Annotated in this window: 95 protein-coding genes, 3 tRNA genes and 1 riboswitch (2 of these 99 only partly in view); of the genes, 32 read left to right on the top strand and 66 right to left on the bottom strand. The window is 60.0% G+C overall.

Annotation, left to right across the window (positions count from 1 at the left end):
• A protein-coding gene (locus LPB405_RS05945) for an L-lactate permease (protein ID WP_219100653.1) crosses the window boundary here: on the top strand, nt 1–1,277 show its 3' portion. Its footprint begins 397 nt before the window's first position; the window shows 1,277 of its 1,674 coding nt (coding positions 398–1,674); its start codon lies off the left edge, out of view; it ends in the stop codon at nt 1,275–1,277.
• Nucleotides 1,278–1,517: 240 nt separating this feature from the next.
• The gene (locus LPB405_RS05940; RefSeq protein ID WP_219100651.1) at nt 1,518–2,381 is read left to right on the top strand and encodes a FadR/GntR family transcriptional regulator; all 864 of its coding nucleotides are present in this window, start codon (nt 1,518–1,520) and stop codon (nt 2,379–2,381) included.
• A gap of 119 nt (nt 2,382–2,500) precedes the next feature.
• Here the strand turns inward: LPB405_RS05940 and LPB405_RS05935 are convergent, their stop codons facing one another.
• From LPB405_RS05935 to LPB405_RS05925, 3 genes are all read right to left on the bottom strand, one after another.
• Nucleotides 2,501–3,427, bottom strand: coding sequence for a phosphoribosylaminoimidazolesuccinocarboxamide synthase (locus tag LPB405_RS05935; RefSeq protein ID WP_219100649.1), 927 nt, complete (start codon nt 3,425–3,427; stop codon nt 2,501–2,503).
• 175 nt (nt 3,428–3,602) lie between these two features.
• A complete protein-coding gene (purD, locus tag LPB405_RS05930) occupies nt 3,603–4,886 on the bottom strand; it encodes a phosphoribosylamine--glycine ligase (protein ID WP_219100647.1) in 1,284 nt (427 codons plus the stop codon).
• 154 nt (nt 4,887–5,040) lie between these two features.
• The gene (locus tag LPB405_RS05925) at nt 5,041–5,379 is read right to left on the bottom strand and encodes a membrane protein (RefSeq protein ID WP_049351963.1); all 339 of its coding nucleotides are present in this window, start codon (nt 5,377–5,379) and stop codon (nt 5,041–5,043) included.
• Nucleotides 5,380–5,817: 438 nt separating this feature from the next.
• On the opposite strand from LPB405_RS05925, the gene LPB405_RS05920 reads away from it, so the two are divergent.
• The 5 genes from LPB405_RS05920 to LPB405_RS05900 all read left to right on the top strand — a co-directional run bounded on the left by LPB405_RS05920 (nt 5,818) and on the right by LPB405_RS05900 (nt 13,149).
• Entirely contained in the window at nt 5,818–6,960 is a 1,143-nt protein-coding gene (locus tag LPB405_RS05920) for an asparaginase (RefSeq protein ID WP_219100645.1), read from the top strand.
• A gap of 2 nt (nt 6,961–6,962) precedes the next feature.
• Entirely contained in the window at nt 6,963–7,415 is a 453-nt protein-coding gene (locus LPB405_RS05915) for a sterol carrier family protein (RefSeq protein WP_219100643.1), read from the top strand.
• A 240-nt stretch (nt 7,416–7,655) separates the two neighbouring features.
• Nucleotides 7,656–9,407 carry an amidophosphoribosyltransferase gene (gene purF, locus LPB405_RS05910; RefSeq protein WP_219100641.1) on the top strand — a complete coding sequence of 584 codons (1,752 nt, stop codon included), beginning with the start codon at nt 7,656–7,658 and terminating at the stop codon, nt 9,405–9,407.
• Nucleotides 9,407–10,552 (top strand): phosphoribosylformylglycinamidine cyclo-ligase, encoded by a 1,146-nt coding sequence (gene purM, locus LPB405_RS05905; protein WP_070507150.1) that lies wholly within the window; start codon nt 9,407–9,409, stop codon nt 10,550–10,552. Before purF ends, purM begins: the two co-directional genes overlap by 1 nt.
• A gap of 641 nt (nt 10,553–11,193) precedes the next feature.
• Nucleotides 11,194–13,149 (top strand): S8 family peptidase, encoded by a 1,956-nt coding sequence (locus LPB405_RS05900; RefSeq protein ID WP_219100639.1) that lies wholly within the window; start codon nt 11,194–11,196, stop codon nt 13,147–13,149.
• 109 nt (nt 13,150–13,258) lie between these two features.
• Here the strand turns inward: LPB405_RS05900 and LPB405_RS05895 are convergent, their stop codons facing one another.
• Entirely contained in the window at nt 13,259–15,163 is a 1,905-nt protein-coding gene (locus tag LPB405_RS05895; protein ID WP_219100637.1) for a S8 family peptidase, read from the bottom strand.
• Nucleotides 15,164–15,770: 607 nt separating this feature from the next.
• Here LPB405_RS05895 and LPB405_RS05890 point away from each other — a divergent pair.
• A complete protein-coding gene (locus LPB405_RS05890) occupies nt 15,771–17,489 on the top strand; it encodes a S8 family peptidase (protein ID WP_219100635.1) in 1,719 nt (572 codons plus the stop codon).
• A gap of 120 nt (nt 17,490–17,609) precedes the next feature.
• Here LPB405_RS05890 and LPB405_RS05885 read toward each other — a convergent pair whose 3' ends face one another.
• The 12 genes from LPB405_RS05885 to clpB form a co-directional block, all read right to left on the bottom strand.
• A complete protein-coding gene (locus LPB405_RS05885) occupies nt 17,610–18,470 on the bottom strand; it encodes an IS3 family transposase (protein WP_219100633.1) in 861 nt (286 codons plus the stop codon).
• Entirely contained in the window at nt 18,470–18,880 is a 411-nt protein-coding gene (locus LPB405_RS05880) for a helix-turn-helix domain-containing protein (protein WP_257604868.1), read from the bottom strand. The genes LPB405_RS05885 and LPB405_RS05880 overlap by 1 nt, the downstream gene beginning before the upstream one ends.
• A 320-nt stretch (nt 18,881–19,200) precedes the next feature.
• Nucleotides 19,201–20,394: a bifunctional glycosyltransferase family 2/GtrA family protein gene (locus LPB405_RS05875; protein ID WP_219100629.1), complete on the bottom strand. Its 1,194-nt coding sequence runs from the start codon at nt 20,392–20,394 to the stop codon at nt 19,201–19,203.
• Nucleotides 20,391–21,461 carry a phosphodiester glycosidase family protein gene (locus LPB405_RS05870; RefSeq protein ID WP_219100627.1) on the bottom strand — a complete coding sequence of 357 codons (1,071 nt, stop codon included), beginning with the start codon at nt 21,459–21,461 and terminating at the stop codon, nt 20,391–20,393. Before LPB405_RS05870 ends, LPB405_RS05875 begins: the two co-directional genes overlap by 4 nt.
• A gap of 368 nt (nt 21,462–21,829) precedes the next feature.
• Entirely contained in the window at nt 21,830–22,039 is a 210-nt protein-coding gene (locus LPB405_RS05865; RefSeq protein WP_005504588.1) for a DUF3073 domain-containing protein, read from the bottom strand.
• Between the two features lie 365 nt (nt 22,040–22,404).
• Nucleotides 22,405–24,147, bottom strand: coding sequence for a carbohydrate-binding domain-containing protein (locus LPB405_RS05860; protein WP_219100625.1), 1,743 nt, complete (start codon nt 24,145–24,147; stop codon nt 22,405–22,407).
• A 228-nt stretch (nt 24,148–24,375) separates the two neighbouring features.
• A complete protein-coding gene (locus LPB405_RS05855; protein ID WP_219100623.1) occupies nt 24,376–25,296 on the bottom strand; it encodes a polyphosphate polymerase domain-containing protein in 921 nt (306 codons plus the stop codon).
• A 124-nt stretch (nt 25,297–25,420) separates the two neighbouring features.
• Nucleotides 25,421–26,143, bottom strand: a complete 723-nt coding sequence (locus tag LPB405_RS05850; protein WP_219100622.1) for a DUF4956 domain-containing protein — start codon at nt 26,141–26,143, stop codon at nt 25,421–25,423.
• A gap of 314 nt (nt 26,144–26,457) precedes the next feature.
• Nucleotides 26,458–27,513, bottom strand: coding sequence for an excalibur calcium-binding domain-containing protein (locus LPB405_RS05845; RefSeq protein ID WP_219100620.1), 1,056 nt, complete (start codon nt 27,511–27,513; stop codon nt 26,458–26,460).
• Nucleotides 27,514–27,826: 313 nt separating this feature from the next.
• On the bottom strand, nt 27,827–29,038 hold the full coding sequence (locus LPB405_RS05840; protein ID WP_219100618.1) for an excalibur calcium-binding domain-containing protein: 1,212 nt from the start codon (nt 29,036–29,038) through the stop codon (nt 27,827–27,829).
• A 201-nt stretch (nt 29,039–29,239) separates the two neighbouring features.
• Complete coding sequence (locus LPB405_RS05835) at nt 29,240–30,208, bottom strand: Sir2 family NAD-dependent protein deacetylase (protein ID WP_219100616.1); 969 nt, start codon at nt 30,206–30,208, stop codon at nt 29,240–29,242.
• A 209-nt stretch (nt 30,209–30,417) separates the two neighbouring features.
• Nucleotides 30,418–33,027: an ATP-dependent chaperone ClpB gene (gene clpB / locus LPB405_RS05830; protein WP_219100614.1), complete on the bottom strand. Its 2,610-nt coding sequence runs from the start codon at nt 33,025–33,027 to the stop codon at nt 30,418–30,420.
• A 307-nt stretch (nt 33,028–33,334) separates the two neighbouring features.
• On the opposite strand from clpB, the gene LPB405_RS05825 reads away from it, so the two are divergent.
• The 4 genes from LPB405_RS05825 (at nt 33,335) to LPB405_RS05810 (ending at nt 36,994) form a co-directional block, all read left to right on the top strand.
• Nucleotides 33,335–34,018 carry an NAD(P)-dependent oxidoreductase gene (locus LPB405_RS05825; protein WP_219100612.1) on the top strand — a complete coding sequence of 228 codons (684 nt, stop codon included), beginning with the start codon at nt 33,335–33,337 and terminating at the stop codon, nt 34,016–34,018.
• An 18-nt stretch (nt 34,019–34,036) separates the two neighbouring features.
• Nucleotides 34,037–34,693: an HAD family hydrolase gene (locus LPB405_RS05820; protein WP_219100610.1), complete on the top strand. Its 657-nt coding sequence runs from the start codon at nt 34,037–34,039 to the stop codon at nt 34,691–34,693.
• Between the two features lie 308 nt (nt 34,694–35,001).
• The gene (dps, locus tag LPB405_RS05815; protein WP_219100608.1) at nt 35,002–35,499 is read left to right on the top strand and encodes a DNA starvation/stationary phase protection protein Dps; all 498 of its coding nucleotides are present in this window, start codon (nt 35,002–35,004) and stop codon (nt 35,497–35,499) included.
• Nucleotides 35,500–35,800: 301 nt separating this feature from the next.
• Entirely contained in the window at nt 35,801–36,994 is a 1,194-nt protein-coding gene (locus LPB405_RS05810; protein ID WP_219100606.1) for a VIT1/CCC1 transporter family protein, read from the top strand.
• A gap of 166 nt (nt 36,995–37,160) precedes the next feature.
• On the opposite strand, the gene LPB405_RS05805 is transcribed toward LPB405_RS05810, so the two are convergent.
• The 5 genes from LPB405_RS05805 to LPB405_RS05785 form a co-directional block, all read right to left on the bottom strand.
• The gene (locus tag LPB405_RS05805) at nt 37,161–38,087 is read right to left on the bottom strand and encodes a hypothetical protein (RefSeq protein ID WP_049363461.1); all 927 of its coding nucleotides are present in this window, start codon (nt 38,085–38,087) and stop codon (nt 37,161–37,163) included.
• Nucleotides 38,088–38,474: 387 nt separating this feature from the next.
• Nucleotides 38,475–39,392, bottom strand: coding sequence for a succinate--CoA ligase subunit alpha (gene sucD / locus LPB405_RS05800; protein ID WP_005504562.1), 918 nt, complete (start codon nt 39,390–39,392; stop codon nt 38,475–38,477).
• Between the two features lie 29 nt (nt 39,393–39,421).
• Entirely contained in the window at nt 39,422–40,588 is a 1,167-nt protein-coding gene (gene sucC / locus LPB405_RS05795) for an ADP-forming succinate--CoA ligase subunit beta (protein ID WP_219100604.1), read from the bottom strand.
• Nucleotides 40,589–41,047: 459 nt separating this feature from the next.
• Nucleotides 41,048–44,008 (bottom strand): UvrD-helicase domain-containing protein, encoded by a 2,961-nt coding sequence (locus LPB405_RS05790; RefSeq protein ID WP_219100602.1) that lies wholly within the window; start codon nt 44,006–44,008, stop codon nt 41,048–41,050.
• A 176-nt stretch (nt 44,009–44,184) separates the two neighbouring features.
• Nucleotides 44,185–44,257 (bottom strand) — tRNA-Arg (locus LPB405_RS05785).
• Nucleotides 44,258–44,434: 177 nt separating this feature from the next.
• Between LPB405_RS05785 and LPB405_RS05780 the strand changes: the two genes are divergently transcribed.
• Nucleotides 44,435–45,451, top strand: coding sequence for a DUF4031 domain-containing protein (locus LPB405_RS05780; protein WP_219100600.1), 1,017 nt, complete (start codon nt 44,435–44,437; stop codon nt 45,449–45,451).
• Nucleotides 45,452–45,633: 182 nt separating this feature from the next.
• On the opposite strand, the gene LPB405_RS05775 is transcribed toward LPB405_RS05780, so the two are convergent.
• The 3 genes from LPB405_RS05775 to LPB405_RS05765 all read right to left on the bottom strand — a co-directional run bounded on the left by LPB405_RS05775 (nt 45,634) and on the right by LPB405_RS05765 (nt 48,833).
• A complete protein-coding gene (locus tag LPB405_RS05775; RefSeq protein ID WP_219100598.1) occupies nt 45,634–46,314 on the bottom strand; it encodes a C40 family peptidase in 681 nt (226 codons plus the stop codon).
• A riboswitch (cyclic di-AMP (ydaO/yuaA leader) is annotated at nt 46,315–46,474 on the bottom strand. It lies immediately after the preceding gene.
• Nucleotides 46,475–47,173: 699 nt separating this feature from the next.
• Complete coding sequence (locus LPB405_RS05770; RefSeq protein WP_219100596.1) at nt 47,174–47,878, bottom strand: metal-dependent transcriptional regulator; 705 nt, start codon at nt 47,876–47,878, stop codon at nt 47,174–47,176.
• Between the two features lie 211 nt (nt 47,879–48,089).
• Nucleotides 48,090–48,833: a DUF3027 domain-containing protein gene (locus LPB405_RS05765; protein WP_257604867.1), complete on the bottom strand. Its 744-nt coding sequence runs from the start codon at nt 48,831–48,833 to the stop codon at nt 48,090–48,092.
• A gap of 141 nt (nt 48,834–48,974) precedes the next feature.
• Between LPB405_RS05765 and LPB405_RS05760 the strand changes: the two genes are divergently transcribed.
• The 4 genes from LPB405_RS05760 to LPB405_RS05745 all read left to right on the top strand — a co-directional run bounded on the left by LPB405_RS05760 (nt 48,975) and on the right by LPB405_RS05745 (nt 52,235).
• On the top strand, nt 48,975–49,247 hold the full coding sequence (locus LPB405_RS05760) for a hypothetical protein (protein WP_219100594.1): 273 nt from the start codon (nt 48,975–48,977) through the stop codon (nt 49,245–49,247).
• Between the two features lie 74 nt (nt 49,248–49,321).
• Complete coding sequence (locus LPB405_RS05755; RefSeq protein WP_070691201.1) at nt 49,322–50,026, top strand: response regulator transcription factor; 705 nt, start codon at nt 49,322–49,324, stop codon at nt 50,024–50,026.
• Between the two features lies 1 nt (nt 50,027).
• Nucleotides 50,028–51,527: a sensor histidine kinase gene (locus LPB405_RS05750; RefSeq protein ID WP_219100592.1), complete on the top strand. Its 1,500-nt coding sequence runs from the start codon at nt 50,028–50,030 to the stop codon at nt 51,525–51,527.
• 417 nt (nt 51,528–51,944) lie between these two features.
• A complete protein-coding gene (locus LPB405_RS05745; RefSeq protein ID WP_005504526.1) occupies nt 51,945–52,235 on the top strand; it encodes a WXG100 family type VII secretion target in 291 nt (96 codons plus the stop codon).
• A gap of 231 nt (nt 52,236–52,466) precedes the next feature.
• Here LPB405_RS05745 and LPB405_RS05740 read toward each other — a convergent pair whose 3' ends face one another.
• Nucleotides 52,467–53,915, bottom strand: coding sequence for an RNase H family protein (locus LPB405_RS05740; protein ID WP_219100590.1), 1,449 nt, complete (start codon nt 53,913–53,915; stop codon nt 52,467–52,469).
• 174 nt (nt 53,916–54,089) lie between these two features.
• Between LPB405_RS05740 and LPB405_RS05735 the strand changes: the two genes are divergently transcribed.
• On the top strand, nt 54,090–55,088 hold the full coding sequence (locus LPB405_RS05735) for a 4'-phosphopantetheinyl transferase family protein (RefSeq protein WP_219100588.1): 999 nt from the start codon (nt 54,090–54,092) through the stop codon (nt 55,086–55,088).
• Between the two features lie 133 nt (nt 55,089–55,221).
• Here LPB405_RS05735 and LPB405_RS05730 read toward each other — a convergent pair whose 3' ends face one another.
• The 7 genes from LPB405_RS05730 to LPB405_RS05700 form a co-directional block, all read right to left on the bottom strand.
• A complete protein-coding gene (locus tag LPB405_RS05730) occupies nt 55,222–56,325 on the bottom strand; it encodes an isochorismate synthase (RefSeq protein WP_219100586.1) in 1,104 nt (367 codons plus the stop codon).
• Between the two features lie 88 nt (nt 56,326–56,413).
• On the bottom strand, nt 56,414–57,181 hold the full coding sequence (locus LPB405_RS05725; RefSeq protein ID WP_219100584.1) for an SDR family oxidoreductase: 768 nt from the start codon (nt 57,179–57,181) through the stop codon (nt 56,414–56,416).
• Nucleotides 57,178–57,870: an isochorismatase family protein gene (locus LPB405_RS05720; protein WP_219100582.1), complete on the bottom strand. Its 693-nt coding sequence runs from the start codon at nt 57,868–57,870 to the stop codon at nt 57,178–57,180. Before LPB405_RS05720 ends, LPB405_RS05725 begins: the two co-directional genes overlap by 4 nt.
• Before the next feature lie 301 nt (nt 57,871–58,171).
• Nucleotides 58,172–59,581, bottom strand: coding sequence for an FAD-dependent oxidoreductase (locus LPB405_RS05715; RefSeq protein WP_219100580.1), 1,410 nt, complete (start codon nt 59,579–59,581; stop codon nt 58,172–58,174).
• Nucleotides 59,582–59,775: 194 nt separating this feature from the next.
• The gene (locus tag LPB405_RS05710; RefSeq protein WP_219100578.1) at nt 59,776–60,609 is read right to left on the bottom strand and encodes an alpha/beta fold hydrolase; all 834 of its coding nucleotides are present in this window, start codon (nt 60,607–60,609) and stop codon (nt 59,776–59,778) included.
• 27 nt (nt 60,610–60,636) lie between these two features.
• Entirely contained in the window at nt 60,637–61,641 is a 1,005-nt protein-coding gene (locus LPB405_RS05705) for an NADP-dependent oxidoreductase (protein WP_219100576.1), read from the bottom strand.
• A gap of 68 nt (nt 61,642–61,709) precedes the next feature.
• A complete protein-coding gene (locus LPB405_RS05700; RefSeq protein WP_219100574.1) occupies nt 61,710–62,144 on the bottom strand; it encodes an Rrf2 family transcriptional regulator in 435 nt (144 codons plus the stop codon).
• Between the two features lie 235 nt (nt 62,145–62,379).
• Between LPB405_RS05700 and LPB405_RS05695 the strand changes: the two genes are divergently transcribed.
• Nucleotides 62,380–62,892, top strand: coding sequence for a mycothiol transferase (locus LPB405_RS05695; protein WP_219100572.1), 513 nt, complete (start codon nt 62,380–62,382; stop codon nt 62,890–62,892).
• A 140-nt stretch (nt 62,893–63,032) separates the two neighbouring features.
• Here LPB405_RS05695 and LPB405_RS05690 read toward each other — a convergent pair whose 3' ends face one another.
• From LPB405_RS05690 to LPB405_RS05670, 5 genes are all read right to left on the bottom strand, one after another.
• The gene (locus LPB405_RS05690) at nt 63,033–64,328 is read right to left on the bottom strand and encodes a hypothetical protein (RefSeq protein WP_219100570.1); all 1,296 of its coding nucleotides are present in this window, start codon (nt 64,326–64,328) and stop codon (nt 63,033–63,035) included.
• 85 nt (nt 64,329–64,413) lie between these two features.
• Nucleotides 64,414–65,547 carry a 23S rRNA (uracil(747)-C(5))-methyltransferase RlmC gene (gene rlmC / locus LPB405_RS05685; RefSeq protein WP_219102055.1) on the bottom strand — a complete coding sequence of 378 codons (1,134 nt, stop codon included), beginning with the start codon at nt 65,545–65,547 and terminating at the stop codon, nt 64,414–64,416.
• A 207-nt stretch (nt 65,548–65,754) separates the two neighbouring features.
• The gene (gene groL, locus LPB405_RS05680) at nt 65,755–67,377 is read right to left on the bottom strand and encodes a chaperonin GroEL (RefSeq protein WP_005504512.1); all 1,623 of its coding nucleotides are present in this window, start codon (nt 67,375–67,377) and stop codon (nt 65,755–65,757) included.
• A gap of 436 nt (nt 67,378–67,813) precedes the next feature.
• Nucleotides 67,814–68,404, bottom strand: a complete 591-nt coding sequence (locus tag LPB405_RS05675) for a LytR C-terminal domain-containing protein (RefSeq protein WP_219100568.1) — start codon at nt 68,402–68,404, stop codon at nt 67,814–67,816.
• Between the two features lie 261 nt (nt 68,405–68,665).
• Nucleotides 68,666–68,989, bottom strand: a complete 324-nt coding sequence (locus LPB405_RS05670) for a DUF3263 domain-containing protein (RefSeq protein WP_012902847.1) — start codon at nt 68,987–68,989, stop codon at nt 68,666–68,668.
• A 224-nt stretch (nt 68,990–69,213) separates the two neighbouring features.
• On the opposite strand from LPB405_RS05670, the gene LPB405_RS05665 reads away from it, so the two are divergent.
• Nucleotides 69,214–69,885 (top strand): uracil-DNA glycosylase, encoded by a 672-nt coding sequence (locus tag LPB405_RS05665; RefSeq protein WP_219100566.1) that lies wholly within the window; start codon nt 69,214–69,216, stop codon nt 69,883–69,885.
• A 152-nt stretch (nt 69,886–70,037) separates the two neighbouring features.
• Here the strand turns inward: LPB405_RS05665 and LPB405_RS05660 are convergent, their stop codons facing one another.
• The 8 genes from LPB405_RS05660 to LPB405_RS05625 form a co-directional block, all read right to left on the bottom strand.
• Nucleotides 70,038–72,176: a threonine/serine exporter family protein gene (locus LPB405_RS05660; RefSeq protein ID WP_219100564.1), complete on the bottom strand. Its 2,139-nt coding sequence runs from the start codon at nt 72,174–72,176 to the stop codon at nt 70,038–70,040.
• A gap of 416 nt (nt 72,177–72,592) precedes the next feature.
• A complete protein-coding gene (locus LPB405_RS05655) occupies nt 72,593–72,871 on the bottom strand; it encodes an HPr family phosphocarrier protein (protein WP_005504506.1) in 279 nt (92 codons plus the stop codon).
• Between the two features lie 232 nt (nt 72,872–73,103).
• Nucleotides 73,104–74,798 (bottom strand): phosphoenolpyruvate--protein phosphotransferase, encoded by a 1,695-nt coding sequence (gene ptsP, locus LPB405_RS05650; RefSeq protein WP_012902843.1) that lies wholly within the window; start codon nt 74,796–74,798, stop codon nt 73,104–73,106.
• A gap of 99 nt (nt 74,799–74,897) precedes the next feature.
• Entirely contained in the window at nt 74,898–76,916 is a 2,019-nt protein-coding gene (locus tag LPB405_RS05645; protein WP_219100562.1) for a PTS fructose transporter subunit IIABC, read from the bottom strand.
• A gap of 184 nt (nt 76,917–77,100) precedes the next feature.
• The gene (locus LPB405_RS05640; protein ID WP_219100560.1) at nt 77,101–78,051 is read right to left on the bottom strand and encodes a 1-phosphofructokinase family hexose kinase; all 951 of its coding nucleotides are present in this window, start codon (nt 78,049–78,051) and stop codon (nt 77,101–77,103) included.
• On the bottom strand, nt 78,051–78,842 hold the full coding sequence (locus tag LPB405_RS05635) for a DeoR/GlpR family DNA-binding transcription regulator (protein ID WP_049357323.1): 792 nt from the start codon (nt 78,840–78,842) through the stop codon (nt 78,051–78,053). The genes LPB405_RS05640 and LPB405_RS05635 overlap by 1 nt, the downstream gene beginning before the upstream one ends.
• A gap of 418 nt (nt 78,843–79,260) precedes the next feature.
• Nucleotides 79,261–79,755 carry a VanZ family protein gene (locus LPB405_RS05630; RefSeq protein ID WP_257604866.1) on the bottom strand — a complete coding sequence of 165 codons (495 nt, stop codon included), beginning with the start codon at nt 79,753–79,755 and terminating at the stop codon, nt 79,261–79,263.
• Nucleotides 79,745–81,034 carry a histidine phosphatase family protein gene (locus LPB405_RS05625; RefSeq protein ID WP_219100558.1) on the bottom strand — a complete coding sequence of 430 codons (1,290 nt, stop codon included), beginning with the start codon at nt 81,032–81,034 and terminating at the stop codon, nt 79,745–79,747. The genes LPB405_RS05630 and LPB405_RS05625 overlap by 11 nt, the downstream gene beginning before the upstream one ends.
• A gap of 228 nt (nt 81,035–81,262) precedes the next feature.
• Here LPB405_RS05625 and LPB405_RS05620 point away from each other — a divergent pair, with 228 nt between their 5' ends.
• The 3 genes from LPB405_RS05620 (at nt 81,263) to LPB405_RS05610 (ending at nt 84,559) form a co-directional block, all read left to right on the top strand.
• Complete coding sequence (locus LPB405_RS05620) at nt 81,263–82,216, top strand: ABC transporter ATP-binding protein (RefSeq protein WP_219100556.1); 954 nt, start codon at nt 81,263–81,265, stop codon at nt 82,214–82,216.
• Nucleotides 82,216–83,634, top strand: coding sequence for an ABC transporter permease (locus LPB405_RS05615; protein ID WP_219100554.1), 1,419 nt, complete (start codon nt 82,216–82,218; stop codon nt 83,632–83,634). Before LPB405_RS05620 ends, LPB405_RS05615 begins: the two co-directional genes overlap by 1 nt.
• A gap of 160 nt (nt 83,635–83,794) precedes the next feature.
• Nucleotides 83,795–84,559 carry an HAD family hydrolase gene (locus LPB405_RS05610; RefSeq protein WP_219100552.1) on the top strand — a complete coding sequence of 255 codons (765 nt, stop codon included), beginning with the start codon at nt 83,795–83,797 and terminating at the stop codon, nt 84,557–84,559.
• Between the two features lie 1,330 nt (nt 84,560–85,889).
• Here the strand turns inward: LPB405_RS05610 and LPB405_RS05605 are convergent.
• The 4 genes from LPB405_RS05605 to LPB405_RS05590 form a co-directional block, all read right to left on the bottom strand.
• Nucleotides 85,890–86,585 (bottom strand): methionine ABC transporter permease, encoded by a 696-nt coding sequence (locus LPB405_RS05605; RefSeq protein WP_219100550.1) that lies wholly within the window; start codon nt 86,583–86,585, stop codon nt 85,890–85,892.
• Nucleotides 86,586–87,641: a methionine ABC transporter ATP-binding protein gene (locus LPB405_RS05600; protein ID WP_219100548.1), complete on the bottom strand. Its 1,056-nt coding sequence runs from the start codon at nt 87,639–87,641 to the stop codon at nt 86,586–86,588.
• Between the two features lie 146 nt (nt 87,642–87,787).
• On the bottom strand, nt 87,788–88,660 hold the full coding sequence (locus tag LPB405_RS05595; RefSeq protein ID WP_219100546.1) for a MetQ/NlpA family ABC transporter substrate-binding protein: 873 nt from the start codon (nt 88,658–88,660) through the stop codon (nt 87,788–87,790).
• Nucleotides 88,661–88,975: 315 nt separating this feature from the next.
• A complete protein-coding gene (locus LPB405_RS05590; protein WP_219100544.1) occupies nt 88,976–90,742 on the bottom strand; it encodes a long-chain-fatty-acid--CoA ligase in 1,767 nt (588 codons plus the stop codon).
• 147 nt (nt 90,743–90,889) lie between these two features.
• Here LPB405_RS05590 and LPB405_RS05585 point away from each other — a divergent pair, with 147 nt between their 5' ends.
• The 3 genes from LPB405_RS05585 to LPB405_RS05575 are packed head-to-tail and all read left to right on the top strand — an operon-like array spanning nt 90,890 to nt 92,859.
• The gene (locus LPB405_RS05585; protein ID WP_005504480.1) at nt 90,890–91,039 is read left to right on the top strand and encodes a hypothetical protein; all 150 of its coding nucleotides are present in this window, start codon (nt 90,890–90,892) and stop codon (nt 91,037–91,039) included.
• Nucleotides 91,039–91,701, top strand: a complete 663-nt coding sequence (locus LPB405_RS05580; RefSeq protein ID WP_219100542.1) for a sugar O-acetyltransferase — start codon at nt 91,039–91,041, stop codon at nt 91,699–91,701. Before LPB405_RS05585 ends, LPB405_RS05580 begins: the two co-directional genes overlap by 1 nt.
• Before the next feature lie 45 nt (nt 91,702–91,746).
• Complete coding sequence (locus LPB405_RS05575; protein ID WP_219100540.1) at nt 91,747–92,859, top strand: hypothetical protein; 1,113 nt, start codon at nt 91,747–91,749, stop codon at nt 92,857–92,859.
• A 175-nt stretch (nt 92,860–93,034) separates the two neighbouring features.
• Here the strand turns inward: LPB405_RS05575 and LPB405_RS05570 are convergent, their stop codons facing one another.
• The 6 genes from LPB405_RS05570 to LPB405_RS05545 form a co-directional block, all read right to left on the bottom strand.
• The gene (locus LPB405_RS05570) at nt 93,035–94,510 is read right to left on the bottom strand and encodes a dihydrolipoamide acetyltransferase family protein (protein WP_219100538.1); all 1,476 of its coding nucleotides are present in this window, start codon (nt 94,508–94,510) and stop codon (nt 93,035–93,037) included.
• A gap of 99 nt (nt 94,511–94,609) precedes the next feature.
• Entirely contained in the window at nt 94,610–95,596 is a 987-nt protein-coding gene (locus tag LPB405_RS05565) for an alpha-ketoacid dehydrogenase subunit beta (protein ID WP_070677686.1), read from the bottom strand.
• Nucleotides 95,597–95,598: 2 nt separating this feature from the next.
• A complete protein-coding gene (locus LPB405_RS05560; RefSeq protein ID WP_219100536.1) occupies nt 95,599–96,765 on the bottom strand; it encodes a thiamine pyrophosphate-dependent enzyme in 1,167 nt (388 codons plus the stop codon).
• A 412-nt stretch (nt 96,766–97,177) separates the two neighbouring features.
• Nucleotides 97,178–98,305 (bottom strand): histidinol-phosphate transaminase, encoded by a 1,128-nt coding sequence (locus tag LPB405_RS05555; RefSeq protein ID WP_219100534.1) that lies wholly within the window; start codon nt 98,303–98,305, stop codon nt 97,178–97,180.
• A 265-nt stretch (nt 98,306–98,570) separates the two neighbouring features.
• Nucleotides 98,571–100,838 (bottom strand): extensin, encoded by a 2,268-nt coding sequence (locus tag LPB405_RS05550; RefSeq protein WP_257604865.1) that lies wholly within the window; start codon nt 100,836–100,838, stop codon nt 98,571–98,573.
• A gap of 127 nt (nt 100,839–100,965) precedes the next feature.
• A complete protein-coding gene (locus tag LPB405_RS05545; RefSeq protein ID WP_219100530.1) occupies nt 100,966–101,559 on the bottom strand; it encodes an ABC transporter substrate-binding protein in 594 nt (197 codons plus the stop codon).
• Nucleotides 101,560–101,850: 291 nt separating this feature from the next.
• Here LPB405_RS05545 and purB point away from each other — a divergent pair, with 291 nt between their 5' ends.
• Nucleotides 101,851–103,284 carry an adenylosuccinate lyase gene (gene purB / locus LPB405_RS05540; protein WP_219100528.1) on the top strand — a complete coding sequence of 478 codons (1,434 nt, stop codon included), beginning with the start codon at nt 101,851–101,853 and terminating at the stop codon, nt 103,282–103,284.
• Nucleotides 103,285–103,394: 110 nt separating this feature from the next.
• Here purB and LPB405_RS05535 read toward each other — a convergent pair whose 3' ends face one another.
• Nucleotides 103,395–104,276 carry a hypothetical protein gene (locus LPB405_RS05535; protein ID WP_049346152.1) on the bottom strand — a complete coding sequence of 294 codons (882 nt, stop codon included), beginning with the start codon at nt 104,274–104,276 and terminating at the stop codon, nt 103,395–103,397.
• Between the two features lie 271 nt (nt 104,277–104,547).
• On the opposite strand from LPB405_RS05535, the gene LPB405_RS05530 reads away from it, so the two are divergent.
• On the top strand, nt 104,548–105,609 hold the full coding sequence (locus LPB405_RS05530) for an EamA family transporter (RefSeq protein WP_012902817.1): 1,062 nt from the start codon (nt 104,548–104,550) through the stop codon (nt 105,607–105,609).
• 187 nt (nt 105,610–105,796) lie between these two features.
• Nucleotides 105,797–106,771, top strand: a complete 975-nt coding sequence (locus LPB405_RS05525) for an EamA family transporter (protein WP_049340378.1) — start codon at nt 105,797–105,799, stop codon at nt 106,769–106,771.
• A gap of 102 nt (nt 106,772–106,873) precedes the next feature.
• On the opposite strand, the gene LPB405_RS05520 is transcribed toward LPB405_RS05525, so the two are convergent.
• Both LPB405_RS05520 and LPB405_RS05515 read right to left on the bottom strand, forming a co-directional pair.
• Complete coding sequence (locus tag LPB405_RS05520; protein ID WP_049340381.1) at nt 106,874–107,662, bottom strand: spermidine synthase; 789 nt, start codon at nt 107,660–107,662, stop codon at nt 106,874–106,876.
• On the bottom strand, nt 107,662–108,426 hold the full coding sequence (locus LPB405_RS05515; RefSeq protein WP_219100526.1) for a DsbA family protein: 765 nt from the start codon (nt 108,424–108,426) through the stop codon (nt 107,662–107,664). The genes LPB405_RS05520 and LPB405_RS05515 overlap by 1 nt, the downstream gene beginning before the upstream one ends.
• A gap of 320 nt (nt 108,427–108,746) precedes the next feature.
• Between LPB405_RS05515 and LPB405_RS05510 the strand changes: the two genes are divergently transcribed.
• Both LPB405_RS05510 and LPB405_RS05505 read left to right on the top strand, forming a co-directional pair.
• Nucleotides 108,747–108,821: transfer RNA gene (locus tag LPB405_RS05510), tRNA-Thr, on the top strand.
• 105 nt (nt 108,822–108,926) lie between these two features.
• Nucleotides 108,927–109,193, top strand: coding sequence for a hypothetical protein (locus LPB405_RS05505; RefSeq protein WP_005504446.1), 267 nt, complete (start codon nt 108,927–108,929; stop codon nt 109,191–109,193).
• 126 nt (nt 109,194–109,319) lie between these two features.
• On the opposite strand, the gene LPB405_RS05500 is transcribed toward LPB405_RS05505, so the two are convergent.
• From LPB405_RS05500 to LPB405_RS05490, 3 genes are all read right to left on the bottom strand, one after another.
• Nucleotides 109,320–110,195, bottom strand: a complete 876-nt coding sequence (locus tag LPB405_RS05500) for an HpcH/HpaI aldolase/citrate lyase family protein (protein WP_005504437.1) — start codon at nt 110,193–110,195, stop codon at nt 109,320–109,322.
• A gap of 218 nt (nt 110,196–110,413) precedes the next feature.
• Nucleotides 110,414–110,953 carry a dehydrogenase gene (locus LPB405_RS05495; protein ID WP_219100524.1) on the bottom strand — a complete coding sequence of 180 codons (540 nt, stop codon included), beginning with the start codon at nt 110,951–110,953 and terminating at the stop codon, nt 110,414–110,416.
• 248 nt (nt 110,954–111,201) lie between these two features.
• Nucleotides 111,202–112,212, bottom strand: a complete 1,011-nt coding sequence (locus tag LPB405_RS05490) for an NAD(P)H-quinone oxidoreductase (protein ID WP_219100522.1) — start codon at nt 112,210–112,212, stop codon at nt 111,202–111,204.
• A gap of 125 nt (nt 112,213–112,337) precedes the next feature.
• On the opposite strand from LPB405_RS05490, the gene LPB405_RS05485 reads away from it, so the two are divergent.
• A tRNA-Ser gene (locus tag LPB405_RS05485) sits at nt 112,338–112,425 on the top strand.
• A gap of 103 nt (nt 112,426–112,528) precedes the next feature.
• Here LPB405_RS05485 and LPB405_RS05480 read toward each other — a convergent pair.
• From LPB405_RS05480 to LPB405_RS05460, 5 genes are all read right to left on the bottom strand, one after another.
• Complete coding sequence (locus LPB405_RS05480; protein ID WP_049353995.1) at nt 112,529–112,972, bottom strand: hypothetical protein; 444 nt, start codon at nt 112,970–112,972, stop codon at nt 112,529–112,531.
• 189 nt (nt 112,973–113,161) lie between these two features.
• A complete protein-coding gene (locus tag LPB405_RS05475) occupies nt 113,162–113,599 on the bottom strand; it encodes a hypothetical protein (protein ID WP_049340393.1) in 438 nt (145 codons plus the stop codon).
• An 83-nt stretch (nt 113,600–113,682) separates the two neighbouring features.
• Complete coding sequence (locus tag LPB405_RS05470; protein ID WP_005504423.1) at nt 113,683–114,117, bottom strand: DUF4190 domain-containing protein; 435 nt, start codon at nt 114,115–114,117, stop codon at nt 113,683–113,685.
• A 171-nt stretch (nt 114,118–114,288) separates the two neighbouring features.
• A complete protein-coding gene (locus LPB405_RS05465) occupies nt 114,289–114,921 on the bottom strand; it encodes a DUF4190 domain-containing protein (protein WP_219100520.1) in 633 nt (210 codons plus the stop codon).
• A gap of 201 nt (nt 114,922–115,122) precedes the next feature.
• A protein-coding gene (locus tag LPB405_RS05460; protein WP_219100518.1) for a DUF4190 domain-containing protein crosses the window boundary here: on the bottom strand, nt 115,123–115,343 show its 3' portion. 280 nt of this gene lie beyond the right edge of the window; 221 of the gene's 501 nt are visible here — the last part of the coding sequence; its start codon lies off the right edge, out of view; its stop codon occupies nt 115,123–115,125.

Below are 115,343 nucleotides of genomic sequence, written 5' to 3'. Positions count from 1 at the left end.
TGGCTGGCTTCGGCGCTCCCGTTGCAATTACCGCAACCATGATTCTCTCCCTGGGCGTTAAGCCCCTTAAGGCTGCTGTCACCGTTCTGATCGCTAACACCGCACCCGTGGCATTCGGCGCAGTTGCTGTCCCGATCACCACCGCAGCTGACGTTGGCGGCAAGGACCCACACGTTATCGCAACCATCGTTGGTCACCAGGCTCCGTTCCTGGCAATGCTCGTTCCGCTCATCCTGCTCGTCATCCTTGACGGTATGAAGGGTCTGAAGGATGCATGGCTGCCCGCACTGATTATCGGTGTCTCCTTCGCAATTGCACAGTGGGTCACCGCTGCTACCCCCGCATACAACCTGACCGACGTTGTTGCTTGCATCGTCTCCATGGGTGTTGCTGTTGTCTTCCTACAGTTCTGGAAGCCGCGCGGCGTCGCAGGCGTTCGTGAACGCTACGGTCTGCCCGCACAGGCTGAAGAGAAGGAAGCTCTGCCCGCCGTTCGTGTCTGGATGGCACTGCTGCCCTACGTCATCGTCGTTGCAATCTTCGGTGTTGCTAACCTGCACGCTGGCCTGAAGGCATGGCTGAAGAGCTTCGTCATCAAGATTGATATCCAGGCTCTGAGCTCCCGCCTCGTCACCGCTGACGGCAAGCCCGTCAAGGATGCAGTCTACAACTTCGCGTGGATGTCCAACCCCGGCACCCTGCTGATCATCTCCGGTCTGGTTGTTGCTGTCGTCTACTTCTTCTTCAACGAGAAGGGCCGCTACGCCTTCAAGTTCCCGGCAATCTTCACCGAGTTCGGTTCCGTTGTCTACCGCATGCGTTGGTCCATCCTGACCATTGCTTCGGTTCTGGCACTGGCATACGTCATGAACTTCTCCGGTCAGACCATTGCTATGGGTACCTTCCTGGCAGGCCTGGGCACCGTCTACGCGTTCCTCGCACCGGCTCTGGGCTGGATCGGTACCGCTGTGACCGGTTCGGACACCAGTGCGAACGCACTGTTCGCCAAGCTGCAGGTGTCTGCTGCTGAGAACCTGCAGCACGCAGGTATCCACGGAGCAACCCCCGAGCTCATGCTGGCTGCTAACACCACCGGTGGTGTGGTCGGTAAGATGATCTCCCCGCAGTCGCTGGCTATTGCTGCTACCTCCGTGGACATGGAAGGCAAGGAATCCGACATCCTCAAGGCTGTCCTCCCCTGGTCCTTCGCTATGCTCCTGTTCGTCTGCGTCCTGGTCTTCCTGCAGACCAACGTGCTGTCCTTCATGATTCCCTAATCTGAAGCTCAGGTTTTAGAGAGTTCCTGAAGCATCCGCTTCACGAACAGTAGGACATTCGCCCCGGTTTGACCGGAGGCCACAGCGGGGCGGCGTACCTTTCCGGTATCGCCGCCCCGCTTTTTATGCCCTGACCACCCAATATGCCCTGACCACTCAACGAATAGCCCGAAATATCTCTGATTTAGCTCAAACACAGGGTATTTCTTTTCGTTATCAGCCTCGTTATCAGGAGAGACTATGCCTCGTTCTCATGACGACACCCAGCCTGCTGAGGCGCCCCCTGCGGTTGAGCGCCAGCCGATTCTGGCGGACCGCAGCTACAGCATCATCCTGGAGACCTTTGAGCGGCGCCTACGCCTGGGTGAGTTGCGTGTGGGCGATAAGCTCCCTTCCGAACGTGAGCTTGCCGCACGACACGGCATTTCCCGCCCCTCGGTCCGTGAGGGTTTGAGGGTTTTGAACGCGCTGGGTCTGATTCGTTCCAGCACTGGTTCGGGCCCGAAGTCGGGTGCGATTATCATTTCGGAGCCGTCGGATGCGCTCAGCTGGGCGTTGCGCATGCACATTGCGACCCGTAGCCTGCCGGTGAAGGATGTTGTCTCAACCCGCCTGCTGTTGGAGGGCCCCGCCGCCCGTGCGGCAGCGGCAGCGCCGGACACCCCGGAGCGTGAAGCAGCGCTGGAGCGGGCGCGCGTGCATCTGGCGGAGATGGATGAGCAGATCAGCGATGAGCGTTTCCATTTCTGCGATACGCGTTTTCACTATGAGCTGTCGAAGCTTGGCGGCAATATTGTGCTTGATACGGTGATTGACTCTCTGCACATGGCGACGATGAGTTATGTGCAGGAGGCGGTTCCTTTCTTGAAGGATTGGGAGGCGGTCAAGCGCACGTTGCAGCAGCAGCATTACGGCATTATTGAGGCGATTGCTTCTCACGATGAGCAGGCGGCCTATGAGCGGGTGTGCGAGCACATTACGTGGTTTTATTCGCTGTCTGACCGTGCTGCGGAGGAGCGGGCGCGGTTGCATCCGGCGCGGGATATTCTGCACGAGGATTTGTGCCACGAGAACGTACACGACGAAGACGTTCACGCCGGCTAGGCTTCGTCCCTCAACCTCATAAACCCACATAGCTAAAGGGCGGTGCCCCGGAAGAATGACCTTCCGGGGGCACCGCCCTTTAGCTATCTCAAAGACTTATTCAGCCCGAAATATTGAGTTTAGAACTTCGTGCCGGTCAGACGCTCATACGCCTCAACGTAACGGGCACGAGTCTTCTCCACAACCTCCTCAGGCAGGTGCGGCACGTTATCCGAACCGTCCCAACCCGCCTCCGGGGAACGCAGCCAGTCACGCACATACTGCTTATCGAAGCTCGGCTGCGCACGGCCCGGCTCGTACTGGGTCGCATCCCAGAAACGCGAAGAGTCCGGGGTCAGCACCTCATCGCCCAGGGTGATCTCACCGCGGTACGAATCGGTACCGAACTCCATCTTGGTATCCGCCAGAATAATACCCTGCTCGCGAGCAATCTTCTCCGCGGTGGTGTACAGGCTCAGGCTCAGCTCCTCCAGGCGCTCACCCACCGGCTGACCCACCTCAGCGTACAGCTCCTCACGGGTCACCAGCTCATCATGCTCACCCACCTCAGCCTTACCGGTCGGAGTGAAAATCGGGGTCTCCAGGCGGGAACCATCCACCAGACCCGCAGGCAGCTTCACACCAGCAATCTCACCGGTCTCGTTATACGCCGCCAGGCCCGAACCGGTCAGGTAACCGCGCACAATGCACTCCACCGGGAACATATTCAGAGAGCGGCAAATCATCGCGCGACCAGCCACAACATCCGGAACGTCAGTGGACAGCACGTGGTTCGGGACCTGCTTGAGCTGCTCAAACCACCACAGGGACATCTGAGTCAGAATCTTGCCCTTATCCGGGATTTCGGTGGGCAGAATACGGTCAAACGCGCTAATACGGTCCGAGGCAACAACCATGACCGAACCGGCACGCAGCTCAGCGTCATCATTGACAGTCAAGCCGGTAGCGTCAAAACGTTCCTCATTCGGAACGTACAGGTCGCGGACCTTACCGGAATAAATGTGAGTCCAGCCCGGGATTTCCAGCGGGTTAGAACGAGAAGTCATGAGAATTTCTCCTGATGAGGTGGTGTGATGTGGATGCAAAAAGTCTGTGTAATTACAATACCGCGACAAGCACGGCTCCCGATAGTGCCAAGCAGTCACCAATACAGCACAATCTTGAGGCAAAGAAGCGACCGGCTCCCCCACCCTCAAGCGGGGAAGCCGGTCACCTTAGGTTTTAGTCGCGCGGGGCGGGAATGTGGATGCGGTTCTCCACAGCCTTCAGCGCAATGTCGGTGCGGTACTGCGCGCCAGCCCAGGAGATAGCGCGAACACCCTCGTAGGCGGCGTTACGGGCGGCAGCCAGGTCGTCACCGAGAGCAACAACAGCCAGCACACGACCGCCAGCGGTCAGCACGCCCTCCTCGGATGCGACAGTGCCCGCGTGAATCACGTGCACGCCCTCCAGAGCGTTCGCCTCATCCAGACCGGAGATGACGTCACCCTTGCGGGGAGTATCCGGGTAGTTCTCGGCTGCCATGACCACGTCCACTGCGGTGCGGGGATCCCAATCCAGCTCGGCGCCCTCAGAAATTTCACCGCGAGCAGCCGCACGCAGCAGCTGACCCAGCGGGGTGCGCAGACGCGCCAGAACAGCCTGGGTTTCAGGGTCGCCAAAGCGGGCGTTGAACTCGATAACGCGCACGCCGCGGCTGGTCACAGCCAGGCCGCAGAAGAGCACGCCCACGAACGGGGTGCCGCGCTCAGCCATACGAGCCACGGTCGGGCGAGCCACCTTCTCCACAACCTCCTGCACGAAACCCTCGGGCAGCCAGGGAAGCGGGGTGTAGGCGCCCATACCGCCGGTGTTCGGGCCCTCATCGTTGTCGAAAATGCGCTTGAAGTCCTGCGCCGGGGACAGCGGCAGAACGTTCTTACCGTCAGAAATGACGAAGAGGGACACCTCGGGGCCGTCCAGGAACTCTTCGATAACCACGGTGCCGCCAGCGTTGAAGCAAGCCTGAGCGTGCTCCAGTGCCGCGGTGCGGTCCTCGGTCACCACAACGCCCTTACCCGCAGCCAGGCCGTCGTCCTTCACCACGTAGGGTGCACCGAACTCGTCCAGCGCAGCCTGCGCCTCAGCGGCGTTCTTTGCCACGTAGGCGCGGGCGGTCGGCACGGAAGCCTCTTCCATGACCTGCTTAGCGAAAGCCTTGGAACCTTCCAGCTGTGCAGCAGCTGCGGAGGGGCCGAAAACGTCAAAGCCCGCCTCCCGCAACGCGTCGGAGACACCTGCGACCAGGGGCGCCTCCGGGCCAATAACGACCAGGTCGGCGTTCAGTTCGCGTGCCAGGGCGGTTGCCTGGGCGGGATCATTCGCATCAATTGCGTGGACGGGAACATCCTGAGCAATACCGGCGTTGCCGGGGGCGCTGTGCACCTCGGTCACCTCAGGGTCGCGCAGAAGCGCACGGATAATAGCATGTTCACGGCCACCGGGGCCCAGTACCAAAACCTTCATGCTATTCAGGGTACCCGCTATCACGCTAAAAATGTGAGCTGGGAACACTAAAAATGCGGCTCTTCTCATCTAGCGGCACGCTCAAAAGAATGCCTATCAGAGAAGAACCGCATCGGGTGAGTATTCACCACAACATAGGTGGCTTTGATTCGGGTTAAACCAATGCTGTCACAGCCGCAAGACCACCAAAAACAATGCCGGGGGCATTAGCGATGACAATTGGTATGTCCTTCTTGGGGCGCCACAGGCCGTACAGCAACCATAGAGTGCAGTTTATAGCGGCTACCAGGGGCTGAATCCAGTCGCCCTTGTGACCGTTCAGGTTACCGATAATCTGCGGGAAGTAGAAGACATACATGAGCACGGCAGTAATCGAAGCGACTCGCGCAAGAATGGGGAAAAACTTGGCGTGAAATTCAGATTCAGCGCTCATGCCGCTTTTTTCTGCGGTGTTCTTAGGGGTGGTGGAAGAAGAGTTGTTCTGCTCTGCCATAAAATTACCTATTTCTGATGATCTAGTGTGCGTATTATCTGGTGCTGTCGTTCTCGCAAACAGTGGAGACGTAGATGATGGGAGGATCTGTTCTAGGTGGCTCCAGGATAGGTGGCGCTAGGATACATGGCGCTAGGAAGGGGCCGCTCCCATTTTGAGAGGTATGCGCAGACCTCACGGGTATACTCCACGAATATTCTATTCCTCCCCATGCTAAAGACGTAACCCCTACCACCAATTAATATGAGAGGTATCACATATACAGCTCACTGTCGGTCAAAAAATATCACATAAACATCCAAAAATAAGGATGAATCCGCCCCACCCTTACAAGCAACGTTCTGCACGGAAATATTTGCGGGGATACCATTCTGAGCCGCCCTATACGCGTAAAACCGCGTACATAAGGCAGAACAATACACCCCTTAAACTAGAAGAATGACCAACAGCACCACCCCACAGGCAACCACTCACACCACCAACCCCAGCAGCGCCTTCGACGTAGAACTCGCACAGCTCACCCGCAACAACTTTGTCGAGGCACGCCACCGCGGCCGCCTCATCCTCCTCAACCCCGACGGCGATGTGCAGCTTGCCCTCGGCGACATTCACGAGCCCTTCTACCTGCGCTCCGCAGCCAAACCCCTGCAGGCCATCGGATCCATGAAAGCGGGCGCACCCCTGCGCGGCTCCCAGGTCGCCATCGCCTGCGGCTCGCACCGCGGCACCTTCGAGCAGATGCGAGCCGTACAGGACGTACTCACCCAGGGCAGCACCGAAACCAACCCGCTCACCCCGGCGAACCTGGCGCTCAAGCCCTCCTACCCCTCCGACTCACAGGCGTACAAGGCCATGATTCAGGCCAACCTGGCGCGTACTCCCCTGGCGCACCCCTGCTCCGGCAAGCACGCCGCTTTCCTCTGGGCCTGCACCGCCAAGCTGGAACGCGGCGAGCTCGAGGCAGGCTCGCAGAATTGGACCCTCCACAACTACCTCGACCCCGCCCACCCGCTACAGCAGGTCATTACCGAAGAAATTGAGGCGTTCACCGGCGAGCCGGTAGCCGCCATCGGCGTTGACGGTTGCGGCGCACCCGTGCACGCTGTCTCCCTGGCCGGTGCCGCACGCGCCTACTCGACCCTCGGTGCGGCAATCCGCAACCTCGGGGCGGATGCGCGCGCCTCCACGGTCGCGACCGCCATGGTGGATTACCCCGAGCTGATTCAGGCGCCCGGCTCCCCCGACACCGTGCTCAGCGAAGAACTGGACGCAATCGTCAAGGGCGGCGCGGAGGGCGTGCTCTGCATTGGTCTGCGTTCGGGCGCGTCCGTGGTGGTGAAGATGAGCGACGGCTCGCACCGCGCCATGTACGCCGTGGCTCTGCGCGCACTGCAAGCTGGCGGCTACCTGAGCGCCGAGGAATGCGAGCGCCTCCTCGCGCTAGTGATTCGCCCGGTGACCGGCGGGTACGTGGACGGCAAGCCGGTTGTGGTGGGTGAGCTGCGCGTACATGAGGAGCTTTTCACCCGCGAGGATTCGACTCCCGGCGCCCCCGAAGAGAACGCCCAGGAAGAGGACTAGTCGTGGCGATTCGACGTAAGACCAGCGAGGAAGCGGGCATGGCGGCGGTCCGCGAAGTGCGTGCCTTCTTTGAGGCGCAGCGTGCGGCAACCGGCGAGCCTGCAGATGTGCATGCCCAAGGCGAGTACCTGCTGAACAGCGCCGAGGTGGAGCAGGCATTTGCCGCGCTCCCCCGCTCGGTGCGCGCAACCTTCGTGCGTTTTACCCTCGAAGAGCTGGCCACCCTAGCCCCCGGCAATAGTGTGGAGGTGCGTGTGCCCCCGCTGGGCGTGACCCAGTGCGTGGCGGGTCCTCGCCATACGCGCGGTACCCCGCCGTCCGTGGTGGAGGCGCGTCCACTCGTGTGGGCGGCGCTGGTTCTGGGTGCCTGTTCGTGGGCGCAGGCGGTGAGTGCCGGTGCGCTGGATGCGTCGGGTGAGCGTAGTGACCTTTCGGGTTTGTTGCCGCTCTTCTAGAATTCGCTACGAGCTCACAGGTCCACGCAGTTTTCGTGATTTGGCGTGTTTGGTGCCTGTTCTAGTCGTCCATCCTGAGGTATTTAGCGTATCCTTCACCACAGCGTCTCTGAAACCCGGTACACTTTTAAGGGTCTGGTGTATGCTATGGCACACGCAGGCAGGTGTGAGTGCGGCAACACGCCCCAATCTTGCGCCTGCGCAGACGCATCCGCAGTCCCAACGTCGAAAAGAAGTGAATTGATTCGCCCCGACGGAAAACTCACTCACGACCTCGATCCAATTGACCACGGCCCCAAGGACGCCTGCGGCGTCTTCGGTGTCTGGGCTCCCGGCGAGGACGTGGCAAAGCTAACCTACTACGGCCTGTACGCGCTCCAGCACCGCGGCCAGGAATCAGCAGGTATCGCAACCAGTAACGGCAAACGCATCCACGTGTACAAAGATATGGGACTGGTCTCCCAGGTCTTTGACGAAGCCACCCTCAGCTCCATGCCCGGCGACCACGCTATCGGCCACGCCCGATACTCCACCACCGGCGCATCCCACTGGGCTAACGCACAGCCCACCCTCGGTACCACCCCGCACGGCACGCTCTGTCTGGCGCACAACGGTAACCTCACCAACTCGGCTGATCTCTACGAGCGTCTGATTGAAAAGAACGGCGGCAAGCCCCCCAAGCACGGCGAACTCGCCCAGGGCAACACCACCGACACCGCACTCGTCACCGCCCTGCTGGCGGAACACGACTTCGACTCCCTCGAAGAAGCAGCACTCGACCTGCTGCCGACCCTACGCGGTGCTTTCTGCTTCACCTTCATGGATGAGCACACCCTCTACGCCGCACGCGACCCGCAGGGTGTTCGTCCCCTCGTACTCGGTCGTCTGGAGCGTGGCTGGGTTGTCGCATCCGAAACCGCGGCACTTGATATTGTCGGTGCGTCCTTCGTGCGTGAAGTGGAGCCCGGCGAGCTCATCACCATTGATGAGAACGGTCTGCGTTCCCAGCGTTTCGCAAAAGCTAAGCCCGCCGGTTGCGTCTTCGAGTACGTTTACCTCGCTCGCCCGGACACCACCATCTCCGGCCGTAGCGTCTACGAATCCCGCGTAGAAATGGGCCGTCAGCTTGCCCGCGAACACGCTGTTGAAGCTGACCTGGTCATGCCCACTCCCGAATCCGGTGTTCCGGCTGCTATTGGTTACGCCGAAGAGTCCGGCATTCCCTACGGTAACGGTCTGGTCAAGAACGCCTACGTGGGTCGAACCTTCATTCAGCCCTCGCAGACTATCCGCCAGCTCGGTATTCGACTCAAGCTGAACCCGCTCAAGTCTGTGGTTGCAGGTAAGCGCCTCGTCGTTATTGACGATTCCATTGTTCGCGGTAACACTCAGCGTGCCCTCGTGCGTATGCTCCGCGAAGCTGGCGCGAAGGAAGTGCACGTGCGCATCTCCTCCCCGCCCGTGAAGTGGCCTTGCTTCTACGGTATTGACTTCGCCTCCCGTGCGGAGCTGATCGCTAACGGCCTGTCCGTGGACGAAATCGCGTCCTCCCTGGGTGCCGATTCGCTCGGCTTCATCTCTCAGGACGGCATGATGGCAGCCACCGAGCAGCCCGCCGAAAACATGTGCACCGCATGCTTCACCGGCAAATACCCGATTGAGTTGCCGAGCGAGGAACGACGCGGCAAGTCCCTCTTCGACTCCTCGGAGAAGGGCAAGGGCGGACCCCTCGCCGGTAAGGCAGCTGAGGTGACCGTGGAGCGCCCCGTCCCCTCCAAGCCTGAGCATGCTGAGGCCGTCTCCATTGAGACCCGCGAAGGCACCGAAACTCTCGAAACGAAGTTCGATCTCTCCGCAGTACAGGTTGCCGCAGACGACGCCGGTATGGGCATGTGCAACCCCGGCCCCGACGCCGACCTCGAGGCATTGCTCACCGAGCAGGACCGCATCCCCGCAAACTCCTCCGCTACCGCTACCCCGAAGGAATCCTAATGAGCGAGAACACCACCACCGTAACCTACGCGAGCGCAGGTGTTGACGTAGAGGCTGGCGATCGCGCCGTTGAGCTGATGAAGGGCGCTATCAAGGCGACCCACAACTCCTCCGTCGTTGGTGGCGTGGGCGGCTTCGCGGGCCTGTACGACGTCTCCGAGCTCGTCAAGTACCGCAAGCCCTACCTGGCTACCTCCACCGACGGTGTGGGTACCAAGGTCGCTATCGCGCAGGCACTCGATATTCACGACACCATCGGTTACGACCTGGTCGGCATGGTCGTGGACGACATCGTGGTCTGCGGTGCGAAGCCGCTGTTCATGACCGACTACATTGCCACTGGCAAGGTCGTTCCCGAACGTATCGCTGACATTGTGCGCGGTATCGCTGGCGCATGTGCACAGGCTGGTACCGCCCTGGTTGGCGGCGAAACCGCTGAGCACCCCGGCCTGCTCGCAGAAGACGAGTACGACGTTGCGGGCGCAGCAACCGGTCTGGTCGAGGCTGACGAGCTGCTCGGTCCCGAGCGCGTACGTGAGGGCGACGTGCTGATTGCTATGGCATCCTCCGGTATTCACTCCAACGGCTACTCCCTGGTCCGCAAGGTCCTGAACGTTGCCGGCTGGGGTCTGGAGCGCCAGGTGGACGAGCTGGGCCGCACCATCGGTGAAGAGCTGCTCGAACCCACCCGCGTGTACGCGGCAGACTGCCTGGATTTGGCGGCTGCATTCCCCGTCAACGGCGAAGACGGCACCACCGGCAGTGGTGTGCGCGGCTTCTCCCACGTGACCGGCGGCGGCCTGGCCGCTAACCTGGCTCGCGTTCTGCCTCAGGGCTTGGAGGGTCGCGTGGACCGCTCCACCTGGCAGATTCCTGCGATCTTCTCCCTGATCGGTTCGCTGGGCAACGTGCCTCTGGCCGACCTGGAGCGCACCCTGAACCTGGGTGTGGGCATGATCGCTATCGTTGACCCCTCCGTGGCTGAGGCTGCTACCAAGCGTCTGAACGACCGCGGTATCCCCTCCTGGATTATGGGTGATGTTGTTGCCGCCGGTGAGCCCGAGGCAAACAGCGCGGACTACATTCAGGGCGCTAAGGGCGTGGACGGCGGCGCGGTTCGCCTGCTGGGCTCCTACGCTTCCTAAGGACGCTTTCTCCAGTAGGTAGCGAGCGCCAGCTTGCTGGTGCTGATGATTCTATAGACCGGGGCGGTCACCCATGCGGTGGCCGCCCCGGTCTGTGTGTGTCTACCGGCGGTGCGCGTTGTCCCGTGTGTTTGATGCCAGCTTTTTATTTATTTTCACGCGTATTTCAGGCTATTTTTATTTTTTGCTATCAACTGCATTTTTAATGCATTCTAGTGCTTACACCACAGTGTTAAAACATTTATTTCTCTCCCCTGTCAGCAAGAGGTGCCGCATATCCTGCCTCGTATACTCCAACCCTCAAGCTTTACTTACATAAACCCTCAACCATTGGGCACTATTCAGCCTCCAGAGGTTGATTTTCTGCACATTAACCCGTGAAAAGCACCTCAAAAATCCCTCAAGTTCACCTTGAAGTGATACCTTAGAAATGTACGTTGCACACCGTCCAAAAAAGAGTTCTTTCGGTACGAAAAAGGGTCAAAGAAACGCTATTCCCTCACCCCATTCATTACTTCAGCGCGCCCAAAAAGGCCTCTTTTACTGCCCCGTAAAAACCCTATACGCACCTCGCGCACCTACAGACGGAAACACCAGTACACATCACACAGTCCGCATACCACCTACATCAGGAGAACCAGATGAGGCTTCCATACTTCGGCGCGCAGCGCACCGAAACACCTCCTCGCCGCTACCCCGATAACTGCCGCACCGATAACCGCCGCCGCAAGCGCCCCGCACACGCAGCCATGAGCCTGCTCGCCGCCGGCGCACTCCTCTTCGGAGGCGACCTGCCCGCTGTCCTCGCGCAGGCCCCCAGTGACGAGGCCACCCTGGCAGCAGCTCAGGCAGCACCCCAGATCGAAGGCCCCGTCAGCCCCCTCACCCTCGCGCGCAACGGCGCGGCACGCCCCAACACCCCCACCGCGGCGGCGCCCGGTACGCTCCCCCAGCAGGTGTTCGACCGATTCATCGTCACCTACACCAAGGAAGCCAAGCAGCGCAAAATGCAGCGCGACGGCGACTGGGACGCAGTCCGCGGCATCGTTGACGACATCATGGACACCGTCGATGTCGTCAGCGAAGCGCTAAACGTCGACACCAAGTTCCTGCACAACACCTCCACCGATGACGCCGTCATCCAGACCTCCAAAACCCTCAACAAAAACGAGGCGAAGGAGTTCATGGCGAAGGTCGCCTCCGACCCGGACGTAGCCTCCGTCGAGCCCGACTACATCAACTACCCCGCCGCAGAAGGCGACATCACCTTCCAGTTCAACGACCCGCAGTACAGCAAGCAGTGGAACCTCACCAACCCCACCACCGGCGTGCAGAACACCGGTAACGCACGCCTGCGCCGCGGCGCAAACGTGAAGGTCGCCGTGCTCGACACCGGCTACGTGCCACACCCCGACCTGGTCACCGGCATGGCGAACGGCTACGACTTCGTCAGCGACCCGCTCAGCGCCCGCGACGGCAACGGCCGCGACCCCAACCCCCTGGATGAAGGCGACTACGCCCCTTACAACCTCTGTAAGGACCAGGCGAACGCCCACACCTCCACCTGGCACGGTACCCACGTGGCGGGCATTATCGGCGCACGCGGCAATAACGGCATGGGTATCGTCGGTGTCGCCGACCTCGCCCGCGTGCAGCCCGTGCGCGTGCTGGGCCGCTGTGGTGGCCGCACCTCCGACATTGCCGACGCGATCATCTGGGCTGCCGGCGGACACGTTGACGGCGTGCCGGACAACACCTACCCCGCTAAGATCATCAACATGTCCATCGGCACCGTAACCCAGTGCCCCGCCGCGTACCAGCGCGCCATCGACATCGCACGCTCCAAGGGTGCACTCGTGGTCGCCGCGGCAGGTAACGGCAACACGGAAGCCTCCAAGTACGCGCCCGCCAACTGCATGGGCGTCATCACGGTCGGTGCAACCACCAAGGCCGGTACACGAGCATCGTTCTCCAACTACGGCACGAGGGTCAACATCTCCGCGCCGGGTGAAAACATCCTCTCCCTGTCCGTGAACAGCCTCGACCGCCCTGATAACACTAAGTTCACCTACGTCTACGAGAGCGGCACCTCCATGGCGGCGCCGCACGTCTCCGCTCTGCTGGCGCAGCAGCTGGTCAACGGTACCTCCATGACCACTCAGCAGGTCGAGAGAGCGTTCACCCTCGCGGGAGGTAATCGCATCAAGTGCGATAAGTATTTCTGCAGCCGAGGCATTATCAACAGCTTCAACCTGGCTAAAAAGGCGGGAAACCTGGACGCCAACGGCAGGGTGACCTACCTGCGACCGCGCAAGATTATTTCTAAGGGCCTGAGCGCCGGAGCGTCCAACACCAAGATTGCAGACAGGGCCGCCACCGACGAGGCAGCCGAGGCGACAGCAGAAGCTCTCACGGCAGGAGCCAACGGCGAGAGCCTCACCGGCGACTACGACCGAATTCCCGGCGCGCCCGCCATGGAAATCCCCGAAGATGCCCAGGTCTACGACTTGAACGGTGACGCCGAGCCCGTCACCCAGGACGAACCGCTGGTCACCAACCCCGCGCAGAAGCCCCGCGAGGCAGACGAGCAGCACTAAGCTACCCGTAGCGTAGCCAGACCCGGTTCACGGGCAGAGCGAAGCCCCCGATGAAAGAACTCATCGGGGGCTTTTCACGTCTACAACGAGGTTCGGCTAGTGGCGATAACTAGCGGTGGTTACCGGTCGCGAAACCCAGGTATCCGGTGTTCGGGTAGCCGCTGCTCGGGTAGGTGTTCGCAGATGCACCGTACCAGGAGCGGTAACGCGGGGTGTGGCCGTGACGCGGACGCGACGGGTAGGAGGGGCGAGTCACCGGGCGGGACGGGCGGGTCCTGGCCTTCGGAGCCGGGGTCACCTTCGGTGCAGGGGTTACCTTCGGTGCAGGGGTTGCCTTAGGTGCGGGGGCCTGCTGACGCTTAGCGTCCTCCTCAGCCTTCTTGCGTGCCGCCTCAGCCGCGGCAGCATCCGCAGCCTCACGGTCGGAGCGGACCTGCTGAACCGCGCGTGCCGCATTCACAATGCCGGAACCGCACGCGGACTGGTCGCACTCAACGCCCTGAGAGGTGGACTGCAGGGCCTTCTTCGCCTGAGCGTACGTCAGCTTCGGGTCGACCGCCTTCATGAGCGCCACAATACCGGCAACATGCGGTGCCGCCATGGAAGTGCCCTGGTACTCGGCGTAGTCAGCCTTACCGGGAGCAGTCTTACCGGCGTTCAGGGTAGAGAGAATACCGCCACCCCAGTAGCGGCGGTCGCCACCGGGTGCGCTCACATCCACGCGGGAGCCGTAGTTGGAGAAGTAGGAGCGCTTGCCGTTCTTATCGGTTGCGCCAACGTTGATGACGTCCTCACAGTTGCCGGGGCTGGACTTCGAGGCATCAAAGTTATTGTTACCCGCTGCGACAACCACGATGGAGCCGCGCTTATTCGCCTGAGCAATCGCCTGGCGGTACGGGGTGGTGCAGGTGCCCTCGCTACCGATGGACATGTTAATGACCTGGGCGGGGTTCTGGTTCCCCGGTACGCCGCGCACGCTACCGCCGGCAGCCCAAATAATGCCGTCGGTGATGTCCGAGTCGAAGCCGCCGCAGGCGCCCAGCACGCGCACGGGCACAATCTTCGCCTCGGGTGCCACCCCGGCGATGCCCTCGTTGTTGTTTGCGATAGCGGCGATAGTGCCCGCCACGTGGGTGCCGTGCCAGTCGGAGGCGGTCGCCTTCGAACCGGTAAAGCACTGGTTGTCTACGGTCCAGTTGCCGGCGTCAGTCGGGTCGGAGTCGCGGCCGTCGCCGTCGTTGGAGAACGCCGACTCGGCAATGAAGTCATAGCCGGGCAGCACGTTAGCGTCCAGGTCCGGGTGGGCGGTAATGCCGGAGTCCAGCACCGCAACGGTCACACCCTTGCCGCGGGTGGTGCCCCACGCCTCCAGCGCGGAGACGCCCTTTTCACCGGTGAGGGACCACATGCGGTTCATCTTCGGGTCGTTGATCTTGACGGGCTCCGAGGTGTTGTCCACGGTGGCGTAGCGGCGCATATCGGGCGACACGGAGGCGACCTTGGAGTTCGCGCTCAGGGCGTTCATGTACTGCTGCGCCTGGGCGGGGGTGAGCTCCGCGGAGGTGGTGACCACGCTGGCATCCAGCGCGGTGGAGCGGACGTAGCTGGTCTTAATGTTCAGTAGCTCGTCAATGCTCTGCACCTCGGAGGTGATGCCCGCGTAGAGTGCGTCGGCCCAGGTTGCCTGCTGGGTGCCGGCGGCTGCGGACCAGTCGATCTGATCTGCGGTGGCATCGGTGGAGGCGGCGTTCTTCGCCTCATCGGTGTAGGTGATGATGAAGCGGTTGTACGCCACGGGCGCAGCCTGCGCGGTCTGCGCGGTATTGGAGATCTGGGCGGTATGAGAAGCCTGTGCCGCCGCAGAAGTCTGGGTTGCCTTCGGCTGGGTGGTCTGCGCGGTGGGTGCCGCCACGGCGGGGATCACGCTTGCCGAGAGCAGGCAGGTTGCGGTGACGAAGCTCAGCAGGGAACGCTGTGAGGAGCGTGCCTGCGAGGGGCGAGCAATGCGAAGCATGGACGTCCTTGAGGTGAGTGGTACCGGGTGCGCACGGTGCGGCGTAGCGTTGCCGACTCGCGTTGAGGGCGTGCGCTCGGTACGAGTGAATACGGAAGAGTGAGGTGTGGTGCATTGTGTGGGCGGTGAAGTGGCTTCACAATGTGCATGCACGGGTACGCACCGTGAGATACTCTAGCACCCTTTTCGGGTTACTTTATGAATAAAATAATCTTTGTGATGCAGGTCATTTTATATAAAGGTGAGTAAAACTTAAATCTTTACTTTAAGTCCACGAGAATAGTTTGACTAGGCATTTCTTTATCTGCATTTACATGAAAGAAAAATCCCATTATTTACGCCACACTATCGAGTTTTAGCCGCTTCACACATAGGAAAAGGTGCTAGGATAGCGATATCTCACCACATAAACTACTTCCGAAGAACTCCCGCACGGGGGTTTTAGAGAAAAATACACATCAATGCAGTGATGTGCATTTTCTTTTTCTATTCGCTCCTCACAAGCAAATACACAAAAGAATGCAGATATTTTCTCGAAGGTGCATTTATGTGAGTGAATAACCAACCCACTTGCCGCTTCCGGCACTCACATACGCAAAGGACCCCGATGTCTTTTACCACTCACCCCTCAGCACGCGGCATCGCACGCACCGCGCTGAGCCTGGGTACTGCAGCAACACTCGTCGCAACCCTGGGCACCCCCGCATCCTTCGCGGCACCCGCAAAGGCTAACAGCACCGAACGTACCAAGGCGCACACCACCATCTCCTCCCTCAGCTCTGCACAGCAGAAGGCAGGCTTCAACCGCTTCGTCATCACCTACACCGATAGCGCACTGAACGCAGGCGGCGTCAACTGGGCAAGCCCCGCAGGCACCCAGGTCGCCACCTGGAGCGACTCCCTCTACCAGGGCCTCACCTCCGAGGTGCAGAGCGTCGACGACCTCTTCAAAATCAAAACCAACTACGTGCGCACCACCGCCCAGAAGGCAACCGTGGTGACCCTCTCCTCCAAGCTCACCGCAGAGCAGGCGGAGAAGTACATGGCAACTCTGAGCTCCAACCCCTCCGTCGAGTCGGTTGAGCCCGACCTGCTGCGCCGCTCCACCGCGCGCACTCGTACCGCCACCACCTCCAAGGTGGCTCAGGTAGCTCAGGCTGCTCAGGCATCGAACCAGGTTGTAGCGCCCAACGATACCCTCTACCCGCAGCAGTGGAACCTGCACGGCACCAAGGGCCTGGCCGCACCCGAGGCGTGGAAGACCACCCAGGGCGCTGGCGTGACCGTTGCTGTGATTGACTCCGGCATCGTCAAGCACCCCGACCTGGACGCGAACGTTCTGCCCGGCTACGACTTCATCACCGAGCCCTCCATCGCCCGTGACGGTAACGGCCGCGACTCCGACCCGACCGACCAGGGCAACTGGGAAGAAGCGGGCGTCTGCGATAGCGGATCTGAGGCAAGCGAGTCGAACTGGCACGGCACCCACGTTGCCGGCTCCATCGCCGCAATCATGAACAATAAGCGCGGTATCGTCGGCGTGGCGCCCTCCACCAAGATCCTGCCCGTGCGTGCTCTGGGCATGTGCGGCGGCTACGACTCCGACATTGCGGATGCAATGATCTGGGCGGCTGGCGGCACCGTTGAGGGCGTTCCCGCGAACTCCAACCCCGCCAAGATCATCAACCTCTCCCTCGGCGGCGAGGGCACCTGCCCCGCAACCTACTCCAAGGCTATTGCTGAGGTGAACAAGCGCGGCGCGATTCTCGTCGTTGCAGCTGGTAACGATGGTCAGGACACCTCCAAGGTCGCTCCGGCTAACTGCGGCGGCTCGATCGTGGTGGGCGCTACCGACCAGGAGGGTAAGCGTAGCGACTTCTCCAACTACGGCAAGCTCGTTGATGTGAGCGCCCCCGGTAGCGGCATCATGTCCACCGTGGACCTGGGTACCACCGTGTCCACCGGTGCAGGCTACACTGAGTACGACGGCACTTCCATGGCGGCACCTCAGGTTGCTGGCGTGATTGCGCTGATGAAGTCGGTGGATCCCTCACTGACCGCTGAGCGCGCAAAGCAGATTCTGAAGCAGAGCTCCAAGCCGCTCACCTGCGATGTGAACGCGTGCGGCTCCGGCATTGTGAACGCGGCGAGCGCACTGGCTATGGTGCAGGGCAAGAAGGACCCGAACCCTGCTGCGAAGCCCTGGCCGAAGCGTGCCCCCAAGCACCCAACCCGTGCGGCACGTGTTGGTTACGTGACCAACCCGGCGGTCAACCACAACCCGCCGTTCCTGATTACTGCCCACGGTCTGATCCCCGGCCGCTAATCGGCGCGTTATCCTTTGGAAGCCGGTGAGCCAATAGGTTTCTGAAGGATGCCACATACAAAAAGCCCCCGTTGAGTTTTGAACTGCGCCCCGAAACTTGGACGCTTTAAATAGTAACCCTTATGCGGCTTCCAGCAGGGCCTGATCCCGGTACTCTACCGGAGTCAGGCCCTTAAGCTTTACCTGACGCCTTACTGTATTCCAGTGCATGATATAGGCATCAAGGTCGGCCTTGAAACTCTCAAAGGTCTGCCAGTCTTGGCCGCGGAAGAACTCGTCCTTCAGATGTCCAAAAACCTGCTCAGTGGCGCCATTATCAATACAGTTGCCCTTGCGTGACATACTCTGGATAAAACCATTCTCAGCAAGCGTGCTGATATAGAACTCGTGCTGATACTGCCACCCCATATCCGAGTGCAAAATCGGTTCAACCCCTGCGGGTTTGGCCTCCATGAGTACCTGGAGCATCTCTTGTTGCTGGAGGAGGTTAGGGCACATCGAGATCGAGTGGGCAACAATCTCTTTGCTAGCAAAGTCGTAAACCGGAGCGAGATACGCCTTACCAAAGGAGAGCTTAAACTCGGTAACATCGGTACCCAACTTCTGCCAGGGACCGGTCGCCGTGAAGTTGCGACCAATGACGTTCTCAAAACTTTGCCCCACGTCCCCCTTATAGGAGTTGTACCTACGGTAGGGCCTCTGGCGGCGTATACCGCAACGCAACCCCATCTGACGCATCATCTTCAAAACCGTCTTATCGGCAATGCGCACCCCTTCCTCAGCGCGCAGGCACATAGCCACCTGCCTGTGACCACACCCGTTGGGGGTTCGCGAAAAGATCTGTGTGACCTTGGGACGTAGCTGCACTCTGGTTGGCTGCCGGGGATGAGCCAACGCGTAGTAGTAGCTCGACCTGGCAAGACCAGCAGCTTCGAGCAGATCACGCACCGCGTGTCCGCGCCCTGAAAGCTCAGCGACCACTAGGGCTTTGTCCCGGTTTGGGAGCGCCTGTGCGCCTTCAGGGCAATCGATTTTTTTAGGTACGCCACCTGCGCCTCAAGCTTGCGCACACGCTCGGCAAGTTCCTCCTCACGCGTTGGTGGTACCGCCCCCGCACCTAATCCCTTTGGCCTGCCCTTGGGCTTAGGCTTAAGCGCCTGCGCGCCGCCTTCACGGTACAGCCTGCACCATTGCTTCAACGGTGTCGCGCTTGCAATGCCGAAACGCACCATTGCCTCGGGCTTACTCATTCCACCGTCAACCACGGCCTTGGCTGCGGCGACTTTGGTCTCGTAGTCGTATTTGGTGTGTTTTATTCCCATGGTAAGAAGCCCGTCCTTCCCGATGACGTGGTACGTTTTCTGCCACTCTCTCACAGTTGCGGCGGACACACCAAGCTTCCTGGCGGTTAGACCATAGCCGAATCCTCTCTCAAACATCAGTGCTGCTTGCTCCCGGAGCAAACGATCGTGTCTCATTCCTAGATTTATAGGCATGAAAAGCCTCCCGTTTCTTGGACTTTATTTTTGGTGTCCAAGAAACGGGAGGCAGTTCATTTTCTCAGCGGGGGCTTTTCGTGAACAGAATGCTGCCGTTTGTGGTGCGGCAGCTTGCATCTCCCACCCACCCTCACGACTGACGGGTGGGAGAAGTTTTGTAGGTAGCCCCTAGCGAACTAGCCATTAGTGAACTAGCCGCCGGAGTAGGCGAGCTAGGGGCGTACCTGGGAGGCGCGCACGCCGGTACGGATACCGGCAGCCTCCATGCGAGCGGACTCGTAGCTCACCGCACGCAAACCCGAGGGTGCGTGAGTTGCCACTGTCTTCTCTCGCGTATTTTCCTGCCACCGAGTGGGTAGAAAGACCCAGCGGCGCTGAACCGCGAAGCTGATCGGGATCAGAATCAGTTCGGTCAGGATCTTGGCGACCAGCAGGGACGCGCCCAGGCCGGTCAAAGCTTCCATCAGAGCCGCATTGGCTGCGAGGATACCCACCGCCAGCACGGCGTAACGTACCAGCGAGGAGGATGCCGAGGGGCGTGCGCCTCCGTCGTGCATGAGCATTCGGTTGACGGTGAAGTTCGTCAGCGCCGAGATGATGCGGGCACCGACCACGGCCGCCAGTAGCGGAACGCCCATGCCCACCAGGACGAACAGGGCGATAGCATCCACGAGGAAGCCGGTCAGGAAAGACGAAGCCAGGAAGGCAAGCAGGGGCGCGTAGATGAGCGCCGAGTCCTGCAGGGGCCTAAAGTGGCTGGTCGGGTTGCCCGGCTCGTAGACCTTCACGATGGGCACCTGCACCAGCTCCACGTCCGCGCGGGTTGCGCGCAGCAGCATGGAGAACTCGTACTCGTACTTATCGCCGGGAATCTGCAGCAACCAGTCCAGGATTTGCGGGGTGAAGCCGCGCAGACCGGTCTGGGTGTCTGCCACGCGGGCACCGGTCGCCAGGGCGAAGAAGCCTACGGTTGCGCTATTGCCAATCTTGGAACGTAGCGGCACCCTGGTGCCTTCTTCGCCGGCGTTCGGGTCGGGCTTGGTACGCACGCCGAGGATAATGCTCTTCTGCCCTGCCGCCGCTGCGGTTTCGGTGCGCACACCCACACGGAAGATGTCCCGAGGTAGGTGCTGGCCGTCCGCGTCGGCGGTGACGATGACCTCGCCGGGGCGGTTTGCTTGCGCCCAGGCGATGCCGGTGCGCAGTGCCGCACCCTTGCCCCTATTGGCGGGGTGGCTCTGCACGGTCACGCCGTCGATACGCAGTTCGGTGAAGATTGGTGCGTAGGTGCTGCCGGATCCGTCGTCAATGACGAGGATTTCGGCGTTAGGGTCCTGTTCGCGCAGGGCCCGGGCAAGGCGGACCAGCGATTGGTCCGGCTTGTAGGCGGGTATCAGGATAATCACGATGCGCTCCCTGCAATGTAGAGGATGTCGCTGGTGCCGCGTTCCTTGGTGCCACCCTGGGGGCGGTTGACCAGCTGATTGTTGAAGACCATGGCGGAGGAGCCACCACCGTCCAGGTTGTAAGCGGTCACGCAGCCGAGGTCCTTGAACATCTGGGCGAACTCGGGCATGGTCACACCGCGCGAGTAGTTGGTGGAGCGGCCGTCGACCACGATGAAGACCAGGTGGTTGGTGCCGAGCACGCCCACGCCGGTTCGCGGCTGGTTGCCCTGGATGGAGTGGTTACCAAAGTTGGTATCCACCTCGACGCTGTCGATGCCGTCGACGATTGCGGAGTCCTTGACCAGTGCGGGGCCGAAGGAGAGGGTGTTCCACACGCCCTCGCTGACGAGGGTCTGGGCGTTGGTTGCGGTTTCGTCGTAGAGCTTGACGGAGCCGTCGCGGTAGAAGGCCAAACCCTCGCGAGCGCCGGAGTCACGGTAGACAACACCGTTTCGGATCACGATGCCGGTGGTACGGAAGCCGTAGTAGTCGCCGTTGATTGCCCAGATGCCGTTGTGTTCGGAGGCAATGTTCGAGGGGGTGTCGATGATGTTCTGGCCGAACTTGTTGTTGGCGAAGGCACTTCGCAGCAGGGTTGCGTTGTCGAGCTTGATGTCTGCTACGAAGGAGACGACCGCATCCGAGCCGCTACCGGTGGTGTTGGAGGTGATGGTGATCGAGCCTTCGTTAGCGGTGAGGCTCTGGCCGTTGACCTTCACGCCGGTCAGTTCGGTGGGGTCTGCGGTAGCGGAGCCGGAGGCGCTTGCGTTCGCCTGAGCTGCTGCCGCCTCGTAGGCGGTGGTGTCTTCGATTTCGGTGTGCTCTGCCAGGTAGCGGTTGTACGCCCAGCCTGCGCCGCCTCCGACTACTGCGAGGGCGCCGATGCCGCCGCCGATGAAGATTCGACGGGTGAGCTTCTTCTTGGCTAGCTTCTGCTCTGCGGCGGTTTGCGCTGCGTTAGCTTGTTCTGCCGCGGTCTGGGTGGTCTGGTCAATGTTCTGAGTCATGTTCTGTTCGTTGTTCATGTCTCTAGAATGCCGGCCTATTCTCTGTGCCAGGCATGACTAAGCTGTGCAGAAGCTATGTATGCTTATTCATTTCAAGCTTTTTTATTACCAACTACGCTCTATTACCAGATGGCTCTATGCATATCTATGTATAAACATGTGCATTGGCTTTGTGCTCCACATAGTTAAGACCCCCGCCGGCAGCCCACCCTTGCGCTCACATCCGGGTGCATCCGCACAAACTGCAGGCATGAACAAATTGGGGGGGCACGAAACAAACTGCGGGCACGAAAAAACCGGCTGAGCACCCCGTGCGGGGCCTCAAGCCGGTTCATCATCTATGAAATACGCTCGGTCGATATGCACCGAATCATTCCGCGTATTCTTTATGCCTCATCCTCGTAGGACGCGTACTTTTCTGCGTATGCCGAGTAGTCGTCCTCGTCGTCATAGCGACGGCGGGACGAATCGGAGGACTTCGTTTTCTTCGCGCTGCTGAGCTCGCGCTCGAGTGCGCTGTAGTCGGTCTCGGGGCTGAAGTACTTCATCTCCCGAGCCTGCCTTGTTGCTTTAGCCTTCTGACGGCCGCGCCCCATGGCGTGACCCCCTCTTTCATCCTGTCCGAGGCGAACAGCACGCGCGGCGCATCGCTCTCGGATCGTTCAACAGTCTTTACTACACTATAGAGTACCCTGTTTCAGCCCTGAATGTCTCGCTGAACGTCACCTATTTTGCGTATCATGACACTTCTTCGCACCGGAACAACCGTTTTATTTTGCACCCGCGGCTTTTTACCCCAGATGCCATACCCCAGACACCACAGTGCCCCGCACCGGACGTATCGCTACGACCAATGCGGGGCGAGTGTCTCTCCTACCGGCTCACTCACAAGACCGGGGTCAGAGAGGGTACCGTGCCGGTCATGACATCCAGCACGGAGCTTGAGGGGCACTCCTGCCGCTTAGCTTGCGGTAAAGGAGCCCAGCGAGGTGGCGTTAGAAGCCAGGGTGGTGCTGGATGCATCCACGCTATCGGTGGTGGTGTACACGGTGTAGCTCTCACCCTTGGTGATCTTGGAGCTGGAGACCAGGATCAGCGCGGTGCTGGAGTTCGTCACCTTGTAGTTTGCCACCACGTTACCGGAGGAGTCAGTCACCTGTACGGTGGTGCCTGCGCTCAGGTTCGATACGTTGCTGATCTTCACGTAGCCGCTGGTGGAGGAGGTGGAGGGAGCCTCGAACATATCACCGGCGTTACCCGCGGTCACGGTCGCGCCGTTGAGCAGCAGGTCGCCGTTGGTGTCTAGGGAGGCGTTGCCACCGGTGAAGGGGCCGTTCACAATCAGGGTGCCGCCGGAGAGCGTTGCCGTGCCGTTAGAGTCGATGCCGTCGCCGTTCGCATTCACGGTGACGGTACCGCCGGTGATGTTGATGGTTGCGTCGACGACCTCGAAGGTGCCGCCGCCACCGCCCATGCCACCACCGCCCATGCCACCGCCAGCCGGGGGCTGGCCCGTGGTACCGGAACCCATGGCACCGGAGGGAGCCTGACCGCCGCCTGCAGGGGCCTGACCTGCGCTACCGCTGGGTGCCTGACCGCCCTGTGCAGCATTACCCTGTGCAGCTTGCTTGCTCTGGGTGGCCTGTGTGGTGGAGGTCGAAGCCGACTTGGTACTGGTCGAGTCAGTAGTGGTCGTGGTGCTGTACGAGGCGTTGATACCGTCATCGGTGCTGGTCACGTTCACGGTGCCGTCCAGAATGTTGATGTACTGCGCCTCAATACCCTCGTTCGACTGGGTAATGTTCAGGGTACCGCCGGAGATTTCCAGCACGCGCTCAGCCTTGAAACCGTCATCACCTGCGGAGATGTTCACGGTACCGCCGCTCAGGCGTACCCAGCCGCGGTTGCCGTCGGTGTCGTTGGTTGCCTTGATACCGTCCTGGCTTGCGGTCACGGTGATGGTGCCGTCCAGAATATCGACGTAATCCTTACCCTTGATGCCGGTGTTTGCCGCGTTCACTTCCAGGGTGCCGGAGGCAATGACCAAGCCGTCAGTGGTGTGGATACCCTCTTCGTACTTACCTTCAACCTTCAGGGTGCCTTCGCCCGCCAGAGTCAGGTCGCTCTTGGAGTAGATAGCTGCGTCGGGACTACCGCTGGCGGTATCCGAGTAGGAGGAGCCGTCAGAGACGGTGTTGGTGGTACCCGAGGCGGTGTAGATAACGACCTCGTCCGCCTCAACCATGTTGATTGCCGCGCCGGTGGAGTTGGTGATGGTCGCGTTGTTCAGGATCAGGCGGACCATGTCGCCGCTGGTAGCCTCAACCTTGATCTGGCCCTCGTAGGTGCCGGTGAGCTTGTAGTTGCCCGCCTTGGTGATGGTGATGACGCCGTCGCTGACGGTCACGCCGTCGGTCGCGGTCGGGTTAGAAAGATTGATAGTAACTTCGCTGGAGGAGTCCCAGGTCAGATCCTTGGCGGAATAGTGGGTGTCCTCGGCGAGCTTTGCGCCGCTCTTCACGTCGGTGGAGAAGGTGTCTGCCACCTTCGACGTGGTGCCCGAAGTGTTCGAAGCGGAGGTGCTGGTTGCACTAATGGCAGTAGCGCTGGCATTCGAGGTCGAGGCTGCCGAGCAGCCGGTCAACGCCAGGGCTGCCAAGAGGGTAATGGAGGTTGCGCTCTTAATCATATTGCTCTTTTTCACGGGTTTTCCTTTGTGTTTGGGTGACCACTCGCGTAGAGCCAGCGCCACAGGGGTAAGACGTATGTGAAATGTGAATATGTGTGAGAGCGGTTATTGCCTGTGTGGGGCGAATAAAGCCGGTATTGTGTTCGGTTCGGGGGTTTATAGATGAGGGGCTGGGGTACGGGTAAGGTAGGTGCGCTACCCTACCCGCGCATCCCCAATTGCCGTTTTAGGCGGGTTGCCGTTTTAGGCGGCTGCGAAATGCTCGGTCAGCAGCTTCTGGTAGTCCTCTTCGGTCATGTCATCCACGTTGAGGCGGGTGCCGTTGACCGGTTCCAGGTGCATCCAGTTCTTCAGGGTTTCTGCCCACTTGTTGCTTGCCAGCTGCGGGTTCAGCGCCGCCATGCCGGTTGCAAACTTGGAGATCTTCGCGGGGGTGATGCCCGCATCCCAGAGGTGCTGGTCTGCCACGGAGGGCTCCACGCCGGACTTGGTTTCGATGATGACCGCATTCGGCAGGCCGTAGGTGGTGCCGACCAGGTTGCCGTGGTAGTTACGGTAGTTCACGCCCGCCATGAGGATGTTCTCGGACAGAGGGGTCCAGGTCAGGTTGGTGTCTACCGTCATGCGGGATGCGACCGGGTTCTTCTCGCTCTGCGGCAGGAAGACCGTGGTACGGCGGTAGCCGGTGGTCAGAACCGCCTCCAGCTTCTCGACCGGGCCCGCGAGGATGTCGCCGAGTGCTTCGGTGATGTACTCGTGGCCTTCCGCGGTGAGCGTATCGCGCATCTCGAAGGTGTACGGGATACGCTTCTTGACGGTTATATCCTGCTCACCATCGGTCTTGACCTCCAGGAAGGTCAGCTCCGAGTCCAGGTAGCTACGGGTACGAATCTTGAAGGTGTCATCGCGGCTGTAGGCTGCCGAGTGGTAGCTCTGCATCTGCGGGGTGTCGAAGTAGACCGAGTCGTAGGCGAAGTCGCGCTGGCCCTTGATTTCCATGACGGAGGCGTCTGCGTCGAGGGTGGCGAGTACCTTGGCGGCGGTTTCTGCGTCGACAATGTACTTGCGATCCACGCGGGTCTGCATGGCTGCCTTCTCGTTCATGGCTTCGAGGCTGATGCTCTTCCACTCTGCGGGGATGATGTTTGCGGCTGCGTTAGTCATGGGTCTTTGTCCTTCTGGGGTGCCGCCCGGCGCGTATTGGGCTGTGCGCTGGGGGCGGCGTGTCGTGGGTATCGGAGATGTTTGTGCGGTTGGAGTGAATCGGAGGCTTAGATACCGGCTGGTTTTACTTGCCTACCGGCGTGCGCTGGAGGGGTACCATCCGAGTATCCAGCGTGGCGTGCGCCTCGGCGGTGGGAACCTGAGGTGCTGCCGGGTAAGCCGCAGGAGCCTGCGATGCTACCGTCTGAGCTACTACGGGCTGAGCCGCCTCCACTGCCGCGGGGGTGCCACCCTCGGGGGTTTCCTTGGGCTGGTAGGTGACGGTGGCGCGGGTCAGGTTATTCACCATGTCCAGCTCGGTAACGCTGACCGAGGTGACGGTGTAACCCAGGCGAGTGCTCAGGTATGCTTTGAGCTCTTCCTCGTCGCTGATCGCACGATCGGCGGTAACGGTCTGAGTCTGATCGGTAGAGACCGGGGCACTACGCGAGTCGAGGACCGCGATCAGGAGGATGAGAGCCGCCATGAGGCCGAAGGCAATGTACGCCGGGCTGATGTTCACACCTGCGATCATGCCGACCGAGAGGGCTACGAAGTAGTAACCCACCTCGCGCTGGCTCAGGGCGGTGGAACGCAATCGGATAATCGACAGGACACCGAAGAGGCCCATACCCATAGCGGATGCGTTCGATCCGGCGGATACCAGCGCCACCGAGACGGTGAAGATGCCGGCGTTGATGACTGCGTAGGAAATCATCAGTTCGCGGTTGCGGTGCCGCACCATGTAGAGGGTGCAGAGGGCTGCGATGGCTATGGCATCGGCGATCGCCATGGTCAGAATAGTCATTGGGTGCTCCAGGTATCGTGTCGTGATGTTCGCGGTGCTTTTTGCTGTCTGTTCATCAGCTTTGGGCTGTGCGTTCTTGGTAGTATCTAGATTCCCGTGCGAGTCTGTGTTTACCCTGTGCTCACCTTAACTTAGAGATAAGTGTTATGTGTCTCTGATAAATAGCCTTGTCAGTAGCGCTATTTGTCCGTAATTTTGTGCTTTTTCGCGTCTCCCTCAGCATCCCCCACAGCCTCAAAAAGCACAAAAAATGGGCTCCCTCCGATATGGAGGGAGCCCATAAAAGCAGCTAAAAACTTAGCGACTAGGCGCTATTATGCCTTCTTGCGCATACGGGTTGCCACGATGGTCGCGCCACCAGCACCCAGAGCAATCAGACCCAGACCAGCAGCGGTCATCGCGTCGGATGCACCGGTCTTAGCCAGGGAAGAAGAGCTCTTGGAGGATGCGTTCGAAGAACCGGAGCCCAGGTTGTCATTCGAGCCGGAGCTCAGCGAAACGCTGTCAGACTTGTTGGAGTTCTCGTAGTTCGGCTGCTCTTCGCAACCTTCATCGTCACCGTCAGCGTCGAACTTATCGCGGAAGTCCGGGTCACCCCTGTGAATAGAGGTGCCGCGGTCTGCCCACACGTCAGCACAGTTCTGGTACTTGTAGGTCTTCTCGTCCTTTGCGGAGGAGTCGGAAGCCTGGTCAGACTTCTGGTCTTCAGACTTCTGCTCTTCGGCAGGCTTGGTTTCCTTAGCGTCCTCAACTGCGGGTGCGGAGGTCTCATCGGCAGGCTTGGGAGCCTCGGTGGTCGGGTCCTGGGTGGGAGCCGGGGTCGAGTCCTCGGAGGGGGTCGGAGTCGGGTCCTCGGAGGGGGTCGGAGTCGGGTCCTGAGAAGGAGCGGGGGTCGGGTCCTCGCTAGGTGCGGGAGCGGGCTGCTCTGCAACCTTAATGGTCACGGTAGCTGCCTTACCGCCGCGGGGAACGTCACCGTCCTTCAGGGAGCCGGACAGCAGGTAAATGTCAACGGAAACGCTGCCGTGCAGCTCTTCCTGCCAAGGGATGGTAACGGAGAAGTTGCCAGCCGCGTCAGCGTGGATTTCCAGGTAGTCCTGGCCGTCAATCTTGACGGCACCCTTGTTCAGCTTCAGTGCCAGGACGGAACCGGAAGTGCCGTCAGCGGTCTTGAAGCCCTCGCCGCCAATGTTCAGACCCTGACCCTCAACCCATACGTCGGGGGCGATGAACTGTGCAGAGTCTGCGTAGGTGTGGACAACCTGAGGCGCACCTTCAACAGCGAAGGTTGCGGGGACGGAAGTAGCAACGAGGCCACAGCCGATGAGGGCGGTGGCACCAATGCGTGCGATGTTGTTTCGAATATTCATGCCCCCATTCTAACGAGCGAAGCTTGGGATACCGGCTCCCAAGACGCTAATTTGCCATGACCTGACTCACAAAACATATTTTTCTTGAAGGTTTATTGAAGGCATGGTTGAACTATATAAGCCTTTTACACCGCCGTGCACCTCTAAAGCCTCAACCCAACGTTGAAGAAACTAACAAGTACATACCCCACCTCATCGGCACAACCCAACAGCAAAAACCACCCCGTTAAACGCGAAAATCCCCTCCGCCCGAACGCTCAAAAGCATCAGGGGAAGGGACCCTCACACACCGCACGGGGCGGTGGCAATAGTTTTAGGAGTTCTTGCGGTTGCGCACAGCAGACACGCCAGCAACACCCAGGCCCAGAGCTACCAGACCCATACCGGCAATGGTGAAGGCGTTAGAAGCACCGGTGTTAGCCAGGGAAGAGCGCTGAGCACGGCTTGAAGTGTAGCTGCTCGAAGAGGAGGAGCTGCCGCCCAGGTTATCCAGACCGCCAGAGTTGCGGGAAGAAGAACCCGAAGAAATGCTGGAGGAGGAACCGTCAGTCACCTCGCTATTGATGACCTCGCAGCCCAGGCCGTTACCATCGTTGTCGAACTTCTTGCGGAAATCCGGGTGACTCGAGGGCATGGGTGCCAGACCAGCAGCCGCAACCTCTGCACAGTTCGCAAAGCGAGTGCTCTCAGCCGAAGCGCTCGCCTGCTCGGTAGCGGAGGCAGAATCACCCAGCTGATCCTTCGCATCGTTCGCAACGAATGCGTGCTGATCAGCAGCACCCGAGGCAGAAGCAGATGCCGAAGCGGAGGGGGTCGCCACCACAGAAGCGGAAGCCGATGCGGTAGCCGAGGGGCTCACCGACGCGGTGGCGGAAGCTTTCTCATCAGCGCGGTTCTTAATCTCAGCATCCACGGAGGCAACAACCTCATCAGCGGCAGAAGCCGAAGCAGATGCGGAAGGCGCCACAGAAGCAGAGGAGGTAGCAGTAGCGGAGGGGGTAGCCACCACAGAAGCGGTTGCCGAAGCGGAAGCGCTCACAGAAGCAGATGCAGTTGCGGAGGGGGTTGCTTCCTGAACGGAACGAGCCTCGATCTTCACGGTAGCCGCCTTGCCGCCGCGAGCGGTGTCGTTGTCCTTCAGGGAGCCGGAGAGCAGGTAGACGTCCACGGAGATGCGCTCGTCCAGGTCATCCTGCCAGGGAATGGAAACGGAGAAGTTGCCCTTCTCATCAGCCTGAACTTCCAGGTAGTCCTTGCCGTCAATCTTGACGGAGCCCTTGTTCAGCTTGATAGCGATGATGGAACCGGAGGTGCCGTCCTGGGTCAGGAAGCCTTCGCCGGTAACCTTCAGGGTTTCGCCCTTGTACCAGACCTCAGAAATGTGAGAGGTTGCCTTGTCGGAGTAGACGTGGGTAACGGACTCTTCACCGTTCTGAGCGAAAGTTGCGGGGATTGCGGTGACCGCCAGACCGCAACCGATCAGGGCGGTGGCACCGAAGCGAGTGATAGTGTGTCGAATGTCCATCCCATCATTTTATCCCCGCGTGGTGGATGTATCCGCCTGTCCAGGGGGTATTTGCAATGACTTGCAACACAAAATAGCACTTTCGTGCACTTAACCTTGGGTCGGTGCACGCGCGGCAATATTTCGCCAAAGAAACGGCATGCGCTGAAGAAACAGCGCCGCTTAGACCCGTGCAAGACCCGTGTAACGGCCTCGGCACCCTTAAACGTCAACGGCGTCGAGCATAAGTTCCAGCGCCTCACCCACGCCGGTGCGCCACAGGTAGGTTGCTTTCGCATCCGCACGACCCGGACCGCCGTTAATGACAGCGACCGGTTTGCCGGCGCGCAGAGCCTCCAGCACAATCTTGTAGCTGCTCATAACCGCCACCGAGGACCCCACCACCAGCATCGCCGAACATTCAGCGAGCATGGCGTCCTTGCGTGCCTTACGTTCGGTGGGCACGGATTCGCCAAAGTACACCACATCCGGCTTGAGGCGGGTCGAACCGCACCCCAGGCAGGGCACCATCTGAAAATCGCGGATATAGTGCTCGTCCAGCTCCACGTCACCGTCAGGGTTCACGCGCAGCTCTTCATCTTCTAGGCGCGCCAGGTAGCCGGGGTTCGCCGCATCCAGGCGCGTATCCAGGCTTTCGCGGTTCTCGTCCTGCCCGCAGTCCAGGCACACAATACGGGAGAGGTCGCCGTGCAGTGCCAGCAGATTAGAGCTTCCAGCGCGGGCGTGCAGCCCATCCACGTTCTGCGTAATCACGCCGCTCACGGCACCCAGCTGCTCCAGCTCGGCGAGCGCATAGTGGGCGCGGTTCGGTTCGGCGCGGCGCATGCGGCGCCAACCCACGTAGGAGCGCGCCCAGTAACGCTGGCGGGCGGCGTCATCGTAGCGGAATTCCTGGTAGGTCATGGGGCGGTGATCGTGCAGGGAACCGCCGGGGCCGCGGTAGTCGGGGATGCCGGATTCGGTGCTCACGCCCGCGCCGGTGAGCACGAGGACCTTACCGGCCTTGAGTAGCTCGGCAATACCCGCGGAGGCGTATTCTTCGTCGTGCGGGGTGGCGTTCTCAGAGACAACGCGCTGAATCGAGCGGATCGCGGCACGGTGCACGGAGGCGATTTCTTCGCGCTGCTCACCGGCGGCGGCGAAGTTCTGGTGGTCAGTCCAGCGGTCCATTCTTCTCCTCAATGCTCTGTGTATTAGTGCTCTGTGTACTAGTGCGGTTCAGCGCGGTTCTAACGCGTTAAACGGCTGTGGGGTACCCCCATTCGAGGGTACCCCACAGCCTATTTCTTATGGTTTCGAACGTGCAAACTCAGCCACAGGCTAAGTCTGCCCAGCTCGTCGGAACTACCCAGCTGACCGGGTTTTCCAATCTAGCCGGTTTAGTTCTCAGCCTTCTGCTCACGCTCGGAGGTCACCGACAGACCATCGCTGGCAACGTCCGGGTTCACATCCACGGTCACGGTGTCACCGTCGTGAATAGCACCGGAGAGGATACCGCGAGCCAGACGGTCACCAATCTCGCGCTGAACCAGGCGGCGCAGCGGGCGGGCACCGAACGCCGGGTCGTAGCCGGTCTTACCCAGCCACTCCAGGGCGGCGGGGGTGACGTTCAGGATGAGGCGGCGGTCCTCCAGACGCTTAGCCATGCTCTTGATCTGCAGGCCCACAATCTGACCCAGGTTCTCAGCCGACAGGGGCTGGAACATGATGATGTCGTCCAGTCGGTTCAGGAACTCGGGGCGGAATGCCTGGTGCACAACCTCCAGCGCCTTCTCGGAGCGCTCGTCGAAGGGCAGGTCCTGGTTGACCAGGTACTGCGAACCGAGGTTCGAGGTCAGGATCAGGATGACGTTGCGGAAGTCCACGGTGCGGCCCTGGCCGTCGGTCAGGCGGCCGTCATCGAGTACCTGCAGCAGGATGTCGAAGACCTCGGGGTGTGCCTTCTCGACCTCGTCGAGCAGGACCACCGAGTAGGGGCGACGGCGTACAGCCTCGGTCAGCTGACCGCCCTCTTCGTGGCCGACGTATCCGGGAGGGGCACCGACCAGGCGAGAAACGGTGTGCTTCTCGGAGTATTCACTCATGTCGATACGAACCAGGGCGTGCTCGTCATCGAACTGGAACTCAGCCAGTGCCTTAGCCAGCTCGGTCTTACCAACACCGGTCGGGCCCAGGAACAGGAAGGAACCAATCGGGCGGTTCGGGTCGGAAATACCGGCGCGGGCACGGCGTACAGCGTCAGAGACAGCGACCACTGCGGCTTCCTGGCCAATGAGGCGGGCACCGATGCGCTTCTCCATTTCGAGCAGCTTCTCGGACTCACCCTGCAGCATGCGGCCTGCGGGAATGCCGGTCCAGGAGGAAATCACCTCGGCGATATCGTCCGCGGTGACCTCTTCGGAGACCATGGATTCGTTCTTGGCGTTGTCCTCGGCGCGCTGTGCTTCTTCCAGCTCAGCCTGCTTGGCGGGAATCTCACCGTAGAGCAGGCGGGATGCCTCAGCGAGGTTACCTTCACGCTGTGCAACCTCTGCGCGGGAACGTAGCTCGTCAATCTGGGTCTTGATGTCACCCACGCGGTTCAGGTTTGCCTTCTCCGCTTCCCAACGGGCGTTGAGGGCGTCAAGCTGTTCCTTCTTGTCTGCCATGTCCTTGCGCAGCGCCTCCAGACGCTCAACCGATGCGGGATCGGTCTCGTCGGCAAGTGCCAGCTCCTCCATGGTGAGGCGATCCACGGCGCGGCGCAGCTGGTCGATTTCCTCCGGTGCGGAGTCAATTTCCATGCGCAGGCGGGATGCTGCCTCGTCAATCAGGTCAATTGCCTTGTCCGGCAGCTGACGGGAGGGAATGTAGCGGTTAGACAGGGTTGCTGCAGCGACCAGTGCGGAGTCAGCGATCTGCACCTTGTGGTGCGCCTCGTAGCGTTCCTTCAGACCGCGCAAAATACCGATGGTGTCATCGACACTGGGCTCGCCCACGTACACCTGCTGGAAGCGGCGCTCCAGGGCGGGGTCCTTCTCGATGTTCTCGCGGTACTCATCCAGGGTGGTAGCACCGATCAGGCGCAGCTCACCACGGGCAAGCATGGGCTTGAGCATGTTGCCTGCATCCATGGAGCCTTCGGATGCGCCAGCACCGACGACGGTGTGAATCTCGTCGATGAAGGTCACGATCTGACCCTCGGACTTCTTGATTTCTTCGAGGACTGCCTTCAGACGCTCCTCGAATTCACCGCGGTACTTTGCACCTGCGACCATGGAGCCCAGGTCCAGGCTGATGAGGGTCTTGCCGCGCAGGGATTCGGGCACGTCGCCAGAAACCATGCGCTGTGCCAGGCCTTCCACGACGGCGGTCTTACCGACGCCGGGCTCACCGATCAGAACGGGGTTGTTCTTGGTGCGGCGGGAGAGCACCTGCACGACTCGGCGAATCTCAGAGTCACGGCCGATGACCGGGTCAAGCTTGCCCGCGCGGGCAATGGCGGTCAGGTCGGTGCCGTACTTTTCGAGCGCCTGGAAGGTGCCTTCGGGGTCGGGGGTATCCACGGTGCGGTCTCCTCGGACGGTGGGGATGGTCTGTGCGATGAGCTCTGCGGTAGCGCCGAGCTTATGCATTGCTTCAGCAGTGCTATCGGTTCCGCTGGCAATGCCCAGCAGAATCATTTCGGTGGAGACGTAGGTGTCCCCGAAACCCTGAGCGCGGGTCTGTGCCGCCTGCAGAGCAGAGAGTGCGGCACGGCTGAGGGAGGCGTTCTGCACGGAAGCGCCGGATGCCTTCGGCAGCTTCTTGATTTCGGCGGATGCCGCCTCAGAGATAGCGTCTACATCCAGGCCTGCAGCCTTGAGGACTGCTACAGCGACGCCTTCGCGCTGGTCCATGAGGGCCTTGAGGATGTGCGCGGTTTCAATAGTGGGGTTACCGGCGGTTTGAGCGTTAGTATTTGCCGCCGAGATAACTTCTTGACTCTTGGTCGTGAACTTGTTCTCCATGACGTTCCTTTCGTGTTTCGAGGGAGCTTATCCTATGTGCCCCTGCATTACATAACTTGAGTCTACTACACTCAATTATTTTGCGCAAGGGGTTAATCAAGATTTTAAGAATAAATTTTCGACAACGACCAAGAGGCTCTTCACGCGAATAAAGAGGCGGAAACCCAAGCTCAAACCAAAACCTCTGCTAAAAACCACAGCCATAAACCCCACCCAAAGCCCTATTGTTATAGTGACCACACTGGGTACTTGCGAGGCTGGGCACTTGCGAGTTCCCACAACAATCACAGACACGATGGGGACCCACATGAAAATACTGGTTCTAGGCGCAACCGGCCGCACCGGCCATCTCTTCACACGCAAAGCCCTAGAGGACGGGCACGCGGTCACCGCCTACGTGCGCAGCCCCGATAAGGCACTGTCTCTTTTGGGGGCGCATCAAAATCTCACCATTATTCCGGGAACCCTGGACGATGCCGAGCGGCTTGCCGCAGCATCCTCCGGGCAGGACGTGATGGTTAGCATCCTGGGGCAGAAAGCCACGGTGCGAGAATTTCTCTCCTCCACGTTCATGCAGGAGCGTCTACCTCTCATCATGCAGGCGGTCACGGGCGCAGGCGTGAAGCACTGCATTCTGATGAGCGCCTACGGCGTGGGCGATACGGTACAGACCGCCTCACTCCCCATGCGCCTGGTGTGCAAGGTCATCATGCGCGGCATTTTCACCGACAAGGTTAAGGCGGACGCCCTGGTCACCGAGTATCAGCCGTATATTTCGCGTGCGCATCCGGGCAGGCTGACCGATAAGCCCGGCAGGGGCGGAGTGAAGATATATGACATGGCGAAAGTTGAGCGAACTGCAGGCATCCCGACGATTGCCCGTGAGGACGTTGCCGATGCGCTGCTCGCTATCGCCAAGAACCCCCAGAACGCGGGTACAGATTTTTTGGTGACGATTGGGGACGCCGTCCTACGCTCGCCCCAGAAATAAACCGGTAGGCTTAAAAGCATGACGACTACGAACACCTTCCCCGCCGCCATTCTCTTCGACCACGACGGAACCCTCGTCGATACCGAACCCGTATGGGCTGCCGCCAAGGTTGCTCTCGCCGCAGAATTTGGAGGTACCTGGACCGAGCAGGACACCCTCGATTGCCTGGGCCTATCGATGCAGTTCACCCTGGATCACCTGCGCGAGCGCGGCGTGAACCTGCCGGACGAGGAGATTAACAACCTGCTGGTGGCGAAGGTGCACGAGACTCTGGCGCAGCAGCCGGTCGAGTTCCTGCCCGGCATTGAGCGTTTCCTCTCGGAGGTTCGCGAGGCGCAGATCCCGGCGGCAGTCGTCACGAATGCGACCACCTCCGTGGCTCGCCGCACCGCAAATGCGGCACCCGAGGGTACATTCTCGGTGGTTATTGGTAATGATGAGACCACCCACCCCAAGCCGGACCCGCAGCCTTATCTTTTGGCGGCGGAGCGCCTGGGTGTTGATCCGACTCAGTGCGTGGCTCTTGAGGATTCCCCCTCCGGTGTGCGCAGTGCGACCGCAGCGGGTATGCGCGTCATTGTTGTGCCGGGCGAGCTGGAGGTTCCGGAGGGGCTGGGCACCGTGCGCCTCAAGCATGAGGAGCTGACCCTGGAGGCGGTTCGCGCGCTGGCGTAGCTGCGTGGCTCGCACGCTGGATGCCTTGCAGAGAAAGTTCTGTAGAGAAAGCTCTGCAGAAAACTGAATACGCTTCACCGTAAAGGGTGGGATGCGCGATACGAGATACCGCGCGTCCCGCCCCTTTGTGCATGCCTGGGCGCGAGGGTTTTCGAGCGCGGTGCAACACGCAAATGACGATTTATTACGAATTACTCAAAATAAACTTGACACTGGTTTCTTAAAATGATTTACTCATAATAACGATTCGGCGGGGATGCAAACCCCACCGAACCACAAGCATCACAGCATTATGAAGGGAGACCATCATGGCATTCGCAAACTACACCGCACCCGGCCTGACCATCGAAGAAGGCAAGGGCATTTCCGAGGTTCTCCAGGCACGTCTGCACGACCTGAACGACCTGCACCTGCTGCTGAAGCACGCTCACTGGAACGTGACCGGCCCCGGCTTCATCGCCGTTCACGAAATGATTGACCCCCAGGTCGACACCGTCCGCGATTTCGTTGACGCTATCGCAGAGCGTATGGCAACCCTGGGTGCAACCCCCAACGGTCTGGCTGGCGCACTGGTCGCACAGCGCACCGTTGAGGACTACCCCGTCGGCCGCGCACGCGTTGCTGACCACCTGCGCGCTCTGAACGACGTCTACACTCGCGTGATTGAGGCTCACCGCAAGGCGATTGCATTCGCCGGCGAGTCCGACCCCGTCACCGAGGACCTGCTGATCGGTCAGACCGCTGAGCTGGAGAAGTTCCAGTGGTTCATCCGCGCATTCCTGGAAAACGGCGAAGGCAACATCTAAGCCAGCGTTCTAAAGACACTAATTTTAGAGTCATAAACCGGGCGGGTGCGCTCTCCTTTGTGGAGGGTACACCCGCCCGGTTTCTGTGCTGTTTCGGTGCTTTTTCCCGACGTTTCGCCTCGCCCGCGGGGTACTCTAGAGTACGTTGAGGCGAACATTATTATCGGGTTAGGCCGTCCTAGATTTTCTGTTCAGAGTGCTCTAGAGTGGTTCACTGTTCATGACAGAGCACACAGACATGAACGCATCATCAGGCGCAGGGATCCAGCCCTGCGCGCACGGCACCCGTGGAAAGGGAACTATGAGCACGCACGCCCAGCACAAGAGCACCCAGCACGAGCACGGCGAAGAAACTGAGGAACTTCAGCCGGAAAACACCGCTACCGAGGCTCCGCAGGCCACCCGCCATAGCGCCGTCACCTCCCCCTCCCCCGCGCAGATTAAGCGTTGGCGCCGCTACCTTGCCGATGAGGAGTCGGAGGCGCGCATCTACCGCTACCTGGCTCGCCGTGCCGAAGGTACCGACCGCGAAATCCTGCTGCAGGTTGCTGAGGCGGAGAAGCGTCACCAGCAGCATTGGCGTGACATGCTCGGCGAGCACGCGAATGTGCACGTGCGCCCCTCCCTGCAATCGCAGCTACTGCAGTTCTTGGCGAAGAACTTCGGTTCGGTGTTTATTCTTGCGATGGCTCAGCGCGCCGAGTCCCGCTCCCCCTACGCTGAGGACCCGGACGCCACCGAGGAAATGGCGGCTGACGAGGCGATTCACGAGGAAATTATTCGTGCCCTGGCGACTAATGGTCGCGAGAAGCTTTCGGGCAATTTCCGTGCGGCGGTCTTTGGCGCTAACGACGGATTGGTCTCGAATCTGGCGCTGACTATGGGTATTACCGCCTCGGGCGCGTCCAGCTCGATGGTTCTGCTGTCGGGTATTGCGGGCCTGTTGGCGGGTGCGCTGTCGATGGCGGCGGGTGAGTTCGTGTCGGTGCGTTCTCAGCGCGAGCTGCTGGATGCCTCCCAGCCGACCCAGGTAACCCTGCGTGTTGCGCACGATTTGGATTTGGATTCGAACGAGCTGGAACTGATTTACCGTGCCCGGGGCATGGAGCCGGAGGCGGCGCACCACCGTGCGATGGAGCGTTTCGGCTACCTGGATTGCGATTGCGACCCCTCGCTGTCTCACCGCGAGGATGAGGACCGTGAGGAGAACGTGGCTTTGGGTACCGATATTGGTGCCGCCGCTGCGTCGTTCGCGTTCTTCGCTTCGGGTGCGTTGGTTCCGATTCTGCCCTATATTTTCGGTTTCTCGGGTGTGTTCGCGATGGTGCTGTCCCTGCTGTTTGTGGGTGCGGCTTTGGGCTTCACCGGCGGCGTGGTGGGTCTGCTATCGGGTGCTTCCCCGCTCAAGCGCGGTATCCGTCAGATTCTGATTGGTTTCGGTGCGGCGTTTGTGACCTACCTGCTGGGTCTGGCGTTCGGCACGACGGTCGGCTAGTTACAACACCCCTAATAAGCTCTCCCAAGTGTATATAGCCGCTCTTGCATGTGCCGTAGCTTGAGCGCAAAGAAACCCCCGGCGGGTGATTTAAAATCACACGCCGGGGGTTTTCTATACGTCCGTACCCTGCATGAGGGGTTACCCTACTACGGGCTGAGCCCTATTACGGGTGAATCTCCGCGGTGGTGGCCTGACCGGAAACGCTCTCAGAACCGGTCGCGCCGTTGCCGGAGTAGGTCAGGTTAGCGACCTGCACGCTGGACGTCTGCTTGTACGAAACCCAGCCGTCGTTTGCCGGGAAGCGCAGCTGCGCCGGCATGAAGTTAGTCTGGCTGTAGTACTTGGTGCCGGACTGCTTCATGGTGTACGCCTTGCTGGTGGTGTAGACGATACGACCCTTGAAGGTGTAGGTGCCGTCGGAGTTCTGGGTGATGGTCGGTACTTCTGCGGTCCAGGTGCCAGCGGTCTGTGCGACGGACAGGTACTTTGCCTGGCCTGCGGAGGCTACCAGTTCGGTGGTCTTACCGGTCAGCTTGCGACCGGAGGGGGCCCATGCCTGGCCGTTGATCTTACCGAACTTAAGGAGCGACTGTGCGCTGGCGGCGACGGTGTACTCAACCTCGGTCACGAAGGTTGCGCCAGCTGCGAGGGTGACGCTGCTGCCGGGGATGTAGCCGGTGCCGGTTGCGGTGTCCTTGGTCGGTACGGACCACCAGAAGCCGCTGGAGGACATGTATGCGCCGTTTGCGCCGGTCTGGGAGTTGGTGACGGGGGTGAACTTACCTTCACCGTTGACGTAGGTTGCGCTCTTGGGCTTGGAGGTTGCGTCGTCCCAGTTGATGTCGGAGTCGGGGGTGCCGGAGGCGGTGAAGTGTGCCTCGGGGGTTGCCGGGTTGATGGTGCCGGTGTTGTTGGAGGATGCGTAGCCGACGTAGCCGCCGTTGTTCTGCACGCTGACGTACACGCCGTACTGTACGCCGGGGGTTTCCTTGGATGCTGCGTAGGCGGGCACTGCTGCGGAGGCTGCGACGACGGGTGCAGACCAGACGCCTGCCTTGGCGATGGTGCGGCGAGAGATGGGCTGGGTCATGAGTGTGGTGATCTCCTGTGAGTGGTGGTGTTTCTTGGAGCCGTCAAGAATGGTTCTGACTAGGCTCAATGCACTCCAGTATACAAAGGTTAAGGTTATATCTGCACGTTTGTAGGGCAGATGTGCACAATCTTACTTTCTGCCGCAAGCTCTATTGTCCGGGTGCAAACGCCTCAAAAGCACCCTCACAATGCTCTGCTATTCAACAGGTGGAGCGGCTCTAACTGCTCTCTTTTCCCCGGTACATTCCCCCAGCGCATTCCCCCGGTACGCTCCCCCGGCGCCTCCAGTATTTTCCGGCGTGCTGTCCCTGGTGAACTCGCTGTTAGAAGCAGAGATGCCGGTAGCCTCATGGACTACCGGCATCTGCCGCATTATTTATGCTGTTTACTTCGCTGCGAAGATTTCGCGCATCAGGTTTGCAGCCTCGGAGGGGGTCTTACCGACCTTCACGCCTGCTGCTTCCAGAGCTTCCTTCTTCGCCTGAGCGGTACCGGAGGAACCGGAGACAATAGCGCCTGCGTGGCCCATGGTCTTACCCTCAGGAGCGGTGAAGCCTGCAATGTAACCAACGACGGGCTTGGTCACGTTTGCCTTGATGTACTCTGCAGCACGCTCCTCAGCGTCACCACCGATCTCACCAATCATGACGATTGCTTCGGTCTCGGGGTCAGCTTCGAAAGCTTCCAGAGCGTCGATGTGGGTGGTGCCGATGATGGGGTCGCCACCAATACCGATAGCGGTGGTGAAACCAATGTCGGACAGTTCGTACATCAGCTGGTAGGTCAGGGTACCGGACTTGGAAACCAGACCAATCTTGCCCTTGCCGGTGATGTTCGCCGGGATAATACCGACCAGGCACTCCTCGGGGGAGATGATGCCGGGGCAGTTGGGGCCGATGATGCGGGTGATCTGCTTGCCGTTCTCGTCCACGGATGCCTTAGCAGCTGCCCAGAACTCTGCGGAGTCCTGAACCGGAACGCCCTCGGTGATGACGACGACGAGACCGATCTTAGCCTCGATAGCCTCGAGAACTGCTGCCTTGGTGAAGGCCGGGGGAACGAAGACGATGGAGACGTTCGCGCCGGTCTTCTCCATAGCCTCAGCTACGGAACCGAACACGTTCAGCTCGATGTCGGAGCCGTCCTTCGCCTTGTGGGTGACGGTGGTGCCAGCCTTGCGAGCGTTCACGCCGCCCACAATGTTGGTGCCTGCTGCGAGCATGCGTGCGGTGTGCTTGGTACCCTCGCCACCGGTGATGCCCTGAACGATGACCTTGGAGTCCTTGTTCACAAAGATAGACATATTACTTCCTTGAAATCCTTTGCTGGCGATTACGCCTTGTGAGCGAGCTCTGCTGCCTTGTCAGCGCCGGAGTCCATGGTCTCAGCCAGAACAACCAGCGGGTGGTTCGCCTCGGAGAGGATGCGGCGACCCTCAGCAACGTTGTTGCCGTCCAGGCGCACAACCAGGGGCTTGGTTGCTGCGTCGCCCAAAATCTCCAGAGCCTTCACAATGCCGTCTGCCACTGCGTCACATGCGGTGATGCCGCCGAAGACGTTCACGAAAACGCTCTTGACCTGCTCGTCGCCCAGAATGATTTCCAGGCCGGCAGCCATAACCTCAGCGGACGCGCCGCCACCAATATCAAGGAAGTTTGCGGGCTTGACGTTGCCGTGGTTCTCACCAGCGTATGCAACGACGTCCAGGGTGGACATAACCAGACCTGCACCGTTACCAACGATGCCGACCTCGCCGTCCAGCTTCACGTAGTTCAGGTCGAACTGCTTTGCCTTAGCTTCCAGCGGGTTCTCAGCGGACTTGTCCACGAGAGCCTCGTGCTCGGGCTGGCGGAATTCTGCGTTGTCGTCCAGGGAGACCTTGCCGTCCAGGGCGAGGACGGTGCCCTCGGGGGTCAGAACGAGGGGGTTAACCTCAACCAGGGTTGCGTCTTCCTTGGTGTAGACTTCGCCCAGCTTAACGAGAACGGGAACAACCTTCTCCTGCAGTTCTGCGGAGAAACCTGCTGCCTTAGCAATTTCCTCAGCCTTAGCCTGGTCCAGGCCAACCAGCGGGTCAACCTCGATCTTTGCCAGTGCCTCGGGGCGCTCAGCAGCGAGCTGCTCAATTTCCATACCGCCTTCTACCGAGCACATTGCCAGGTAGGAGCGGTTTGCACGGTCCAGCAGGAGGGAGAAGTAGTATTCTTCGGCGATGTCTGCGCCGTCAGCGACCAGCACGCGGTGAACGGTGTGGCCCTTGATGTCCATGCCGAGAATTGCCTTAGCGTGCTCGTAAGCTTCTTCGGGGGACTTTGCGAGCTTAACGCCGCCAGCCTTACCGCGGCCGCCGGTCTTAACCTGAGCCTTAATGACGGTCAGGCCGCCAATTTCCTCAGCTGCTGCCTTTGCTTCTTCAGGGGTGGTCGCAACAATGCCCTTGAGCACGGGTACACCGTGCTTTGCGAAGAGCTCGCGCGCCTGGTATTCGAAAAGGTCCACAGGTGTCCTTCTTCTTCGAAGTGGTGCCGAGTACTGGTGCACTCGGCCTGGTCATTAGAGGTGTCTTCCCCTGTGTGTCCGGTACGTGCGATAGGTATCTCTCGCACCCGGCGCACACGCATCATTGACGCGGGGAATTTCTCTCGTCTCTACTCTATCGGATTCGGCGTGAGCTCGCACTCACAGAGCCCCAAATCTGAGATTTTAGCGACTCAGCTCACAAATATTTTGGGTATGTTCCACCCAAAGGGTGTGCACCGGGTAACTAACTGGAGCTGCCACTCCCCCATCCGCCGCGAAATACCGGCGAAAATGCGGCGTTTACCGCCGTGCTCTGCAAAGCCCCGGCCACCTTCTCAGCAGGCGGACAACACGCCCGGTACAGCGCACAAAAGAGGGGCGGGCACCCTCAAGTACCCGCCCCTCCATAGGCGTTGTGAGGTTCGCACGCCTGACGCGTTAGCTCACCTTCTCCAGCGGCGCGTAACGCAGCAGCAGACGCTTCTCTTCCGAACCGAAACGGACCTTCGCCACGGTCTTATCGCCGCTACCCTCAACGGCGAGCACGCGACCCTCACCAAACTTGGTGTGGCGCACGGTATCGCCGACCGCCAGAGTCGGGATTTCCTTGCTCTGGTGCACGCGGGAACGGTTCGTCACCTTCGAGGTGGCCGCCGCCAGCCCGTAGCTTGCCGAGCCGTTAATATCCGCGGTGGACGGCTCGGAGCGGCGTGCGGGGCGAGACTCGTAGGGATCGTATGAGCCGCGCGAGCCACCGGAGCTGTAACCACCCGAGCCATAGCCGCCCGAGTAGCCCCCCGAGTAGCCACCGGAACCGTAGCCGGAACGAGAACCGCCCGAATAGCCGCCACCATAGGAACTACCGTAGGAGCTGCCACCGCGAGCGCCATACGCGCCCATACCGGAGGCACCAAAGCCCGAGAAACCGGCGGTGCGCTTCCACTCGATGAGCTCCTCCGGGATTTCCTCCAGGAAGGGCGAGGGCGGGTTGAACTGGCTCTTACCCCACATGGTGCGGGTTTCCGAGCGGGTCAGGTACAGGCGTTCCATGGCGCGGGTCAGACCCACGTACGCCAGGCGGCGTTCCTCGCTCATTTCCTTCTCGTCGGTCAGGGCACGCTGATGCGGGAACAGGCCGTGCTCCATGCCGGTCAGGAACACCACGGGGAACTCCAGGCCCTTGGCGGTGTGCAGGGTCATGAGGGTGACCATGCCCTGCGCCTTCGCCTCGGCGGCTTCGGCGGCAATCTGTGCGGCGGAGGCGTTCTCACCCTCCGCGCTGGCGGGACGGTTCGGGATTGAGTCGGCGTCGGCGACCAGGGCCACGTGTTCGAGGAACTGCTCCAGGTCGGCGCCGGGGTTCTCGGTCTCGAACTCGACCATGGCGTCGAGCAGCTCGGAGAGGTTTTCCACGCGCGATTCGTCCTGAATGTCCTTGGAGGCACGCAGGGCCGCCAGGTACCCGGTCTGCTCCAGGACCGCTTCCAGGCAGGTTGCGGCCGGTTCGGTGCGGGCAATCTGCGCCAGGTCGTCCATGAGGCGCACGAACTCGGCGTACTTCTTGACCGCGGCGGCCCCCAGGCCGGGGATGTCGGCTGCCTGGCGTGCGGCGGCGTAGAAGGAGATACGGTTCGCACTCGCGTACTCCGCCACCACGGACTCAGACTTGGCACCGATACCGCGTTTGGGTTCGTTGAGGATGCGGCGCACGTTCACGTCGTCATCGGGGTTGCTCAGGGCGCGCAGGTACGCCAGGGCGTCCTTGATTTCCTTACGCTCGTAGAAGCGGGTACCACCGACCACGCGGTAGGGCAGGCCGGCACGCATGAGCATGTCCTCGAGGGTTCGGGACTGCGCGTTGGTGCGGTAGAAGATTGCGACGTCACCGGGTTGCACGCCGTGCTCATCGGCAAGACGGTCAATTTCGCGGGTGATGTAGCGTGCCTCGGCGTGCTCGGATTCGGCAACGTAACCGATAATCTTCGCACCCGCGCCGGAGGCGGTCCACAGCTTCTTGGGGCGACGGTCGGGGTTGCGTTCAATGACCGCGTTCGCCGCGGAGAGGATGTTCTGCGTGGAACGGTAGTTCTGTTCCAGCAGGATAGTGTGGGCGTTCGGGTAGTCCTTCTCAAAGTCCGTAATATTGCGGATATCCGCGCCGCGGAAGGCGTAGATGGACTGGTCGGAGTCACCCACCACGGTCAGCTCGGCAGGGGGCACGGTGTCCGGGTAGGGGCCGCGGTCAGCCGGTGCCTTCGTGTGGGCGCCGACCAGTTCACGCACCAGCTGGTACTGGGCGTGGTTGGTGTCCTGGTACTCGTCCACGAGGATGTGGCGGAACTTGCGGCGGTAGTAGTTCGCGATTTCGGGGAACTTCTTGAGCAAGAAGACGGTGCGGCCAATCAGGTCGTCAAAGTCGAGGGAGTTGGCGGCGCGCAGACGCTGCGTGTAGACGGTGTAAATCTGCGAGATGGTCTTCTCGTACGGGTTATCGCTCGCCACGCGGGATGCGTACGCTTCGGCGCTGACCAGCTCGTTCTTCAGCGCGGAGATGCGGTTGCCCACGGCCTTGGCGGTGAACTTCTTGGTGTCCAGGTTGAGCTCTTTAATGATGAGGCTCAGCAGACGCTGCGAGTCGGTCGAATCGTAGATGGTGAAGGTGGACTTCAGACCCAGGGCGGCGGCCTCACGGCGTAGCACGCGCACGCAGAAGCTGTGGAAAGTAGAAATCCACATGTGCTTGGCGCGCGGGCCGACCAGCGCCTCAATACGTTCACGCATTTCGGCGGCAGCCTTGTTGGTGAAGGTGATGGCGAGAATCTGGCCGGGGGTCGCGCGGTGGGTTGCGAGCAAGTAGGTGATGCGGTGGGTGAGCACGCGGGTCTTGCCGGAGCCGGCGCCCGCGACGATGAGCAGGGGCGAGCCGGAGTGCAGCACGGCTTCTTCCTGGCGTTCGTTGAGCCCTGCGGTGAGGGAGGCGGGGTTCACAGCGTTGAGGCTGTGGGCCCGTTCGCCGTAGGGGTCGGCGGGATCGAAGTCCTCACCGTAGCCGCCGACTCGGTAGGCGGGCGGCATGAAGTCGCCGAGCGGGTCTGCGGCGAAGGCTGCGGGTGCATCGGGTTCAGGAACGGGCGCGCTGGTAGCAGGGGCACCGTAGGCGGGCATGCCGGTGGGCAGGGCGACGGGTACGTCCTGTGCGGGCGCCTCCATCATTGGGGCGTCCATGGCAGGGGCGTAGTAGTCGTCCTCGGCAGGGGGTACGTCGTAGTAGGGGTCGAAGGGCGGCTCGTCCACTGGTGCAGGGTCTACCGGTGCTGCGGGGGTGACGAGTTCGGCGGCGAACAGGCCGTCCTGTTCGGTGAAGGGCTGCTTCTGCTGTTCGGGCTTGTCGCTCATCATCTACCTCGCTGCCTAGAATACACGTTCGATATTCCATGCTACCGCATTTGCTCCGCGGCTCCCACCCGTTCGGTCATCCGCCGCCCTCTCATTCGAGCAAAGATAAGAAAACCGCCCGCGCCTGCTAATGCAAGCGACGGGCGGTTTCTCGTACCGGGGTTAATGCCGGTTCTGTGTGCCCCCGAGACGATTCGAACGTCCGACACCTTCTTTAGGAGAGAAGTGCTCTATCCCCTGAGCTACGAGGGCGTACCTATCCAGTATAAAGCACCCCGCACCGCAGGTCGGCACAGCCCACGACAAGCCGCCCGCATCCACCGGTAATCGCACCGTGCCCACCCCCGGTCCCAGCCAGCGTTCACCGACCCGTGTTCACCACCCGAAGACACCCGCATCCGGCGGCAGAACCGCTCCTACAATGTACGAATGAGCATCTACATTGACCCGCCCACCTGGCCCGCACACGGCACCGTCTTCTCACATCTCATCTCCGATGTGTCCCTGACGGAACTACACGAGTTCGCCGCAGCGGCGGGCATCAGTGAGCGTGCCTTCGACCGCGACCACTACGACGTTCCGGCGCACCTCTACGAGGATCTAGTACGGGCGGGCGCGAAGGAGCTCAGCGGCGCGCAGCTGACTCGCACGCTCATTGCGAGCGGTCTGCGGATTCCCCTAAAGGAGCGCCCCGAGAAGATTCGCCCGCGTCTGCTTCGCGCCTGGGAGGCAGCGTTTACACCCCGCCTCAAGCGCATGGAGGTTCCTGCCGAGCTGCGGGCTCAACTCACGGCGCAGGTGGCTGAACTGGGTGAGAGCCTGCTGCAGGCGTGGGAGCAACCGCACCGCGCCTACCACCACAGCGGGCACCTTTCGCAGATGCTCACCGACCTGGACCGCCTCTACGCACATCGCGCGCAGGCAGGTTCTACTCCCCTGGCGTTGATTCTGGCGGCGTGGTTCCACGACGCAGTCTACGAGGGCGCGCCGGGTGAGGATGAACGCAGCAGCGAGCAGCTGGCGGGCACCTCCCTGGAGCCGCTGGTTGCCGCAGGTCTACTGAGTACGGACGAGCTGCAGATGGCGCGCCTTCTAGTGCGTGCCACGGCAACCCACGAGCTACCCGAGTCCGCCGAACTACCGGCGGGCTACGAGGTAACGGATATTGAGTTCTTCCTTGACGCCGATATGGCAATCCTGGCGGCTGATTCGGTACGCTATCGCCGCTACCTGCACGGAGTGCGTAGCGAGTACTCCCATTTTGACGATGAGGCGTTCCGTACCGGTCGTACGACCTTCCTGCGTTCGGTCCTGGGTCGCGAGCGCATCTTCCTCTCCGAAGAGGCCCTCACGCTCTGGGAGGAGCCCGCACAGGCTAATCTACGTGCTGAGCTCAGCGAGTGGGAGCAGGACCCGCAGAGGCTTCTGCAGACTCTGGCATCCTAGCCGCATACACCTAAAACACATACCGCCGAGAATGCACCCACACTAAGGTGCGCTCTCGGCGGTATTTTCATGGAATCTCTCGGGTACACAAATCTCGGGTACACAAAAGGCGCCCACCCGCGTGCGGGGTAGGCGCCTTTTTGAAGTATTTTGGGCTAGACCCAGCTCTTATGCGCTAAGGCTTAGAGAGCGGTGTAGTAGCCGTCAACGGACATCCAGGAGGTGGGGTGCACCAGGGTACCGTTGGTGGGGTTCAGAGCGGAGATCATCTTGCCGTCGCCCAGGTAGATACCAACGTGGCTGTAGCCGTTCTGGAAGACGATGTCGCCGGGCTGGGGGTTAGCGGTCGGGCGCAGCTCGTTCTTCATTGCGTAGGTGAAAGCGGTCAGCTTGATACCGTGCTGAGCGAAAACCCAGGAGGTGAAGCCGGAGCAGTCCCATGCACCGAAGGTCTTGCCGCCCCAAACGTATGCGCCGCCCAGGCCGCTCATTGCGGTTGCAACGATTGCGTCGCGGGATGCGTTACCGGTGGAAGCGGAGGAAGCTGCGGGTGCAGGAGCTGCAACGTAAGCCTGCTGTGCCTCAGCCTGGGGTGCTACGTAGGAGGTCTCAACTGCGGGAGCAGCGGGTGCCTCGGTTGCTGCGGGAGCAACGTAGGTCTGCTGTGCCTGAGCCTGGGGTGCAACGTAGGTGGTTGCGGGGGTGTTGTAGCTGGTGTAGTCGAACTCGTAGTTGGTGTAGTCGTAGGACAGATCAGCAGCAGCGGGGATCTGTGCAAATGCGTTCGCGGGAACGGTCGAGCCGAGCAGGATTGCGCCTGCTGCGAGGGTTGCACCTGCGGTACGTACGATCTTCTTAACCATTGATAATTCCTCCATTGCCTGACGAGGTGAGCTGTCGGACTCGAGCATGGATTCGCTCGGCCACCGAAGTGACTTAGCCCCGAGGCTTCTCGATTGAGAAGCCGTATCCCAGCTTGGGGATTGGGTCCCCCGCTTCTGCCATATTGGGTAGACGTTCATCGAAGCGTTGGCAGAACTCAGCGGAACCGCTTCGACGGTGCCCTCTTACGATTAGGATTTGGGCACAGAAAAGAGAATACACAGAAAACTCCCAGTTGTCACCTCTTTCAGCCTTAAATTCCGGGCTTTCACCCCCGGCGGAATGGAGTGGACTGGACTGACTAGCCCCCCGCTTATTTTCGGGAACTTAAGCAGATTAAGGCGCTTGACTAGGCATTTCACAAGGATGCACATTCGCTTTTAATGCACCATCACCCCTTAAGGACAGGGTTCAAAACTCTTAAGAATGAGCCTCGTCTCTTAAGGTTTTGCTCCCATAATTCGCTCAGAACCCGGCGTTTCGCTCAGCTTCAACCTCAGATCTAAGCGAAAAACACGAAAAATGCACTCTAGCGCAGTTGCCAAAAAGTTGAGGGAGGAGTATATGCTCGCTCACGTGAGGGCAGCCTGCACCACTGATACACACCGCTTAATCCACCTTGTGCAGCCCGAATACGCCTCATTCCTCCGCTTTTGCCCGATTCTTCCCTTATATATGGCGTTTTCCACCGATTATTAATCAAAATCGTCCACTATCTAAGACAGTGCCGGATCCCGGGGAGTCAACGGCACAAAAAACGGTGGTACCGCCTCCTCAAGTAAGAAGGCGGTACCACCGTTTAAAGCGTGAAGCGGGTTAGTAGACTCTCAAAATTGGAGCTTAGAGGCTGCCACCGCGCTTGACCACAATTGCGTTTGCCACGTCCATATCCAGGGAGAGGGTGTCCTCTTCACCATCGGCGTGAACAATCACGTCATCGTTCTGGCCAGCAACCACGGACACCGAAGCGCCGTAGACAATACCTGCGTCAGCCAGCAGCTTCAGCAGCTCAACGTCAGTCTGAATGGACTCGGGGAAGCGAGAAATGGTGAAACGATCCTCGGGACCGGAGTCGCGTGCAGCCAGGGACATGGGCACGGTGCGCTCGTCGTTCTTCTCGCTAGTGTGGCCCAGGGCCTCCAGGCCGGGGATAGCGTTACCGTACGGGGAGAACTTGGGGTCCTTGAGCATCTCCAGGATGCGCTTCTCCACCTTGTCACTCATGACGTGCTCCCAGCGGCATGCCTCTTCGTGCACGTACTCAAGCTCCAGGCCAATAATGTCGGAGAGCAGGCGCTCAGCCAGGCGGTGCTTACGCATGACCTCGACCGCCTTGTGGCGGCCTTCCTCAGTCAGTTCGAGGTGGCGATCCGGCTCAACGGTGAGCAGGCCGTGCTTCTCCATGCGTGCCACGGTCTGGGAAACGGTCGGGCCGGAGTGCTCGAGTCGTTCAGCGATGCGCGCACGCATGGGGACGATGCCCTCTTCCTCCAGTTCGAGGATGGTGCGCAAATACATCTCTGTGGTATCGATGAGGTCTGTCATATATCTCTCCCAGCTATCACCGCAACAGTGCTTAGATAGCACTGCCTAAGTCGTTACTTAATTCAATATTCTATTATGTACTTTTTCAGCGGCTTTTGCCACGGCTTAAGTCATTGAGTCGCCCAACAATAACCGTTGGACGACTCAATACAACACCTTATATATGCATTTTGCTAACCCGCCCCTTATTAAGAGGAGTGAATAGTAGGCTCTACTCTGCGGACTCAGCCTCTGCAATTTCTTCCACAGCAGATTCGTTCTCTGCGGTTTTGTTCTCTGCAGGCTCACCGGACTCAGCAGATTCCTCTGCCTCAATGGCTTCAGCAGACTCTGCGTTCTCCTGCAGGTCCTCCGGGCGAACGCGGTCAGCCCACGGCACCCAATCCGGCGCGATCAGCGCGTCGTCGCCGGGCAACAGACCCACCTCGCAGATCGTTGCCACGCGGGAACGAGGCGCACGCGAGAGGGTCGCGAACCAGAACCAGCCGCGGTAACCGGGCAGGGTGCACTCGAAAAGGTGAGTGCTCAGACGCTCTTCCTCGGCGCGCACGTGGTGCACCAGGCCGATAGCGTGTGCCGGGGCGATTTCCTGAACACCCTGCAAAGCCACATCCTTTGCGGCGGCAAGAATCTCATCCACCTTGGAGGTGCGGCGCAGCTTGTGCGGAACACCCAGGGAGGGGGCGCCCACCTCTTCATCCAGCGGGGTGAAGGGGTCGGGGGTGGAGTCTTCGTTCTGTGCGGTTTCTTCGGCAGCAGATTCCTCGGAGGCAGATTCCTCAGCGGGCGTATCAGCCGCCTCAGTCTCCTCAGCGTTCACGGAGGGCTGAGTCTCAGCAGGTACAGCGCTACCCTCGTCGGTGCTCTCAGGCGCGGCAGAAGGCACAACGGACTCTGCGGGCGCGTCAGTAGCGGGCGTAGTTTCGGGAAGCAGTTCAATAACCTGTTCAGACATACCCCTATTAAAGCATCTCGCGTGCGCAAACATTGCGGCGCCCACCCCAAGCTTCACATACGCTGTGAATTTGGGTCTCAAACCGCTAAATCTGGGGCTTCGCCCACGAACAGCTGTGTGTGAGCTGATACCGTTAAATCCATGAGTAATGAACCCGCACAGGATAAGCACAACACTGCAGAGCAGATCCCTGCACCCCTGCCCTACGCCGGAGCCATCCGCTGGCTCGGTGCAGGCGGCGCGATTCTCGCCCTGCTCTGTCTGCTCACCGGAGTTGCCATGCTCGTGATGAAATGGGTTGGGGCAACGCCGCCCGCCCTCATGAGCCAGATTCCGCTGGTCCTCCTACCCGTCGCCTTTATCGCACTCATGGCCGCACTCATCCTGTCGGTCATGCGCCGCAACAAGGCATAAAGATTTGAGCCGCAAGCTCACACACATCATTCACTTATCAAGTACAGCCTGCCATTCAGAGAGAAAGATAGAGTATGTCTGCTGAAGCAAAACTCCTAGTCGTCGATGACGAGTTCAACATTCTTGAATTGCTCGCCACCTCCCTGCGTTTCGCCGGTTTTGAAGTAGTTACCGCCGGCAACGGCCGCGAAGCCCTCGAAAAGGCGCACGCCGAAAACCCCGACCTCATTGTCCTGGACGTCATGATGCCCGGTATGGACGGCTTCGAGGTGACCCGCCGCCTGCGCGAAAACGGCACCACCACCCCCGTGCTCTTCCTGACCGCAAAGGATGCCACCGAGGACAAGGTGACCGGTCTGGGTGCCGGTGGTGACGACTACGTTACCAAGCCCTTCTCCCTCGACGAGGTGATCGCCCGCATCCGCGCTATTCTGCGCCGTAGCCGCAGCGTCCAGGAAGAGGATGACGCCGTACTGCGCGTTGACGCCCTCAGCCTGAACGTGGACACCCACGAAGTGTTCCTCGGTGACGAGGAGATTGACCTCTCCCCCACCGAGTTCAACCTGCTGCACTACCTGATGCTCAACGCCAACCGCGTGCTGTCCAAGGCGCAGATTCTCGACCACGTGTGGGAGTACGACTTCAACGGCGACTCCTCCATCGTCGAGTCCTACATTTCCTACCTGCGCCGCAAGATTGACAACAACCGCGAGAACCACGAGCCGCTCATCCACACCAAGCGCGGTGTGGGCTACATGATTCGCGGTTCTCGAGGCTAACGTGGCACTCAAACCCCTCGACCGGATCCCCCAGTCTCTCTCCCTTCGCACCCAGCTGGTGCTCATCACCTCCTTGCTCATCGCCCTCTCCATTGCGGTGACGAGCCTGGTGGCGATTTCCGCTCTGCGCGCCCAGATGGTGCACCAGCTGGATGAAGAGATGAAGAACAGCGCCCCCTCACTCGTGCAGCTGGCAACCGTGCGCCCCTCCGGCAATCAGGAACAATCCCTGAGCACCTACCGCCTGTACCTGCTCGATAAGGACGGCAACGTACTGTACTCGCTCAAGTCCGAGGACAGCGAACAGTTCAGCGAGCCGGCGCTGCAGGGCTGGACCGAAGAGAAGGTTCGCAAGCAAAACGAGGAGGCGGTCACCGTCAACTCGGTGGGTAGTTCCTCCGATTGGCGTGTGCTCGCCGTACCCATTGAAGCCAACGACTCTTCAGGTTTGCCGGAGGCGGCCTCCCTCATCATTGCCATGCCGCTGAAGCAAACAAACCAGGTGGTCGCCCTCGTGGGCGTGCTGACCTTCGCGTTTGGTTTGGCGACTCTCGCCTCCGCGATTGCGATGACCTGGGTGATTGTGACCCGCACCTTCGAGCCGCTGGCTCGCGTGGAGCAGACCGCCGCCAAGATCGCTGCCGGTGACCTCTCTCAGCGTATTGAGGACTACAACCCGAGCAATGAGATTGGTAACCTCGCGGTTTCGCTGAACACGATGCTCACCCAGATTGAAATGCTCTTCAAAGCCCGCGAGAAGAGCGAGGCGAAAATGCGCCGATTCGTGGGTGACGCTTCACATGAGCTACGCACCCCGCTGGTCAGTATTCGAGGCTACTCGGAGCTGTACCGTCAGGGCGCGCTACCAACCGATGAGGCTGTCGCTACCGCGATGAGCCGTATCGAATCGGAGTCCAAGCGTATGGGTCAGCTCGTGGAAGACCTGCTGACCCTGGCGCGTATTGATGAGCGCCGCGAATCCAAGCTGGCACCCTTCGACCTGTTCAACCTGGCGGTGGACGCTAGTAACGACGCCTACGCTACGGCACCCGATCGTGCGGTGTCCCTGGTGGGCCTGAACGAAGAGGTGGCGCCGACCTCCGCAACCGTGCTCGGTGACGAGTCCCGCCTGCGTCAGGTCGTGGCGAACCTGCTGACCAATGCCATGCGCTACACCCCCGACGGCTCTCCCCTGGAGATTGCGGTGGGCGTGCGCGAAGAGGTTCCCGGTTTCCCGCTGTCCGTGCTGGAGGTGCGCGACCACGGCCCCGGTATTCACGGCGAGGACCGCGAGCGCGTCTTCGAGCGTTTCTACCGCACCGATACTTCACGTTCGCGTGAGACTGGTGGTACGGGTCTGGGCCTGTCCATTGTGGCTGCGATTATTGAGCAGCACGAGGGCAGGATTCATATTGAAGAGACCGATGGTGGCGGTGCTACCTTCGTGATTTCTTTGCCGTTCTATCCGCCGCCTGTCTCGGACGATCAGCTGATGAAATAACACGGACGCATAAACCCCCGGATTGTGGAACTTGAGTGTTCTACGGTTCGGGGGTTTTGCTGTGCCCTGGAGGCGGGACTATATCGCGGCGGGGCGATAACTCGCGGCGGTGCGAGTGAGGAGAGCGCGAGTGAGGAGAAGCTGGGCGGCTCAAGAACAGCGGGGGCAATCTAGCGTGCGTCATGGCGGCGTCATTTTCGGGAGGGCTTTCGATTTTTTCGAGATGCTGGAGCGAATCTGGCGGGTTTATCCACAGATTTACCAAATAATCATTTTTTAGCTCATTTGATGCATTTTGAAATATATAGTGATAACAAGCTTCCGGTCAGGAACTCAACCCTTCCAGAGATCCAAACCCCAAGCACCACCACGGGGCAACCGCCCCACCCATCTCACATATCTCAAAGGAGAAAAACCATGGCACAGTTCAATGTCGATTCCGAAGTCATCGCAGCCAAGAGCGCACAGGCACGATCCTACGTCGCATCCATCACCGCAGACGTCAACGGTATGACCGCATCCCTGCACGATCTGCAGAGCTCCTGGACCGGCTCTGCATCCGCTAACTTCCAGGGCGTACTGGACCAGTGGCACGCAACCCAGCGCCAGGTCGAAGCATCCATCACCCAGATCAACGAGGCACTCACCCGCGCAGGTGTGAACTACGCAGACACCGAGCAGGCTAACGCCTCCATGTTCGTCGGCTAAGGGGGCAGGGCAATAAGCCCAGAAGCCCACCCGCAGGCAGGCGGTAGACCGGGCGGCTAAAAGGTCCGGCCGCACGGCACACCGCCCGCCAGATTCGCCAGAAGGCGGCGAACATTTATTGAGAAAACCCCGGCGCATCCTCGCAATTGAGGATGCGGCGGGGTTTTATTGCACGGAAATCTTTGGGCTCAAGAGCCCAATCCTTAGGAGCTGAGCGTTAGGAGCTCAGCTTTAGGAGGCGGGGGTCTCCTGGCGGAAACGCAAACGCCACAGGCCGCGCTCAGCGTCGTAATGCCAGATACTTGAACGGCTCACGCGGCCGCGCGCGGTGGCAACCGCCGCCATGACCAGCACGCTAGAAGAATCCAGCACCTGCACGCCCTGCTTGAGCGGGGCACCCTGCTGGGTGAAGGCGCGTTCACGGTACTGCAGCACCGAGGAGCGGGACACCGACTTGCCGGTGGCGGTCACCCACACCAGTCGCTCGTGCAGCATGGATTCCAGCTGCGCTGCTTCCATGGCGGAGCCGCGGCTTTCGAGCAGCTGTTCTGCGGCGGAGGCTTCCTCAGGGTTCAGGACAGCGGGGTTCGGAGCAGGCGCGGCGGGAGCGGTGCGCGCGGGAGCAGAAGCGGGCGCTTCCTCCACGGGTGCCTCAACCTGAGCGGACTCTACGGTCTGTGCGGGCGCCGCGGCGGGCTCTACCGTCTGCTCTTCTGCGTGTTCTTCCGTCTCACCCAGCAGTTCCGCCGGGTCAACATCGTTCGGGTCCAGACCCGCGAATTCTTCCAGGCCGGTCAAGTCATCCTCTTCTTCCGTCTGCGCGGCATTGGATGCCTGCTGAGCGGTCTCCTGCTGGCGCGCCAGTGCCTTTGCGTCACGCTCGGCGGCACGCTCTGCCGCGAGCGCCAGCTGTTCCTTGCGGGTGCGGACCGCCTCCGGGTCGGGGGCGTTCACCGCGGAGGCGGGGCGCAGCAGACCGGACAGGCGCAGGCTCTCCACGCCGCGCTGGGCGTTCTCAATCTCGGCTGCGGTGAATTCCTGTACGGGCAGGTGGGCATCCGCGGAAGACTCGGAGGGCGCCGGCTCAGAGAGCGCAACCTCAGGGAGGGCAGCGTCCAAGAGGGCAGGTTCTGCAGCCGGAGCGTTCACAATCGGCGCTTCAACAGCCACAGGCTCCACAGCCGCAGCCGCAGGTTCAGCAGACGCGCCGAAGCCGGGGCCGTGCGCAGGTTCGCGGCCCTCCTGATAGGCGCGCGCGGCACCATTCGCCAGGGAATCCGCCTTCTCGTTGAGCTCGTGACCCGCGTGGCCCTTCACCCAAATAAACTCGTAGTCGCGGCCGGTCAGCGCCTGATCCAGCGCCTCCAGCAGGTCGCGGTTGAGCACGGGCTTGCCGTCGGACTTCTTCCAGCCCTTCTTCTTCCAGCCGGGCATCCACTTGGTCAGCGAGTTAATGACGTACTGGCTATCGCAGTACACGCGCAGCTTCGCCTCCGGGCGGGATGCGGTCGCCTCGAACAGGTCCAGGACGGCCTTGAGCTCACCCATATTGTTGGTGCCGTGCGCCCAGCCGCCGCTCGCCCAGTGGTCGTCGTCGATATACCATGCCCAGCCCGCCGGTCCGGGGTTGCCCAGCGCCGAGCCGTCTGCGGCGGCAATGATCTCTTGCGTGCTGTTCACGGTGCCTTCTTTCTGCGCCGCCGCTCTATCGTGCGGGCGGCTGTCCGTAATGATGTCTGTGATGACTTTACCGCACCGGCGGCGAGGGTGTGTAGCGCGCGGTCACGGCTGTGGACAACCTCAAGCAGACTTGTAGCGCCATTTGCCGTAATGCCGGGCGGGTACACTAAACCTATGAGCTATTCTGCCCCCGAAACACCCAGCGCACAGCACCCGGAGCGCCCCCGTCCGAGCGAGCGCGTGCAGATTTTCGCTCTTCCCACCCGCACGATGTACGGCTCCCTGCGTTTTAGCTGGTTGAGCTACCTGGGGCTTGCTGAGCAGCAGCATGCGGCGCAGTTGCCGACCTCCACGGCGGCGGTCAGCTACCTGAGCACTCAGGCGCTCATGCGTGCCATGGCGGCGGCTCGTCTGGATGTGCCGTCCAGTGCCGCTTCTGAGATTGAGGTGGATCGTTCCTGCACCCTGTGCACCAGCGGTAAGAAGCATGGTAAGCCGCGTATTGCGGGCGTAAATTTCAATATGTCGCAGGTGAATCCGCTGGTGGTGGGCGCGTTTAGTCGTAATTCCTCGGCGGTGCTCGGCGTGGATGTTGAGACCCTGGATGCGCGCCTGTTCTCCGGTTTTGCGCGTCTGGCACTCTCTAATGAAGAACGTACGTTCTACGAGCGGGTGGCGCAGGAACGCCCCGCACCCGTACTGCACCTGCTCTCGGTGGCGCTGTGGACCGCTAAGGAGGCGGTGCTCAAGGCGACCGGTCACGGTCTGAGCGTAGTGCCGTCCCTGGTTCGGGTGCAGCTCACCGAGGAACTGCTGGATGCGCTCGAACTTGCCATGAACGAGGAGGTCCCGGGCGACCTTCTGGACGGTAGCACCCCCGAGCCGACCGCCCTGCGCGTACTGACTCAGAACATCTTGACCACCAGCGCGTCCTTTAGCGCACCCATGCCTCAGGGCGGCGGCGAGGCTATCGAGCGTAGCTTTAGCCTGCAGTGGGTGCCCGTGGCGCTGCCCGATGCGGAGAACCCCGAGCACGCGCAGAAGATGCTCATCGCCCTGGCAGTGGAGAACCCTGCCCATAGTGAGCCAGCCCAGGGTGAGCCCGTGCAGGTTGAGGTCGAGCTTCTGCCGGTGGCTACTCCCCTGGAGCTCAAGCGCCTGCTCACCGATTAGTCGCGCTCAATCCCCTACCAACTCATACAACGACAGAACGCGCCCGCCATGCCAGCGAGCGCGTTCCGTCGTTTTATTCAGTCATCGTATTCAGTCGTCGTATTCTGCCTCGTCAAGGCGTTCGTGGCAGAACCTAAGGGGTATCTTCGCCCAGGGTATCCACGCCCAGGGCGCGGCCAAAGCTACCGAGCTTCGTGCCGGTCTCCGTGTGCTCCAGCTCCGGGTCGGACTCAGCCACAATACCCGCACCCGCGTACAGCACCGCCTCGTCCGGGCTGACCTGGGCACAGCGTAGCACCAGCGCCCACTCGCCGTTACCCTCGGCATCCATGTAGCCGACCAGGCCGCCAAAGTAGCGGCGCTCAAAAGACTCCAGCTGGCGAATCAGCTCCAGCGCCTTCTCAGTGGGGGCACCGCAAATCGCGGGGGTCGGGTGAATCGCGCGGGCACCGTCCAGGCAGGTCAGCCCCTCCTTCAGCACGCCGTCGATGGGGGTCGCCAGGTGCCACAGCTGCGGGGTCTGCAGCAGCGAGGGCACCTGCGGCACGTTCAGCTCCTCGGCAATGGGTGCCAGGCGCTCGGCAATATCGTTGATGACGTAGGCGTGCTCGTGGCGGTCCTTCGGCGAGGCGAACAGGCGGTCACGAATCGCCTCGTCCTCGGCGCTACCGGGCTCGGCAATACGCGGGGCGCTACCGGCAAGCGGGTGGGTCTTGAAGGCGCGGCCCTCGGCGCGGAACACCAGCTCCGGGGAGGCACCCATCAGGTAGCTTCCGCTCATGCCGCGCTCGCCGTCGGGCAGTCGCACCGCAAAGTTGAAGGCGGAACGCTGCTGGGCGCGCAGATTGTTGTACAGCGCCTCCAGGTCCAGGGCGCCGGGGGCGTAGCGGGCGGTGAGCACGCGCGAGAGCACAATTTTGCTCAGCTCGCCCGCCTTCATACGCTCCACGGCGGTCGCAACGGCGGCACGGAACCGGTCGTTCTGCCGGCCGGTGACCGACACCGGCTCGGCAAGCGCCACGGTCTGCTCGGGGACCGGCACCTGCTGCTCCTCCAGGCGTTCGGGCACGAAGAGGTAAGCGGGCATATCAGGGTCAAAAGGAATCAGACCCACGACGGCGCTACCGGCACGTTTCGCCTCGTCCAGGGCATTATCGAAGGTGACAGGGGTCATCGCACCGGATGCGCGCAGAACGCGGGTGCCGGTGGCAAAGATAAAGTCGGGAAGGTTCGTCATCGTACTTCTATCAGTGGTGTGTGGGTTCGCGCCGGAAATACCTAGAGTACATTGCGGGCGCGGGTATATTGCAGTCACATCAGTGCCGTTAGAGGGTCGCACCGCCGTCAGCGACAATCTCCTGCATGGTGATGTGGCGTGCCGCCTCAGAAATGAGGAAAGCATTCACCGAGGCAATATCCGCCGGATCGGCAATACGGCGTAGCGGAATGCCCAGGCGGAAGGTCTCCGGGTTGCCGGCAACCGGCAGGGCGGAGCGGTCCTCGCCCTCCCAGGCGTCAGTCACCATGGGGGTTCGGGTGGTGCCGGGGCAGACCGAGTTCACGCGAATACCGTGCGCGGCAAGCTGCAGACCGAAGCTGGAACTCACACGCGCCGCCGACGCCTTCGACGCACCGTAGGCACCGAACTCCGCGCGGGGCACACGCGCCGCGTTGGAGGCGACCGTCACCAGGGAGCGGCTGTTAGTCGGGTCGGTTTCCTGCTGGTCAATCATGATGCGCGCGAATTCGCGCAGGCACAGGAACACGCCGTCGGAGTTGACCGCGTGCAGGCGCTTCCAGGTGTCGAAGCTGGTTTCCAGGAGCGGCTGGCTGTGGGCGATGCCCGCGGCGAGCACCGCGCCGGTGATGGGTTCCTCGAGCGCCGCCACAGCATTGGCGAGGGCGGTGACGGACTCTTCACTCGTGACGTCTACGGCGCGGTAGCGGAAGATAGCGTCCCCGTAGGTACCGAAGGAGGCAATGGGCTGCTCCGCAAGGTCAGCAGCAAATACCGAATAACCGTTCTTAATGAGCTGGTGGACGGTTGCCTCACCAATACCGCCATTCGCGCCGGTCACAATCACCCAGCTCATGCGCGCGCCTCCTCAGCGGTCTCAGCACTCTCAGCGGTCTGCAGGTCGGCGAGCACATCGGCGGTGTTCAGCACGCGGGCGCAACGACCCGAAGCGTACTCGCACGCCAGGCGGTGCTCCTCCTCCGAGAAGTCGGCGAGCGCATCGGCAACCATAAACGGCTGAATGTCACGCATGAACGCCTCCAGGGCGGTGGTCAGGCAACCAATGTGCGCGTACACGCCGCCGATAATGAGCTGGTCGCGGCCGGATTCCTTGAGCAGGTCCTCGAAGGGGCTGCGCACGAACGCGGAGTAGCGCCACTTGGTCAGCACGGTGTCGCGGTCGGTGGGTGCAAGTGCGTCGAGCACGCGGGCGGATTCGTCATTCTGCAGGCCGTCGCCCCAGAAGTCGATGAGCAGGCGGCGGTCTTCGGGGTTCTGGCGCGGCGGCTGCGCGGTGTAGTAGACGGGAATACCGGCGGCGTGGGCGGCGTCAATGAGGCGGCGCAGGTTCCGAATAGCGACATTAATCTGGGCGTCCGGGTTGGCGTTACCCTCCCCCAGGTCAGCGCCTTCGAAAGCCTGAACGAAGTGCACCTGCATGTCGTGCACAAGCAGTACAGCTCGGGAGGGGTCCACAGGCCAGCTCACGCGATTGCTGTGTTCACGGTCAACGTAGGTGTAGGGCTTGATTTTGGGCAGTGCCATGATTCTCCCGGTTTGTGCCTATGGGTTGTATGCGCGGCGCAGGCGGTGCACCGTGGCGGGCATAGCGGCGAGTGGGTACTCTCCTCCGAGCCCCCTCGCACCAACCACCCACACAGTGAGCTTGCGCTTATCTCATAACCATCTTAGGGCATGCTTAGCTACAAGGTACATCTGAACTTTAATAAAAATGCTTCCCCACCCGCACCCCCGTTGACAGCGCAACGGGCGGAACGGGCAGGGAAGCACTCAGACAAGCAGAAACGCTATACGAACCACGAATCCAGACGCGATTCTAGTTCAACTAGTTCACGGGCGCCGCGACGGCAAGAACCTCATTCAGACCCTCAGTGATCGAGGGGTGAGTGTAAATCTCATCGCGCAGCTGCGAAGCGGTAATGCCGTGGCGCATCGCCAGAGCCACCAGGTTAATAACCTCCATGGACTCGATGACCAGCAGCTGGGCGCCCAGAATCTGGTCGGTCTGCGCGTCAATCACGAACTTCATGATGCCGCGCGGGTTCTCCTGGGTCTTCGCACGCGGCATCGCGGCAACCGCGGCAACCGGCTTCGAAGCGACCTTCACCTTGTGGCCAGCCTCGATTGCCTCACGCTCAGTCAGGCCCACGGAGGACAGCGGCGGGTTCATGTAAATAGTCGAAGCCACAGCCTTGCGGTCCTTAGTGGAGCGGGAACCGTCACCAACCAGCTGGGAGAGCACCACGCGGTAGTCATCCATGGAGATGTAGGTGAACTGCGGGCCGCCGTTCACGTCACCGAGCGCGAAAATGTTCGGCACGGTGCTGCGCAGGTGCTCATCCACGACAATTGCACCGCGGTCGTTGGTTTCGATGCTGGTGTTCTCCAGGCCCAGACCCTCGGTGGCGGGCTTGCGGCCGGTCGCAACCATCACGTAGTCCACCTCCAGCTGCCGAGTAGCGCCCTCGGAGTCGAGGTAGGTCACGGTCACCGAGTCAGCGCCGTCCTTGAAGGACTGCACGCGCACGCCGGCATGAGCGGTAATGTCCTGGTCTGCGATAATCTCGCGGGCAACCTGGGCAACGTCCTCGTCATAGCGGCCGAAGAGGGCGGGGGCACCGTCAAGAATGGTCACCTCAGTGCCGTAGGAGGAGAAAATACCGGCAAACTCAACACCGATGGGGCCGCCACCGATAATGCCCAGGCGCTTGGGGCGCGGGGTGAGCTTCTGCAGCTCGGTGGAGGTGAGCACACGCTCAGATTCGCGGATACCCTCAATCGGCGGGATCACCGACACGGCACCGGTGTTGACGATGAAGTAGTCGGCGGTAACGCGCAGGACGTCTTCGCCCGCGGTGACCTCAACCTCGGTGTCGGAGATGAAACGTGCGTGACCGTCAATGAGCTTGGCGGTCTCGTTGGACAGCAGGATCTCGCGGTTCTTGGCGCGCATCATGCCGGTCAGCTTGTCACGGAAGACCACGGCGGATTCGTAGGCGACGTTTGCTTCGTCAAGGCTGCGCTCACCGCTGGCACGGAACTCGTCGGCGCGGTGTACGAGCGCCTTGGTGGGTACGCAACCGATGTTAATGCAGGTGCCACCGTACATGCCGGTGGACTGTTCGATGAGGGCAACGTTCTTGCCGGTCTTGGCGTATGCGCCGGCGAGGGTCTTGCCGCCCTTGCCGAAGCCGATGACGACCATGTCAAAGTGCAGCTGAGCGGGGGTGGTCATACTATTCTCCTGTGAAATTTAGATGATGATGTCTTCACAGAATTCAACGCAAAGAAATGAGCATTATTCCTGTGCGCCACATTTTTCTCCCCACCCCAATTCATGCCCCAACCACCGCTAAGGCATGAGCAAAGCCCCCACCGCACTGCACAGAACACACTGCACAGGACGGTAGGGGCTTCATATAGGGAGGGCTAGCTCAGGAACTTCAGCAGGTCCTCAGCGAACTCATCTGCGTACTGGAAGAGAGCACCGTGACCGGAACGGCGGTACATCTTCAGCTCACTCTGGGCAACCTTGCGGTGCATATCGTAGGAGTTGACGCTGGGCACCATCATGTCAGTTTCACCGTTGACGATGAGGGTGGGCTGGGCAATGTATGCCATATCGTCCTGCGGCTGCTTGCCCCAGCGGCGGATAGCCACCAGCTGACGCAGGAAGCCGACAACTTTCATCGGGGCACCGCGGTGCGCCTCGGTGCGGGCACCCATACGGTCCAGCACGCGCTGCGCCTCAATGCCGCCCTGTGCGTCGTGGGTGTAGAAGATGTAGCGCTTGGGGCTAATCTTCTCGCGGGCTGCACGCGCCATGTAGCCGAAGGTGGTTCCGGTGACGGCATCGATTCCAGCACCACCGCGCGGGCCGGTACCGACCAGAACCAGGCGGTTGATGAGGGTCGGGTAGGCGCGTACAACTTCCTGAGCGATCATGCCGCCCATGGACAGGCCCAGCAGGTTGACCTTCTGGTAGCCGAGGGCCGGAATAATTTCTGCTGCCTGGTGAGCCATACCGGGGATGGTGGTTGCAACAGAGCCTTCGCTGGAACCCACGCCGGGTAGGTCCATCACGATTACGTGCTGGCGCTCAGCGAGCAGGTCAAGCAGCTTGGGGTCCCAGTCGTCCATAGTGGCGGCGAGGTGCACGAGCATGACCAGCGGAATGTCTGAGTTGCCTTCGCCGAGTTCTCGGTAGGCAATCTTCTGGTTGTTAACGGTGATGTAGCGGGTGGGGGTTTCGAGGTAAGACACGGTTGTTCTTTTCGTTGAGTGAGGCGCTTATGCGGTAAAGGAGATGACGGTCTTGCCGTTGGAGCGGCCGTTAGCTACCTTGTCCAGGGCTGCGTTGACGTCTTCGAAGGGGAAGACAGTATCGATGGAGGGCTTAATCTGACGCTCAGCAAAGATGTCAGCGACCTGCTGCAGCTGCGCGCCGTTGGATTCAACGAAGATGAAGTGGTAGGTCACGCCGTACTTCTGCGCCTTGCGGTCCATGGTGCGACCTGCCGCGCCAAAGAGCAGCTGCTTCCAGAGGGGCATGCCCATGCGCTGTGCGAATGCCTTGTTGGGCATGCCTCGCAGGGAGACGAGCTGACCGCCGGGCGCCATGATGCTCATCTGCTTTTCAGTTTCGTCGCCGCCGAGGGTGTCGAGCACGTAGTCGATACCGCTGAGGGTTTCAGCGTAGTTTTCGGTCTTATAGTCGATGAAGCGGTCAGCACCAAGACCCAGCACGCGCTCCTTACCGGAGGCGCTACCGTTCGTGATGACGGTCAGACCCTTTGCCTTTGCCAGGGGAATTGCCATAGCACCCACACCGCCGGTACCGCCGGAGATGAAGATGGTCTTGCCGGGCTGAGCACCCATCAGGTCGAATGCCTGCATGACGGTCAGGGCGGTCAGGGGAACACCCGCCGCTTCCTCGTCGCTGAGGTATTCGGGTACGCGAGCCAGCGCGTCCGCGTCCACGGCTACGTATTCTGCGAAAGCGCCGATGCTGTTCAGCGGCAGGCGGGCAAAGACGCGCTCGCCGACGGTGAAGGAGGTGACGCCTTCGCCGAGGGCTTCTACGCGGCCGACGATTTCGTTGCCTGCGATTTGGGGCAGTGCGTAGGGGGTGATGAGCTTGACTTCACCGCGGGAAATCATGTTGTCGAGGGGGTTGACGCCTGCGGTGCTGACCTTGACGAGTACCTGCTGTGCGCCGGGGCGGGGTGCGGGTACGTCGGTGACGGTGAGGGCGATGTTGTTCTTGTTGTAAGAAACGATCTGTGTTGCCTTCATGAGGTGTCCTTTCGGGTGTGGTGTTATTCGGTAAGTTCTGGTGCCGGGTTTAACCGTGTTTGAGCCGGTTATGCGGGAGGGGTTTTTCCTGCCGCGGTGTAGAGGTTCGTGATGACGTTGCGCAGGCTTCGCTGCGCGAGGTCTTGAGCCAGCTTGGTTTGAGTTTCCTCGAAGATGGGGTTGACCGCCTGGAGGATGTGGGCGCCGACCGGGCATTCTTCGTTCGCGTTGTGGTGCGTGTGGAAGAGGTTGATGCTGCGGGTTTCCTGGACGGCGAGGTAAATGTCGAGGAGGCTAATATTCTCTGCCGGGCGGGTGAGCTGGTAGCCGGGTTTGCCGCGCTGGGAGCTGAGGATATCTGCCTTTTTGAGGAAGGTGATGATTTTGCGGATGTAGCTGGCGTTGGTGCCGACGCTGCGCGCAAGGTCTTCGGAGCTGAGCGTTTTTTCGCTTTCGCTAATCATCGTTAGGACGTGTAGTGCTACCGAGAATTTGGTGTCCATGTCCCCTCCTGGGTGTTTGCCGCATATCTTAGTTGTATCCGTATTGGGTACAAGTACAACTATGACAGCAGAAACTTACGTCGTCAAGTTTTATATCTGAGAGGTGCGCCATCAACACAAAGCCACTCTCGCCGCCCCTACAGCCACCCCTCAACCCGTGCGGGCGTAGACTGAAACTACCCCGCTCTCTATGAGAAGCCAACCTAGGAGAAGCCAGCACAATCAGGAGGATTCCATGAAAACCCACGATATTCTGCGTGACGCCGCCAGCCGCCCCGGCATCGAAGCTGCCGTAGCCGTCAAGGGGTTATCAGCGGAGGCGTTGAACGCACATCCGGGCGGGCACCCGAACTCTATCGCCTGGCTCCTCTGGCACGCCGGACGACAGATGGACATGCAACTCTCCGCCCTCAGCGGTCAGCAGCAGGTCTGGGAGACTCGAGGGTTCCGGGAACGTTTTAATCTGGGCGAGCTCGGCGACACCATGGGTTATGGCCACACCGCCGAGCAGGCACGCTCCATCGTGGTTGAAGATTCTGCCCTGTTGGTGGAGTACCTTGTGGCAACCGGCGAGGCGCTCGCCGACTACGCGCAGACGCTGAGCGAGGCTGATTTGAGCGAGATTATTGACCGTTCGTGGACTCCGGCGGTGACTCGCGGTGTGCGCCTGGTCAGCATGATTGACGATGCGGCGCAGCACGTAGGTCAGGCGGCGTACGTGGCGGGTATTCTCGCGGCGCAGGGCTAACGGCAGAGCGCTACCCCCCTGACAATAGGTGCGAAAAAGGCGGTGGCGCCTCGGACACAACCGTCCGAGACGCCACCGCTCATTTATGCTTATCGACATTGTTTAGAGGTTTAGAGCAATTCTTAACTACAGAGAGATACCTATTTCTTGGGCAGAAAAATCTGCACAAGAATCCGTTCAGTTCTTGTTGAATAAAGGTACTTTCTCAAGGCTTCACTTCCACGTTTTAGAGCATATAACATCTTAAGATTTCTATACATGCTCATTGCAAATAATAAGAATCTTTCCTTTCGGTCTTCTTCTAACATCCTATCAGTACTTTCCCGCAAGATTCCTAGGTTATTTGATACATAGCTAACCACTCCATCTTGGGTATAGAAAAGGTTGTTCGCCCGATCTAAATCCTTCAGAGAATATAATCTCCAGTACAGAGACCAAATAGAATAGTTTTTCAAAGCCATCTCTCGGGCAACAGATTCCACCTTTTCATCCATTAGCCTATTGATATCAGCAACAAAATCCTCAAGTCCTGAAAGGTTCATAAAATTATAATCACGGGCTTTCAGTACAGTATGATGACATGCACTCTCCAACTCGCTATAATTAGATATTTCTCCCTTTAACCCCGATTCAATAATTAATTTTTGATTCCTTATCGCGTGCCCATAATTTATTGATATATCATATAAACTCTTTTCAAGCCACAGCATTAATTCTCTATACAAGGTAACCACTTCTTCTAGATACTCAGACTCTTCCGCCTCAATAACCTTCCGAACATCTCGCTTATGGCCATAGAAATAAAAGAAAAATACTGTTGGAGCTAAGGACACTAACGCAACCATCAGAGGTAATCTTGAAAATATATCCAGGAAATCAATCTTAGCTTCCAGCAATTGAGACACTACATTTGGAATCTTTTTCAAAGAAGGTTCGTCCACTTTAAATAAGTGCAGAGAAAAAGAGGAAAGCAAAACCGAAAGAACGACAGGGAAACCAGTTAAAAATTTCAATATATTCGCTATACTACGGAGCACATTTCCCTTATTCAACCCTTTCCATACATCATTTTCTTCAACTGAAACACGGATAATTTTCCCCAGATTTAAAAACCCACGAAGCCTAGACCACCTATATTCAAGTCTAACGACAAACATTGCTTGTCGAATACACTCCCTTTTAACTAACCAGGGCCCAATTCTACTTAAGATAAGAATAATTGAAGTATCCAGCAAACCAAGAATAATCTCATACAAAAAGAGATAAATTGTCAACAAAAATAAGTATATAAATGCGAGTGAAATTAATTTTAACTCCAGCCGAGCACCAAGCATTTCCTGAATATTCATAAAAAGGATTTCTCCAAGATGAGAAATATTCAAAAAAATCACAGCCGGGAAAAATACTACTATTTGCCTAAAAATATTAATAAACATTTATTATCTACCCCTTGGTTCAAATATAAATAATCTGACATAATCACTCTATATGTAAGCTCTATTTACAAACAGTATAATTATCCTACTGCCTCTGCAGCAGCACCATGACCTCATAGTGGTCCGTATGCGGGAACATATCCAGCACGCGGCCCTGCACCGGCGCATACGAGGGCATGCGCTCCAGGTCCTTCGCCAAAGTCACCGCATTACAGCTCGAATACACCACACGGTCAATACCCGAACCCTCAATCCACGCGCACAGGCTCTCACCAATACCGCGGCGCGGCGGGTTCACCACCAGCATCTGCGGCACCGTGCCCGAAGACACCGCGAACTCCGGCGCGTCCTGAGCCGAAAAACTCACGCCCTCCAGACCGTACTCAGCGACCGTGCGCTGCGCCGAAGCGACCGCCTCCGCACTAATCTCAATGCCCGTCACCGAGCCGCCGTCCATCACCGACGCGGCATGCAGAGCAAAACCACCCACACCGCAGTACAGGTCCCACAGCGAGCGCGGAGCCACCTCACGCACCCACTCGCGGCCCTGCGCATACATCGCCTCAGCAACCTTCGTGTTCGTCTGGAAGAAGCTCTGCGGACGCAAATGCAGGGTCAGGTCATTCACCTGCATCGGCAGGGTCTGACGCTCCGAGAGAATAATCTCCTCATCACCCTCAACGCGCGCCACCGGTTCACGCAGCAGGTTCACCGACAGCACCGCCAGGTTCGGCAGCTGCTCCTGCAGCCAGTCCATCTGGCGGCGAATCGGCACCAGCAGCTTCTTCGAACGCAACACGAAACGCACCATCAGTTCACCCGCCGCCGAAGCCGTCACCAGAATATTCTTCAGCTCACCGCGACGATTCGGAATGTCATAGGGGGTCAGGTCCGCGCGCTGGATCAGCTCACGCAGCACCGGAATAGCAGCCTGAATCGGCTCCATATAGAGCGGGCATTCGCCAAGATCAGTGGAGGCGCCCGTACGGTAATCCACAATGCCGAGGGTCGGGTTCTTCGCCGAACCGCCCACCACGAGCTTCGCCTTGTTGCGGAAGCCCGCCTCCGCGCTGGTCACCGGGTCCAGCCACTGCAGCTGAGGGTGGGCGGCAAGCAGGGCGCGGGCGTGCTCCTGCTTCGCCTGCACCTGCGCGGTGTAGGCGGTCTCAATGCTGGGGCAGGAGGAGCAGAGGTCATCACGAAAATAGGCGCATTCCATAAGGAGCCATTCTACCGCCTCCATCGGCGGGACAGGACGCATGGGCACACAAAAGCGGGGGCGGCCACCCTTCATGGGTAGCCGCCCCCGCCTCATACGGATGCGTGGACCTGCGCCGGTTTGGGCACCAGCGTTAGGTCACCACCGTGTCACGCTTCGCGTGCCACGGATTCCGTAGAAATTTACCCCATCAGGGATAAATTTCTACTACATCATGCCTGCCATGCCGTCCGCACCGGGAGCAGCCGCGCCAGCGGGCTCCGGCTTGTTCGCAACAACAGCCTCAGTGGTCAGGAACAGGCCAGCAATAGACGCAGCGTTCTGCAGAGCCGAACGGGTCACCTTCACCGGGTCAGCAATACCAGCAGCCATCAGGTCCTCGTACTCACCGGTTGCGGCGTTCAGGCCGGTACCAGCAGGCAGGGAACGAACGCGGTCAACCACAACGCCCGGCTCCAGGCCAGCGTTAGCAGCGATCTGCTTCAGCGGTGCGTCAATAGCCACGCGCACAATGTTCGCGCCAGTTGCCTCATCGCCGGTCAGCTCCAGCTTGTCGAAGACCTTCACGCCAGCCTGAATCAGAGCAACGCCACCACCGGGGACGATACCCTCCTCAACAGCAGCCTTAGCGTTACGCACAGCATCCTCAATGCGGTGCTTGCGTTCCTTCAGCTCAACCTCGGTTGCGGCACCAGCCTTCAGCACGGCTACGCCACCGGCAAGCTTAGCCAGGCGCTCCTGCAACTTCTCACGGTCGTAGTCGGAGTCAGAGTTAGCGATCTCTGCGCGAATCTGAGCCACGCGACCCTCGATAGCTGCTGCATCGCCTGCACCCTCGATGATGGTGGTCTCGTCCTTGGTCACAACGACCTTGCGAGCGGAACCGAGCATATCCAGGGTTGCTGCGTCCAGGGACAGGCCAACCTCTTCGGTAATGACCTGGCCACCGGTCAAGATAGCGATATCAGCCATCTGAGCCTTACGGCGGTCACCGAAGCCCGGAGCCTTCACAGCCACAGACTTGATGGAGCCGCGCATCTTGTTCAGCACCAGCAGAGCCAGAGCCTCACCCTCAACGTCCTCAGCAACAATCAGCAGCGGCTTGCCGGACTGCATGACCTTCTCCAGGACGGGGACGAGGTCCTTCACGTTCGAAATCTTCTGGTTCACAACCAGGATGTAGGGGTCCTCCAGGACTGCTTCCTGACGCTCCGGGTCGGTCACGAAGTAACCGGACAGGAAGCCCTTGTCGAAGCGCATACCCTCAGTCAGTTCCAGGTGCAGACCGAAAGTGTTGGAGTCCTCAACGGTGATGACGCCTTCCTTGCCGACCTTCTCCATTGCCTCAGCAATGAGCTTGCCGATCTCGGCGTCGCCAGCGGAAATAGATGCGGTTGCGGCAATCTCTTCCTCGGTCTCAACTTCCTTCGCGGAGGAGAGCAGAGCCTCGGTCACAGCCTCAACAGCCTTCTCAATGCCGCGCTTGAGGCTCAGCGGGTCAGCGCCAGCAGCCACGTTGCGCAGGCCCTCGCGAACCAGCGCCTGAGCCAGAACGGTAGCGGTGGTGGTACCGTCACCTGCGATGTCGTCAGTCTTCTTAGCAACTTCCTTGACGAGCTCCGCACCAATCTTCTCGTACGGATCCTCCAGCTCGATTTCCTTCGCGATCGAGACACCGTCGTTGGTGATGGTGGGGGCGCCCCACGCCTTCTCCAGCACAACGTTGCGGCCGCGGGGGCCGAGGGTCACCTTCACTGCATCGGCGAGGGTGTTCAAACCGCGCTCAAGGCCGCGGCGTGCCTCTTCGTCAAAAGCAATGAGCTTTGCCATAAGTGTCCTCCTGGACGATCGGATTTCTTCCTCCACCCTTGCGGGTGCGGTACATCTAAAATCGGGTGGCTGCCCCTCCACAACACCCCGGTTACGGAGGCGCGGGCAGAGTAGGGCATAAAGCACCCGAACGCTACATCAATTGTGGCACCCGCACCGGCATGGAGCAAACGTTTAAGCCCAAGGTTGAAGGGTTAATCGCCCAGTGCTTAATCTGCACTCATTAAGCCCGCCAAAAGGGGCGTTACCGGTGTGCCTACCGGGGGCGCGTGAGGGGTGTTAAAAGCATCAACCCCACCCGGCGCATCAGTGGAATTGCGCGGATGGGGTTGAGCAGAAGTCGTTATGGCAGAAACAGTGGGCACGGGCTTAGATTCGCGGACTTAGCACGGGCTTAGATTCGCGGACTTAGATTCACTGGGGCAACCGCCCGAACCTATTCCGCTGCAGTAGCGGAGGGGGTGTAATCCGAGGACAGAATCACGATGACCTCGTGGTTGCCCATCTGCACATCGGAGGTTGCCTGACGCACCTGAGTAATACCCAGCTTCGAGGCGATACTCTGCGCCTGCGACTGGTAGCCCTCAGCGTAGTAGACCACGCTGGTTGCCGGTGCCGCACCCGTGTAGTTTGCCGTCTCGCTGATGGTGTAACCGGTCAGCAGTGCCGCCGCACCGGATGCGCTACCCGCCGGAGCCGCCGCATTGTAGACCGCCACAGAGATGGACTCAGCCAGACCAGTCTTCGTAGCACTTGCCGAGGCGGAAGCCTTAGCCGGGGCAGAGGACGCCGAGGCGCTTGCGGGGGCGGAGCTACTCTTCGCGGTGGACGCCGAATACTGCGGAGAGGCGGTGCGCGGCGCGTACACGTACATTGCGCCGCCGATGAGCAGACCAACTACGCCTGCAGCTACCAGGGGAATGGCGCCCTTGGGGCTCTTTGCCGGGTCAGCATTGACCGCGCGGTAGGTTCCGCGGCGGGCGGTATTTTCGTCTACCTCATCAAATTCGTCGCGGGGGTAGCTCATTTATCCTCATTTCACGGGTCTCTGTTTACCGGCTGGTACCGTGCCTCCCTGCCTGGCACGCGGGCGCGGCTGCAGAAGGTGCGGTCTTGGTGTTCTAGTACCTAGAGTACCGGCTCAATTAGCGAGAACCAATGTGAACGCCCCGCAACCGGCTGTGAAAGAGACGGACACCGCACAGTGTTCAATCTCTGGTTGAACCTAAGGTGTGCGGGGTTGGATGCAGGAGTTGGAAGGCTCGCACGGCTCCCGCAATTCGAGCCCCTAGTCAGCGTCTCGGCGGGCGCGCAGAACGTCGATCATCTGCGGCGCTGCGGCGCGTACCCGCTCATCATCGAGCATCACATTCAGGCGCTGATAGTAGGCAATCGGGGTGAAACCGGCGGCGATAATCGCCTTCTCCTTGGAACCCTGGTGCTTGAAGCGGCGGCGCTCCACCTCAAGGATGCGGCGCTCCACCGGGGTCAGCCCGCCGGGTTGGCTCTGGGCTTCCGGCTGGTTTTCTATTTCCGCCTGGCTCTGCGCTTCTAATTGGCTCTGTGCTTCTGGCTGGCTCTGTGCGGTTTCAGCGCGTTCCTGTTCTGACACGTTCCCTCCTGTCTGTAGCTCGCCCGCTGCGGCTGGCGTCTCCTAGCGTGTGTATTCGTCATCCCCTAGTCTAGAAGAGAAACCCAGCCTAGAAGAGAACCCTAGCCTAGAGGAGAGCCTCAGTCTAGAAGAGAACCTCAGTCTAGAGGAGAAGTATTCATCCCGCACCCGGCCCCGTCACCGTCCGGGTCGCATCAGCACCAGGAGATTCCCCGAGGAGATTCATGAACCAGCCCCTCAGCAACATTATGAGCGAGGATTGGGCGGCAGCACTCGCCCCCGTCGAAGAGCAGATTCACGCCATGGGCGCTTTTCTGCGTGAGGAGCACGCGGCGGGGTACCGCACGTTCCCGCCTGCCGCCGATATTTTCAATGCGTTCCGCCGCCCGATGAGTCGGGTGAAGGTCCTCATTATTGGTCAGGACCCCTACCCCACCCCGGGTAATGCGATGGGCCTGTCGTTCTCGGTACACCGCGGTATGCCGCTGCCTCGTTCGCTGAACAATATTTACAAGGAGCTGCAGGACGATCTGGGTATCGCCCCGGCTGATCACGGCGACCTGTCCTGTTGGGCTGATGAGGGCGTCATGCTGCTCAACAGGGTTTTGACGGTGCGTGAGTCTGATGCGGGTTCGCACCGCGGCAAGGGTTGGGAGGAGATTACCGAGTGCGCTATCCGTGCACTGGTGGCGCGCAACCAGCCGCTGGTGGGTCTGCTGTGGGGCGCGGATGCACGCAAGTGCGCACCCATGCTGCAGCCGTACCCGAGCGTGGAGTCGGCGCATCCTTCGCCGCTGTCTGCTCGTCGTGGTTTCTTTGGTTCGCGCCCGTTTTCGACCGTGAATTCTTTGCTGGTACAGCAGGGTGCGGAGCCGGTGGATTGGACGGTTCGCTAGAACGGCTCGCTAGGCGCAGTACAAGAGCCGGTGTGGGAGCTGGCTCAATGGGTATAGCGAAGGGGCGGTAGCTTGTGAGGTGAACTCGCAAGCTACCGCCCCTTCCCTACATCCAATATATGCAATATTGGCTATATACCCTTGAAGGAGGGCTAAGAATCTGCCGGTTCCACATTCCGCGGAGTCGTAAAATGCTGCAGTGCATACTGCATTGTGTAATTACCCAGAGCAACACCCGAAGCCATCGCCACCACAATCGAAACCGCCGTAATCATATTCTGCATACCCAGAATCACATCCGTCTCAACCGTCAGCAGATACATGCCGCGGAAGAACGACAGACCCGGCAGCAAGAACGTAATCGCAGGAATCGAGAAAATCGCCTGAGGCACATGCAGACGGTACGCAAAATACGTGCTCAACGCACCAATCACAACCGCCGCACACGCCGTCGGACCGCGACCAGCACTCGGACCGGCAAGCAACTCATAGCCGTAATACGCCGCCAAACCGCAGCCCGTAATGACCATCAGCCAACCGACCTTCACCAGCTTCGTCTGCAAGGTAATTGCAAAGGTTGCAATCGCCACAAGGAAGAAGAAAGACGCCACCAGCGGAGTCGTCGGTTCAAAACGTAGCTGCTCAATATCCAGGGTCGGGCCATTGAAAATATTGATCGCACTCACCGCAGTCGCAATGCCGACCACCAGACCCAAGAAGCTCATACCCGTCGACACGAAACGACCCACAGCCGTCACAGGGAAGCCGTTAATCGCATCCTGCACGGCACCCACCAGACGCGGAGTCGGCAAGAACATAATCATGCCCGCAGCAACCACCAGAGGCGCCGAAATCGGCTCACCCTGACGCTGCAGCACCGAAAGAATGGACCCTTCACCGCCCAGCCAAATCGCCAAGAAGGTCATCAGACCCGCACTAGCGGCCATACGGAAGAACGCCGGAATACCAATCGAACTCAACCACTGAATCAGCAAGTACACGGGGATAAAAATAATCACCGCGCTCAACGCCGTCGCAAAGCTCGCCCCCAGCGCCGCCGTCAGGGTTCCAGCACACGCCAAATTCGCCGCCCACACCACCAGAGGCGGAAACGGCTTGGGTCGGTGCGTAATCTGGCTCAGCTTCAAATCGGCGATTTCCAGGGTCATGCCGCCACGAGTGATCTTATAGATCAGGCCGTACACCTCAGAAAGCGCCTCATAGTTCTCAGTGGAGGAACGCACCACACGCACCAGGGTGTGAGTGAAACGCTCGTCTGCGTTCGCATTGCGCTTGGCGATACGGGACTCCATGTAAATATCGGGGTCTGAGGTGTAGTTGATGGTCACCGACTGGTTCGTAATATCGACTTCCACCGAGTCCAGCCCGTACGCCGAAGAGACCGCAATAATCGCCGAGTCCACATCCATGGCGTCCGCACCGTAGTGGAACATCGCCTCAGCCAGGCGCAGAGTGAAGTTCAGGGTATCGCGGGCGTACTCCTTCTCACGGCGGAACGCTTCACGACGCTCATGCTCGTCAGTGCGGATAGTCGGCACAAACTGGCGCTGAGCGATGCGCTGGGCACCACGCGGGGCGGCGGGTGCCGCCTCCTCAGTGCGCACGAAGGAGCGGAGGCGACGCGAACCCCAACGGCCGCCGCTACCGCGCCCGTGGAGGCCCTGAGCGCCCCTATCAACCAGCGGTACGGAGGTGGTGGGCATCGAGACGGGCCCGGTCTTCGGCATTGCGGCAGGATCCGCACCGAAGCGTCGGGCTGCGTGAGAGTTCGGCACCTGCGGAATCATACCGGTCATGGGCACCGGCTGGGAGGGTCGGGTCAGCGCCTCCTCGGTCACCATATTGCTGGAGGTGACGGGGTTCGGGTCCTCACGGTACGCGTCCAGCTCATAATCAGGCACGAGGGAGGGGTCAATGACGGTACGCGCGCCGTGGCCGTTAGGGGTCAGTTCGGGGTCGCATGTGGGCTCAACCGGCTCCTGCGCGGTGATGCCCATATCCGCTGCGGCCTCCTGCAGTACATCGCTGACAGCTTCTGCAGCGACGGTGCTCTCCTGGCTTGTCGCGGAGGTAGCATGCTGAGCCAGCACGCGGCGCAATTTCTCGTCGGTGACCTGGTCTAGTGAAACCAGGGGAAAACCGCGTTTACCGGCGATGTAGCCCGCGGTGGTGTTCTGCTCGCTTCCTTCCATTGCGGCAGTGTTCGCTTCGTCTGCATGCGAAGCTTCCCGCGATGTGGGGGTCGCGGGGGTGTTCCTCGATTCTGCCAATGTCCCTCCCAGATAGACAGTGCCTATTTAGTCTAACAAGGGCACGATTCTGCGGTAGCACTGGAGAGCAGAAATATCACTTTTCTGCCCGGTGATTTTGTGAGCAAAAAGCGCTCTGCGGCACTTACGGCAGAAGGCTTCATTGATATGAAGAGAAATCCAGGTCATTACTGCACAGAAGATATTTTGGGAGATATTTCTAGAGCTATTTTCGAGGAAAAATAAAGGTTATATATACATTAAGATTTGCAGAGAAATATCCCCTATCTCCCCCCACTCACGCCTCAATAAAAAATGAATTATTCATAACAAAAAATATCCCGCCACCGAAGTGACGGGATATTCACGCTTTAAGGCTGTAGCCTTCACAGCATCCGAAGCGCACCGCTCAGGGTCACTTCAGAGGCGAAAGTCAATTACTCAGCGTCGTGGTCGGTCTCGAGGATCTTAACCAGCGAGTCAAGAGCCTCTTCAGCACCTTCGCCCTCAGCGCGCAGGACAACAACGTCGCCGTGCTTTGCACCCAGGGACATCAGGGACAGAATCGATGCAGCGTCCATAGCCTCATCTGCGGGCTCACCCTTAGCAGCGATGGTCACCTCAACGGGGAGGTCGCCAGCTGCCTCAGCGAAGATAGCTGCCGGACGTGCGTGCAGGCCAACACGGCTTGCAATAGTGGCTTCGCGCTCTGCCATTATGTTTCTCCTTTGATCAAGGAACCAAAAATATATCAGTCCCTATTCTAAATGAACGGGGCGCTTCAGGACCCGCCCTTACTCTATAAATTGTACCGTTCAGCCGTACGCTAACAAGTACAAAAATGCCGGATGCAGAAATAAAACTCCGCACCCGGCATTTTCACGAACCCGAGCGCCGCCTAGCGCACCCTATCAAGGGGCGGCAGGCAACCCCGGAATCGTTTAAGGCTTAGAGGCCCAGCTCATCCAGAATCGGCAGAGCCTTGCGTGCGCTCTCCTTCGCCTCAGCAGAAGAAATCTGCTGCAGAGCGATAGCCGCAATCTGCTGTGCCTTCTCCTTGGTCACAGACTTCAGAACCGCAGCCACAGCGGGGATAGCGCCAGCGTTCATGGACAGGGTGTCAACACCCAGACCAATCAGAACAACAGCCAGAGCCGGGTCAGCCGCAGCCTCACCACAGACGCTCACGTACTTCTTCTTACCCGCGGTGACCGATGCACGCTGAGCACCCTCAACAGTCATCTTGATCATCTTCAGCACTGCAGGCTGCCAGGGGTTGTTCAGGTGCGCCAGGTCACCCAGCAGACGGTCAGCTGCCATGGTGTACTGGGTCAGGTCGTTGGTGCCGATGGACACGAAGTCGACCTCGCCCAGGATAGCCTCAGCGTTCATCACAGCTGCGGGGGTTTCAACCATCACACCGTGAACGGGCAGGCCGATCTCCTTGAGCATGTTCGCGAAGTTGCGTGCCTCGGAGGTGGTCGAAATCATCGGAGCCATAACCCAGATGTCCGCGTCGGAGTTCTCCGAAGCAGCCTTAATAGCCTCCAGCTGGCGGGTCAGAACGCCCGGAACGGTCCAGTCAGTACGGAAACCGCGAACACCCAGTGCGGGGTTCTCCTCGGGGTTCACGTTCAGGAACGGCAGGGGCTTGTCAGCGCCAGCGTCCAGGGTACGAACCACAATGTGCTTGCCGGGGAATGCGTCAAACACGGACTTGTAGGTCTTAGCCTGAGTCTCGATAGAAGGCTCAGAGTCGTGGCCCAGGAAGCCGAACTCGGTGCGCAACAGGCCAACACCCTCAGCCTTCAGGCTTGCAGCCTTCTCAGCGGACTTGCCGTCACCAACGTTTGCGTACAGCTCAACGCGGGTGCCGTCAGCCAGCACACCCTGACCGTCAAAGTCAGCGACAGGCTTACGGTTTGCGTACTTGATTGCTGCCTCACGGTCAGCGTCGGTGGGCTCGGTGTCAACGATGCCTTCGTTGGAGTCCACGTAGACGACGGTGCCGTCAGCAATCTCGGTCACGCCCTTAGCCGCCACAATAGCGGGCAGACCCAGACCGCGAGCCAGAATAGCGGTGTGTGCCTGGGGGCCACCGTCAGAGGTAATCAGAGCGATAACCTTCTCGGGGTCCAAGGTCGCGGTGTCAGCCGGTGCCAGGTCAATAGCGGCCAGGATGAACGGCTCATCAGAAACGGGGATGCCGGGAGCCTGCTGGTCGGTCAGCTCAGCAACAATGCGGGCACGCACGTCGTGGATGTCGGTGACGCGCTCAGCCATGTAGCCACCCAGGGCAGCCATCTGGTCTGCGAAGGAGGTTGCAGCCTCCCAGATAGCGCGCTCGGGAGCCATCTCCTGAGTCTCAACCAGCTTAATAGCGCTCTTGATGAGTGCACGGTCGGTAGCCATCTGAGAGGTAGACTTCAGAACAGCCTTGCCGTCACGGCTAGCGTGCTCTGCACGAGCGAGCAGGTCTTCCTTCACGCGGACCGAAGCGTCCTTGATGCGCTGCGCTGCAGCCTCAGCGGTCTCACCGCTCAGACGCAGACCGTCCTTGGGTTCCTCGATGGGCTTAGGCATCTGAAGAACGGGGCCAATAACGCGGCCGGCGTATACGCCGACGCCCTTGTAGGTAGTCATAAATTCATGTCCTATCTGTGGTTTGTCTACAGTGTAACGTGTTTTTTCACGCTCACGCCTGCAAACAGACGATCAAATGAAGGTGAGGTTATACGGCCTTTATGCGGATGCCTTAGAGCGGGCACCCAGGGACTTCAGCACCACGTACAGCAGCGCAGAAACAACGGTACCGGCAACAACAGCCGCCAGGAACATCAACGGGTTCTGCGCCAGACCAATAATCCAAATACCACCGTGCGGAGCCGGGGAAGCCACGTGCGCACCCATGGAGATTGCACCGGCAATAGCGCCACCAACAATGGTCGAAGGAATCACGCGAGCCGGGTCAGCCGAAGCGAAGGGAATAGCACCCTCAGAGATGAAGGATGCACCCAGCAGCCACGCAGCCTTACCGTTCTCACGCTCGTTCTCGTTGAACAGCTTGGGACGCAGGGTGGTTGCCAGAGCCATAGCCAGCGGCGGAACCATACCGGAAATAATGACGGCAGCCATGATTTCCTGGTTCACGGTCGCACCCGAGGACAGGCCAGCAGTTGCGAAGAGGTAAGCAGCCTTGTTGATGGGGCCACCCAGGTCAGAAGCCATCATGGCGCCCAGGATCAGACCCAGCAGCAGAGCGGAACCGCCAGACATGGAGGTCAGCCAATCCTGCAGGGTGGTCATAACCCAAGCCAGGGGCGCACCGAGCAGCAGGTACATTGCCAGGCCGGCAACCAGAGAAGTCACCAGCGGGGTGATGACCACGGGCATCATCGAGCCAAGCCAGCGGGGCAGCTTCAGGGTACCCAGAGCGTACGCAATCAGACCGGCGAGAATACCGCCAACAATACCGCCAAGGAAGCCCGCGTTTACCGCAAGAGCCACCGAACCGGCGATGAAGCCCGGAGCAATACCGGGACGCTGAGCCAAACCGTACGCAATGTACGCGGCAAGAGCCGGAACCATCAGGCTCAGACCGAAACCACCGATGGTCTGCAGAACAGCACCCAGGTACAGGGTCCAGTGCACGTCACCGAGATTGAACAGGGTTGCCGAGTCGAGAATCGCCTTGGTGTTCACATCGCCAAGGTTCGGCACCGTAATTGCCTCGAAAACGAAGCCCAGGGCGACCAGAATACCGCCGGCGGCAACGAACGGAATCATGTAGGAGATACCGGTCATCACAGCCTTGTAGATGCGCGAGCCCCAAGCGCCTTCGGTAGCGCCTGCGCTGTCCTCACCGCTGGATGCGGCAGCGGCAACGCGTGCACCGTTGGGGTTCTCAGCCTCAGCCAGAGCCTCCGCAATCATTTCCTTAGGCTCGTCAATACCGCGCTTGACGGGAGACTCGACAAAGGGCTTACCCACGAAGCGGTTACGCTCACGCACGTTCACGGACACCGCGAAAATCACGGCGTCTGCGGCGTCAATATCAGCCTGGGTCAGCTTCTCATTACCCGAGGAGCCCTGAGTCTCAACCTTCAGGTCGTAGCCGAGCTCTTCAGCAGCGTACTTGAGGGCGTCCGCAGCCATGTAGGTGTGAGCGATACCGGTGGGGCACGCGGTCACAGCAACAATCTTCTTCACCGGAGCCGAAGCGGCGGGTGCTTCCTTCTCAGCAGCAGCCGGGGTAGTAGCCGGAGCAGCAGCGGCAGCCTCGGCGGGCTTAGCCTCTGCCTTCTTCTCACCCACGCCGAGCGCACCGTTGACCAGTTCAACAATCTCTTCAGCCGAGGAGGCTTCGCGCAAGGATGCGGTGAAGCTCTTCTTCATCAGGGAACGTGCCAGAGTGGAGAGCAACTTCAGGTGAGCCTGGTCAGCGCCATCCGGTGCAGCAATGAAGAAAATCAGGTCGGCGGGGCCGTCCTTAGCGCCGAAGGAAACTGCCGGGTTGGGGCGTGCCATCGCCAGGGTCGGCTCGGTGACAGCAGCGCTACGGCAGTGAGGAATCGCAATACCGCCGGGGATACCGGTGTCGGTCTTGGATTCACGTGCCTCGGCAGCCGCGTAGAGCTGCTCGAAGTCGGTAGCGCGTCCGGCATTTACGACTGCCTGGGCGAGCTTGGCAATTACGTCGAATCGGGTCTCGCCGAGGTTCTCGTCCAGCAGGACGAGATCTGCGGTGATCAGATCAGACATATTCCCTCCTCGGGTATGTGTTGGGGCGGGAAGAGGCTTGGCGGGGTGCCAAGTTTCTCCCCTGTATGAGTTCAAGGTGTGTGCAGTGTGTGTTGTGTTCGTATGTACGTGTGGCTGTTTGGCTAGCACCCCAGCTTATATTCCCTTCTGAGAATAAAATCTGGAGGTGCGAAAACAGTCCGAATTAGAGCTGTAGCTGACGAACAGTGACCTTCTCAGGAGTGGTCTGCTCCAGCGAAGGCATACGGGTACCGGGCAGAGCAGCAGCAGCCGAACCGTGAGCTACCGCCTGAACTAGGCAACCGGGGGCATCCTCACCACGAGTGTGAGCAATCAAGAAACCGGACAGCGAGGAGTCACCGGCACCCACAGTGCTACGAACCTGAATCGGCTCGTGCACAGCGTGCCAGATACCCTGCTCAGTGACCAGCACGGCACCGCCGCCACCGAGGGTGGCAAGCACATATTCAATGCCGTCGCCGAGCAGCTTCTGGGCGGTACGGGCGGTCAGCTCGGGGCTGGCCTCCAGCTCCTCCCAGTTGTCGCTACCGGTCAGCTGAGCCAGCTCCTCCGAGTTGGGCTTAATCAGGGTGGGCTTATGCTCACCGGCGACGGTCGCAATCAGCGGCGCCTCAGAGGTATCGATAGCGATTTTGCCGTCGTAGCCGGAGGCGCGCAGTGCCGCCACCAGCTCGGAGTAGTAGGTCGGCTCCAGACCCGGAGGCAGGGAACCAGCCAGAACCACCCAGTCGGCACCCTTGGAACGCTCAACCACCAGCTCGTCCAGCTTCTGACGCAGTTCAGCGTCAAAAACGGTGCCGGGGGCATTCAGCTTGGTGGTGGTGCCGTCCGGGTCAACCACGGTGATGTTCGAGCGAATCGGCTCACCGGTGGGCAGGTTAGCGAACTCGACATCCACAGCCTGCAGTGCGGTCAGCACCGGGTCGGTGGCCTCACCGGGCACAATGGCGAGGGTCGGCACACCGGAAACCTGCAGGGCGCGCGAAATATTCACGCCCTTGCCACCGGGATCCTGTACGGCGCCGACAGCACGCTGCACGGCACCGTGGGCCAGGGGCGCGCCGAGTTCAATGGTGCGGTCCAGGCTGGGGTTTGCAGTCAGAGTAATAATCATTAGGCAATCACAATCTCAACGTTTGCGGCCTCAAGTGCCTGACGGAGGGCACCTTCGGGCTCACGATCGGTAATGAGGGTGTCAATATCCTCAAATCCAGCGAAGCGGACCAGAGATTCCTGACCGAACTTCGCGGAGTCACAAAGCAAGACCACGCGGCGGGCTGCCTTGCAAATTGCGGTCTTGACGATAGCTTCGTTCATGCCGGGGGTGGAGATGCCGAAGTGGGCTTCAATGCCGTTGGCACCGATGAAAGCAATATCGGGGCGCATGGTACCGAAGTGCTCTGCGGCGCGTGCACCAACAGCAGCCCAGGTCATCTTGCGCAGCTGGCCGCCAACCAGTTCAAGGGTGACACCCTCGGCTTCGGCGAGCTTGACTGCAATGTGCAGTGCGTGGGTGATGATGATGCGGTCGTTGCCGGTCTTGAGGCTGAAGTTCTCGGCGCCGATGTGGTCGGCGAGAATCTCGATGGTGGAGCCTGCGTCCAGGACGATGGAGCCTGCCTCGGAGTCGCGCAGCATCTGGTATGCCTTGGTGGCGATACGGCGCTTCTCGGGGGTGTTCATGCCCTGTCGGGAGGAGATGGAGGACTCCAGGGAGGTGGACTGCTCAATGGTGACAGCACCACCGTGAACACGGCGGAGCTTACCTGCCTCTTCCAGTGCGGCGAGGTCACGACGCACGGTCTCCATGGTCACATCGTAACGACGTGCAAGGTCAGCGCCGTTGACACGACGTGCGGAGGCAACAAGCTTTGCAATTTCGGCACGGCGTTCTTCTGCGAACATAACTCTGGTGTTCCTTTGGGCTAGTGGGAGAAAATCTGTGCGTTCTTTTCTGCGTTCTGCTCGGCTTTTATGGCCATGAGAGACATGGCTTCAATGAGCCAGCAAAACACTTGAGGGTAATACTTGATTTTATGTGGGTTTTTGTGGGCAAGTCAATATAAAACGCTGTATTTGCCGGAATATTACCCGAATGTTCCCTACCGAAACCACACCTATTTGCGAGCTGTTGCCTGTTTATGTCTGTTTGACCTAATGAACTGTTGGGTTTTCCCGCTCCCTCACCATTCCCACAGTGTCCAACACCTACACGGCGCCCTCACAGGGCAAAAAGTGGAGGCGCCGGCTCCGAAAATCCTCGAAACCAGCGCCTCCACCAGCAGAACATATGCAATTAATGCGCGCTTATTTGGGTGCTCGTTTACTTGCCCTTGCGTTCGCGACGCACGCGACGCCAACGATGCACACCCAAGGCACCCGCCGCGCCCAGCAGAGCACCCGAACCGTTCATCAGCACATCCACCGGGTCGCCGGTGCGATCAGGCATGAAACTCTGAATCATCTCAATGCAGGCGCTGACCAAAAATCCCGAGTACAGCACGTGCGGGCGAGCCTTCGGCTTGAGCAGCAGGGCGAAAAGAAAACCGCCCGGAATGAACATGATGACGTTCGAAAGCTGCTCGATGCTCGAATAGGTGATGAACGCAGGCAGCCAGCCCTCGGCGTGGCCGGTATCCAGCAGCTGCGCCAGGCGGCCGCCCATCTCGTTATCGTCCACGTGCACGGGGGCGAACACGATACTCGCCACCGTCGCACAGTACAGCGCCGTGACGGGCCAGAGAATCAGCCGCCACACGCGAGCGCCGGAGTGACCGCTACCGGGTTGTCCTTTACCAAACTGTGCTTTACCAAACAAGGCGACCCGCCTCGTCGAACTGCTTGGTCGAGTCCCACGCGAACAGGCCCGGCACGTCAATCGTGAGCGGTTCGGCGTTCGGCACGGTCACGGTCCACTCTTCACCGGCTGCTGCGGAGAGAGCGCGGCGGATAAAGCTGCCGTGGCTGACGGCAATAATCTTCTGATCGCCCGAGGCTTCAGAGAGTTCACGCACGATATTGCGCAGGGTACGCACCGCACGAATGTACACGTCACGCTCGGATTCCACGTTCGGGTAGTAGCGTTCCGGGGCGCGGCGTTCGGGGGCGGGAATGTCCAGGCCCTCACCGGCACCGTAGGCGCGTTCCACCAGCTCGGGGTAGGTCTTGTGCACCTGCAGGTCGAAGTGCTCACCGACCAGCTGCGCCGTCTCGTGGGCGCGGGACAGCGGCGAGGACACCAGCACGGTGAATTCCAGACCCATGTCGGCAAGCTTCTTGCCGGTGGTGCGTGCCTGCTCGCGGCCGGTGTCATTGAGCGGAATGTCGGTGATGCCCTGCATCAGGTTCGCCTTATTCCAGTCGGTCTGGCCGTGACGGATCAGGGTGAGGGTCGTATTCTCGGCACCCGCCGGGACCTCTTCGGGGCCCAGCTCGGGCTCCAGGTGCTGTACGAGCAGACGGTCGATTGCGTCGTCCAGATACTGCAGGGGCACCTCGGTCAGGGAGGCGTTCACCGGAATCGGGTAGATGCCGTCCTCGTTGAGCAGTTCGGGGTGGCGCTCAGCGACCAAGGCGGTCACGACCATGGCAATCAGCATGCCGTGCGCGGCGACCACAACGGTCTGGCCCTCATATTCGCGGCGGACGCGGTTCAGCGCCGCGAGGGAGCGGGCGAGGAAGTCCTTCTTCGGTTCCACGTTGAAAGCATTATTGGACTGGCGGGAGGCGAGAATCAGCTCGGGGGTAGCGATCTGGCCCTCCAGGTCGCCAAAGGAACGTTCCTGGAAGCCGTCAACGGCACCGCGGTAGGGTACGCCCAGGCCTTCAGCTACGATTTCGGCGCTTTCTACGGCGCGGGAGAGGGGCGAGGAGACGATAGCATCCACGGTGGTGCCCTCAGTTGCCGCCTGCTGCAGGGCACCGATAGCGGTGCGGACCTGCTCCCTGCCAGTGTCGTTGAGGGGGATGTCGGTGCCGCCTTGGAAGCGGTGGTCAATGTTCCAGTCGGTCTGGCCGTGGCGTAGGAAGATGATGCGGGTTCCTGCCTCGGGGTCGGGTACCGGAGTGATGATGGGGGTGTTCTGTGCGTCGGTCATCCTTCTAGTATGGCATTGCCCCCGCGCAGTTCAAGGGGGCAAGAGGCGTATTCTCTCATGAAGCGCACTCATACCGCGGTATGAGCTGCGGGGTGGTTGAGCGCCCGGTCGGGCGAATTTTTTCAGGGTTTTCCCATATTTTTCAGCCCCCAGACGGAGGGGTGAGCCACCAAGAAGCTGAGATGATAGAAGAGTACTTCCGTTAGTTCATACCCAATGAAGGTTGTCATGACGCAGAATCCTCAATCCCAGAACCCGCAGTTCCAGGCTCAGAACCCGTATTCAATGACCCCTCCGCAGGCGGCGCAGCCTGCCGGTCAGTATTCCGCTCAGCCCGGTCAGCCCGGCCAGCAGGGCTACTATCAGGGTCAGCCGCAGGGCTACCCGGCGCAGGCACCTCAGCAGATGCAGCAGGCGCCCTTCGCGCGCGGCGCGATTATTTCTGCCCGTAACCTGCACAAGTCGTACGGCAATAACCCGGTGCTGCGTAACGTGAGCCTGGATATTTTCCCCGGCGAGTCCGTGGCGATTATGGGTCCTTCCGGTTCCGGTAAGACCACCCTGTTGCATGCGCTCTCGGGCATTATCAAGCTCGATGCCGGTTCTGTGCTGTTCAATGGCCCGACCGGTCAGGTGGCGGTGGAGTCCCTCAGCGAGCGTGAGCGCACCTCCCTGCGCGCTAACTCGTTTGGTTTCGTGTTCCAGCAGGGTCTGCTGGTTCCCGAGCTGACCGCGGAGGAGAACGTCTCCCTCGCAGCGATGATTGCCGGTGTTCCCCGCCAGCAGGCGCGTTCCATTTCGGCTGATCTGCTGAACCGTTTGGGTTTGGGGCAGATGTTGGACCGCCGTATGGGTGAGATGTCCGGTGGTCAGGCTCAGCGTGTGGCGATTGCCCGTTCCCAGGTGAACGGTGCCCCCGTGACTTTCGCGGATGAGCCGACCGGCGCGCTGGATTCGAAGACCGCGCGTGAGGTGATGGCTCTGCTGCTGACCATGATTCCGCAGCAGGGTAAGACTCTGCTGGTGGTGACTCACGACCCGAACGTGGCGGCGGCATGCTCCCGCGTGGTGTACCTGCAGGACGGCCAGATTGTGAGCGATCAGCGCAATAACCAGGGCGGTGTTCCCGCTTCCCAGAACCATGCTCAGAGCTTCGGCGCTCAGTCTCAGGCAGGTGCATAATGCAAATCTATGCTCTACTCGCCAAGCGAACCCTATGGAGTTCGCAGGCGATTCTTCCCGTGCTGGCTTTTGCCGCCTCCTCGGCACTGTTTTTGACGGTTGCCGGTGGTGTTCAGGCGCTGAGTACGTGGCTTGAGCACGCCAACGTTGACCACGAAATGATCAACCTGATGGGCATTCAGAAGCTCTACATGGGTCTGGCGTGGGTTGCCGCTCTGGTGCTGATTGTTCCCCTCTTTACCCTGGGCGCTTCGGCTGCTCGTTTGAGTGCCCGCCGCCGTGATGAGCGTCTGGCGTCCCTGCGTCTGATTGGTGCCTCCACGACCCTGATTGTGGGTCTGTCGGTGGCGGACGCGCTGGTGTACTCTCTTGTGGGTTTCATCATCGGTCTGCTGCTTTACCTGGTGCTGATTTTCCCGTTCGGCGCCCTGCACTTCATGAACGTTCCGCTGGGTGCTGAGAATATGCTCCTGCCGGTGAGCGTGATTTTCTACTGCTTCCTGGGCTGTATGGTTCTGGCGGCCCTCAGCTCCCTCTTCGGTCTGGCGAAGGTCAGCATCAGCCCGCTGGGTGTGCGTACCCGCGCGAAGGCTGGTTCCGCCGGTTACATTGCTCTGGGTATCGGTGTTGTTCTGGTCATTGCCGTGATGATTCTGGCTTCGACCTCGAAGGGTTTTAGCATGTTCTCACCCTTCCAGGACGGCGGTGCCGATAGCGCCATGAAGAACCTAGCGATTTTCATTGCTCTGCCGGGTCTGCTGATGATGGTTGCTATCGACCTGATCGGTACTTTCCTGGTGTGGGCGTACGCAAAGATTCGTGTGCGTATGACCCAGAAGGCATCGGTTCTGCTCGGTTACCGTGCGGTGCTGGAGTCCCCGCGCGGGGCGTGGCGTCAGGTTTCGGGTGTGGCACTGTCGACCTTCTTGGTGACCTTCTTCGGCCCCATCCTGATTCTGGCGGGTGAGATGAACAAAACGGCGAAGGAGGTAGGCCCCGCCGCCGGCCCCTTCATGACCATCATGTCGGACATGTTCCAGGGCATGCTGCTCATGCTGTTCTTCTCGTACCTGCTGGTCACTCTCTCCGCAGTGTTGAACCAGAGTGCCGCCATTTACGAGCGTGGTTCCCTGTACTCTTCGCTGAATATGATGGGTACCCCCACGAGGATGTTGCAGGCTTCGCGCCTTACCGTGGTTTTCGGTCCGCTGGTGCTCATTAGCGTGGTTTCTGCGCTGCTGGGTCTGCCGCTGACGGCGTTGATTGCGGCGCAGGGTCTTTCCGGTGAGATTCTGACGAAGATGTTCGGTATGACCTTCGGCGCTATTGCGCTGGGTCTGGCACTGGTCTATGTGGGCCTGTTGGCGACCATTCCGTTTATGCGTCAGGTGACCCATAAGCCGGTGTCCGCTCTCTAAGCTGTTTTAGCTTCTGCCCTCCCGTTGCGTCCGTTCTGGATGCGGCGGGAGGGTTTCTTCATGTGGTTTTCCGTTCTGCGGGCGAGGCGCAACCCCGCATGTTTTCTCACGCACCGGGCCACCACTTCCATAGCCTAAAACCCTGTGAGAGACTGACATTATGTTTGAACACACCGTACCCTCCGATTGGTTCCCCCGCTGCGCAATCTTCGACTGCGACGGCATCCTCCTCGACTCCGAGACCGTCTGGAACGATGTGCAGCGTGAGCTTTTCGCCCGCTGGTCTGTTCCCTTCACCGAAGAGGTGGAGCATCGCCTCACCGGCCTGGCGGCAGCCGATGTCGCCGAGGAGCTTGCCCTGCTCTCCTACGAGGCGCAGAACGGTCGGAAGCCGGACACCGCCTCCGCAGAGTACGCCGAGCACCATGAACGCGTGATGAAGGATCTGCTCACCACCGAGCACGAGGTCATCAGCTCCGGCGTGGACCTGATTGAGGGTGCGCAGAAGTTCCTGGGCTTCCTGAGCGAGCACATGCCGGTTGCGGTGGCGTCGAACTCCACCGCGAACATTCTGACTCTGAAAATGGAAAGCTACGGTTACGCCCCGCTGGTGCGCACCTGGGTCAGCAGCAACGACGTTCCCACCGGCAAGCCCGCCCCGGACATGTACCTGGAGGCGGCACGTCGCCTCGGCTTTGAGGGCCACGAGGCGCTGGCGTTCGAGGACTCCCCCGCGGGCGCGCAGGCGGCACGTGACGCCGGTACAAAGGTCATGATTTACGTTCCGGAAGGCACCGACCCGGCAAAGGCACCGGCCGGTTTTGGGCGCTTCGATTCGTTCAATGACCCGCAGCTCTGGGAGGCGGCACGCACCTGGATCGCCAAGCTTGAGGCGGCACAGCAGTCTGAAGCAACGCAGGGCTAAGTAATTAGCACCCCCTCCCCCGGTATGAAGAAAGACCCCCGGCCCGCTCTTCAAGGAGCAGACCGGGGGTCTTCTATGTTTATCAGCTGCCTCTCTAGCACCCGCTCTTGTAGCCCTTTGACCTCATCAGCACTTTCGCGGAGTACTACTTTTCCCAAGTCTCACTAAACGGTACCAATACAAAACATCACGAGAACCTGAACATTGGCAGGTTCTCGTGATGCTAGGTGTTTTAGAACTCCAAGGATGCTTATTTCGGCTGTTGCTTATAGAAAACAAAAGCGTACAGGATACTCATAAGTAGAACTACAACCTGAGCCAAAGGGTCAAGCCAATACACTTGTAAAATTACCACAGCCAACATAAAAAATACGGATTTTATGAAGGATGCCGCAGGTTGTACGTAGTTCTTATTTGCACGATATGCAGAGTACACAACAAATCCACAAAGAATTAAAATACCGGCAACATTATAAAACATTACATCATGCGAAGATGTAAAATAATAGAAAGAATAACCTGCGAAACATAATTCAGGTATCGGTATGTATCTAGTGTCGACCAACTTAATCACCTCAGATATTTATTCAATTTTTGCTTTCAGCGGTGGTATACCCCGTTTCGTTTGAGTTTGTAGAAAAGCTACCTAAAGTAGGTGAAACAGATGAGACGCTCTGTGGAGCAGTGGATTCTGCGTGAGCAGGATAGCTCACCACCCCAGATATACCTATCGCCACAGTCGCAGAAATACAACTTACGATTGACTTACTAAAATTTTTCATTGCCTGTCCTTCTCTAGCTGTTGATGATATCTCTAGCTTGATGTGAACCGGAACACTTTTATGATATCAATTAGCAAAATGGGAGTCAAGATTATTTTAGTAACGATTCAATAATAATTTGCACCACTACAAACTATAGTATTTAGCTGCTAAAGCTCCCAGCCTGTTCTCTCTCCTCAGCAAACTTGCATCCTAAGTCGTCTTAATGCGCTTCAGATGCTCCTCTGCCTTAAACATTTCTAGGTTCTTATCGCAGATACAGCGGTAAACAGTCTTCACTTCCCCTGCTGCTTTCACCCACCTCTCTTCTTCTTTCCTACGTGCGTATGCTTTTTTCGCTGGTGCGCACCTGGATCGCCAAACTTGAGGCGGCACAGCAGTCGGAGGCGGCGCAGGGCTAAGCTGCACCCGCCGCCCTCGTAGCAGCATCAAGAAAGACCCGGTACGAGGAAAGACCCCCGGCCCGCTCCTCAAGGAGCAGACCGGAGGTCTTCTATGCTGTATCAGCCGTACCTACAGTACCTACAAGGCCTACAAGGGGCACGAGCTTATCGGCGCATAACCTTCTTCGCCAGGAAGTTACCGATGAACTGAACCAGCTGAACCAGGACGATAATAATCGCCACAACAGCCCAGGTGATCTCATCGTTGAAGCGCTGGTAGCCGTCCACAATCGCGATCTTACCCAGACCGCCAGCACCCACGTAACCGGCCATAGCGGACATATCCACCACGCCAATGACGAGGAAGGTGTAACCGAGGATCAGCGGGCCAAGCGCCTCCGGAATCATCACGGTGAACAGGATGGTCAGCTTCGAAGCGCCCATCGCACGCGCCGCCTCAATCACGCCCGGGTCAATGGAGACCATGTTCTGCTCCACGATACGGGCAATAGCGAATGCAGCACCGAAGCTCATCGCGAAGACCGCCGCATTCACGCCCAGGCGGGTACCCACCACGGCGCTCGTCAGCGGGCCCAGTGCCGCAATCAAAATAATGAACGGAATCGGGCGAATCACGTTCACCAGAATGTTCAGGACCGTGTACACAAAGCGGTTCTGGAAGATGTTGCCCTCACGGGTGGTGTACAGCAGAGCACCCACAATCAGACCAACCAGACCGGCGCACACCATGGTGATAGACACCATGTAGAACGTATCGCCGATAGCCGGGAGCAGCTTCTCGGGCAGGAACTCGGACCAGTCCGTCTTAGACGCAGCCAGCGGAAGAGTAGTAGCAAACATTTAGCGCACCTCCTGCACGCGGGCAACGGTCTTCAGTTCAGCAACGGCGGCATCAATGCTGGTGATTTCGCCGAGGAGTTCCAGGGTGAGGGTACCGTACGCCTTACCCTGCAGAGTCTCAATACCGCCACCCACAATGTTGAAGCGGACGTTACGGGCACCCAGGTAGGACAGCACCTTACCGAGCTCCTGGTTACCCTCCACGATTTCAACGTTGATGAGGTAACCCTTGTGGTTTGCGCGCAGCTCAGCCGCTTCCTTGCCGGTGGGGGCGAGCTTGACGGTGGTCGCAACAAACAGCTTTGCCACGTCGGTCTGCGGGTTGGAGAAGACATCGTAGACGTTACCCTGCTCCACCACGCGGCCAGACTCCATCACTGCCACACGGTCAGCGATAGCGGAGACCACGTCCATCTCGTGGGTAATGACCACAACGGTCACACCCAGTTCACGGTTGACCTTCTTCAGCAGTGCAAGCACTTCATGGGTGGTTTCAGGATCCAGCGCGCTGGTCGACTCATCAGCCAGTAGCAGAGCCGGGTTAGTGGCGAGCGCACGCGCAATGCCCACACGCTGCTTCTGACCGCCAGAGAGCTGGTTCGGGTAGTGATCTGCACGGTCGGCAAGACCCACGAACTCGAGCATTTCCAGGGCGCGAGCGCGGCGGTCCTTCTTAGACCAGCCAGCAATCTTCAGCGGGAACTCAACGTTACCGAGCACGGTGCGGGAGTTCATGAGGTTGAACTGCTGGAAGATCATGCCGATGTTGGTGCGTGCTTCACGCAGTTCGGAGTCACGCTTACCGGAAATCTCAAAACCGCCAACGGTCAGGGTGCCGCTGGTGGTGGTTTCCAGACCGTTAATGAGGCGGACGAGGGTGGACTTACCGGCGCCGGAGTAGCCGATAATTGCAAAGATTTCACCGCGGTTAATCGTAAGGGAGACGTTGTCGACAGCGGTTACTGCCTTGGTGCCGCTGCCGAAGACCTTGGAGACTCCGTCCAGAACCACCATGGGCTCGGTGCTGTCACCGAAGCTCTGTACCAGTTCACTCATAAATTTGTATCCGTTATATGTCGTGGTTGGGGCGTTAAAGGGCCTTAACGCCGGTACGCAAAGGACGGTAAGCCTGTCGTGACCCGCATCGGGTGCTTAGACTTACCGCCTTTGCGTATGCCTAGAGGAGGCGTGTATTCAGAAGATTACTTCTTAGCGCGCAGCTTGGCTTCTTCGTTAGCCAGGGACTGACGCAGTTCGTCGGTGCTCACGTTGACCTCAACAGCGGTGCCGCGGGTCTCTTCCTGGACAACGTCCATGACGGCCTTAGAGTGGAAGAGTTCGACAATCTTCTTGTAGGTCTCGTCGTCAGCCTTGTCCTTCTGAGCAACGAAGAGGTTCACGTACTTGATAGCGGAGGGGTCGGTCTTGGGGTCGTCCTGCGCCAGGGCGTCTGCGGGCTTCAGGCCTGCATCCTTGAGGAAGTCGTTGTTGACGACTGCGCCGTCAGCAGACTCCATGCCAACCACGGTCTGGGTTGCGTCAACGGGGGTGACCTTCACCTTGGAGTTAGCGGTGTCCACGTCGTCGATGGTGGGTGCGTCAACATCAGCGTTCTTGAAGGTAACCAGACCGTTGGTCTTCAGCAGCTTCAGCGCGCGTGCTTCGTTCACGGTGTCGTTCGGGATAACGATCTCGCCACCCTGGGGGATGTCAGCCAACTTGGAGTGCTTCTTGGAGAACAGAGCCATCGGGTAGATGACGGTCGGGCCGACAATCTGCAGGTCCTTGTTAGCGCTCACGTTGTAGTTGGACAGGTACGCGATGTGCTGGAAGCGGTTCATGTCGATGTCACCGGCGTCCAGTGCGGGGTTCGGCTCGGTGTAAGCGCTAAACTCCTTGAACTCAATGTCGATACCCTGCTTCTTAGCTTCTTCCTTCAGGGTCTTGTTGAACTTCTCAGAGCCAACCACACCGATGGTGACCTTCTTCGAGGTGGAGGAGTTCGAGGTGGAACCGCAAGCGGCCATGCTGAAAATCATGGGGACGACTGCAAGAGCAGCGGCAAACTTCTTCACGGCTATGAATCTTTCTGTTGAATGATGACGTGCTTCACCGGGTACGGGCATAGAGCGCCGACAAGCCGATGCGAATGATGATGGGACAATTACAGCACGCACAGGGGCGGCGGCGGAAGTTAAGGGTCAATCATGAGACACAGAACGTCAAGCTCGTCATATTTCGTCATATTTCGTCACACGATGATTATTTGCCAATTCCGCTCCCCCACCAGCCGTCCGTCTGCGTCAACGCAAAGCGCCGGCCCGGGCCTAAAACCCGAGTCGGCGCTTATCGTACCCGCCCGTTACGGGCGGGCGGCAAACCAACCGACGCTACTGCTCAAAATCGCCCGAGGCAATCAGCTGCTCCCGCACCTTACGGCGCAGCACCTTGCCGAGCATCGAACGCGGCAGGTCGTCCACGACCACGATGCGGCGCGGCACCTTATAGCGAGTCACCTTCGAGTAGCAGTGTTCGCGCAGGGTGTGCTCCTCCACCACCCGGCCGGGGGCGGGAACCACCGCGGCCACGACCATCTCGCCGCCGCCGGGCAGCGGAATACCGACCACCGCCGCATCCGCAACCGTATCGTGCTGCTTGAGGGCGACCTCCACCTCGGTCGGGGAGACATTGAAGCCGCCGGTGATAATGACCTCCTTGATGCGGTCCACAATCTGGATGAAGAAGTCCTCGTCCAGGCGCACAATATCACCCGTGCGCAACCAGCCGTCGGGGGTGATGGTCTTCGCGGTCTCGTCTTCACGCTTCCAATAACCCATGAAGCGCTGGGGACCGCTGACCCACAGCTCACCCTCCTCGCCGAGAGGCACATCCGCACCCGTCTCCGGATCCACCACGCGAATATCAGTCGAGGGGAAGGGCACACCGATTGAGCCGGCGCGGCGGGTGTCGTTCAGCGGGTTGCAGGAGACCAGCGGGGCACACTCGGTCAGGCCGTAGCCCTCCACCATGAAACCGCCGGAGGCTTCCTCCCACTCGGCCACCAGTTCGGGCGGCAGGTTCATCGCGCCCGACACCGCGTAGCGGATACCCTCCAGGGACACGCCGCGCTTCTTCGCCTCATCCATCAGGCGGCGGTACACCGGCGGAACCGCAGGAAGAATCGTCGGACGGGTCTTCTTCATCGCCTTCAAAATCAGGTCCATGTCCACGGTCGGGAACAGCACCAGGCGGGCACGGCACAGCGCCGCAATCGTCACGCCCAGGGTCATGCCGTACGCGTGGAAGAGCGGCAGGACCGAGTAAATCACCTCGTCATCGCCCGGGTTAATCCATGCCTCACCCATGCGGCCGTTAGACTCCAGGTTGCGGTGCGTGAGCATCACGCCCTTCGGCAGGCCGGTCGTACCCGAGGTGTACTGCAGCAGCGCAATATCGTGCGCGGTCGGGCGGCGATGCGACGGGTCAATACGCTCGCTCTTCACCAGCTGAGCCCACGACACCGTACCCGGCGCAGGACCGGTCAGCTTCTCACGCGAAGCACGCGCGCTCTTCAACGGCAGCTTCAGCGCGGTACGCATCAGCGCGGGCATCGCCGAAATCATGTTCACCGAATAAATATGGTTCGGGCGGATATCCGCCGGAAGACCCGTAATATGCGAGGCAATCTTATCCCACACAATCGCGACCTTCGCGCCGTGGTCCTCAAACATGTGGCGCAACTCCGCGCCCGTGTATAGAGGGTTATGCTCCACCACAATCGCGCCCAGGCGCAGAATCGCGTAAAACGCCGCAATATGCTGAGGGCAGTTCGGCAAAATCAGCGCCACACGGTCACCCGGCTGCACGCCCGCCACACGCAGACCCTCCGCCGCACGCTCAATCTGATCGCCCAACTCAGCGTAGGTCGTAGTCGCGCCAAAGAACTCCAGCGCCACCTTGTGGGGTACGGTGCGAACCGCCTCGTCAATGAGGTGGCTCAGCGAGGTTTCGGGCAGCTCAATATCGCGGGCGGTCCACGAAGAATAATTCTTCAACCAGGGGCGATGCGCCAACGGATGCGCGCCAGCAGATGCGCCAGCGGGGGATGCAGGTGCCGCCGCATCCTGCAGGTTCGTGTTCTTCTGAGCCTCAGTCATGCATTGATTGTGCCTTCCCACGCCCTCACGCTTCAACTCAGCGGCGCGTCTTTCCACGTTGAAAATCACGCCGCACGCCCACCCCGGATACCGCAATAAACACCGAAACACTCAGGTAAATCCAAGCAACTCTGGGATACTTAAAGCATGAGTAAACGACAGCAAGACATCACTGACGAGCAGTTCAAGAAGCTCCTCCGCGAAATTTCCAAACGATTCGCTATCGCCGGCGGAGTCGTCATCCTGTTCGGAATGGCCATCATCGCACTTGCTTACCTTCTGGGAGGAGCCCACTAATGCACATCCCGCAGCGCCCCACCGGCGAGACCTTCAACCGCATGACCAACGGTTCCGTCTACATGCCCGACGCCGAATGCGCCGCACAGTTCAAGCGCATCTACGCTGCAACCGTCCTCGCCGAAGAACACTACGCACGCGGCGAGCAGGCGCAGGCAATGCACGTCTACCGTGAACACCTCGGCCACCTGGGCGAACACGCCCACATCCGCCCCGGCGCACGCTTCGACTACGGCGTGAACACCTACATCGGTAACGGCTCCTTCTTCAACTTCGGCACCGTCTTCCTGGACGTCTGCCCGATCCGCATCGGCTCCACCGTACTGGTTGGCAGCAACGTACAGTTCATGACCCCCACCCACCCGCTCCACCCCGGCGACCGCGCCGACTACTGGGAAGCAGGCGCACCCATCACCGTTGAAGACAACGTCTGGATCGGTAGCGGAGCTATCATCCTGGGCGGCGTGACCATCGGCAAGAACTCCGTCATCGGCGCAGGCACCGTCGTCACCAAGGACGTCCCCGCTAACTCCCTCGTGGTGGGCAACCCCGGCCGCGTCATTCGTACCCTGGGCGAGAACGAGCGCCCCGCGCACCCGCACACCTTCTCCGCAGAAGCTATGGAAGAAGCACGCGCCTTCTACGCTGACCGCGCGCTCTAAGGCAACCCGCACACCACGACCCCAGGATTAGATCCAAAGGACTTAATGAACGCACAGAACAACACCCCGCAGCAGCGTCCGGCTGCCGCAGCGTCCTCCCCCACCGAAAGTGACCTGTGGGAGGCGGCATTCTCCTCCGACGACCCCACCGTGGTCCTGACCGATGAGGAGCTGAACGCGGCACGCCGCGCCCACGAAAAGGCGCGCGAGTCGAGCTCTTCGGCGCAGTCCTCCGCACAGTCCTCGCAGGATGCGACCCGCCCCCTCACCCAGGCGGCTACCGCAACCCAGCCGATCCTCTCCCCCAGCGCCACTTCTCAAGGCGCAGAATCCGGCGCTCACTTCGGCGAACCCGGAGATGACAACCTCAGCTGGCTCGACAAGCCTGCAGCCCCCAGCACGGACAACGTACGCGGCGGTGGCGCCCCCACTACCGCACCTGCCACCGCTGCAAGCTACGAGGTGCCCGCACCCGGCAACGCCCATGCGGCATCGAACGCCCCGCAGGCTGCCCCCGCGGCAGATGACCACTTCGTCATCCCCACCCCCGCAGGTGATGCCGGTGCGGCTGGTTCGGAACCCATCCTCACCGCCGCAACCGCACTGTCCATGCAGAAGAGCCGCTACTCCCGCATGCACCTGTTGCCCGGTCTGCTCGGCTGGCTGATTACCATCTCCCTCATGGACGGTGGCCTGTGGGCTATCCAGTCGTGGCTGACCCTGACCGGTCAGAGCGAGTCCATCGACTACGCCACGGTGGTCTCCCGTCTGTTCAGCGGCGCATCGAACGCTGTGCCGGTCGCGGTGGCGTTGGGTGTGCTCATCTTCTTCGCCTACCTGGTGGGCGGTTACGCGGCGGGACGCATGGCACGATTCGCCGGTGCGAAGCAGGGCATTGCCGTATGGCTCTGGCAGATTATGGTGCTCATCATCGGGTCCCTGGCGACCTTCCTCGCGCCTCAGCTGTTCCAGAACAGTGTCGCGCACCTGTCCCTGCAGAAGCTGATGGGGGGCGACTTCGCGAACGGCCTGCTGGCGGTTCTGCTGGTTCTGGCGTTGAGCTTCCTCGGCGCTATCCTCGGCGGTCTGTGCGGACGCCTGTACCACCGCCGAGTGGACAAGTACCCGAGTGACCAGGTGGCACGCGAGGACGCCTAGGCTTCTGGACGCCTAGGCTTCTCAGCGCCCGCGCCTCGTTGCGATAGGAATAAACCGTACAGAAAACCTCCGGTACCTTACGAAAGGTACCGGAGGTTTTCTGCATCTAAATATCTGTATCCTCAACAGCCTCAGCTACCCAGCAATACGACGCTGACTAGCTAAAACATGCCGCCTAGTGATCCAGCAGCAAGGCAGGCTCCTCAAGAATCGCAGCCACATCAGCCATAAAACGAGCCGACAGGTCGCCATCCACCACACGGTGGTCGAACGAGCCACCCAGGGTCGTCACCCAGCGAGGAATAACCTCACCATCAACAACCCACGGCTTCTGCTTGATCGTACCGAAGGCAACGATTGCCACCTCACCGGGATTAATAATCGGGGTACCCGTATCAATGCCCAGCGAACCAATATTCGTAATGGTCAGGGTACCGTTCGCCATCTCAGCGGGCTGAGTCTTACCCTCACGGGCGCGAGTAGTCAGGTTGTTCAGCGCAACCGCCAGCTCACGCAGGGACAGCTCCTGAGCGTCCTTAATGTTCGGGACCATCAGGCCGCGCGGGGTTGCCGCAGCAATACCCAGGTTCACGAAGTGCTTAATCTGGATTTCGCTATCGGTCCAGGTCGCATTGACCTGCGGGTTACGCTCAGCAGCCCAAATGACCGCGGCAGCAAGCACCAGCAGCGGGGTAACCTTCACGCCCTCAAAGTGGCGAGACTTCTTCAAACGCTTCACGAACTCCATGGTGCGGGAGGCATCAACATCCACGAAGATGGACACGTGCGGGGCGCTAAATGCCGAAGCTACCATTGCCTTCGCGGTCGCCTTACGCACACCACGCACCGGGATGCGCTCAATGCGGTCACCGGGGGTGGTTGCGGGCTGCCAGAAGGGCTGGCCGGCGCCGCTATGCTGCACATCGCTCAGATGCGCCACATAGTTCATGAGGTCCTGCTTGGTCACCTGGCCGCGCGCACCGGTAGCGGTCACGTTCGCCAGATCAACACCCAGCTCCTTTGCGGCAAGACGCACCGGAGGCGGCGCGAGGGTCGGGCGGTGCGGAACCTGCTCGGGAGCCAAAGTCGGTGCGGGAGCTGCTGCGGGCTCGGGCGCCAGACGCTGCACCACCGAGTTCAGCGGGGTGTTCTCCACAAAACGGGAGGCGCGCTCAGCCAGCTCGCTCAGCAGGCCCTGGTTGCGGTTCGCAGAGTCGGCGGGGGTGTGCGCCACGGGTGCCTGAACAGCCGGTGCGACCGGTGCCGCAGCAGCCTGTGCGGGCTGGGATGCGGAGGCGGGGCGCTTGCGGGCGCGACGCTTCACAGCGTCCGCCTTGGGGCCGGAGCCGACCAGTGCGGTGCCGGACTCAGCCTCTGCCGCGGCGGGTGCCGCCGGGGTGGCGGGTGCGTTGTCGCCGCCGGAGATGCTGATGATCGGGGTGCCCACCTCAACGGTTTCGCCTTCGGCAACGAGCAGCGCCTCGACGGTGCCGGCGAAGGGCGAGGGAAGTTCCACAACGCTCTTCGCGGTTTCAATTTCGACGAGGACGTCGTTGATGGCGACCTCGGTGCCGACCGCTACCTTCCAGCTGAGGATTTCTGCTTCGGTCAGGCCTTCACCCACATCAGGGAGCGGGAAAATCTGGGACATTTTTACCTCTCACTAGGGTATATACCCTATATGGAATATTCTGTGCGGGTTCGCAACCCGCCATAGCGCAACACGCTGATACGTCAGATCAGGGAATGCCTAGTAGTCAAAAGCGCGGTCAACCGCCTCAAGAATACGGTCAATATCGGGCACGTACTCTTCCTCAACACGGGAAATCGGGTACGGCATGTAGTAGCCACCCACGCGAATCACTGGCGCCTGCAGGCTGTAGAAGCAACGCTCCGTAATCGCCGCAGCCAGCTCGCCACCCATACCGCCGAAGGTCGGCGCCTCGTGCGCGACAATCAGGCGGCCAGTCTTCGCCACCGAAGCAGCAACGGTCGGCACATCCAGCGGCGAAATCGAGCGCAGGTCAATGACCTCAATCGAGCGGCCATCCTCCACGGCAGCCTCCGCAGCAGCCAGAGCAACCGGAACCAGCGGACCGTACGCAACGATGGTCGCATCCGTACCCTCACGCACCACCTGGGCGCTGAACGGATCAAAGGAAGTATCGCTAAAGTCCACTTCGCCCTTGAGCCAGTAACGGCGCTTCGGCTCAAAAATAATGACCGGATCCGGGCACTCAATCGCCTTGCGGGTCATCCAGTACGCCTCGTGCGGAGTCGAGGGAGTCACAATACGCAGGCCCGCCGTGTGGGCGAACAGTGCTTCCGGGGACTCGGAGTGGTGCTCCACCGAACCAATCACGCCACCGTACGGAATGCGGATAGTCACCGGCACCGTGTACTGCTTATCGGTGCGGTTGTGAATCTTCGCCAGCTGGCTCGTGATCTGGTTGTATGCGGGGAACACGAAGCCGTCGAACTGGATCTCCGGCACGGGGCGGTAGCCGCGCAGCGCCATACCGATGGAGGTGCCGATAATGCCGGACTCACCCAGGGGCGCATCCATGACCCGGCGGTTACCGAAGCGCGCCTGCAGGCCCTCGGTCACACGGTACACACCACCGAGCTTGCCGATATCCTCACCGAGCATGACGACGGTGCGGTCGGCTTCCATGGCGTCTTCCAGGCCGCGGGTAATCGCCTTGGCGAGGGTCAAACGTTCAATTTTCTCGCTCATGCTTACTCCTCTTCAAAGCCTGCAACGTAGTTACGGTAGAACTCGCGGTCGTCTTCCACCTGCTGGTGTTCCTGCACGTAGACGCGGTCGAAGAAATACTCAAAGTCGGCAACCTCAGAGTTCAGCACTGCCTCACGCACGCCGTTCGCGACCTGCTGCGCAGATTCTGCAACCTCTTCGAAGAAGGCATCATCGGCGTAGCCCTGCTCGCGCAGGTGCTTCTCCAGGCGAAGCATGGGGTCGCGGCGCAGGGGACCTTCCAGGTCGGCATCGGTGCGGTACTTGGTGGGGTCATCCGCGGTGGTGTGCGGGCCGAGGCGGTAGGTTTCAGCCTCAATCAGCACGGGGCCTTCGCCGGCGCGAATCTTTTCCATGGCGTAGCGGGTTGCAGCCAGTACGGCGAGAACGTCGTTGCCGTCAACGCGAATACCCTCGAAGCCGTAGCCTGCGGCGCGGGTGGACACCGGAACGCGGGACTGCACCTCGAAGGGCACGGAGATAGCCCAGCGGTTGTTCTGCACGAAGAAGAGCACCGGCGCGTTATAGGAGGCGGCGAAAACCATGGATTCGTGTGCGTCACCCTCGGTGGAGGAGCCATCACCGAAGTAGACCGCCACGGCGGGCTTCTGGGTGTCCTCGGTGGGGTCGGTTGCCTGGCCCTGACCGGTGCGGCGGGTGCCGGTTTCAGCCTCGATATCGGCGTCGAAGTTCAGGCCCATGGCGTAGCCGACTGCGTGCAGGGTCTGGGCCGCAAGCACCTTGGTGTAGGTGTGGAAGTTGTGTGCCTTCATGTCCCAGCCGTGGGTGGTGGAGCCGCGGAAGATGGTGATCAGGTCGCGGAAGTCCACGCCACGCGTCAAGGCGACGGCGTGCTCGCGGTAGGAGGGGAAGATGTAGTCGTTGGGTGCGTAGGCGAGTGCGGAGCCGACCTGTGCGGCTTCCTGGCCTCGGCTGGGCACCCAGAGGGCGAGCTGACCCTGGCGCTGCAGGGCGGTTGCCTCGTCGTCGAATCGGCGGGTGGTGTACATGAGGCGGTATGCCTCGCGCAGGGTGTCTGCGTTGACGTCTTCGATGTACCGGCTGTAGGTGGGGTGTTCGTGTACGGTGCCGTTTTCATCCATGAGCTGGATGCGTTCGGGCACTCCCGGGTACTTGTCGTTCTCGTGCATCTAACCTCCACACGTGACGAGGGCTTGGCCCTCAGCGGCCCGGGTTTTAGTCTCAACGTTCACCTGATGGTGCAGGGTTTGAGGTGTTCCGGCAGGCCTGTGAGGGTCTGGGCATATATAGTTACCAGTCTACTCTTTCCGGCTTTATCTCGCGGCAGTTACGCTGATAACGCAGTGTATTGTGCCCTGTCATTCACTATTTGAACATTATTAAATTAAACCTCCCGTATATTCCTTTTTGAGAATATACGGGAGGTTTAATTTAACTATTGAGAGCTTTTTCGGCCATCATTTTTCCCACGCGAGAACCGATTGAAAAGCCTAAACGAACCTCGACAAGGGAAAATAGTACATTGTTCAATTAGGGTTGAATTAGAGTCGGGTGGTCACCCGCTCCCCTTCACCAGAGGCTCTAGAGCCCCTCCGCGAAGACCTCGCAGAGCGAGAGGAAACGGTCATTCGCCTCCACCTCGCCAATACTCACGCGAACACCCTCAGTACCGAACGCACGCACCGACAGCGCATGCTCAGCCATCAGCTGCACAAACTCACTCGTGCGCTCCCCCAGGGGTAGCCACACGAAGTTCGCGTACGTGCTCGGGAAATCGTAGCCCAGCTCCCGCAGTCGAGCGGTCACACGCTCACGCTCAGAGACCAGGTGGCTCACACGCTCCATCACCGCATCCTCATGCTCGATGGAGGCGATAGCCGCCGCCTCAGCCAGCGCCGTCACGGCGAACGGGGTTGCCGCCACGCGCAGGTGCTGCGTAATCTGCGGGTGCGAAATCGAGTAGCCCACGCGCAGACCCGCCAGGCCCTGCGCCTTGGAGAAGGTGCGCAGAATGATGACGTTCTCGTAGTCGTGGTAGATGTCCATGCCGTTCAGCGGGGCTTCTTCGCCCTCCGGCACGGTGGAGGCGGCGCAGAACTCGAAGTACGCCTCGTCAATCACCACGGGAATGTGGGCGGGTACCTTCGCCAGGAACGCACGGATCTGGCTTTCGGTGACGGCGGGGCCGGTCGGGTTGTTGGGGGTGCAGACCAGGATCAGGCGGGTGCGGTCGGTGATGGCTGCCGCCATGGCGTCCAGGTCGTGTGAGCCGTCGGGCAGGTTCGGCACCTGCACGCTGCGAGCGCCCATAATGCCGACGAGGATCGGGTATGCCTCGAAGGAGCGCCAGGCGTAGATGACTTCGTCCTGCACACCGTCGGCGTTGACGCCAGCGAAGGTTTTGAGGATTTGGTTGAGCGCGCCGAGGCTTCCGGCACCGGTGACGATGTCGTCAGCGTCCACGCCGAGCCGTGCGGAGAGCTTCTGACGCAGGGCGGTGGAGAGCGGGTCGGGGTAGCGGTGCACACTCGCAAATTCTGCGAGGACGCGCGCGACCTCGGGTACGGGACCCAGCGGGTTCTCGTTCGAGGAGAGCTTGTACTGGGTGAGGCCTTCAACGGGCGCGGGAGGCTTGCCTGCCGCGTAGCTGGGCAGGGTGTTGAAGACGGAGCGGACCGGGATATTGGCGTGTTCAGCTGACTGGCTCATGGTTCCAGTATGTGCCTGCGGGCGGCTCGGAGGCTAACGCTTCTCACCTGGAGAGCAGGTCGCAAGCAAGATGTAGCTGTGCAGACAGCGGGTACTAGCCGCGAGCGCTACACGCAAAGGCAAGCACACAAAGAAGCACCGCACGCAAAGGCTGTACGCAAAGATGGAGGGGCGCCTCCGGGGTTGTTTCCGGCGGCGCCCCTCCTTTCTCTTCTCTACTCTACTCGCCCCTCCACCCTCCACCGAGCCGTTGAGATTGGTGCTTTTAGACCGCCATAGGTTCGCGCTCCTCGAGAGGATTCAGATCCTCGGGCGGAGCCGGTGCGAGGAACCCGGGGTCAATGTTCTCGGGCGGGAACATTGGCATGGGCACAGGCTTCAGGTCCGGCAGGGTCGGGATGAGCGACTCGCCACCGTCGTAGTCTCCACCCTGTCGGGGCCCGAGGAACGGATCCTGGAGCACAGAACCAGCGTTAGGGAGCTGCATGTGATCGATGATTGGCTGAGTAACAGCCTTTTCGATGTGCGTATGCAGGTCTGCGGGTTTGGGCAGAATATCCGGCGGGATTAGACCTGCAGGGGGCAGCTGACCCTCTGCCTCGATGCGGGCGGGCAACTTGATGGGCGCAGGCTCCGGACGGTTCAGATCCGCCGGCATATTGATGGCGGGCGGAATATTCTGCGGGTTGTATCCCTGCAGGAGGGGCATCTTGGGCATCTGCGGCACAGGGGTTTCGGGCCATGCAGGCTTCGGACTCTGAGGCTTTTCCTGCGGAGTCGGCTCGGGGTGAGGGAGGGTCTTTTTGACGCCCTCAATGATGGCGGGGATTTGCCCAGCAGCCGCCTGTACGGTTTCTCCAGCTTCTCGCTGGAGGCCCTCGGCCCTCTGCTTGGCAATCTCCATGCCCTGCTGGACATCGGAGACGGTATCTTCGATTTTCTGCCGAGTATTTTCGACGTTGCCACGCACTACACTATCTACTCGGTGTAGTTCTCCATCTGTATATTGGTCTGCGGCCTCGTAATAAAATCGAGGATCAAGTTGTACCCCAGCATCAAGAGCCTGTTGAGTGTACCTAGCCCCACGTAATCCATACTCGTTCAGACGTTCTTCAAACGTGTAACCATCTGGCATAGCGGAGCCCGAGGTGACCTTTTGTTCCCCTTGCACATAATCCTTGTCGCCCATGGCTGCTCTGAGAGCACCCAGAGTTTGGTGTCCGTATCCTTCGCGTTGCAGGGTTTCCCTATATGCCCCTCCGTCATGTTTGAAATTTGAGACCGTAATTGCGGTATCGCGTTCATCGGGGCTCCATCCACCCTCTCTCAGAGCGGAGTCAGGAACCGGGTCTCCATCTCCTTCCACGTAGTCAACTCCAAAGTCACGACGTTTAGCCGGTAGACCTCGTAGCGGGGAAGCTTGAGCGTAGACACCCACAATATTGATCTCTTTAGCGACTTCAGTACTATTCGCCATGTTGTAGGCAATCATGCCTCCCTGGCTGAAGCCTTCCATGTACACACGGGCGCCCTGAGGTGCTCCGGCTTCACGGAGAGCTTGCAGAACCATCTGATAGGCGGGGTTCTCCAGAGTATCGTTACCCAGTGCTTCGCGAAGAGCCCCAGGGACATCCATAGGAGACCCACCAAAGGAAGAAAAGTTAGTGCCCGGAATACTCACGACGTACAGGGCATAGGCGGGATCGCCTTCGTGTCCTGCTTCGTACATGACGGTGACGAGCACGGCACCGCGTTCACCCTTAGTCGGGTCCTGTTGGGAGCGTGCAAACTCCTGGTCCTGCGCCTTAGCGGCTGCCTGCAGACGTTCAGCACTAGCATCCACTGTGAGACGGTCTTTCTCACCGGAATGTGCGCTAACCCCGTACTCATCAGCTGAGGCTGTGCGCATGTTATGCGCTTTCTTATCAGAATCCGGATCACGGAGGGGACCGACGATTCCAACTCCGCCTACTGCCAAAACTTTTTCAATAAATTCCTGGGGTATTTTTGTCACGGCGGAGAGCCGGCCAGCAATACGCTGACGGGCAATTTCGGGGTTCCATACGGCATCCATATAGGCGGTGAAACCGAAGATAATACCCGCGACGATAGGCGAATACGGCAGCATCCGAGAGGCCGAGAAGTACCCGAGCTCGGGAATGGTGAGCTTCAAGAGGTATTCAGCTTCGCCAGGTTCTCCGGCGATGAGGCCGCGGAAGTGGTCTCGGGTGCTGCGTCCGTCGGGCAGCTTGCCGTCCTTTGCAATGCCCATGGAATCGAACCAGCCTGCGACGGTGTTTTCGACCTGCAGGTAGGAGCTGTGGGCGGCTCGGACGGCGGCTGCGGTGACGCCGAACTTTGCGGCACTCATACCGAGGTCTGCGGCGAGGCCGGTGCAGAGGGCGGCAGCCTGCTGGGCACGTCCATTGATGCCGAGGAAGAGCCTGGTTTCGGCGGCGATGCCGAGAATCGGCATGGTGCGGTCGGCGCAGGTACGGCTGACGGTGTCGAGCCCGTCGGCAATGGCGGGCATTTCTTCGAGAGTAACGCTGATGGTACCCCCAGTAAGCACACCAGGCCCAGTGGGGTCTACGGGCCCAGAGAGGTCACCGATGGGTGCAACGGTAGGTCCGGTAAGCATGGTTTCTCCTAGGGTGAGGTTAGTGGGTTCGGATGAGCGAGCTCAGCCCGTCGGGCAGGTTCACGTGCATGAGCGAATCGAGCGCTGACTGGGCTTTTTGCACGCCTGATTTGGCGATAATTTCGCCGGGGTTGAGTTTTTCGAGGATGTCGGCGGCACCGTCTGCGAGCTTGCCGAGTAGGTTATCTACGGCGGAGGCGGCGGCTTCGATTGCCTGCGCTTTGGTGGTGAGGTCGTTGGCGAGTTCTTCGCCGGCGGCGGCAATCATGGCGGCGGCGCTTTCGGCTTGTTCGGCTTGGTTGCGGATTTTTTCGCGGTGTTCTTCAAGTTGTCGCCGGTAGGCGCGTCCGGCTTCGGATGCCCAGTGGTCGCCGTTGAGTTCGTTGGCGCGTTGGTGTGCGGTGCGGATTTCTTGGGCTTCGGTGCGCATCCGGTGGGAGAGTTCTGCGCCTTTGGCGCGGGCGAGCGCGGCGGCTGCCATGAGTTGCTCGGCGAGGGCGTGTCCGGCTGCGGTGCCGATGCCCATGTGTCCTGCTGCGCGGAGGATATCGGTTGGTTCGATGCGGGGCAGCTGGGGTGCGGGAGGCGGTGCGGTGTCGACGATTGTGTTCATGGGGCGTCCTTTCGATGGTTGGACTGGTTGTTTATGCGCCTGTTTCTGTCCTGTGTTTGGGTTTGTTTTAGGCTAAATCTGTTGCGGTGACCGTGCAGGCGGGGTACGGCAACCTGTGGATAACTCCGGCTTGTTTCGAAAAATTCGCACGTTTTTGCCCCTTATCACCCGAAAAATGCCCCCTCCGCACCCCCTCGTTTTGTCATATTTCTGCAACTAGCCAAGCCGCCCATCACGTCCATATGCTCTGCCCGCCTCTTTTTTTCGGCGAATTCATGCAAAAATAGAGTTATGTCTCACACCAATAACACCTTCTTGCCTTCTGGCCGTATTGATCTGGGCACCGGCGAACTTGCGCTGGGCCCCCTGGACGGACGCTACGCTTCCGTGACCGCACCCCTGACCAACTACCTCTCTGAGGCGGCGCTGAACCGCGACCGCATCCACGTTGAGGTTGAGTGGTTCATTTACCTGTGCGAGCACGAGGTGCTGCCGGGTCTGTCCCCGCTGAGCGAGGAGCAGAAGAAGGGCCTGCGCGCCATTGTGACCGATTTCAACGCTGATTCTGTCGCTGAGCTGGCAGAGATTGAGGCAGTCACCGTTCACGATGTGAAGGCGGTCGAGTACTACATTGGCCGCCGTCTGGAGGGTCTGGGCCTGGGTCACCTGGTGCCGCTGGTTCACTTCGGTTGCACCTCCGAGGACATTAACAACCTCGCCTACGCGCTGGGCATCAAGGACGCCGTTGAGAACGTGTGGATTCCTGCCGCTGAGGAGCTGATTGCGGTTCTGCTGAAGCTGGCTGAGGAAGGGCGCAACGTGCCGATGCTGTGCCGCACTCACGGCCAGCCGGCAACCCCCTCCACCCTGGGTAAGGAGCTGGGCGTGCTCGCCTACCGTCTGAAGCGCCAGGTCAAGCACGTGAAGGCTATCGAGTTCCTGGGCAAGATTAACGGTGCGACCGGCACCTACGCTGCTCACTATGCGTCGGTGCCTAGCGCTGATTGGCAGAAGATTTCTCGTGGTTTTGTGGAGCACCTGGGCCTGACCTGGAACCCGCTGACCACTCAGATTGAGTCGCACGACTGGCAGGCTGAGCTGTACTCGGATATCGCTCACTTCAACCGTGTGCTGCACAACCTCTGCACCGATGTGTGGAGCTACATTTCGATTGGTTTCTTCCGTCAGATTCCGGTGGCTGGTGCGACCGGTTCGTCGACTATGCCGCACAAGGTGAACCCGATTCGCTTTGAGAATGCGGAGGCTAACCTGGAGCTGTCCAACGCTCTGCTGGATTCGCTGGGTTCGACTCTGGTGACTTCTCGTTGGCAGCGTGACCTGACTGACTCGTCGGCGCAGCGCAATATTGGTGTGGCGTTTGGTCACTCGGTGCTGGCTATCTCCAATGTAGTGAAGGGTCTTGAGCGTCTGGATATTGCGACCGAGGTTATTTCCGCTGACCTGGATGCGAACTGGGAGGTTCTGGCTGAGGCGATCCAGATGGTGATGCGTGCTGAGGCTATCGCGGGTGTTCCCGGCATGGAGAACCCGTACGAGCGTCTGAAGGAGCTGACTCGCGGTCACCGCGTGGATGCCGCTCGTCTGAAGGAGTTCGTGGCCACTCTGGGCCTCTCCCCCGAGGCTGAGGCGCGTCTGTCGGCTCTGACTCCGCACACCTATAACGGTATTGCGGCTCAGCTGCTGGATCACGCGAAGAACGCTTAGTCCGTAGCGAAGGATAAGAACAGAAGACCCCGGTTCCCTGTATTCAGGGATTCGGGGTCTTTAGCGTGTTGGGTCTTCGCTATGTTCCGGTTTTATGACCGGCGAGGATTTTAGCGGCCGAGCATGCGGTGGTGACCGGTTTCGGTGTCGTTGCCCTTGTCGCGGGTGAAGACCTTGCCTACAGCCTTACCTGCGTCCTTGACGCCCTTGAGCAGGGAGCCAGCCACGCCGGAGGAGCCGTCCGAACCTTCGCCGCCCTGTACGCGCGGTGCACGCGGGGTAATCATGAGCTCTGCGGGGAAGTAGGCGGGCGCGTCGCCGAAGGCTCGGCGGGTGTTGCGCACGACGTCCTTGCCGAGGGTCAGGTTCGCGCCACCGCCAACGACTGCGCCCACGCCGAAGGGCAGGGCACGGCCGAGCAGTGCACCGGTCTGGCGGGTGAGGAAGCGGCGGATGAACATGTTTCGGATGGTACGTTCGACGCTGAACATCTTGCCGCTGGAGGAGTTGCCGAGCAGCATGCCCCACTTGTTGGAGACACCGCCTGCCTTGCCGGTCTGCAGCAGCACGGTGTTCATGAGCTGGGAGCCTTCTTCGCCGAGCATGATTGCCATGACCATGGAGCGGGCGGTTTCGGGGTCGTGTACGTGCACGCCGTGCAGTTCTGCGACTGCCTGGGCGTAGAGTGCGGTGCGTTCGAGGTAGCCGCCGACTGCGAGCGCGGACAGGCTCATGGAGGTGACGGTGCCGACGCCGGGCACGAATGCGGATGCGCCGGTGACGCCGCCGATGGCGGTGATGTCACGCAGGTAGGTGCGGTCGAGGCGCTTGTGGATTTGTTCGGGGGTTTCGTCGGGGTGTGCTTCACGCAGTTTTTTGACGATGGACAGCGCGAGCGGTCGTTGCATGCGCAGTACGTTGTCGAGGGTGGTGGTCAGTGCGGGACGGGGGTTGCCGTCTTCATCGAATAGAGACTTCTTCGGGTCAAGCATGCTCTCAGTAAATCACGGCTTGGTGAATTTTTCCTGAATATGGGGCCTGTGGTGGGGTTTGGGGGGTGAAATTTCACCGAGGGCGTGGAGGTTTTTGATCGCTTGTTAGGGTGTTTTGGTCTTTATTTGCGCCCAATTTTAAAGCGCGTAAAATTGTCGTAGATTACACACTATTCATTGTTTGCATAGTGCGTGACCTGCTTCACGGAGATTCGGGTTGCGCCTGATGACAGATAGCGGCTAATACCTCTTCTGAATCCTAAGGAATACTATGACTTCTTCCACCCATACGCCCAATGCTGCGCGTTCTCCCCTGGCGACTCAGGGGCTGGGTGTTGCGTACGCGACCGGCGCGATTATTTCGGCGCAGTTCGGTGCGGCTCTTGCCAAGCAGCTCATGGGCGATTTGGGCCCCTGGGGCGTGGTCGCTCTGCGCCTGCTGACATCTTCTATCCTGCTGTGGGTGTTCTTCCGCCCGCAGATTCGTTCGTGGACCCGTCAGCAGTGGATGGCGGTCATTGTCCTCGGTGTCGCCCTGACCGGTGCGAATGCCTTCTTCTATGTGGCTATTGAGCAGGTTCCGCTAGCAATTGCGGTGGCTATTGAGTTTATGGGTCCGCTGGTGCTGGCGACGGTTATGTCGCGCCGTAAGCTGGACCTGGTGTGGATTGCTCTGTCATTTACGGGCATGGCGATTCTGACTGCTGAGTCCCAGGCGAAGCCTGAAGATTTCGCGTTGATGGGTGTGGTTTTCGCAATCCTGACCGCTATTTCTCGTGCCGCCTATATTCTGGCGACTGAGAAGGTTGGCGCTCTGATTCCGGGTATGGGCGGCATGGTCGTGGGTAACGTTGTCTCTACCCTGCTGGTTCTGCCGTTCCCGTTCCTGATAAGCGGCAATAACCTGTTGAAGGTCACCCAGGATGTGCACCTGCTGGCTATTGGCTGCCTGATGGGTCTGCTGGCTTCTGCCCTGCCGGCGCTGGGTGAGGTTTCTTCGCTGCGTCTGCTGCCCGCGCACATTTATAGCGTGGTGCTGTCCCTGGAGCCTGCGATTGCGGCGGCTGTGGGTATTGTGATGCTTGGTGAAGCTACCGGCCTGGTTCGTTGGGTTGCTATTGCTCTGCTGGTGGCGGCGAGTATCGGTATTTCGATTTCTCACGCTCGTGCGCAGAAGAAGGCGCAGGAGGACGGCACGCTGGAGGATGCGGACCATTACCTGCCGGGTGCGGTGGATGCGCACGCGGTGGATATTGCGCAGATGGCGACTAACTCTATTACGATTCCGTCGGCTGAACAGATTAAGGCTGACCGTGAGGCGAAGGGCCTCTAATCTACTGAACTGTAGCCGTGTCAACGGCTTCTAGCCCCCCCCCGGGTAACGAGTAGGATAGTATCTCGTGTTGCCAGGGGGGGGCGCGCTCTTTAAACGGCGCTATTGGAGCGTTCGTTCTGCCCCGTAGCGGCACAGCATGCACACGTGGAGAAGTACCGCCTTGTGAGGCGCAGGAAGGAGAATCATGCCGCATACTTCATCTCAACGCCCCGCACTGGGCATTATGTTTGTGCTGATGTCCTGCTCATCGCTGCAGTTCGGTGCCGCGTTCGCGATTACTCTTTTCCCGCTGTTTGGCGCTCTGGCTATTAGTGTCAGCCGCCTGGCGATTGCTTCCATTGTGGTGGGTAGCGCCGTGTGGTTGGCGGCGCGTTGGCATACCCGCCGCGGCGGCGAAATGCCGCCGGGTGCGCTGTCGTGGTCGAAGGAGCAGTGGCATGCCGTCATCATTTTCGGTATGACTTTCGGTCTGATGAACGGCTTCTTCTATTGCGCGATTGACCGCATCCCGATTGGTTTGGCGGTTGCGGTGGAGTTCTTGGGCCCGCTGGCGTTGGCGTCCATGCTGACGCGCAGGCTCCGCGACGCGGTATGGGTGCTCTGCGCTCTGGCGGGCATGCTGGTGCTCGGCTATGAGGCGGCGGTCGGTAAGGATACCGACTACCTGGGTCTGACGTTCGCGCTGATTGCTGGCGTGTTCTGGGCGCTGTATATTCGCTCGAGCGCGAAGGTGGGTGCCCTGGTTCCGGGTGCGAGCGGTCTGGCGGTTGCGATGCTTGTTGGTGCCGCATTCATTGCCCCGGTGGCAGCGGTTGTTCCGGCTCCTCAGCCGATGTGGAATGCGGCGCAGGATCCGATGCTGCTCCTCATGATTTTTGGTACCGCGATGTTCGCTTCGGTGATTCCCTATAGCGCGGAGCTGATGGCTCTGCGTAACCTGCCGCAGCAGGTGTTTAGTGTGCTGATGAGCATGGAACCGGCGATTGCGGCGATTGCCGGTTGGGCGTTGCTGGATCAGGAGACCGGCCCGATTCGTTGGGTGGCAATCTGTCTGCTGATGACGGCGAGTGTGGGTATTACGCTGACCACCACGAAGGGCGATTCCCCCAAACAGAAGGATGACGGTGAGGACCCCGTTCCCATGCCGCTACCCGAGTAAAAACTAAAATTCTGCCCGCGTGCGGCGTACAGAAAGCCTTATAGAAAACCGTTGAGGCGGGTACCTGGTTGGTACCCGCCTCAACGGTTTTGTATGTCAGGTTTAGCTCTCGGCCAGCTCGTTCAGCAGGTCGCGCAGCTCATCGGTGGTGAGCACCTCCGCCGGATGCGGACCCATCGCGTACAGCCGGTCCTGGGTGTCCTCGTCCAGCTCGCGGGCGGTGCCAACCAGCACGAGGTTGCCTTCGTTCTGCCCGCTGAGCATGGAGCTCTCGCACAGGCACCACACGTGGTCAAAGACTTCCAGCATGGCGGTTGCCTGCAGCTGGAAGAAGGGCAGACCCGCGTCGTCGCCCACGTTGATGGCGACCATGCCGCGCTCGCTCAGGGCGTCCTTGAGTTCGCGGTAGAAGTCGCGGTTCGCCAGGTGGGCGGGTGCGTCCATGCCGGTGAAGATGTCGAGGATAATCGCATCGAAGCCGGGCACGCCCAGCAGTTCGGGCAGGTTCGCCAGCTGCTCGCGGGCATCCCCCACCACAAGCTGGCAGTCGGTGCCTGCGGGTAGCGGCAGGCGGTCCGTCACGAAGCCCATGAGCTCGGGCTCAATATCCACGGCAACCTGGCGGGAGCCGGGGCGGGTCGCCTGAATGTAACGCACGAGGGTGAGCGCACCGGCGCCCAGGTGCGCGGCGGTGATGGGTTCGCCGGCGGGTGCGAGCGCATCCACCGCGTTTGCGATGCGGCGCAGGTACTCGTAGAACACGTAGTCGGGGTTCTGCACGTCCACGTGGGACTGCTCGGCGCCACCGATTTCGAGGACGTAGCCGTGGTCGCTGAACCCGTCCGGGTGGATTTCGGCGCGCTGACCGCCGGAGAGCTGAATGTGCGCCACTACTTCACGCCAGCTTCACGCTTGAAGGTGCTGACCAGGTCGTCCACCGAGGAGGAGGAATCCAGACCCTCAACGACCTTGTCGTTCACGGCGAAGGTGGGGGTGCCCTTCACACCAATCTTGACGGCGTGCTCGTAGTCGCGCTGGATGGGCTTGACGGTGTCGGAGGCGAGTAGGACCTTGTCGAATTCTTCGACGTTCAGGCCCAGTTCCTTGGCGTAGTCGTTGAAGAGGGTGCGCAGCTTGTCGCGCTCTTTGATGTTCTTCCAGTCGTTCTGGGTGTTGAAGAGCTTGTTCGCCATTTCAACGTGCTTACCCTGAGCTGCTGCGGCTTCTACGGCGAGTGCGGCGGGTACGGCGTTGGCGTGCATGTTCAGCGGCATGTGGCGCACGGTCACGTTCATGATGCCGTCAAGCTTCTTGGCGGCTTCTTCGAACTTGGGTTCTGCCTTGGCGCAGTAGGGGCACTGGTAGTCGGTGTACAGGGTTGCGGTGCCTGCACCGGGTACTTCGCGGTTGAGGCGGTAGCCGACGTAGCCGTCATCGGCGGTTGCCGAAGCAGTAGCCGAGGGGTCGACAGACGCCGAAGCGCTCGCGGTAGCACTTGCGGAGGTAGCGGCGGTGCTTGCAGATGCGCTCGCCGAACCGCTCGCAGACGCCGATGCGGAAGGCTGGGAGGAGCTGGAACCGCATGCGCTCAGCCCCAGGGCGGCGGCGGGCACTACGCCCAGTAGCAGGGTGCGGCGGTTGAGGGGTGAAGTCATGGGGGTTCCTCTCTCTACGGGTGGCGGGCTGGCCTGTTTGCTACATCTGTGGTTGATTAATCTGTGGTTGATGTGCACTCTGAGGTGCTGTCAGCCGCCGTGGGTATAGGGTTTATTGTATGCCTCTGCCCTGAACTTTCCCTATCTTCGGGCGGGTTTGCGGGGTGAATGCAGTGCACACCATAGCCGCCCTGTCGCCTGCTCCCAGCTGCGGGGCCGGTGTTGAAAGTAATTAGCCTCTCCCCCGCCTTTTTGGTACTATTGCGGGGTATGCACTGTTCACCGGTTGCTTTCGGGCAGTTGAGAACGGCAGCATATGCGCCTCTATAGCTCAGGGGTAGAGCATTTCCCTCGTAAAGAAAAGGTCGTGGGTTCGAATCCCACTGGGGGCTCCACATCCGCCGTAACGCGTGCCGGTTTCCGGTGTGTTGCGGCGGTTTTTAGCATCTGAGAGTTGTCGTTTTCTCGAAGATGTCACCGTCGAACTTTAGGAGATTCTCATGTCTTCTCGATCCGCATCCGCTAAGCGCCAGAGTGGCCGTGCGCAGGCAGGTCGCGCCGCTGCGGGCTCTGCACGCCCGATGAGCCCCACGATGCGTTTTGCTCTGGTGTACGTGCTGGCGCTGGTGGTTTCCCTGGCGGTGTGGTTCTTCTACCGTTCCGTGTATGAGGATGACACCTCGTTCCTGGTGCCGATTGTGATTTCCTTGGTGACTTCGTACGTGTGCGCTCATGCGCTGACGGGCGGCAAATCGCCCCGCAACTAGACCGCCGACCAGCAGCCCGCCAGGCTGTAGCCTCGTGAGGTTTCAGGCAGACAAAAGCCGCGCATCCGGTTCCCCGCTCGGGGGTCGGATGCGCGGCTTTTTACGTGTGTACTTTAGACCAGCGCCTTACTTGGATGCGCGCTGGAAGTCGCTGTCGGTCTTGCCCCACAGGCCGTAGACCTTGGCGAGTTCCTTGACCTTCTTTGCACGCAGGTAGCGCGGCAGGTAGGAGCCGTCGCGGGGGCCGTCGAGGGGCACGTCGAGCATCTGGTGTGCTTCTTCGATTTCGAGCTCGCTCGGGGAGAATGCCGCGTTGATGGTCTCAGCCTGGCGAATGTCGAGGGTGATCTTACCGGTCATGCCGTGGTCGTTCGCGTAGCCGCATGCCTTGGAGAGGTCAGCGCCGTATGCGCCGAGGGTCGGGCCGTCGATGGGGCCGGGCAGACCGCCCAGGGTGGAGGCAATCACCAGTTGCGAACGCACGTAGGCGAGCGCCATGGGGGTTGCGGAGGAGCCGGTGTCGCGGCGGTAGTCGCCTGCGCCGAATGCGAGGCGGAAAGTGCCGATTGCGCGAGCAATATCCACCGAGTGGTGCACGCCGAGCGCGGACTCAATCAGCGCGATGATGGGGGTTCCGGGGGGTAGCTCGGCTGCGGTACGGTCAATGTCGGTAGCGTGCTCTGCGGTGGCGAGCATGACGCCTCGCAGACCCTTCACGTTCTTGAGGGCCTTGACGTCCTTCCACCAGTGTTCGGTGGTGATGGCGTTGATTCGCACCCATGCGACGACGCCGGAGTTGAGCATACGGACGACCTGTTCGCGAGCGGCGTCCTTCTCTTCGGCGGGGCAGCCGTCTTCGAGGTCGATAATGATGGAGTCGGCCTCGGATTCGAAGGCCTCTTCAAAGACTTCTTCGGAGGAGTTGGCGCGCACGAGGAGCCAGGAGCGTGAGAGGCTGGGGCGCAGCTGACGCGCACGCTCATTGCGGTGGAATTCAAACATGGTGTGTGACTTCTTCCGTGAATTGTATATGCATTGGGTTGTGCCGTAGAGGGGCAGGAAAAAGCCTGCGGTTCTTCCGCGCGTACCATCGCATTGTGTCGTCACCTCCATTGTGACGGAACCGCATAAGAAGTGTCCTACACCTCTTCTTTAAGCGTATCGCCTGTTGAGGTGCACATCAAACTAACCCGCCTGTTGACCGCAATTTAGGCCCTGTGTTATGCCTCAATCAGCTGGGTGCGGCCCACGGGGATTCCATCGTCGAAGGTCAGCTTGCCGGCGGCTTCCTTCTGGGCGCGCTGAATCAGACGCTCAGCGTCTTCAATGTGCTGGATGACGGTTTCCACGCGGCGGTGCACGCTCACCTGGCGGTCGCATGCACTCGCACAATTACCGAAGCAGCGTGCCATGGCGAGCGCTTCGGCGCAGAGTGCCACGGCGTTGCCCGCCTTGGAGAGGGCGCGGTTCAGGTCGGAGTAGGTGCCGAATGGGGAGGCGGGAATATCGCCGTCGCTGGGGGCGAGGCGGTGCGCTTCCATGGCGACTGCACGCACGCGCGGGATGAGGTCGGCGAGCGCGTTTGCATCCGGCACGATGAGCTCGATCATGGAGTCGGATGAGTCGGTTGCCGCTAGGCGTTCGAGGACCTGGTGGAAGCGGTCGATACCGCGAATGAACCGGTCGTGGGATCGGCGCCAGATGCCTTTGCCGAGCTCGGCGTCGTCGCGGCGCGATTGCAGGTAGCTTTTAAGTCCCATGTGCCCTCCTCTGCGTGGTGTGTGTGCCGTGTTGGTTGGTCGGTGGAGGCTGCCGGCGATGGGCTCTGCGGCGACCCGCAAACCTCCCTATACTTAGGTTACCCTAAATCTCTTTTGGTGACGAGATGTCAGCAGTCAACTGTTTATTTCAAACCCAGATTTTCTTCACGCCGCTCACGCGACGCTCCCCGCAGCGCCAGTCTAAAATGGCACCGGCCTAAAATAGCACCGCAGGGGCGCAGCGATTTCTAGACCATGCGCAGCACAATCTTGCCGCGATGCTGACCGGAGTCGAAGTATTCGTGGGCGGCAGCCGCCTCCTCCATGTCGAAGATACGGTCCAGACCCACGCCAATCCTGCCGGATTCAATCAGCGGCAGCACGTGTTCGCGTACACCTCGCAGAATCTCAGCCTTCTGATGATCCGAACGGGTACGCAGGCTCGTAGCGTGCACCGACAGGCGGCGGGAGAGCATATACCCCAGGTTCACTTCTGCTTTGGCGCCGCCCATCAGACCGATAATGCACAGGTGCCCGCCGTCGGCGAGGGTGTGCAGATTGTCGTCCAGGTACTTTCCGCCCACGACGTCGAGGATGTAGTCAGCGCCGCGTCCGCCAGTTTCAGCCAGCAGAACTTCACGGAACGAATGTTCTGTATAAATAATGGGTTCCGCACCTAGTAAGCGCACATATTCTGCTTTTTCCTCGGTTCCCACGGTTGCAAACACGCGGGTACCTACGGCGAGCGCCAGCTGAATAGCGTGCACACCGATACCGCCGGTACCACCGTGCACGAGCACCACCGCGGGTTCACCGTCTTCCTTGAGGTTTTCGGCGGGGTTCATGCTCATACCACAGGTGAGAACCAGGTTCGAGTAGACGGTTGCCGCGACTTCGGGAATACCGGCGGCTTCGGCAAAACTCAGCTGTTCGGGTACGGGTAGCACGTGGTCGACCGGTACGGTCACGTAGTCGGCGTAGCCGCCTCCAGCGAGGAGCGCCATGACGGGGGTGCCGCAGTTCTCCACGGAGGCGCCTTCACCGACGGCTTCGATGACACCGGCTACTTCGAGGCCGTAGATGGCGCTCGCTCCGGCGGGCGGCGGGTAGAATCCGCGGCGCTGCAGGGCGTCGGCGCGGTTGATTCCGGCGGCGTGAACACGAATGAGAACTTCGTGGGATCGGGGTACGGGGGCGGGGACTTCGCTGATTGTCAGGGCCTCAGGTCCACCGTGACTGTTCTCAATAATTGCTCTCATGAGTCCTCCTCATTGCCGGAAGCACCATCGTTGGTGCGCGATTTACAGAAAGCTTATCGCATGAGATAATCTCGTAGTGCCCTGCGGCACGGTATTGCCATAAAATGCCGGTCTCTGGTGCGTATGGATGGTTGTCCGAGCGGCCGAAGGAGCTGGTCTTGAAAACCAGTAGGCGGTAACCCCGTCTCAAGGGTTCAAATCCCTTACCATCCGCGTTATAGCTTCTGCTCCACGTGTGGAGCGCAAAGAGCCCCGTTCCTCGTATTGAGGAACGGGGCTCTTTGCATACGCCGTTTTGAGTTACCGGAGGGCGTCGTCAGTTGATTTGTGACAAGGCATTCGCAATATACATGAAGAGGGCGGCGATACCGATGAAAAAGCATAGCCCCAGCCAGTTGAGAATACGACCCGCTAGGGCAGGTACACCGTGCCTCTGCGCTACCCACCCCTGCCAGATACCCAGGATGTTCAGCACCGGCGCGGCGAGAGCTACCTGCAGACCACTTTCTCCAAGACCCTGGACAAGCAACCAAAACCCTAGAACGAAAGACAGCGGGCTGAGGAAGCCGAAAAGCAGGGAGAAGTTCGCAGCCCTTTTACCGTCTTGTGTTCCTTGCACAGCGGGAGGTTGCTCGCTCGCAGGTTGCTCCCAGTCGTCCGTGCCGTCAGTCTCCGGCTGTTGGCTGTCATCCGCTTGGTAGAGCTTGGCGTATTCAGGGTTGTTATCAAAATCTTCGTTATTTTGGGGTAGCTGCGACATCGCATCCACAACCTTTCACATTCCGCACGAGGGGGGGTGTTAACTTCACCCTAGACCCTCCCCCGCCGAGAGAACAAGCATGTCGAGCCGATTCCACCAAACATACGGCATACATACAGCAAAGCCTCGTACCTCAACACGAGGAACAGGGCTCTTTGCATACGCCGTTTTGAGTTACCGGGGGCGCCGTTATATGCGGCCGGCTACGGCAATCAAGAACAATGCGACGATGATGGCGAAGGGAAGGGCAAAAATTACACCCGCCCAGCTGAGAATACGACCCGCTAGGGCAGGTACACCGTGCTGTTTCGCTACTCGCCCCTGCCAAATACCCAGGACGTTCAGCAACGGTGCAACAACAACTATCTGCAGACCACCACTGTCAAAATCGTGGACAAACAACCAGCACCCTAGAAAGAAAAATAGGAGGCCGAGGGCGCCGAAAAGCAGGGATACGTTCGCTGCCTTTTTACCGTCTTGTGCCCTTTGCTCGTCGGAAGGTTGCTTGCTCGCATGTTGCGTCCAATCGTCCGTGTTGTCAGCGTCAGACTGCGGGCTGCCATTTCCCTGGTAGAGCTTGGCATATTCGGGATTGTAATCAAAAACTTCATTATTTTGGGGCATCATAACCTTTCATATTCCACACACAATAGATATTAGCTTCACCCTATGCACCTACTATCGAAGGCTCCTACACCTGACAAAAACGCCTAATAACTGCGTATCCACACCCACAGTGTCCAGAGGTTCACGAGCACAAAGCTGACAATAGCCACCCAACTCAGCACGCGGCCCGCGGCAGGAATCGCACCGTAGCGATCTGCTTCCTTAGCCTTCCATAGACCAAGAGCACCCAGAGCTACAGAAGGGGTACCGAAAAGCCACCAGCCCCATACCGAAACACTGACAAGACTGAGCACACCGAAGGCAAGTGAGAGTTGCGAGGCTCGTTCCCCCAGACCCCATTCAGAAGGCTCTCTTCTCTTGTTCAGAACCGATGTCAGCGGAGGCCGACTATCAGGGTCGTAGCGGTCATTCGGGTTGTAGTCGTCATAGTGTTCGCTCGTGTTTTTATTCTGTTTTAGCCCCTTGTAGCCGAAATTCCGGTCGAAGGGGTTGGGCTCTTGCGGGTAGTAGGACGACATTGTATCCACGACCTTTCAATACCGGGTGTTAAGCCCACCCTAGACTTTCCCTGCCGGGGGAACAAGCATGTCGAGCCGATTCCACCAAACATACGGCATATACACAGCAAAGCCCCGCTCCTCGCATTGAGGAACGGGGCTCTTGCAGATTCTCTTGAAGGGCTAAAGCGTTTAGATAAGTGCCAGTATCTGCGCAACATCCACCAGTCTGGAATTGGCTGCGGAATCAGAAAGCGCCAACATAATCGCCAGCAGAAGACTTCCACCGAAAAGCACCAGGAACATGCCACCAATGGCTACGCTAATCCAGCTCATGATGCGACCTGCCGAAGCAGCGGCACCGAAACGCTCAGCCTCATTAGCTTTCATAACGCCGATAGCCCCCAGAATCAGGGAAGGCAGACCAAGCAGCCACCAGCTGAGAGTCACAATACACGCCAGACCGATGATACCCAGCACTGTGGAAGTCTGAGCAGCCTTCTCACCGGCAAGCTGCTCGGGAGTCTTCTGAACAATACCAATAGGAACCATCATGGGCTGACCGTACTGATACTGCTGGCCATACGGGTCGTACTGATTCTGACCATACGAGTCTTGACCGTACGAATTCTGACCGTACTGGTCATAGGAATACTGATCGTAGGAGCTCTGCCCGTACTGGCCGTAAGAACCCTGGCCATACTGGCCATACTGGCCGTACTGAGTATTCTGCCCATACTGACTATTCTGGTTGTACTGTTCGTTCAGACGGTTGTAGTCCGGGTTGTAGTCGTAGGGGTCTGAACCCCGAGGATTCTGAGACATGGCATCTCACTTTCGTACGGCTGGTGTGTGTTAAACAGTATTCACCCTAACCTATCACCGAAACGGGTACAACTACATCTGTCGCACAAACCCGCGCAATACATTTTAAGAGGGCAGTAGAGTGCCAGCTGGTACGCGAAAGCCCCGCTCCTCAATACGAGAAACGGGGCTTTTATGTACCCTCTAGGAGGGCGAGACCTTTTAGAAGAGTGCCAGGGTGCTGACCAGCTCAGTAAAGTGGTTGGAAGAGGAAGAAGCAGCACCTGCCGAGCCGATAAGACCCAGCAGCAGGAAACCACCGATTACAACCAAGAACAGGCCACCAAAAGCTGCGTTAATCCAGCCCATGATGCGACCGCCCGAAGCTGCAGTGCCAAAACGCTCAGCCTCATTAGCCTTCATAATGCCGATAACACCCATGA

It is taken from the genome of Rothia mucilaginosa (assembly GCF_019334805.1).
GTDB classification, from domain to species: Bacteria; Actinomycetota; Actinomycetes; order Actinomycetales; family Micrococcaceae; genus Rothia; species Rothia mucilaginosa_C.
The sequence above is the reverse complement of the archived record's forward strand: the minus strand, read 5'-3'. Positions and strand labels throughout refer to the sequence as shown.

What these genes read in the sequence shown, in the direction of transcription:
- LPB405_RS05940 (WP_219100651.1), top strand. Translation starts at nt 1,518, where the DNA reads ATGCCTCGTTCTCATGACGACACCCAGCCTGCTGAGGCGCCCCCTGCG.
- LPB405_RS05935 (WP_219100649.1), bottom strand. Translation starts at nt 3,427, where the DNA reads ATGACTTCTCGTTCTAACCCGCTGGAAATCCCGGGCTGGACTCACATT.
- purD (WP_219100647.1), bottom strand. Translation starts at nt 4,886, where the DNA reads ATGAAGGTTTTGGTACTGGGCCCCGGTGGCCGTGAACATGCTATTATC.
- LPB405_RS05925 (WP_049351963.1), bottom strand. Translation starts at nt 5,379, where the DNA reads ATGGCAGAGCAGAACAACTCTTCTTCCACCACCCCTAAGAACACCGCA.
- LPB405_RS05920 (WP_219100645.1), top strand. Translation starts at nt 5,818, where the DNA reads ATGACCAACAGCACCACCCCACAGGCAACCACTCACACCACCAACCCC.
- purM (WP_070507150.1), top strand. Translation starts at nt 9,407, where the DNA reads ATGAGCGAGAACACCACCACCGTAACCTACGCGAGCGCAGGTGTTGAC.
- LPB405_RS05900 (WP_219100639.1), top strand. Translation starts at nt 11,194, where the DNA reads ATGAGGCTTCCATACTTCGGCGCGCAGCGCACCGAAACACCTCCTCGC.
- LPB405_RS05895 (WP_219100637.1), bottom strand. Translation starts at nt 15,163, where the DNA reads ATGCTTCGCATTGCTCGCCCCTCGCAGGCACGCTCCTCACAGCGTTCC.
- LPB405_RS05890 (WP_219100635.1), top strand. Translation starts at nt 15,771, where the DNA reads ATGTCTTTTACCACTCACCCCTCAGCACGCGGCATCGCACGCACCGCG.
- LPB405_RS05870 (WP_219100627.1), bottom strand. Translation starts at nt 21,461, where the DNA reads ATGAACAACGAACAGAACATGACTCAGAACATTGACCAGACCACCCAG.
- LPB405_RS05865 (WP_005504588.1), bottom strand. Translation starts at nt 22,039, where the DNA reads ATGGGGCGCGGCCGTCAGAAGGCTAAAGCAACAAGGCAGGCTCGGGAG.
- LPB405_RS05855 (WP_219100623.1), bottom strand. Translation starts at nt 25,296, where the DNA reads ATGACTAACGCAGCCGCAAACATCATCCCCGCAGAGTGGAAGAGCATC.
- LPB405_RS05850 (WP_219100622.1), bottom strand. Translation starts at nt 26,143, where the DNA reads ATGACTATTCTGACCATGGCGATCGCCGATGCCATAGCCATCGCAGCC.
- LPB405_RS05845 (WP_219100620.1), bottom strand. Translation starts at nt 27,513, where the DNA reads ATGAATATTCGAAACAACATCGCACGCATTGGTGCCACCGCCCTCATC.
- LPB405_RS05840 (WP_219100618.1), bottom strand. Translation starts at nt 29,038, where the DNA reads ATGGACATTCGACACACTATCACTCGCTTCGGTGCCACCGCCCTGATC.
- LPB405_RS05835 (WP_219100616.1), bottom strand. Translation starts at nt 30,208, where the DNA reads ATGGACCGCTGGACTGACCACCAGAACTTCGCCGCCGCCGGTGAGCAG.
- clpB (WP_219100614.1), bottom strand. Translation starts at nt 33,027, where the DNA reads ATGGAGAACAAGTTCACGACCAAGAGTCAAGAAGTTATCTCGGCGGCA.
- LPB405_RS05825 (WP_219100612.1), top strand. Translation starts at nt 33,335, where the DNA reads ATGAAAATACTGGTTCTAGGCGCAACCGGCCGCACCGGCCATCTCTTC.
- LPB405_RS05820 (WP_219100610.1), top strand. Translation starts at nt 34,037, where the DNA reads ATGACGACTACGAACACCTTCCCCGCCGCCATTCTCTTCGACCACGAC.
- dps (WP_219100608.1), top strand. Translation starts at nt 35,002, where the DNA reads ATGGCATTCGCAAACTACACCGCACCCGGCCTGACCATCGAAGAAGGC.
- LPB405_RS05810 (WP_219100606.1), top strand. Translation starts at nt 35,801, where the DNA reads ATGAGCACGCACGCCCAGCACAAGAGCACCCAGCACGAGCACGGCGAA.
- LPB405_RS05805 (WP_049363461.1), bottom strand. Translation starts at nt 38,087, where the DNA reads ATGACCCAGCCCATCTCTCGCCGCACCATCGCCAAGGCAGGCGTCTGG.
- sucD (WP_005504562.1), bottom strand. Translation starts at nt 39,392, where the DNA reads ATGTCTATCTTTGTGAACAAGGACTCCAAGGTCATCGTTCAGGGCATC.
- LPB405_RS05790 (WP_219100602.1), bottom strand. Translation starts at nt 44,008, where the DNA reads ATGATGAGCGACAAGCCCGAACAGCAGAAGCAGCCCTTCACCGAACAG.
- LPB405_RS05780 (WP_219100600.1), top strand. Translation starts at nt 44,435, where the DNA reads ATGAGCATCTACATTGACCCGCCCACCTGGCCCGCACACGGCACCGTC.
- LPB405_RS05775 (WP_219100598.1), bottom strand. Translation starts at nt 46,314, where the DNA reads ATGGTTAAGAAGATCGTACGTACCGCAGGTGCAACCCTCGCAGCAGGC.
- LPB405_RS05770 (WP_219100596.1), bottom strand. Translation starts at nt 47,878, where the DNA reads ATGACAGACCTCATCGATACCACAGAGATGTATTTGCGCACCATCCTC.
- LPB405_RS05765 (WP_257604867.1), bottom strand. Translation starts at nt 48,833, where the DNA reads ATGTCTGAACAGGTTATTGAACTGCTTCCCGAAACTACGCCCGCTACT.
- LPB405_RS05760 (WP_219100594.1), top strand. Translation starts at nt 48,975, where the DNA reads ATGAGTAATGAACCCGCACAGGATAAGCACAACACTGCAGAGCAGATC.
- LPB405_RS05755 (WP_070691201.1), top strand. Translation starts at nt 49,322, where the DNA reads ATGTCTGCTGAAGCAAAACTCCTAGTCGTCGATGACGAGTTCAACATT.
- LPB405_RS05745 (WP_005504526.1), top strand. Translation starts at nt 51,945, where the DNA reads ATGGCACAGTTCAATGTCGATTCCGAAGTCATCGCAGCCAAGAGCGCA.
- LPB405_RS05735 (WP_219100588.1), top strand. Translation starts at nt 54,090, where the DNA reads ATGAGCTATTCTGCCCCCGAAACACCCAGCGCACAGCACCCGGAGCGC.
- LPB405_RS05730 (WP_219100586.1), bottom strand. Translation starts at nt 56,325, where the DNA reads ATGACGAACCTTCCCGACTTTATCTTTGCCACCGGCACCCGCGTTCTG.
- LPB405_RS05725 (WP_219100584.1), bottom strand. Translation starts at nt 57,181, where the DNA reads ATGAGCTGGGTGATTGTGACCGGCGCGAATGGCGGTATTGGTGAGGCA.
- LPB405_RS05720 (WP_219100582.1), bottom strand. Translation starts at nt 57,870, where the DNA reads ATGGCACTGCCCAAAATCAAGCCCTACACCTACGTTGACCGTGAACAC.
- LPB405_RS05715 (WP_219100580.1), bottom strand. Translation starts at nt 59,581, where the DNA reads ATGACCACCCCCGCTCAGCTGCACTTTGACATGGTCGTCATCGGCTTC.
- LPB405_RS05705 (WP_219100576.1), bottom strand. Translation starts at nt 61,641, where the DNA reads ATGAAGGCAACACAGATCGTTTCTTACAACAAGAACAACATCGCCCTC.
- LPB405_RS05700 (WP_219100574.1), bottom strand. Translation starts at nt 62,144, where the DNA reads ATGGACACCAAATTCTCGGTAGCACTACACGTCCTAACGATGATTAGC.
- LPB405_RS05695 (WP_219100572.1), top strand. Translation starts at nt 62,380, where the DNA reads ATGAAAACCCACGATATTCTGCGTGACGCCGCCAGCCGCCCCGGCATC.
- LPB405_RS05690 (WP_219100570.1), bottom strand. Translation starts at nt 64,328, where the DNA reads ATGTTTATTAATATTTTTAGGCAAATAGTAGTATTTTTCCCGGCTGTG.
- rlmC (WP_219102055.1), bottom strand. Translation starts at nt 65,547, where the DNA reads ATGGAATGCGCCTATTTTCGTGATGACCTCTGCTCCTCCTGCCCCAGC.
- groL (WP_005504512.1), bottom strand. Translation starts at nt 67,377, where the DNA reads ATGGCAAAGCTCATTGCTTTTGACGAAGAGGCACGCCGCGGCCTTGAG.
- LPB405_RS05675 (WP_219100568.1), bottom strand. Translation starts at nt 68,404, where the DNA reads ATGAGCTACCCCCGCGACGAATTTGATGAGGTAGACGAAAATACCGCC.
- LPB405_RS05665 (WP_219100566.1), top strand. Translation starts at nt 69,214, where the DNA reads ATGAACCAGCCCCTCAGCAACATTATGAGCGAGGATTGGGCGGCAGCA.
- LPB405_RS05655 (WP_005504506.1), bottom strand. Translation starts at nt 72,871, where the DNA reads ATGGCAGAGCGCGAAGCCACTATTGCAAGCCGTGTTGGCCTGCACGCA.
- ptsP (WP_012902843.1), bottom strand. Translation starts at nt 74,798, where the DNA reads ATGACTACCTACAAGGGCGTCGGCGTATACGCCGGCCGCGTTATTGGC.
- LPB405_RS05645 (WP_219100562.1), bottom strand. Translation starts at nt 76,916, where the DNA reads ATGTCTGATCTGATCACCGCAGATCTCGTCCTGCTGGACGAGAACCTC.
- LPB405_RS05640 (WP_219100560.1), bottom strand. Translation starts at nt 78,051, where the DNA reads ATGATTATTACTCTGACTGCAAACCCCAGCCTGGACCGCACCATTGAA.
- LPB405_RS05635 (WP_049357323.1), bottom strand. Translation starts at nt 78,842, where the DNA reads ATGTTCGCAGAAGAACGCCGTGCCGAAATTGCAAAGCTTGTTGCCTCC.
- LPB405_RS05625 (WP_219100558.1), bottom strand. Translation starts at nt 81,034, where the DNA reads ATGACCGACGCACAGAACACCCCCATCATCACTCCGGTACCCGACCCC.
- LPB405_RS05620 (WP_219100556.1), top strand. Translation starts at nt 81,263, where the DNA reads ATGACGCAGAATCCTCAATCCCAGAACCCGCAGTTCCAGGCTCAGAAC.
- LPB405_RS05615 (WP_219100554.1), top strand. Translation starts at nt 82,216, where the DNA reads ATGCAAATCTATGCTCTACTCGCCAAGCGAACCCTATGGAGTTCGCAG.
- LPB405_RS05610 (WP_219100552.1), top strand. Translation starts at nt 83,795, where the DNA reads ATGTTTGAACACACCGTACCCTCCGATTGGTTCCCCCGCTGCGCAATC.
- LPB405_RS05605 (WP_219100550.1), bottom strand. Translation starts at nt 86,585, where the DNA reads ATGTTTGCTACTACTCTTCCGCTGGCTGCGTCTAAGACGGACTGGTCC.
- LPB405_RS05600 (WP_219100548.1), bottom strand. Translation starts at nt 87,641, where the DNA reads ATGAGTGAACTGGTACAGAGCTTCGGTGACAGCACCGAGCCCATGGTG.
- LPB405_RS05590 (WP_219100544.1), bottom strand. Translation starts at nt 90,742, where the DNA reads ATGACTGAGGCTCAGAAGAACACGAACCTGCAGGATGCGGCGGCACCT.
- LPB405_RS05585 (WP_005504480.1), top strand. Translation starts at nt 90,890, where the DNA reads ATGAGTAAACGACAGCAAGACATCACTGACGAGCAGTTCAAGAAGCTC.
- LPB405_RS05580 (WP_219100542.1), top strand. Translation starts at nt 91,039, where the DNA reads ATGCACATCCCGCAGCGCCCCACCGGCGAGACCTTCAACCGCATGACC.
- LPB405_RS05575 (WP_219100540.1), top strand. Translation starts at nt 91,747, where the DNA reads ATGAACGCACAGAACAACACCCCGCAGCAGCGTCCGGCTGCCGCAGCG.
- LPB405_RS05570 (WP_219100538.1), bottom strand. Translation starts at nt 94,510, where the DNA reads ATGTCCCAGATTTTCCCGCTCCCTGATGTGGGTGAAGGCCTGACCGAA.
- LPB405_RS05565 (WP_070677686.1), bottom strand. Translation starts at nt 95,596, where the DNA reads ATGAGCGAGAAAATTGAACGTTTGACCCTCGCCAAGGCGATTACCCGC.
- LPB405_RS05560 (WP_219100536.1), bottom strand. Translation starts at nt 96,765, where the DNA reads ATGCACGAGAACGACAAGTACCCGGGAGTGCCCGAACGCATCCAGCTC.
- LPB405_RS05555 (WP_219100534.1), bottom strand. Translation starts at nt 98,305, where the DNA reads ATGAGCCAGTCAGCTGAACACGCCAATATCCCGGTCCGCTCCGTCTTC.
- LPB405_RS05550 (WP_257604865.1), bottom strand. Translation starts at nt 100,838, where the DNA reads ATGCCCGCCATTGCCGACGGGCTCGACACCGTCAGCCGTACCTGCGCC.
- LPB405_RS05545 (WP_219100530.1), bottom strand. Translation starts at nt 101,559, where the DNA reads ATGAACACAATCGTCGACACCGCACCGCCTCCCGCACCCCAGCTGCCC.
- purB (WP_219100528.1), top strand. Translation starts at nt 101,851, where the DNA reads ATGTCTCACACCAATAACACCTTCTTGCCTTCTGGCCGTATTGATCTG.
- LPB405_RS05535 (WP_049346152.1), bottom strand. Translation starts at nt 104,276, where the DNA reads ATGCTTGACCCGAAGAAGTCTCTATTCGATGAAGACGGCAACCCCCGT.
- LPB405_RS05530 (WP_012902817.1), top strand. Translation starts at nt 104,548, where the DNA reads ATGACTTCTTCCACCCATACGCCCAATGCTGCGCGTTCTCCCCTGGCG.
- LPB405_RS05525 (WP_049340378.1), top strand. Translation starts at nt 105,797, where the DNA reads ATGCCGCATACTTCATCTCAACGCCCCGCACTGGGCATTATGTTTGTG.
- LPB405_RS05515 (WP_219100526.1), bottom strand. Translation starts at nt 108,426, where the DNA reads ATGACTTCACCCCTCAACCGCCGCACCCTGCTACTGGGCGTAGTGCCC.
- LPB405_RS05505 (WP_005504446.1), top strand. Translation starts at nt 108,927, where the DNA reads ATGTCTTCTCGATCCGCATCCGCTAAGCGCCAGAGTGGCCGTGCGCAG.
- LPB405_RS05500 (WP_005504437.1), bottom strand. Translation starts at nt 110,195, where the DNA reads ATGTTTGAATTCCACCGCAATGAGCGTGCGCGTCAGCTGCGCCCCAGC.
- LPB405_RS05495 (WP_219100524.1), bottom strand. Translation starts at nt 110,953, where the DNA reads ATGGGACTTAAAAGCTACCTGCAATCGCGCCGCGACGACGCCGAGCTC.
- LPB405_RS05490 (WP_219100522.1), bottom strand. Translation starts at nt 112,212, where the DNA reads ATGAGAGCAATTATTGAGAACAGTCACGGTGGACCTGAGGCCCTGACA.
- LPB405_RS05480 (WP_049353995.1), bottom strand. Translation starts at nt 112,972, where the DNA reads ATGTCGCAGCTACCCCAAAATAACGAAGATTTTGATAACAACCCTGAA.
- LPB405_RS05475 (WP_049340393.1), bottom strand. Translation starts at nt 113,599, where the DNA reads ATGATGCCCCAAAATAATGAAGTTTTTGATTACAATCCCGAATATGCC.
- LPB405_RS05470 (WP_005504423.1), bottom strand. Translation starts at nt 114,117, where the DNA reads ATGTCGTCCTACTACCCGCAAGAGCCCAACCCCTTCGACCGGAATTTC.
- LPB405_RS05465 (WP_219100520.1), bottom strand. Translation starts at nt 114,921, where the DNA reads ATGTCTCAGAATCCTCGGGGTTCAGACCCCTACGACTACAACCCGGAC.